The sequence below is a fragment of the Klebsiella sp. PCX genome (genome assembly GCF_021869705.1).
Lineage (GTDB): Bacteria > Pseudomonadota > Gammaproteobacteria > Enterobacterales > Enterobacteriaceae > Klebsiella > Klebsiella quasipneumoniae.
This window is the reverse complement of sequence record NZ_CP091527.1, coordinates 2911921-3025707: the sequence shown is the minus strand read 5'-3', so window position 1 is coordinate 3025707 and position 113787 is coordinate 2911921. Positions and strand designations below refer to the sequence as shown.

104 protein-coding genes, 1 other RNA gene and 2 pseudogenes (2 of these 107 cut by a window edge) are annotated in these 113787 nt (G+C 60.3%); 69 read left to right on the top strand and 38 right to left on the bottom strand.

The window, feature by feature from the left end; translation table 11 throughout:
* From aroH to GQR96_RS14400, 3 genes are all read right to left on the bottom strand, one after another.
* Nucleotides 1-623 carry the 5' portion of a 3-deoxy-7-phosphoheptulonate synthase AroH gene (aroH, locus tag GQR96_RS14410; RefSeq protein ID WP_069135816.1) on the bottom strand. It extends 424 nt beyond the left edge of the window, so only the first 623 of its 1047 coding nucleotides appear in the window; its start codon is at nucleotides 621-623; the stop codon falls past the left edge of the window.
* A 154-nt stretch (nucleotides 624-777) separates the two neighbouring features.
* Nucleotides 778-1611, bottom strand: a complete 834-nt coding sequence (locus GQR96_RS14405; RefSeq protein ID WP_002909061.1) for a posphoenolpyruvate synthetase regulatory kinase/phosphorylase PpsR — start codon at nucleotides 1609-1611, stop codon at nucleotides 778-780.
* Between the two features lie 144 nt (nucleotides 1612-1755).
* Nucleotides 1756-1875, bottom strand: a complete 120-nt coding sequence (locus GQR96_RS14400; protein ID WP_004203117.1) for a hypothetical protein — start codon at nucleotides 1873-1875, stop codon at nucleotides 1756-1758.
* Between the two features lie 75 nt (nucleotides 1876-1950).
* On the opposite strand from GQR96_RS14400, the gene ppsA reads away from it, so the two are divergent.
* Nucleotides 1951-4329, top strand: a complete 2379-nt coding sequence (ppsA, locus tag GQR96_RS14395; RefSeq protein WP_004203115.1) for a phosphoenolpyruvate synthase — start codon at nucleotides 1951-1953, stop codon at nucleotides 4327-4329.
* 85 nt (nucleotides 4330-4414) lie between these two features.
* Here the strand turns inward: ppsA and rprA are convergent.
* Together rprA and ydiK are read right to left on the bottom strand one after the other, a co-directional pair.
* Nucleotides 4415-4522, bottom strand: an RNA gene (rprA, locus tag GQR96_RS14390) — antisense sRNA RprA.
* 190 nt (nucleotides 4523-4712) lie between these two features.
* Nucleotides 4713-5825 carry an AI-2E family transporter YdiK gene (gene ydiK, locus GQR96_RS14385; protein WP_004203114.1) on the bottom strand — a complete coding sequence of 371 codons (1113 nt, stop codon included), beginning with the start codon at nucleotides 5823-5825 and terminating at the stop codon, nucleotides 4713-4715.
* A gap of 218 nt (nucleotides 5826-6043) precedes the next feature.
* Between ydiK and GQR96_RS14380 the strand changes: the two genes are divergently transcribed.
* From GQR96_RS14380 to GQR96_RS14370, 3 genes are all read left to right on the top strand, one after another.
* Nucleotides 6044-9100, top strand: coding sequence for a D-2-hydroxyglutarate dehydrogenase YdiJ (locus GQR96_RS14380; protein WP_065904587.1), 3057 nt, complete (start codon nucleotides 6044-6046; stop codon nucleotides 9098-9100).
* Nucleotides 9097-9507, top strand: coding sequence for a 1,4-dihydroxy-2-naphthoyl-CoA hydrolase (menI, locus tag GQR96_RS14375; protein ID WP_004203111.1), 411 nt, complete (start codon nucleotides 9097-9099; stop codon nucleotides 9505-9507). Before GQR96_RS14380 ends, menI begins: the two co-directional genes overlap by 4 nt.
* Before the next feature lie 202 nt (nucleotides 9508-9709).
* A complete protein-coding gene (locus tag GQR96_RS14370; protein WP_004203110.1) occupies nucleotides 9710-9958 on the top strand; it encodes a GlsB/YeaQ/YmgE family stress response membrane protein in 249 nt (82 codons plus the stop codon).
* 98 nt (nucleotides 9959-10056) lie between these two features.
* On the opposite strand, the gene GQR96_RS14365 is transcribed toward GQR96_RS14370, so the two are convergent.
* A complete protein-coding gene (locus GQR96_RS14365; RefSeq protein ID WP_004203108.1) occupies nucleotides 10057-10377 on the bottom strand; it encodes a hypothetical protein in 321 nt (106 codons plus the stop codon).
* Nucleotides 10378-10974: 597 nt separating this feature from the next.
* On the opposite strand from GQR96_RS14365, the gene GQR96_RS14360 reads away from it, so the two are divergent.
* Nucleotides 10975-11952 carry a DUF1852 domain-containing protein gene (locus GQR96_RS14360; RefSeq protein WP_048295045.1) on the top strand — a complete coding sequence of 326 codons (978 nt, stop codon included), beginning with the start codon at nucleotides 10975-10977 and terminating at the stop codon, nucleotides 11950-11952.
* Between the two features lie 23 nt (nucleotides 11953-11975).
* Complete coding sequence (locus tag GQR96_RS14355) at nucleotides 11976-13007, top strand: methionine synthase (protein WP_004203106.1); 1032 nt, start codon at nucleotides 11976-11978, stop codon at nucleotides 13005-13007.
* 64 nt (nucleotides 13008-13071) lie between these two features.
* Here GQR96_RS14355 and GQR96_RS14350 read toward each other — a convergent pair whose 3' ends face one another.
* The 5 genes from GQR96_RS14350 to GQR96_RS14330 form a co-directional block, all read right to left on the bottom strand.
* Nucleotides 13072-14304: an MFS transporter EitD gene (locus GQR96_RS14350; protein ID WP_069135809.1), complete on the bottom strand. Its 1233-nt coding sequence runs from the start codon at nucleotides 14302-14304 to the stop codon at nucleotides 13072-13074.
* A gap of 11 nt (nucleotides 14305-14315) precedes the next feature.
* Nucleotides 14316-15077 carry a siderophore ABC transporter ATP-binding protein EitC gene (locus GQR96_RS14345; protein ID WP_069135807.1) on the bottom strand — a complete coding sequence of 254 codons (762 nt, stop codon included), beginning with the start codon at nucleotides 15075-15077 and terminating at the stop codon, nucleotides 14316-14318.
* Nucleotides 15077-16114, bottom strand: a complete 1038-nt coding sequence (locus tag GQR96_RS14340) for a FecCD family ABC transporter permease (protein ID WP_004203101.1) — start codon at nucleotides 16112-16114, stop codon at nucleotides 15077-15079. Before GQR96_RS14340 ends, GQR96_RS14345 begins: the two co-directional genes overlap by 1 nt.
* Nucleotides 16114-17112, bottom strand: coding sequence for a siderophore ABC transporter substrate-binding protein EitA (locus tag GQR96_RS14335; protein WP_004203100.1), 999 nt, complete (start codon nucleotides 17110-17112; stop codon nucleotides 16114-16116). The genes GQR96_RS14340 and GQR96_RS14335 overlap by 1 nt, the downstream gene beginning before the upstream one ends.
* Before the next feature lie 157 nt (nucleotides 17113-17269).
* Nucleotides 17270-18181 carry a LysR family transcriptional regulator gene (locus GQR96_RS14330; protein ID WP_069135805.1) on the bottom strand — a complete coding sequence of 304 codons (912 nt, stop codon included), beginning with the start codon at nucleotides 18179-18181 and terminating at the stop codon, nucleotides 17270-17272.
* 96 nt (nucleotides 18182-18277) lie between these two features.
* Here GQR96_RS14330 and GQR96_RS14325 point away from each other — a divergent pair, with 96 nt between their 5' ends.
* The 4 genes from GQR96_RS14325 (at nucleotide 18278) to GQR96_RS14310 (ending at nucleotide 24267) form a co-directional block, all read left to right on the top strand.
* Complete coding sequence (locus tag GQR96_RS14325; protein ID WP_069135803.1) at nucleotides 18278-19273, top strand: NAD-dependent epimerase/dehydratase family protein; 996 nt, start codon at nucleotides 18278-18280, stop codon at nucleotides 19271-19273.
* A gap of 97 nt (nucleotides 19274-19370) precedes the next feature.
* Nucleotides 19371-19985: a TetR/AcrR family transcriptional regulator gene (locus GQR96_RS14320; protein ID WP_023318538.1), complete on the top strand. Its 615-nt coding sequence runs from the start codon at nucleotides 19371-19373 to the stop codon at nucleotides 19983-19985.
* Between the two features lie 74 nt (nucleotides 19986-20059).
* Nucleotides 20060-21169 carry an efflux RND transporter periplasmic adaptor subunit gene (locus GQR96_RS14315; protein ID WP_069135801.1) on the top strand — a complete coding sequence of 370 codons (1110 nt, stop codon included), beginning with the start codon at nucleotides 20060-20062 and terminating at the stop codon, nucleotides 21167-21169.
* A complete protein-coding gene (locus tag GQR96_RS14310) occupies nucleotides 21166-24267 on the top strand; it encodes an efflux RND transporter permease subunit (protein ID WP_069734119.1) in 3102 nt (1033 codons plus the stop codon). Before GQR96_RS14315 ends, GQR96_RS14310 begins: the two co-directional genes overlap by 4 nt.
* Nucleotides 24268-24322: 55 nt before the next feature.
* Here GQR96_RS14310 and lldD read toward each other — a convergent pair whose 3' ends face one another.
* From lldD to GQR96_RS14290, 4 genes are all read right to left on the bottom strand, one after another.
* Nucleotides 24323-25507 (bottom strand): FMN-dependent L-lactate dehydrogenase LldD, encoded by a 1185-nt coding sequence (lldD, locus tag GQR96_RS14305; protein ID WP_069734120.1) that lies wholly within the window; start codon nucleotides 25505-25507, stop codon nucleotides 24323-24325.
* Nucleotides 25508-25779: 272 nt separating this feature from the next.
* Nucleotides 25780-26412 carry a TetR/AcrR family transcriptional regulator gene (locus GQR96_RS14300; RefSeq protein ID WP_032456249.1) on the bottom strand — a complete coding sequence of 211 codons (633 nt, stop codon included), beginning with the start codon at nucleotides 26410-26412 and terminating at the stop codon, nucleotides 25780-25782.
* A complete protein-coding gene (locus GQR96_RS14295) occupies nucleotides 26409-26804 on the bottom strand; it encodes a DoxX family protein (RefSeq protein WP_069734121.1) in 396 nt (131 codons plus the stop codon). Before GQR96_RS14295 ends, GQR96_RS14300 begins: the two co-directional genes overlap by 4 nt.
* Nucleotides 26805-26922: 118 nt before the next feature.
* A complete protein-coding gene (locus tag GQR96_RS14290) occupies nucleotides 26923-27042 on the bottom strand; it encodes a hypothetical protein (RefSeq protein WP_032456247.1) in 120 nt (39 codons plus the stop codon).
* Between GQR96_RS14290 and GQR96_RS14285 the strand changes: the two genes are divergently transcribed.
* The 8 genes from GQR96_RS14285 to GQR96_RS14250 all read left to right on the top strand — a co-directional run bounded on the left by GQR96_RS14285 (nucleotide 27041) and on the right by GQR96_RS14250 (nucleotide 34329).
* Nucleotides 27041-27238, top strand: coding sequence for a hypothetical protein (locus GQR96_RS14285; RefSeq protein ID WP_004203090.1), 198 nt, complete (start codon nucleotides 27041-27043; stop codon nucleotides 27236-27238). The genes GQR96_RS14290 and GQR96_RS14285 overlap by 2 nt on opposite strands.
* A gap of 480 nt (nucleotides 27239-27718) precedes the next feature.
* Nucleotides 27719-28096, top strand: a complete 378-nt coding sequence (sufA, locus tag GQR96_RS14280) for a Fe-S cluster assembly scaffold SufA (RefSeq protein ID WP_004203089.1) — start codon at nucleotides 27719-27721, stop codon at nucleotides 28094-28096.
* Nucleotides 28097-28098: 2 nt separating this feature from the next.
* The gene (sufB, locus tag GQR96_RS14275) at nucleotides 28099-29586 is read left to right on the top strand and encodes a Fe-S cluster assembly protein SufB (protein ID WP_002908877.1); all 1488 of its coding nucleotides are present in this window, start codon (nucleotides 28099-28101) and stop codon (nucleotides 29584-29586) included.
* Nucleotides 29587-29602: 16 nt separating this feature from the next.
* Nucleotides 29603-30349 (top strand): Fe-S cluster assembly ATPase SufC, encoded by a 747-nt coding sequence (sufC, locus tag GQR96_RS14270; RefSeq protein WP_069734122.1) that lies wholly within the window; start codon nucleotides 29603-29605, stop codon nucleotides 30347-30349.
* A complete protein-coding gene (gene sufD / locus GQR96_RS14265; RefSeq protein WP_004203084.1) occupies nucleotides 30324-31598 on the top strand; it encodes a Fe-S cluster assembly protein SufD in 1275 nt (424 codons plus the stop codon). Before sufC ends, sufD begins: the two co-directional genes overlap by 26 nt.
* Nucleotides 31595-32815 carry a cysteine desulfurase SufS gene (gene sufS / locus GQR96_RS14260; RefSeq protein WP_032456245.1) on the top strand — a complete coding sequence of 407 codons (1221 nt, stop codon included), beginning with the start codon at nucleotides 31595-31597 and terminating at the stop codon, nucleotides 32813-32815. Before sufD ends, sufS begins: the two co-directional genes overlap by 4 nt.
* Before the next feature lie 11 nt (nucleotides 32816-32826).
* On the top strand, nucleotides 32827-33243 hold the full coding sequence (gene sufE, locus GQR96_RS14255; RefSeq protein ID WP_004203081.1) for a cysteine desulfuration protein SufE: 417 nt from the start codon (nucleotides 32827-32829) through the stop codon (nucleotides 33241-33243).
* Nucleotides 33244-33342: 99 nt separating this feature from the next.
* A complete protein-coding gene (locus GQR96_RS14250; protein WP_004203079.1) occupies nucleotides 33343-34329 on the top strand; it encodes a L,D-transpeptidase LdtE in 987 nt (328 codons plus the stop codon).
* Nucleotides 34330-34390: 61 nt separating this feature from the next.
* Here the strand turns inward: GQR96_RS14250 and GQR96_RS14245 are convergent, their stop codons facing one another.
* Both GQR96_RS14245 and pykF read right to left on the bottom strand, forming a co-directional pair.
* Nucleotides 34391-34627, bottom strand: coding sequence for a major outer membrane lipoprotein (locus GQR96_RS14245; RefSeq protein WP_002908860.1), 237 nt, complete (start codon nucleotides 34625-34627; stop codon nucleotides 34391-34393).
* A 313-nt stretch (nucleotides 34628-34940) separates the two neighbouring features.
* Nucleotides 34941-36353, bottom strand: a complete 1413-nt coding sequence (gene pykF, locus GQR96_RS14240) for a pyruvate kinase PykF (protein WP_004203076.1) — start codon at nucleotides 36351-36353, stop codon at nucleotides 34941-34943.
* A 137-nt stretch (nucleotides 36354-36490) separates the two neighbouring features.
* Here pykF and GQR96_RS14235 point away from each other — a divergent pair, with 137 nt between their 5' ends.
* Nucleotides 36491-36622 carry a hypothetical protein gene (locus tag GQR96_RS14235; RefSeq protein ID WP_004217210.1) on the top strand — a complete coding sequence of 44 codons (132 nt, stop codon included), beginning with the start codon at nucleotides 36491-36493 and terminating at the stop codon, nucleotides 36620-36622.
* A 236-nt stretch (nucleotides 36623-36858) separates the two neighbouring features.
* Nucleotides 36859-37071, top strand: coding sequence for a fumarate hydratase FumD (fumD, locus tag GQR96_RS14230; RefSeq protein ID WP_004203074.1), 213 nt, complete (start codon nucleotides 36859-36861; stop codon nucleotides 37069-37071).
* Between the two features lie 17 nt (nucleotides 37072-37088).
* On the opposite strand, the gene GQR96_RS14225 is transcribed toward fumD, so the two are convergent.
* The gene (locus GQR96_RS14225; RefSeq protein WP_017900845.1) at nucleotides 37089-37727 is read right to left on the bottom strand and encodes a TetR/AcrR family transcriptional regulator; all 639 of its coding nucleotides are present in this window, start codon (nucleotides 37725-37727) and stop codon (nucleotides 37089-37091) included.
* 126 nt (nucleotides 37728-37853) lie between these two features.
* On the opposite strand from GQR96_RS14225, the gene GQR96_RS14220 reads away from it, so the two are divergent.
* From GQR96_RS14220 to GQR96_RS14205, 4 genes are all read left to right on the top strand, one after another.
* The gene (locus GQR96_RS14220; protein ID WP_069734123.1) at nucleotides 37854-39707 is read left to right on the top strand and encodes a bifunctional sugar phosphate isomerase/epimerase/4-hydroxyphenylpyruvate dioxygenase family protein; all 1854 of its coding nucleotides are present in this window, start codon (nucleotides 37854-37856) and stop codon (nucleotides 39705-39707) included.
* Nucleotides 39708-39778: 71 nt separating this feature from the next.
* A complete protein-coding gene (locus GQR96_RS14215) occupies nucleotides 39779-41101 on the top strand; it encodes an MFS transporter (RefSeq protein ID WP_065904605.1) in 1323 nt (440 codons plus the stop codon).
* A gap of 15 nt (nucleotides 41102-41116) precedes the next feature.
* Nucleotides 41117-41953 (top strand): shikimate dehydrogenase family protein, encoded by an 837-nt coding sequence (locus GQR96_RS14210; protein WP_032456243.1) that lies wholly within the window; start codon nucleotides 41117-41119, stop codon nucleotides 41951-41953.
* A gap of 56 nt (nucleotides 41954-42009) precedes the next feature.
* Entirely contained in the window at nucleotides 42010-42753 is a 744-nt protein-coding gene (locus tag GQR96_RS14205; RefSeq protein WP_053810238.1) for a substrate-binding domain-containing protein, read from the top strand.
* On the opposite strand, the gene GQR96_RS14200 is transcribed toward GQR96_RS14205, so the two are convergent.
* From GQR96_RS14200 to GQR96_RS14185, 4 genes are all read right to left on the bottom strand, one after another.
* Nucleotides 42737-43486 carry an ABC transporter ATP-binding protein gene (locus GQR96_RS14200; RefSeq protein ID WP_004203063.1) on the bottom strand — a complete coding sequence of 250 codons (750 nt, stop codon included), beginning with the start codon at nucleotides 43484-43486 and terminating at the stop codon, nucleotides 42737-42739. The two genes, GQR96_RS14205 and GQR96_RS14200, sit on opposite strands and share 17 nt — an antisense overlap.
* Nucleotides 43483-44490: a FecCD family ABC transporter permease gene (locus GQR96_RS14195; protein ID WP_004203061.1), complete on the bottom strand. Its 1008-nt coding sequence runs from the start codon at nucleotides 44488-44490 to the stop codon at nucleotides 43483-43485. The genes GQR96_RS14200 and GQR96_RS14195 overlap by 4 nt, the downstream gene beginning before the upstream one ends.
* Nucleotides 44480-45538, bottom strand: coding sequence for an ABC transporter substrate-binding protein (locus tag GQR96_RS14190; RefSeq protein WP_049003488.1), 1059 nt, complete (start codon nucleotides 45536-45538; stop codon nucleotides 44480-44482). The genes GQR96_RS14195 and GQR96_RS14190 overlap by 11 nt, the downstream gene beginning before the upstream one ends.
* Nucleotides 45539-45630: 92 nt before the next feature.
* Nucleotides 45631-46443 (bottom strand): DNA-binding transcriptional regulator, encoded by an 813-nt coding sequence (locus GQR96_RS14185; protein WP_004203058.1) that lies wholly within the window; start codon nucleotides 46441-46443, stop codon nucleotides 45631-45633.
* 177 nt (nucleotides 46444-46620) lie between these two features.
* Between GQR96_RS14185 and GQR96_RS14180 the strand changes: the two genes are divergently transcribed.
* From GQR96_RS14180 to GQR96_RS14145, 8 genes are all read left to right on the top strand, one after another.
* The gene (locus GQR96_RS14180; protein WP_032456239.1) at nucleotides 46621-48285 is read left to right on the top strand and encodes a bifunctional 3-(3-hydroxy-phenyl)propionate/3-hydroxycinnamic acid hydroxylase; all 1665 of its coding nucleotides are present in this window, start codon (nucleotides 46621-46623) and stop codon (nucleotides 48283-48285) included.
* 1 nt (nucleotide 48286) lies between these two features.
* On the top strand, nucleotides 48287-49231 hold the full coding sequence (mhpB, locus tag GQR96_RS14175) for a 2,3-dihydroxyphenylpropionate/2,3-dihydroxicinnamic acid 1,2-dioxygenase (protein WP_017901284.1): 945 nt from the start codon (nucleotides 48287-48289) through the stop codon (nucleotides 49229-49231).
* Nucleotides 49232-49248: 17 nt separating this feature from the next.
* On the top strand, nucleotides 49249-50115 hold the full coding sequence (gene mhpC / locus GQR96_RS14170) for a 2-hydroxy-6-oxonona-2,4-dienedioate hydrolase (RefSeq protein WP_032456237.1): 867 nt from the start codon (nucleotides 49249-49251) through the stop codon (nucleotides 50113-50115).
* Nucleotides 50116-50124: 9 nt separating this feature from the next.
* Nucleotides 50125-50931, top strand: a complete 807-nt coding sequence (gene mhpD / locus GQR96_RS14165; RefSeq protein WP_062914322.1) for a 2-keto-4-pentenoate hydratase — start codon at nucleotides 50125-50127, stop codon at nucleotides 50929-50931.
* Nucleotides 50924-51874, top strand: a complete 951-nt coding sequence (gene mhpF / locus GQR96_RS14160; RefSeq protein ID WP_069135791.1) for an acetaldehyde dehydrogenase — start codon at nucleotides 50924-50926, stop codon at nucleotides 51872-51874. Before mhpD ends, mhpF begins: the two co-directional genes overlap by 8 nt.
* Complete coding sequence (mhpE, locus tag GQR96_RS14155; protein ID WP_065904616.1) at nucleotides 51871-52887, top strand: 4-hydroxy-2-oxovalerate aldolase; 1017 nt, start codon at nucleotides 51871-51873, stop codon at nucleotides 52885-52887. Before mhpF ends, mhpE begins: the two co-directional genes overlap by 4 nt.
* A 71-nt stretch (nucleotides 52888-52958) precedes the next feature.
* Entirely contained in the window at nucleotides 52959-54155 is a 1197-nt protein-coding gene (gene mhpT / locus GQR96_RS14150) for a 3-(3-hydroxy-phenyl)propionate transporter MhpT (protein ID WP_074384492.1), read from the top strand.
* A 101-nt stretch (nucleotides 54156-54256) separates the two neighbouring features.
* On the top strand, nucleotides 54257-54982 hold the full coding sequence (locus tag GQR96_RS14145; protein WP_069734235.1) for a purine nucleoside phosphorylase YfiH/LACC1 family protein: 726 nt from the start codon (nucleotides 54257-54259) through the stop codon (nucleotides 54980-54982).
* A 12-nt stretch (nucleotides 54983-54994) separates the two neighbouring features.
* Here the strand turns inward: GQR96_RS14145 and GQR96_RS14140 are convergent, their stop codons facing one another.
* Together GQR96_RS14140 and GQR96_RS14135 are read right to left on the bottom strand one after the other, a co-directional pair.
* Nucleotides 54995-56575 carry a rhodanese homology domain-containing protein gene (locus tag GQR96_RS14140; protein WP_069734125.1) on the bottom strand — a complete coding sequence of 527 codons (1581 nt, stop codon included), beginning with the start codon at nucleotides 56573-56575 and terminating at the stop codon, nucleotides 54995-54997.
* A gap of 5 nt (nucleotides 56576-56580) precedes the next feature.
* Nucleotides 56581-57183, bottom strand: a complete 603-nt coding sequence (locus tag GQR96_RS14135) for a cysteine dioxygenase family protein (protein WP_004203047.1) — start codon at nucleotides 57181-57183, stop codon at nucleotides 56581-56583.
* A gap of 106 nt (nucleotides 57184-57289) precedes the next feature.
* On the opposite strand from GQR96_RS14135, the gene GQR96_RS14130 reads away from it, so the two are divergent.
* The 7 genes and pseudogenes from GQR96_RS14130 to GQR96_RS14100 all read left to right on the top strand — a co-directional run bounded on the left by GQR96_RS14130 (nucleotide 57290) and on the right by GQR96_RS14100 (nucleotide 64333).
* Complete coding sequence (locus GQR96_RS14130; RefSeq protein ID WP_069602919.1) at nucleotides 57290-58183, top strand: LysR family transcriptional regulator; 894 nt, start codon at nucleotides 57290-57292, stop codon at nucleotides 58181-58183.
* A 144-nt stretch (nucleotides 58184-58327) separates the two neighbouring features.
* Nucleotides 58328-59423: pseudogene (locus GQR96_RS14125) on the top strand (LLM class flavin-dependent oxidoreductase).
* Complete coding sequence (locus GQR96_RS14120) at nucleotides 59410-60561, top strand: acyl-CoA dehydrogenase family protein (RefSeq protein WP_004203043.1); 1152 nt, start codon at nucleotides 59410-59412, stop codon at nucleotides 60559-60561. Before GQR96_RS14125 ends, GQR96_RS14120 begins: the two are co-directional and overlap by 14 nt.
* Nucleotides 60562-60566: 5 nt before the next feature.
* Nucleotides 60567-61541 (top strand): ABC transporter substrate-binding protein, encoded by a 975-nt coding sequence (locus tag GQR96_RS14115; RefSeq protein ID WP_032456231.1) that lies wholly within the window; start codon nucleotides 60567-60569, stop codon nucleotides 61539-61541.
* Nucleotides 61538-62575: an ABC transporter substrate-binding protein gene (locus tag GQR96_RS14110; RefSeq protein WP_049003477.1), complete on the top strand. Its 1038-nt coding sequence runs from the start codon at nucleotides 61538-61540 to the stop codon at nucleotides 62573-62575. The genes GQR96_RS14115 and GQR96_RS14110 overlap by 4 nt, the downstream gene beginning before the upstream one ends.
* Nucleotides 62556-63551 (top strand): ABC transporter permease, encoded by a 996-nt coding sequence (locus GQR96_RS14105; protein ID WP_069734127.1) that lies wholly within the window; start codon nucleotides 62556-62558, stop codon nucleotides 63549-63551. The genes GQR96_RS14110 and GQR96_RS14105 overlap by 20 nt, the downstream gene beginning before the upstream one ends.
* Nucleotides 63545-64333, top strand: coding sequence for an ABC transporter ATP-binding protein (locus GQR96_RS14100; RefSeq protein ID WP_048324560.1), 789 nt, complete (start codon nucleotides 63545-63547; stop codon nucleotides 64331-64333). The genes GQR96_RS14105 and GQR96_RS14100 overlap by 7 nt, the downstream gene beginning before the upstream one ends.
* A 255-nt stretch (nucleotides 64334-64588) precedes the next feature.
* Here GQR96_RS14100 and GQR96_RS14095 read toward each other — a convergent pair whose 3' ends face one another.
* Nucleotides 64589-66661, bottom strand: a complete 2073-nt coding sequence (locus tag GQR96_RS14095) for a TonB-dependent siderophore receptor (RefSeq protein ID WP_074384491.1) — start codon at nucleotides 66659-66661, stop codon at nucleotides 64589-64591.
* 505 nt (nucleotides 66662-67166) lie between these two features.
* Here GQR96_RS14095 and GQR96_RS14090 point away from each other — a divergent pair.
* The 9 genes and pseudogenes from GQR96_RS14090 to GQR96_RS14050 all read left to right on the top strand — a co-directional run bounded on the left by GQR96_RS14090 (nucleotide 67167) and on the right by GQR96_RS14050 (nucleotide 75209).
* Nucleotides 67167-67988: an ABC transporter ATP-binding protein gene (locus tag GQR96_RS14090; protein ID WP_004203036.1), complete on the top strand. Its 822-nt coding sequence runs from the start codon at nucleotides 67167-67169 to the stop codon at nucleotides 67986-67988.
* A complete protein-coding gene (locus GQR96_RS14085) occupies nucleotides 67985-69010 on the top strand; it encodes a FecCD family ABC transporter permease (protein ID WP_069734129.1) in 1026 nt (341 codons plus the stop codon). The genes GQR96_RS14090 and GQR96_RS14085 overlap by 4 nt, the downstream gene beginning before the upstream one ends.
* The gene (locus GQR96_RS14080; RefSeq protein WP_048295019.1) at nucleotides 69007-70059 is read left to right on the top strand and encodes a FecCD family ABC transporter permease; all 1053 of its coding nucleotides are present in this window, start codon (nucleotides 69007-69009) and stop codon (nucleotides 70057-70059) included. Before GQR96_RS14085 ends, GQR96_RS14080 begins: the two co-directional genes overlap by 4 nt.
* A complete protein-coding gene (locus tag GQR96_RS14075; protein WP_074384490.1) occupies nucleotides 70049-71026 on the top strand; it encodes an ABC transporter substrate-binding protein in 978 nt (325 codons plus the stop codon). The genes GQR96_RS14080 and GQR96_RS14075 overlap by 11 nt, the downstream gene beginning before the upstream one ends.
* Nucleotides 70992-71925: pseudogene (locus GQR96_RS14070) on the top strand (MurR/RpiR family transcriptional regulator). Before GQR96_RS14075 ends, GQR96_RS14070 begins: the two are co-directional and overlap by 35 nt.
* Before the next feature lie 92 nt (nucleotides 71926-72017).
* Nucleotides 72018-72785 (top strand): basic amino acid ABC transporter substrate-binding protein, encoded by a 768-nt coding sequence (locus GQR96_RS14065; RefSeq protein WP_069734131.1) that lies wholly within the window; start codon nucleotides 72018-72020, stop codon nucleotides 72783-72785.
* A gap of 63 nt (nucleotides 72786-72848) precedes the next feature.
* Nucleotides 72849-73613, top strand: a complete 765-nt coding sequence (locus GQR96_RS14060) for an amino acid ABC transporter permease (protein ID WP_004151161.1) — start codon at nucleotides 72849-72851, stop codon at nucleotides 73611-73613.
* Nucleotides 73600-74322, top strand: coding sequence for an amino acid ABC transporter ATP-binding protein (locus GQR96_RS14055; RefSeq protein ID WP_002908374.1), 723 nt, complete (start codon nucleotides 73600-73602; stop codon nucleotides 74320-74322). Before GQR96_RS14060 ends, GQR96_RS14055 begins: the two co-directional genes overlap by 14 nt.
* Nucleotides 74323-74621: 299 nt before the next feature.
* Nucleotides 74622-75209, top strand: coding sequence for a DUF1062 domain-containing protein (locus GQR96_RS14050; RefSeq protein ID WP_074384561.1), 588 nt, complete (start codon nucleotides 74622-74624; stop codon nucleotides 75207-75209).
* Nucleotides 75210-75338: 129 nt separating this feature from the next.
* Here the strand turns inward: GQR96_RS14050 and GQR96_RS14045 are convergent, their stop codons facing one another.
* From GQR96_RS14045 to GQR96_RS14030, 4 genes are all read right to left on the bottom strand, one after another.
* Nucleotides 75339-75731, bottom strand: a complete 393-nt coding sequence (locus tag GQR96_RS14045; RefSeq protein WP_048295016.1) for a VOC family protein — start codon at nucleotides 75729-75731, stop codon at nucleotides 75339-75341.
* 36 nt (nucleotides 75732-75767) lie between these two features.
* Nucleotides 75768-77000, bottom strand: coding sequence for a multidrug efflux MFS transporter MdtM (locus GQR96_RS14040; protein ID WP_065904627.1), 1233 nt, complete (start codon nucleotides 76998-77000; stop codon nucleotides 75768-75770).
* Nucleotides 77001-77562: 562 nt separating this feature from the next.
* Nucleotides 77563-77997, bottom strand: a complete 435-nt coding sequence (locus GQR96_RS14035; protein WP_017899595.1) for a VOC family protein — start codon at nucleotides 77995-77997, stop codon at nucleotides 77563-77565.
* A 115-nt stretch (nucleotides 77998-78112) separates the two neighbouring features.
* Nucleotides 78113-79312, bottom strand: coding sequence for an MFS transporter (locus tag GQR96_RS14030; RefSeq protein WP_004203023.1), 1200 nt, complete (start codon nucleotides 79310-79312; stop codon nucleotides 78113-78115).
* A gap of 296 nt (nucleotides 79313-79608) precedes the next feature.
* Between GQR96_RS14030 and GQR96_RS14025 the strand changes: the two genes are divergently transcribed.
* Nucleotides 79609-80766 (top strand): M20 aminoacylase family protein, encoded by a 1158-nt coding sequence (locus tag GQR96_RS14025; protein ID WP_004203021.1) that lies wholly within the window; start codon nucleotides 79609-79611, stop codon nucleotides 80764-80766.
* Nucleotides 80767-80808: 42 nt separating this feature from the next.
* On the opposite strand, the gene fdhF is transcribed toward GQR96_RS14025, so the two are convergent.
* Together fdhF and GQR96_RS14015 are read right to left on the bottom strand one after the other, a co-directional pair.
* Nucleotides 80809-82959, bottom strand: a complete 2151-nt coding sequence (gene fdhF, locus GQR96_RS14020) for a formate dehydrogenase subunit alpha (RefSeq protein ID WP_065904628.1) — start codon at nucleotides 82957-82959, stop codon at nucleotides 80809-80811.
* A 246-nt stretch (nucleotides 82960-83205) separates the two neighbouring features.
* Nucleotides 83206-84285: a malate/lactate/ureidoglycolate dehydrogenase gene (locus tag GQR96_RS14015; protein ID WP_004203019.1), complete on the bottom strand. Its 1080-nt coding sequence runs from the start codon at nucleotides 84283-84285 to the stop codon at nucleotides 83206-83208.
* A 303-nt stretch (nucleotides 84286-84588) separates the two neighbouring features.
* Between GQR96_RS14015 and GQR96_RS14010 the strand changes: the two genes are divergently transcribed.
* The 3 genes from GQR96_RS14010 (at nucleotide 84589) to GQR96_RS14000 (ending at nucleotide 88584) form a co-directional block, all read left to right on the top strand.
* Nucleotides 84589-85677: an ABC transporter substrate-binding protein gene (locus GQR96_RS14010; protein ID WP_004203017.1), complete on the top strand. Its 1089-nt coding sequence runs from the start codon at nucleotides 84589-84591 to the stop codon at nucleotides 85675-85677.
* 74 nt (nucleotides 85678-85751) lie between these two features.
* Nucleotides 85752-87521 carry an ABC transporter permease gene (locus GQR96_RS14005; protein ID WP_004189548.1) on the top strand — a complete coding sequence of 590 codons (1770 nt, stop codon included), beginning with the start codon at nucleotides 85752-85754 and terminating at the stop codon, nucleotides 87519-87521.
* The gene (locus GQR96_RS14000) at nucleotides 87514-88584 is read left to right on the top strand and encodes an ABC transporter ATP-binding protein (protein WP_049115564.1); all 1071 of its coding nucleotides are present in this window, start codon (nucleotides 87514-87516) and stop codon (nucleotides 88582-88584) included. Before GQR96_RS14005 ends, GQR96_RS14000 begins: the two co-directional genes overlap by 8 nt.
* A 7-nt stretch (nucleotides 88585-88591) precedes the next feature.
* Here the strand turns inward: GQR96_RS14000 and GQR96_RS13995 are convergent, their stop codons facing one another.
* Nucleotides 88592-88963: a VOC family protein gene (locus GQR96_RS13995; protein ID WP_004203014.1), complete on the bottom strand. Its 372-nt coding sequence runs from the start codon at nucleotides 88961-88963 to the stop codon at nucleotides 88592-88594.
* A gap of 501 nt (nucleotides 88964-89464) precedes the next feature.
* Here GQR96_RS13995 and GQR96_RS13990 point away from each other — a divergent pair.
* The 16 genes from GQR96_RS13990 to GQR96_RS13915 all read left to right on the top strand — a co-directional run bounded on the left by GQR96_RS13990 (nucleotide 89465) and on the right by GQR96_RS13915 (nucleotide 105328).
* Entirely contained in the window at nucleotides 89465-90220 is a 756-nt protein-coding gene (locus GQR96_RS13990) for a gluconate 2-dehydrogenase subunit 3 family protein (RefSeq protein ID WP_017899589.1), read from the top strand.
* 2 nt (nucleotides 90221-90222) lie between these two features.
* Entirely contained in the window at nucleotides 90223-92007 is a 1785-nt protein-coding gene (locus GQR96_RS13985; RefSeq protein WP_002908285.1) for a GMC family oxidoreductase, read from the top strand.
* A gap of 10 nt (nucleotides 92008-92017) precedes the next feature.
* On the top strand, nucleotides 92018-93358 hold the full coding sequence (locus GQR96_RS13980) for a c-type cytochrome (protein ID WP_074384489.1): 1341 nt from the start codon (nucleotides 92018-92020) through the stop codon (nucleotides 93356-93358).
* Nucleotides 93359-93441: 83 nt separating this feature from the next.
* Nucleotides 93442-94065, top strand: a complete 624-nt coding sequence (ccmA, locus tag GQR96_RS13975; RefSeq protein ID WP_032456218.1) for a cytochrome c biogenesis heme-transporting ATPase CcmA — start codon at nucleotides 93442-93444, stop codon at nucleotides 94063-94065.
* Entirely contained in the window at nucleotides 94062-94721 is a 660-nt protein-coding gene (gene ccmB, locus GQR96_RS13970) for a heme exporter protein CcmB (RefSeq protein WP_065904629.1), read from the top strand. The genes ccmA and ccmB overlap by 4 nt, the downstream gene beginning before the upstream one ends.
* 49 nt (nucleotides 94722-94770) lie before the next feature.
* A complete protein-coding gene (locus tag GQR96_RS13965) occupies nucleotides 94771-95508 on the top strand; it encodes a heme ABC transporter permease (RefSeq protein WP_065904631.1) in 738 nt (245 codons plus the stop codon).
* Nucleotides 95505-95735: a heme exporter protein CcmD gene (gene ccmD / locus GQR96_RS13960; protein WP_023286548.1), complete on the top strand. Its 231-nt coding sequence runs from the start codon at nucleotides 95505-95507 to the stop codon at nucleotides 95733-95735. The genes GQR96_RS13965 and ccmD overlap by 4 nt, the downstream gene beginning before the upstream one ends.
* Entirely contained in the window at nucleotides 95719-96177 is a 459-nt protein-coding gene (gene ccmE / locus GQR96_RS13955) for a cytochrome c maturation protein CcmE (protein ID WP_004143391.1), read from the top strand. Before ccmD ends, ccmE begins: the two co-directional genes overlap by 17 nt.
* Entirely contained in the window at nucleotides 96174-98126 is a 1953-nt protein-coding gene (locus tag GQR96_RS13950; RefSeq protein WP_065904633.1) for a heme lyase CcmF/NrfE family subunit, read from the top strand. The genes ccmE and GQR96_RS13950 overlap by 4 nt, the downstream gene beginning before the upstream one ends.
* Nucleotides 98123-98677: a DsbE family thiol:disulfide interchange protein gene (locus GQR96_RS13945; RefSeq protein ID WP_004202997.1), complete on the top strand. Its 555-nt coding sequence runs from the start codon at nucleotides 98123-98125 to the stop codon at nucleotides 98675-98677. The genes GQR96_RS13950 and GQR96_RS13945 overlap by 4 nt, the downstream gene beginning before the upstream one ends.
* An 11-nt stretch (nucleotides 98678-98688) precedes the next feature.
* Complete coding sequence (locus tag GQR96_RS13940; RefSeq protein WP_074377610.1) at nucleotides 98689-99135, top strand: cytochrome c-type biogenesis protein; 447 nt, start codon at nucleotides 98689-98691, stop codon at nucleotides 99133-99135.
* Nucleotides 99132-99974, top strand: a complete 843-nt coding sequence (gene ccmI, locus GQR96_RS13935) for a c-type cytochrome biogenesis protein CcmI (protein WP_065904635.1) — start codon at nucleotides 99132-99134, stop codon at nucleotides 99972-99974. Before GQR96_RS13940 ends, ccmI begins: the two co-directional genes overlap by 4 nt.
* Before the next feature lie 1229 nt (nucleotides 99975-101203).
* A complete protein-coding gene (locus GQR96_RS13930) occupies nucleotides 101204-101677 on the top strand; it encodes a GNAT family N-acetyltransferase (RefSeq protein ID WP_069734132.1) in 474 nt (157 codons plus the stop codon).
* A gap of 339 nt (nucleotides 101678-102016) precedes the next feature.
* Entirely contained in the window at nucleotides 102017-102406 is a 390-nt protein-coding gene (locus GQR96_RS13925) for a hypothetical protein (RefSeq protein ID WP_065904457.1), read from the top strand.
* A 909-nt stretch (nucleotides 102407-103315) separates the two neighbouring features.
* Nucleotides 103316-104428 (top strand): ParA family protein, encoded by a 1113-nt coding sequence (locus GQR96_RS13920; RefSeq protein WP_069734133.1) that lies wholly within the window; start codon nucleotides 103316-103318, stop codon nucleotides 104426-104428.
* A gap of 3 nt (nucleotides 104429-104431) precedes the next feature.
* Entirely contained in the window at nucleotides 104432-105328 is an 897-nt protein-coding gene (locus GQR96_RS13915) for an SIR2 family protein (protein ID WP_074384486.1), read from the top strand.
* Between the two features lie 946 nt (nucleotides 105329-106274).
* Here the strand turns inward: GQR96_RS13915 and GQR96_RS13910 are convergent.
* The 4 genes from GQR96_RS13910 to budA form a co-directional block, all read right to left on the bottom strand.
* Complete coding sequence (locus tag GQR96_RS13910) at nucleotides 106275-107324, bottom strand: DUF6516 family protein (RefSeq protein ID WP_065904453.1); 1050 nt, start codon at nucleotides 107322-107324, stop codon at nucleotides 106275-106277.
* A 281-nt stretch (nucleotides 107325-107605) separates the two neighbouring features.
* Nucleotides 107606-108376: a (S)-acetoin forming diacetyl reductase gene (locus tag GQR96_RS13905; RefSeq protein WP_004151179.1), complete on the bottom strand. Its 771-nt coding sequence runs from the start codon at nucleotides 108374-108376 to the stop codon at nucleotides 107606-107608.
* Nucleotides 108377-108399: 23 nt separating this feature from the next.
* A complete protein-coding gene (alsS, locus tag GQR96_RS13900; protein WP_065904451.1) occupies nucleotides 108400-110079 on the bottom strand; it encodes an acetolactate synthase AlsS in 1680 nt (559 codons plus the stop codon).
* A gap of 9 nt (nucleotides 110080-110088) precedes the next feature.
* Complete coding sequence (gene budA, locus GQR96_RS13895; protein WP_002908205.1) at nucleotides 110089-110868, bottom strand: acetolactate decarboxylase; 780 nt, start codon at nucleotides 110866-110868, stop codon at nucleotides 110089-110091.
* Between the two features lie 106 nt (nucleotides 110869-110974).
* On the opposite strand from budA, the gene GQR96_RS13890 reads away from it, so the two are divergent.
* A complete protein-coding gene (locus GQR96_RS13890) occupies nucleotides 110975-111847 on the top strand; it encodes a LysR family transcriptional regulator (RefSeq protein WP_004145376.1) in 873 nt (290 codons plus the stop codon).
* A 19-nt stretch (nucleotides 111848-111866) separates the two neighbouring features.
* On the opposite strand, the gene GQR96_RS13885 is transcribed toward GQR96_RS13890, so the two are convergent.
* Together GQR96_RS13885 and GQR96_RS13880 are read right to left on the bottom strand one after the other, a co-directional pair.
* A complete protein-coding gene (locus GQR96_RS13885) occupies nucleotides 111867-112637 on the bottom strand; it encodes a 3-hydroxybutyrate dehydrogenase (RefSeq protein WP_004202988.1) in 771 nt (256 codons plus the stop codon).
* Nucleotides 112638-112660: 23 nt separating this feature from the next.
* Nucleotides 112661-113787, bottom strand: the 3' portion of a protein-coding gene (locus tag GQR96_RS13880) for a GntP family permease (RefSeq protein ID WP_196531944.1). 268 nt of this gene lie beyond the right edge of the window; only the last 1127 of its 1395 coding nucleotides appear in the window; its start codon lies off the right edge, out of view — the gene reads right to left on this strand; the stop codon is at nucleotides 112661-112663.

The following is a 113787-nucleotide window of genomic DNA, read 5'->3' as shown; positions in this document are numbered from 1 at the left end:
AACATATGGCTGGCGCGGGAGGCGCGGATGGCGTCCACGGCGATGCGCGTATTGCCGTCGGTGCCGTTTTTAAACCCGACCGGGCAGGAGAGCGCCGAAGCCATTTCACGGTGGATCTGACTTTCAGTGGTGCGCGCCCCGATGGCTCCCCAGCTGATGAGATCGGCGATAAACTGACCGGTCACCATATCGAGAAACTCGGTGGCCGTCGGCACCCCCAGCTCATTGACCTGCAGCAGCAGGCGCCGTGCCAGCTCAATCCCGTGGTTGACCCGGTAGCTGCCGTTGAGATCCGGATCGGAGATTAAGCCTTTCCAGCCCACCACAGTACGGGGTTTTTCAAAGTAGGTGCGCATCACGATCTCCAGCTGCGGCTGGTAGCGCTCGCGCATGGTCTGCAGGCGGCGGGCATACTCCATCGCCGCGTCGGTGTCGTGAATGGAGCAGGGGCCGATAATCACCAGCAGGCGGCGGTCTTCGCCGTTGAGGATTTTTTCAATTCGGCGACGGGAGGCCGAGACGTGGGCGGCCACGTCGGCCGTAACGGGATGGCGCTGGGCCAGCTCCGCGGGCGTTACCAGGCTTTCAATGCGCGCGGTACGCAATTCGTCTGTTTTATTCATTGGGGTCTCAAAAATCTGTTTCTTCGCCAGCGAAAATGCCGGGAAGTGATGCGCATCACGATAAACCAATCCCTGCTTATTGCAAGAGCAGGGCATGATCCTGTATAGGCCACGGGTGATAGCATAAACAAATTTTTAATAACGTACTAGTGTATTAGTACATCCTGCGATTCAGCCCCATGATGTCCATGATTTTTGTCGCTATTTCCTCGACGGAATAGTTGGTGCTGTTCAGGCAGGGGATTTTATTCTTGCGATACAGCGCCTCCACTTCGGTCACTTCCATCCGACACTGGCGCAGCGAGGCGTAGCGGCTGTTCTCCCGGCGCTCCTCGCGGATCGCCGCCAGACGTTCCGGATTGATGGTCAGGCCGAACATCTTATGCTGCAGGGGTTTCAGCGAGGCCGGCAGAACCAGATTGTCCATATCGTCGGCGATAAACGGATAGTTGGCGGCGCGAATGCCGTACTGCATGGCGAGGTACAGACTGGTGGGCGTCTTGCCGCAGCGCGACACGCCGAGGAGGATCACCTGCGCCTGGTCAAGGTTGCGCAGCGAGATGCCATCGTCATGGGCGAGGGTGTAATCGATGGCGGCGATACGCGCATCGTATTTGATCAGGTTCCCGGGGTTCAGGCCGTGGGTGCGGTGCGCCACCGGGGTCGGGTCGAGGTTGAGCTCCTGCTGCAGCGGGGCCACCAGCGCCTGAACGATATCCTGACAAAAGCCCTCGCTTTGCAGAATGATATCGCGGATCTCCGGAATGACGATGGAATAGAACACCAGCGGGCGGATGCCCGTTTGCTGATAAATCGCGTCAATCTGCTCTTTCACCGCCCGCGCACGGCTGATATTTTCCACAAACGGCAGGGTCACGCTGCTGATGGCGACCGGGAATTGCGACATGACGGCATGTCCCAGCACCTCCGCCGTAATGGCGGTACCGTCAGAAATATAAAATACGTGGCGATCTACAGCACTTTCCATTTTGACCATCCGGTATAATGAGTTTAATTGCCTGAAAGCGGATATTAAATTTAAGCATATCCCTGTTTGATTTGTCTCTTGTTAAAATTGAAACACTATTTTTGTTTTTTATGAAAAGGGTGGTTCATTTTCTTTTTTTTGCCGTTATTTCCAGCGTTTCTCGTCATAATTCCTAAAAATCATCAAGTTATCTATATCAGAGGAACAGTCCGAAAAAAGAAAAAATAATTTGCTTGAACGATTCACCGTTTTTTTCAGCACCATAAATATGTCAGGATAATCTTGCAGTCGATCGTGAAATTTTTTTCACTGGTATTAAATCACAAAAGGATTGTCTCGATGTCCAACAATGGCTCGTCACCGCTGGTGCTTTGGTATAACCAACTCGGCATGAATGATGTAGACAGAGTTGGGGGCAAAAATGCCTCCCTTGGTGAAATGATTACGAATCTGTCCGGTATGGGTGTTTCCGTACCTAACGGGTTTGCCACCACCGCTGATGCTTTCAACCAGTTCCTGGACCAAAGCGGTGTTAACCAGCGCATCTATGCGCTGCTGGATGAAACCGACATTGACGACGTTTCCGCATTAGCGAAAGCGGGCGCGCAGATCCGACAGTGGATCATCGATACCCCCTTCCAGAGCGAACTGGAAAACGCGATTCGCGATGCTTATGACCTGCTGTCCGCCGATGACGCCGAGGCCTCATTCGCCGTGCGCTCTTCCGCCACCGCGGAAGATATGCCGGATGCCTCCTTCGCCGGGCAGCAAGAGACATTCCTCAACGTGCAGGGCTTTGACGCCGTGCTCGTTGCCGTGAAGCACGTATTTGCTTCACTGTTTAACGATCGCGCGATCTCCTATCGCGTGCATCAGGGTTACGATCATCGCGGCGTGGCGCTCTCCGCCGGGGTGCAGAGGATGGTCCGCTCCGATCTGGCCTCCTCCGGCGTCATGTTCTCCATCGATACCGAATCCGGCTTTGACCAGGTGGTGTTTATCACCTCGGCGTGGGGTCTGGGCGAGATGGTGGTGCAGGGCGCGGTGAACCCGGACGAATTCTACGTCCACAAACCGACGCTGGCCGCTGGCCGCCCGGCGATCGTGCGCCGCACTATGGGCTCGAAAAAGATCCGCATGGTTTACGCGCCGACCCAGGAGCACGGCAAGCAGGTGCGTATCGAAGATGTGCCGCAGGCGCAGCGCGATATCTTCTCGTTAACCAACGAGGAGGTGCAGGAGCTGGCGAAGCAGGCGGTGCAGATCGAGAAGCACTACGGCCGTCCGATGGATATCGAGTGGGCGAAAGATGGCCACACCGGTAAGCTGTTTATCGTCCAGGCGCGTCCGGAAACCGTGCGTTCCCGCGGCCAGGTGATGGAGCGTTATACCCTCCACGCTCAGGGGCAGATCATCGCCGAAGGGCGCGCCATCGGCCATCGCATTGGCGCCGGTCCGGTGAAGGTGATCCACGATATCAGCGAGATGAACCGCATTGAGCCGGGCGACGTGCTGGTTACCGATATGACCGACCCGGACTGGGAACCGATCATGAAGAAAGCCTCGGCGATCGTCACCAACCGCGGCGGCCGTACCTGCCACGCGGCGATCATCGCCCGTGAGCTGGGTATTCCGGCGGTGGTCGGCTGCGGCGATGCCACCGATCGCATTCAGGAAAACCAGAACGTGACCGTCTCCTGCGCCGAAGGCGATACCGGCTATGTCTACGCCGAGCTGCTCGACTTCAGCGTCAAGAGTTCCAGCGTCGGCGACATGCCGGATCTGCCGCTGAAGGTGATGATGAACGTCGGCAACCCGGATCGCGCCTTCGACTTCGCCTGCCTGCCGAACGAAGGCGTGGGTCTGGCGCGGCTGGAGTTTATCATCAACCGCATGATTGGCGTGCACCCGCGCGCGCTGCTGGAGTTTGACGACCAGGAGCCGGGCCTGCAGAACGAAATCCGCGAGCTGATGAAAGGCTACGATTCGCCGAGAGAGTTCTACGTTGGCCGCCTGACCGAAGGGATCGCCACCCTTGGTGCCGCTTTCTATCCGAAACGGGTGATCGTGCGTCTGTCGGACTTCAAGTCGAACGAATACGCCAACCTGGTAGGCGGCGAGCGCTATGAGCCGGAAGAAGAGAACCCGATGCTCGGCTTCCGCGGTGCCGGACGCTACGTTTCCGAAAGCTTCCGCGACTGCTTCGCGCTGGAATGTGAAGCCATGAAGCGCGTGCGTAACGACATGGGGCTGACCAACGTTGAAGTGATGGTGCCGTTCGTCCGTACCGTTGCCCAGGCGAAAGCGGTGGTCGAAGAGCTGGAGCGTCAGGGGCTGAAGCGCGGCGAGAACGGGCTGAAGATCATTATGATGTGCGAGATCCCGTCGAACGCATTGCTGGCGGAGCAGTTCCTCGAATACTTCGACGGCTTCTCCATCGGTTCGAACGACATGACCCAGCTGGCGCTCGGTCTGGACCGCGACTCCGGCGTGGTCTCTGAGCTGTTTGATGAACGCAACGACGCGGTGAAAGCCCTGCTGTCGATGGCGATCCGCGCCGCGAAGCAGCAGGGTAAATACGTCGGCATCTGCGGCCAGGGGCCGTCTGACCATGAAGATTTTGCCGCCTGGCTGATGGAGGAGGGGATCGATAGCCTGTCCCTCAACCCGGACACCGTGGTGCAAACCTGGTTAGGTCTGGCGGAACTGAATAAATAAGTTCGCCCTGACAACACCGATCCCCGGCAGCGATGCCGGGGATTTTTTTTGCCTGTGTCAGAGCGCCAGGCAACGTGAGCGCAGGACAAAAAAAAGCCCATCGTGGGAGATGGGCAAAGACTACACACAGCAATTCGTTGTTTCACTCAGGGGATTTCCATGCTTATAAATCAAGGTGTTGATTTATAACCGTGAGCTAATAGTAGGCAGCGGGGCCTTTGCCGTCGATCAGATTCCTCTCAATAGTTAAATTGTTGTGAAGGTCCGGAAGGTGAAACGCGGGTGAGGGGCCTACAAGTCTGGCGTTGAGCCGGCGATCAATAAATTTTGCTTAACAATTGTGCTGGCGGGGAAACAGGCGGGTCTCCCCGCCTGACAATGCATTACTTGCGCCCGGCCTCCAGCTCGCTGAGCTCTTCGAGCACGACGTCGGGATCTTTCGGCGGCGGCGGCACTTCGTGCACCCAGGCGTCATACAGGCGCCAGGAGACGGCCAGCAGCACCGGACCGATAAACAGACCGATCATGCCGAAGGCGATCAGGCCGCCAATGACGCCGGTAAGAATGAGGATCATCGGCAGGTCGGCGCCCATGCGGATAAGCACCGGGCGTATAACGTTGTCCATGGTGCCGACCACGCAGCTCCACACCAGCAGCACGGTGCCCCAGGTGGTGTCCCCGCTCCAGTAAAGCCAGATAATCGACGGCACCAGAACCAGCAAAGGCCCGAGCTGGACCAGACAGGTAAAGATCATCACCACGGTCAGCAGAGCGGCGTAAGGCACGCCGGAGATGGCAAGGCCGATACCGCCCAGCACCGCCTGGGTGAGGGCTGTCACCACCACGCCCAGCGCCACGGCGCGCACGGCCTGGCCGGCCAGCAGCACGGCGGCGTCACCGCGTTTAGCCGCCAGGCGCGTGGCGAAATAGCGGAAACCGTAGGCCACCTGCTCACCGCGCCAGTAGAGCAACGCGCTGAACAGCAGCATCAAACCGCAGTAGACCAGAAGCTTGCCGATGTGCGCCGCCTGACCGACAAACCAGCTGGTAGTGGTGCCAATATAGGGGCGAACCTTGGCCATAATCGCCGAGCCGCCCATATCCAGCAGGCCATGCCAGGCGGAGTAGAGCTTATCGCCCACCAGCGGCACGCTGTTGAGCCAGGCGAAATCCGGCAGCGTCACATTTCCGCTGCTGATGAGTTTGATCAGCGGAACGCTGTTATCCACCAGGCTGTTGACCAGCAGAGCGATAGGAATAACGAATAGCAAAAACAGCAGCAGGGTCATCGCCAGCACCGCCAGCATCCGTTTGCCGAACAGCACACGCTGCAGACGCAGCAGCACCGGCCAGGTGGCGATCACCACGGTGCCGGCCCAGGCGAAGGACAGAATAAACGGCTGCACAACCCACAGGCAGGATATGATAATCAGGGCCAGGAACAGCACCGACAGCAGTATTTGCGGTATGTCCCGAGGCTGATGGGGGTTAATCATAGATAAATTTTACCTTTCCAGTCGCGCCAAAAAGCTGGCGCCGCGTAAATCCATGTACTGATAATAATATCAATAATTTTGCCGGGCTGATTTTGCACAGAAAACACGTGGGCGCATATGAAAAAAATGTGATAAAAAGTTGAATGCGCTACGCAAACGTTTAGTTAGCACCAACACAATATTTTCAAACACAACATAGTCAGGCAGGGTCAAGTGTGATGATCCCACAAATTTCTCAGGCGCCAGGGGTAGTTCAGCTGGTGCTGAATTTTTTGCAGGTACTGGAGCAACAGGGTTTTACCGGCGATACCGCCACCAGCTATGCCGACAGGCTGACGATGGCCACCGACAACAGCGTCTATCAGCTGCTGCCGGATGCGGTCCTTTTTCCACGTTCCACGGCAGACGTCGCGCTACTGGCGCGCGTCGCTGCCGAACCACGCTTTAAATCGCTGATCTTCACCCCGCGCGGCGGCGGCACCGGCACTAACGGCCAGGCGCTGAACGGCGGAATTATCGTCGATATGTCCCGCTATATGAACCGCATTATCGAAATCAACCCCGAAGAGGGTTGGGTGCGCGTTGAAGCCGGAGTCATCAAAGATCAGCTGAATCAGTTTCTCAAGCCCTATGGCTATTTCTTTTCCCCGGAGCTCTCCACCAGCAACCGCGCTACCCTGGGCGGGATGATTAACACCGACGCGTCCGGACAGGGATCGCTGGTGTACGGTAAGACGTCGGATCACGTGCTTGGCCTGCGGGCGGTGCTGATGGGCGGTGATATCCTCGATACCCAGGCGGTGCCGGTGGCGCTGGCGGAGACGCTGGGCAATACGCCCTCGACGATCGGCCGGATCTACAACACGGTCTACCAGCGCTGCAAGGCGCAGCGCGAGCTGATCATGGATAAGTTTCCCAAACTCAACCGCTTCCTCACCGGATACGATCTGCGCCACGTCTTTAACGATGAGATGAGCGAGTTCGACCTGACCCGAATTTTAACCGGTTCGGAAGGGACGCTGGCGTTTATTACCGAAGCGCGGCTGGATATTACCCGCCTGCCGAAGGTGCGCCGGCTGGTCAACGTCAAATATGACTCCTTTGACTCTGCGCTGCGTAATGCACCCTTTATGGTGGAAGCCAAGGCCCTGTCGGTGGAGACCGTCGACTCTAAGGTCCTCAATCTGGCGCGCGAGGATATCGTCTGGCACTCGGTGAACGAACTGATCACCGACGTACCGGATAAAGAGATGCTCGGGCTGAATATCGTCGAATTCGCCGGGGATGACGCGGCGCTGATTGACCAGCAGGTCACCACCCTGTGCCAGCGGCTGGACGAGCTGATGGCCCGCAGCGAGGCGGGAGTCATCGGCTGGCAGGTTTGTCACGATCTTGATGGCGTGGAGCGCATCTATGCCATGCGCAAGAAGGCGGTAGGCCTGTTGGGTAATGCCAAAGGTGCCGCCAAGCCGATCCCCTTTGCCGAGGATACCTGCGTCCCGCCCGAACACCTGGCGGATTATATCGTCGAGTTCCGCGCGCTGCTCGACAGCCACGGCCTGAGCTACGGCATGTTTGGCCACGTCGACGCCGGGGTGCTGCATGTGCGCCCGGCGCTGGACATGTGCGATCCGCAGCAGGAGGTGCTGATGAAGCAGATCTCCGACGATGTGGTGGCGCTGACGGCGAAGTATGGCGGCCTGCTGTGGGGGGAACATGGCAAAGGCTTTCGCGCGGAGTACAGCCCGGCCTTCTTTGGCGAGGCGCTGTACGGCGAACTTAGGAAGATCAAAGCGGTCTTCGATCCCTATAACCGCCTGAACCCAGGGAAAATCTGTCCTCCGGAAGGGGTCGACGCGCCGATGATGAAAGTCGACGCGGTGAAGCGTGGCACCTGGGATCGGCAGATCCCCATCGCGGTGCGCAGCAGCTGGCGCGGGGCGATGGAGTGTAATGGCAACGGGTTGTGCTTCAACTTTGACGTAAAAAGTCCGATGTGTCCGTCGATGAAAGTCAGCAACCAGCGCATCCACTCGCCGAAAGGGCGGGCGACGCTGGTCCGCGAATGGCTGCGTCTGCTGGCGGATCGCGGCGTCGATCCCAATCAGCTGGAGAAGGCGCTGCCGGAGCAGGGCGTTAGCCTGCGCTCGCTGGTGGCGCGCACCCGTAACAGTTGGCATGCGCGCAAAGGGGAATATGACTTCTCGCACGAGGTCAAAGAGGCGATGTCCGGCTGTCTGGCCTGCAAAGCCTGTTCGACCCAGTGCCCGATCAAAATCGATGTCCCGGAGTTCCGCTCGCGCTTCCTGCAGCTGTATCACAGCCGCTATCTGCGTCCGGTGCGGGATCATCTGGTGGCGTCGGTGGAGTCCTATGCGCCGCTGATGGCCCAGGCGCCGAAGACCTTTAACTTCTTCATTAACCAGCCGTGGCTGAAAAAGCTGTCGGAGAAGCATATCGGGATGGTCGATCTGCCGCTGCTCTCGGCGCCGTCGCTGAAGCAGCAGATGGCCGGCCACCGCTCCGCCAATATGACCCTTGAGCAGCTCGAAGCGCTGAGCGACGAGCAGAAGGCGAAGATGGTGCTGGTGGTGCAGGATCCCTTCACCAGCTATTACGACGCTCAGGTGGTGGCTGACTTTATCCGTCTGGTCGAGGCCTTAGGCTATCAGCCGGTGCTCCTGCCGTTCTCGCCGAACGGCAAGGCGCAGCATATTAAAGGATTCCTGACCCGCTTCGCGCGCACCGCGCAGAAAACGGCAGACTTCCTTAACCGCGTGGCGCAGCTGGGTATGCCGCTGGTCGGCGTCGATCCGGCGCTGGTGCTTTGCTACCGCGATGAATATAAGCAAACGCTCGGCGACAAGCGCGGCGATTTCCAGGTCATGCTGGTGCATGAGTGGTTGCCGAAGGCCCTGCCGACCAACGCCCGTCCCGATCTCGGCGGCGAGCCCTGGTACCTGTTCGGTCATTGTACGGAAGTGACCGCGCTGCCGGCGGCGACAAAGCAGTGGGCAGAGATTTTTGCCCACTTCGGCGCGAAGCTGGAAAACGTCAGCGTTGGGTGCTGCGGGATGGCAGGCACCTATGGTCATGAAGTGAAAAACCATGCCAACTCGCTGGCCATTTACGCGCTCTCCTGGCAGCAGGCGATGCAGCGGCTGCCGCGTAACCGCTGTCTGGTGACGGGCTACTCCTGCCGCAGCCAGGTGAAGCGCATTGAAGGCAGCGGCGTTCGCCACCCGCTGCAGGCGTTACTGGAGATAATCGGATGATTTGGAAACGTCAGACCACGCTGGAGCAGCTCAACCGGCTCGGTGAGGGAAACATGGTAGGGCTGTTGGATATTCGCTTTGAGACGTTTACCGACGATACGCTGGAGGCCACCATGCCGGTGGATGGCCGCACCCAGCAGCCGTTTGGTCTGCTGCACGGCGGGGCGTCGGTGGTGCTGGCGGAGACGCTGGGGTCGGTAGCGGGTTATCTGTGCAGCGAAGGCGAACAGAAGGTGGTGGGGCTGGAGGTTAACGCCAACCACATCCGTTCAGCGCGTGGGGGCCGGGTGCGGGGCGTGTGCAAAGCGCTGCACGTCGGGACTCGCCATCAGGTCTGGCAAATTGAAATCTTCGACGAACAGTCGCGATTGTGCTGTTCATCGCGGCTAACCACCGCGGTAATATAAACCGTAAGGGGGAGGCGAATAGCCTCCCTTTTTTCAAGGTAATAAGCGGCAAAGGGCCTGGCAGCGCGAGAGATGGCGTGAGAACACTACCGCGCAGCGGCAAGAAATTATCTAATAAATAGATTATTACCGATCCAATCTCGTTATATATGCTACTCTTTTCAATACGAAATGCATAAAGGTAACAAGAGGACGGTTAACCATGGGTATTCTTTCCTGGATCATTTTTGGACTTATTGCCGGTATTTTAGCCAAGTGGATTATGCCGGGGAAAGACGGCGGCGGGTTTATTGTAACCATTATTCTGGGGATCATCGGCGCCGTGGTCGGCGGCTGGATCAGTACCTTCTTTGGTTTTGGCAAAGTCGACGGGTTTAATTTCGGCAGCTTCGTGGTGGCGGTAATCGGTGCGCTGGTTGTGCTGTTTATCTACCGTAAAGTGCGCAGCTAATTCTCTGCATTCTGTTTTATTCAAGTTAACAAAAGCTGCCGCGATAAGCGGCAGCTTTTTTATTATCGCAGGACTCAGGCAGCGTACCCACGCCAGGGCTATTGCCCGTCGGCATCCTCCGCAACCGGCACCACCTCCACGTGAACTTCGTAGTGCTTCGCCTGACCGGTCGGGATCAGGGCGGTTAGTTTGTTAATGGTTTCCGCCGGCGTATCGGTCGCGACCGTTGCTGAAAACAGCACCGGCTTGCGCGGCGGAAACGGTGGCGGGAACGGCGGCAGGGGACCATGACCCATCTCCAGCGGAGGACGGCCGCCGTTGTCGACAGCGGGCGTCGGAGCGTCGGTTTTATCAGCCGCAAAAGCGCTGGCGGCGGCCACGGCAGCAATAGCGAACAGCGCAAAGAGAGCTTTTTTCATCTGGTTATCCTCGATAAGCAAGTGCATAAAGAGTAGAGGGCGGCGGCAGGCGGGACAATGCCGTGCGGCGCGAATCCTCTGAATCTCCTTTATTCCTCGCGAATGTGAAGGTCAGATGAGAGCGGGTGTCATTGTGTTCGGGAGCCTCTTAATTCAGCAGCACGCTCATAATCAGCAGCACGGCCATGCACATCGACATAATACTGATATCAACAATCATTCTTTACGACAAAAGCTCCAGCAAACGGGTACGGCGGCCAGGTCACAGCACGTATTATAGTGGTTAAAGATTGTACCCTGCATGCATTCCCTGGACAAACGATTATTAGCCTGGCGTTGCCTGAACTGCCGCGCCTGACCATGGCTTCATGATGATACCGCGAACCGCACCTTGCCCTTAGCGGAGCAACATGAGGATAGCTCATGTTGCAATGAATTTAAGTCGCTTTCCCTCCATCACCGACTCTGGCAAAAATAGACCCATTAACGAATCAACAACATTTACCGGTTGAAGCGCGCCAGGTCTGACTCTGCGTCGCTAGTGGAGAGTACTCCGCTTATTCCGCTTTATGCCCGACACCAGGATGGACAATCGCCATGAATAACGAATTTACCTATACGATTAAGCGCAGCCGGTTTGATGAAAATTATAACCCTGCGGAAAATACGCGTATTACCACCAATTTTGCCAATTTGGCGAGAGGGGAGAGCCGTCAGGACAATCTGCGCAATACGTTAATCATGATGAATAACCGGTTTAATACCCTGGCGCACTGGGATAATCCCTACAACGATCGCTATGCGGTGGAACTGGATATTATTTCTGTCGAGATGAATATTGCTGATGCCGCCAGTTTTCCGGTGATAGAGATCCTGCAAACGCATATTGTCGATAAAAAAACCGGTGAGCGCCATGCCGGTATCGTCGGCAATAACTTCTCTTCCTGGGTACGGGATTATGATTTTAGCGTGCTGCTGCTGGAGCATAATAAAGACCAGAGCCGCTTCAGCGTGCCCGAAAACTTTGGCGAGCTGCACGGCAATATCTTTAAGGATTTCGTGCAATCCAGCGCCTATAAGACCAGTTTCAGCAAGGCGCCGGTGATTTGTCTGAGCGTATCCAGCAAAGATGTTTATCGTCGCACCGGTAACGAACATCCGGTTCTCGGCATTGAATATGCCCAGGAAGGCGTCTCGCTGACCGAGCGCTATTTCAGCAAAATGGGGCTGCAGGTGCGCTATTTTATGCCGAAACACAGCGTCGCGCCGTTGGCCTTCTATTTTTCCGGCGATCTGCTCAGCGATTACACCAGCCTGGAGCTGATCGCGACCATCAGCACGATGGAGACGTTTCAAAAAATATATCGTCCGGAGATTTACAACGCGAATTCCGCGGCGGGGCAATACTATCAGCCCAATCTCAATCACCAGGATCATTCCGTCACCAAAATTGTGTATGACCGGGAAGAGCGCAGCCTGTTGGCGATAGAGCAGGGTAAATTTACACAACAACATTTTATCGACCCGCACAAGACGTTGCTTGAGCAATGGTCTGCTAACTTCGCGCGTTGCTAAACCAATATAAAAGGCTACTTATTATGAAAACATGGCTTCCGACCTCCACCGCTGGCAGTTTACCGAAACCTTCTTGGCTGGCGCAGCCAGAGACCCTGTGGTCGCCCTGGAAACTGTCCAGCGAAGAATTACTGGCCGGCAAGCGCGACGCCCTGCGTTTGTCCCTCGACGACCAGCTGCGGGCCGGGATCGATATTGTCAGCGACGGCGAGCAAACGCGGCAGCACTTTGTCACCACCTTTATTGAACACCTCAGCGGCGTTGATTTTGCCAAACGCGAGATCGTGAAAATTCGTAACCGCTATGAGGCCAGTGTTCCAACCGTGGTGGGCGCCGTAGAGCGCCAGAAACCGGTCTTCGTTGAGGACGCGCGCTATCTGCGTCAGCTCACCAGTCAGCCGATAAAATGGGCGCTGCCGGGCCCCATGACCATGATCGATACGCTGTATGACAATCACTATAAAAGTCGGGAAAAGCTGGCCTGGGAGTTCGCCAAAATCCTCAATCAGGAAGCGAAAGAGTTAGAGGCCGCCGGGGTCGATATTATTCAGTTCGATGAGCCGGCCTTCAACGTCTTCTTCGATGAGGTGAACGACTGGGGGATCGCCGCGCTGGAACGAGCCACCGAAGGGCTGAAGTGCGAGACGGCGGTGCATATCTGCTACGGCTACGGCATCAAGGCCAATACCGACTGGAAAAAAACGCTGGGCTCAGAGTGGCGTCAGTATGAGGAGGCGTTCCCGCAGCTGCAGAAATCGTCCCTCGATATTATCTCTCTCGAGTGCCACAACTCGCGGGTACCGATGGATCTGCTGGAGTTGATCCGCGGTAAAAAGGTGATGGTCGGGGCGATCGATGTCGCCAGCCATGCGATTGAAACTCCGGAAGAGGTGGCTGCTACCCTGCGCAAGGCGCTGGCGTTCGTCGATGCCGACAAGCTCTACCCCTCCACCAACTGCGGTATGGCGCCGCTGCCGCGCCAGGTCGCGACCGGCAAACTGCACGCCTTAAGCGCCGGTGCCGAGATCGTTCGCCGCGAGCTGGCGGTAAAATAAGGCGGACTGGCTTTCGTGCGCTTCTCCCGGTTAACCTCCTGAGCGGGCCGTTACCCGCTCAGCGTCAGGTTGCCGCCAGCGGGCGGCAGATCGCCCGCAGGGCCACGGCACTGCACAACGGAAACAGCGCCAGCAGAAGCCAGGGATAGACCGCCTGCGGCGAGGGGGTGAGCGCCTGGTCAAGCAAATGGCCGAGCAGCAAATTCCCGGCTAACACCGCGCACCCACCCGCAGTGGCGAGCGCCCCGTAGTGGGCGCCCAGCGTCGACTCCTCGGCGAACAGCGGGATCAGATCCTTAGCTGAGGGCACCAGCAGCATCTGGCCGAGGGTGAGCAGCGTGACAAAGCAGGCCGACGGCAAAAATCGCAGCCAGCCTTCGGCGGGCGGGGTGGCGGCGAATAACGCCACGCTGGCAAAAGATGCAGACAGCAGCAGAAAGCCCACCGGCAGGATGCGCACGGCGCCAATTCGTCGGGCGAAGCGGGCGAGAGGGAGCTGCAGGGTGATAATCAACAGCGAGGCCAGCATAAAAAGCGGCGCCAGATCCTGCTCACGGCCGCCGGCGCGTTGGATCTCCACCGGCAGGGCGAGGTACAGCTGGTTGTAACTCAACAGCCATGAACTGTAGGCGAGAATAAACGCGACAAAGCGCGGCTGGCGCAAAGGGGTCCACCACGGAACCCGGCTGCGCGTTTGTGTCCGCTGCCCGTCGGCGGGCAGACAGAAAAAGAGCACCAGCAGCGCCAGAAGAAATAGCCCCGCACCGGCGAGGGCGATATGCCGAAAGCCGATCCCGCTCAGCAGCCCCCCGGCCACCGGGCCGATAACCGCCCCCAGCTCACCGCACACCGCAAACAGCGCAAACCACTCGGCGCGGCTGCGTTTTCCGTTGGCCTGGCTGTGGGTACCGGTCCGCGCCAGCAGGGCCTCGATCGACGGGGAGAACAGCGCCCCGCCGACGCCCGTCAGGCAGGCACCGAGGATAATCGGCTCCAGCGTTGTGCCGCACGCCAGCAGCAGATAGCCGGCAACGCGGACCACGCAGCCGGCGAGGATGATCGCCTTAGCGCCATAGCGGTCGGCCAGCGTCCCGCCGATGATAAACATGCCCTGCTGAGAGAAGGTGCGCAGCCCGAGGATCAGGCCGATAAGCCCGCCGGAAAGCAGCATCTCGTCGCGCAGGAAGAGGGCAAGGAAAGGGACGACCGCATAAAAGCCAATATTAAAAACGAACTGGCTTCCCAGTAAAACGGGAGGCCAGAGGGTCGCCGCAGGGCGCAGGGGGAAGAGAGGCATACTCGCCCAACCTAAACGATGAAATGAATGTGCTTTTTACCGTGGTACGGGGAGATCTCGATTTTGGTTTTCACCCGGAAAACGTCCCACAGCAGCGCTTCGGACAAAATCTCCTCCGGCGTCCCGTTGGCGAGGATCTGCCCCTGCTGCATCACGATCAGCGAATCGCAGAATATCGCGGCATGGTTAAGATCGTGAATGGCCACAATGCTGGTCACCGGCAGCTCGCTGATTAACTGCATCAGCTGCATCTGATGGTGAATATCCAGATGGTTGGTAGGTTCATCCAGCAGGATCTCACTCGGGTTCTGCGCCAGCGCGCGGGCGATATGCACCCGCTGCCGCTCGCCGCCGGAGAGGCTCAGCCACCCCTGGTCGCTTTTCTCCAGCATCGCCACCCGCTGCAGCGCGGCGGTGACCGCCTCGTCATCCTGAACGCTCCAGTTGGAGAACGGCGAGTGGTGCGGAATACGTCCCAGCCGCACGACGTCGCGCACCCGCATATTGGCCTCGGTCATGCCGTGTTGCTCGACGAACGCCACCCGGCGGGCGAGCTGCTTTTTCGCGATCCGGGCGATGTCGTGGCCGTCGAGGGTGACGCGACCCGCATCCGGGCGGCGCAGGCCCGCCAGAACCCGCAGTAGCGAGGATTTGCCGCAGCCGTTGGGGCCCAGCAGACCCACCGTTTCGCCGCGCGACACCCGCAGCGAGACATTATTGACGATGACCTTTTTGCCTGCCTTCCAGGTGATATTTTCAGCGCAAATACTCATCACTTATTCCTTGAGCGGTAGATAATCACGGCAAAGAAAGGCACCCCAACCAGGGCGGTCACCACTCCGACCGGCAGACTCTGCGGGGCAATCAGCAGGCGCGAGGCAATGTCCGCCAGCACCATCAGGATCGCCCCCGCCAGCGCGCTGGCGATCAGCAACGTCCGGTGCAGCGGGCCAAAGAAGAAGCGCATCACGTGCGGCACCACCAGGCCGACAAAGCCGATCGAGCCGGCCATGCTGACGATGGTGGCAGTGATCACCGCCGCGGTGGTGAAGAGGATCAGGCGCACGCGCGGCACGGCAATGCCCAGCGAAGCGGCGGCATCGTCGCCGAAGGTGAACGCGTCCAGCGCCCGGGCATACCACAGGCAGACCGCCAGGCCCGCGAGGACCACCACCAGAACCAGCTGGAATTCGGGCCAGCGGACGCCGCTGAAGCTGCCCAGCAGCCAGAACATCACATCGCGCGCCTGCTGCGCGCTGGCGGAGGTGCTGATGGTGTAGGCCGTGAGGGCGTTAAATAACTGCGAGGCGGCGACGCCCGCCAGGATGGTGCGCTCATTGCCGCCGCGCGCGCCGTTGGTCAGAAAGGCAACAAAGGCGAAGGCGGCGAAGGCTCCGGCAAACGCCCCGGCGGAGAGGGAGATCGCCCCGGCGCCAAGGCCCAGCACCACAATCGATACCGCGCCGGTGGAGGCCCCGGCGGAGACGCCGAGGACGTAGGGCTCCGCGAGGGCGTTCTTCAGCAGGCTTTGCAGCACGGCGCCGCAGATAGCGAGGCCGGCGCCGCAGCAGGCGGCGACCAGTGCCCGGCTGAGGCGGAAATCCCAGATAACGCTCTCGGAGATACGATTGAGAGGCACCGCGGTTAAGCCGGTTTTATTGCTGATAGCGTAAAAGACGTTCTGCAGCGGGATGGGCAGTTCGCCGACGCTGACGCCCACCGCAATCACCAGCGCCAGCACGCACACGGCGACGACACACCAGCCGGTGAGCAGCATGCTGCGGCGCGTCTGCAATACGGCGGCGCTCATCAGTTAAGCCCCATTTTTCTCAGCTGTTCGCCCACCTGCTCCGCGCCGTAAAGGGTGCGGATGGTCGGATTCATCGCCTGGCCGTCCATCACCACGATATGGCCTTTTTTCACCGCCTCCAGCTGGCTGACGGCGGGATCGCTTTTGAGGAATTTAATCTTCTCCTCGGCCTTATCCAGCGCCCAGCGGTTACGATCCAGGCTCGAGACCACGATCACATCCGGGTTGGCGGCAATGATGCTCTCCCAGCTCACCGTGGGCCACTCGGTCTCGGAGGTTATCGCATTATGACCGCCCAGCACGTTGGCGATAAAGCCGGAGGCGCTGTTTTTACCGCCGACATAGGCATCGGCCGATGGCGAGGCGCTGGAGAACCAGAAGACGAAGGAGAGATCTTTTTTGCTTTTACCGAACTCCTGACGCAGGTCGGCTTCACGTTTTTTGAAATCGGCGATCAGCGCCTGGCCACGATCTTCGACGTTGAAAATGCGGGCGAAATCGCTAATTTCCTGATACAGCCAGGTCATGTCCCACAGCTTCTGCCGGCTGCCGTACATATCGCCGGTAGCCTTTTTGGTGGCGCACATCCCCGGCGACACGTAGCTGTTCACGCCAACGGTGGCAAGATCTTCACGCCTGGCGACTTTGCTTTCCGGCCCCAGCAGCAGCGGCAACTGGGCGGGAACGAAATCGGGATTTTGCGCCAGCACGGATTCCAGGCTCGGGATTTCCACCGTCAGGGTTTTAATCTTCGCGTTTTGCTCAGCCAGCTGCGGTAATACCGTAGTCGGCCAGAAGGCGCTGGCCACCACCTGCTTTTGCAGCCCAAGCAGCAGCAGGATTTCGACCGTATTTTGCCCCAGCGCGACCACGCGCTCCGGCGGCCGGGTAAAGGTCTCCTGATAGCCACAGTTTTCAATCGTCAGGGGGTAGGTTGTTGCCAGCCCGGAACTGACGGCGGTGAACATCAAGCCTAACGCGCAGAGGACCTTCTTCATTAAACGCTATCCTTGTAAACAGGCGAGTAAATGACCAGCAAATGGGAGTAATGCAAATGAAACTCATTATTGGGGCGGGGTTTTATACAATGCCGTATTTACAGTGTCAATGAGTGACTATTTCAGCAGGGAAGGGATTACCCGCGAGGCGGGTGGGTCAGCGCGCCAGAGGGCCGCGAATATACGTCTGCAACCCCTCGGCGAGGAAATTAAATACCCGCTTACAGGCGGGGCTATGGCGCAGGTCCTCATGCATCACCAGCCAGGTATCGAGATACAGAGAAAAGTCTGCCGCCAGCACTCGCTGCAGGGGAATAATGCCGTCGGCGAGGGGCGCCTGGCAGATGCCGATCCCTGCCCCGGCGCGGATCAGGCTCAGCTGGGCGAGGTCGCTATCGGTGCGCATCGCGAAGACCTCGCGCTGAAAACGGGGATAGCGCGCAAGAGCCCGGCGAACGAGGGGCGTGGCGCTGTCGAAACCAATCAGCGCGTGGCCGTCAAGCTCCTCGAGCGTAGCGGGCCGACCCTGGCGGGTCAGATAGGCATCGGTAGCATGCAGCCCAAGCTCGATCCTGCCGAGACGCCGCGCGATAAGCTGCTCCTGCTGCGGAGCGACCATCCGCACCGCGATATCCGCCTCCCGGTGAAGCAGATCCTGAAACCGATTGGAGAGCATCAGTTCGATGACGATACTCGGGCACGCTTGCCTGAGCCGGGCAATCAGCGGCGGCAGCACCTCAGCGCCGACCACCTCGCTGGCGGCCACCCGCACCACGCCACGCAGATCGGTGCTGTCGCGACTAAAGTTAGCCGCCGTGCGTTCCAGCGCCCGGGCGGTGTTGGCCATTGTCTCAGCGTGCGCCTGCAGCGCCAGCGCCGCGTCGGTCGCCAGCAGGCCGGTTTGCGAGCGGGTAAATAAGGCCTGGCCGAGGGCGGCCTCCAGGCCGGCGATATGGCGACCCGCCGTCGGCTGAGTGATGTTCAGGGTGCGCGATGCGCCCGATAAAGAGCCTTCCTGCAGGACGGCGAGAAAGGTTCGGTACCACTCCCAGGGAATAGAGGTATTCATACAAAAATGTATAGCCGCTCGATGATGGTATGCAATTTCATTTGATATGAGCCGCAGGTAGGCTGTCAAGCATCCATTAGCGAACGGGGAAAGACGATGAACAGCAGCGGCAAAGTCCTGATTTTGGGAGCAAGCGGGGGCATAGGCGGGGAAGTGGCGCGTCGGCTGGCGGCGGACAACTGGCAGGTTCGGGCGCTGAAGCGCGGCGCCCAGCTTCATGGGCCCCAAGAGGGCATGCAGTGGATTGCCGGCGACGCGCTGGATGCCGGGCAGGTGGCGGCGGCGGCTGCCGGTTGCGACGTGATCGTCCATGCGGTCAATCCGCCGGGCTACCGGCACTGGCGGCAGCAGGTACTACCTATGCTGCGCAACACCCTGCAGGCCGCCGCCCAGCAGCGGGCGTTAGTTGTCCTGCCCGGCACGGTCTACAACTATGGACCGGATGCCTTTCCGCTGATTGCTGAAGCTGCCGCGCAACGGCCGGTGACCCGCAAAGGCGCCATCCGGGTGGAAATGGAGCAGGCGCTGGAGGATTACGTACAGCGCGGCGGCAGGGCGTTGATTGTCCGGGCGGGCGATTATTTTGGTCCGCGCGCCGGAAATAACTGGTTTTCCCAGGGGCTGGTCAAGCCAGGTCAGCTTCCCCGGACTCTCAGCCTACCAGGGGCGATCGGCGTGGGGCATCAGTGGGCCTGGCTGCCCGACGTTGCCGCCACCATCGCCGCGCTGCTGGCCCGCAGGCATGAGCTTGAGCCGTTTGCCCGCTTTCATATGCAGGGCCACTGGGACCCGGACGGCAGCGAAATGAGCCAGGCGATCCAGCGGGTGATCGCCCGCTATGGCGGCAGGGCGGTAGTGAAGTCCTTTCCCTGGTGGCTGGTGAAGCTGGCGGCACCCTTCAACGCCACCCTGCGCGAAATGGTCGAGATGCACTATCTCTGGCGTCTACCGGTACGCCTGCGCAACGATAAGCTGGTGGCTTTTTTAGGCGCGGAGCCGCATACCCCGCTCGATCGTGCCGTGCATCTGACGCTGCAAGGCCTGGGCTGTCTGCCCGCCGGCGCGATTAACCATGAGGCGCGTGAGGCATAACGCGGCGAGAGAGGTGAGGAGGGTGGGGCGTTATTGTGACCAAATCATAATAACGTCACTCGTTGTCAAACGATAGCGATCGCATTAAGCTAAACGGATGACGAAAAATACCCCCACCCCAGCAAGCCGTGGCCCCGTTGACCACAGCGTTCGGGACCAGATTCTTGACGCGGCCATGGCGCACTTCAGTCGCTATGGCTATGAAAAGACCACGGTCACCGATCTCGCCAAAGCAATAGGCTTTTCCAAAGCCTATATCTACAAGTTTTTTGACTCCAAGCAGGCGATTGGCGAGGCAATCTGCGCCAGCCGGCTGGAGAAGATCATGGTGGCCGTCAGCGAGGCCATCGCCGATGCACCCTCCGCCAGCGAGAAGCTACGCCGCCTGTTCCGGGCGCTGACCGAGGCCGGCAGTGAACTGTTTTTCGAGGATCGCAAACTGTACGACATCGCCGCCGTCGCGGCGCGCGATAAATGGCCCTCAACGGAGCAGTATGCCGGTCATCTGCAGCAGCTGATTGGTCAAATTCTGGTCGAAGGCCGCCAGAGGGGTGAGTTCGAGCGCAAAACCCCGCTGGATGAGGCGACCCTGGCGGTCTATATGGTGATGTGTCCTTTCATCAACCCGGTGCAGCTGCAATACAATCTCGACACCGCGCCCACCGCGGCGGTGCTGCTTGCCTCCCTGATCCTGAGAAGTCTCTCCCCCTGATTTGTGACCATTGACTTTATTGGTCACTCGTCTGAGAATGCAGTCACCAACCGGTCTTTTCATTAAGGTGACCCATGCTCAGGCCCAACGCCGTCCATCTTGCCGTCTGCCTCCTGCCGCTGGCCCTCGCGGGCTGCGGCGAACCTGCCGATCATGACGATCCCCGCACCCGACCGCCGCTGGTGCGGGTGGCGACCGTCGAGCGCGCGGAGGCCAGCTCGCGGGCCTTTACCGGCGTGGTGGTCGCTCGTACCCAAAGCGATCTCGGCTTCCGGGTATCGGGAAAAATCCTTGCCCGGCTGGTGGAGACCGGGCAGAGCGTCCGGCGCGGTCAACTGCTGCTGCGCCTGGATCCGGCTGATCTAACCTTGCAGGCGCACTCCCAACAGCGGGCGGTCGACGCCGCGCGGGCGCGAGCCAAAAAGGCGGCCAACGATCTGGCCCGCTATCGCGGCCTGGTGGCCAGCGGCGCCGTCTCGGCGGCGGAGTTCGACCAGATCAACGCGACGGCAGAGGCGGCGAGAGCCGACCTCAGCGCGGCCCAGGCGCAGGCAAACGTGGCGCAAAACGCCACCGACTATGCCGGACTGCTGGCGGATGCCGACGGCGTGGTGGTGGAAACGCTCGCCGAGCCGGGACAGGTGGTCAGCGCCGGGCAGGTGGTGATCCGCCTGGCGCGGGCAGGGCAGCGCGAAGCGCGGGTGCAGCTTCCGGAGACGCTGCGCCCGGCGGTCGGCAGCGAGGCGCTGGCGACACGCTATGGCAGCGAATCTCAGCCGGTCACCGCGACCCTGCGGCTGCTTTCGGACGCGGCTGACGCCGCCACCCGCACCTTTGAAGCGCGCTATGTGCTGAACGGCGCGCTGGCGAATGCGCCGCTGGGGTCTACCGTGACCCTGCGTATCAGCAGCGACCAGGGGCCAGGCGAGGTGCTGGAGGTGCCCCTGGCGTCGGTCTACGATCCGGGCAACGGCCCTGGCGTCTGGCGCATTGCGTCGCGCCCGGCCACCGTCTCCTGGCAACCGGTGACGGTGATCGGCCTGAATGATGAAACGGCGCGGGTGACCGGCCCGCTGAAGCCCGGGGAGCCCATCGTCGCCCTGGGCGCCCATCTTCTGCACCAGGGTGAGACGGTGCGTCTGGCGGACCGACGCGAGCATGATGCCGACGGGAGTCAGCCATGAGCGGCGGGCGTTTTAATCTCTCCGCGCTGGCCGTCCGCGAGCGGTCGGTAACCCTGTTTTTGATTATCCTTATCTCGGTCGCCGGGCTGGTGGCCTTTTTCGGGCTCGGTCGGGCGGAAGATCCGCCCTTTACGGTCAAGCAAATGACGGTCATCACCGTCTGGCCGGGTGCCACCGCGCAGGAGATGCAGGATCAGGTCGCCGAGCCGCTGGAAAAACGGCTCCAGGAGCTGAAGTGGTACGATCGCACCGAGACCTATACCCGTCCCGGGATGGCGTTAATCACCTTATCGTTGCAGGATCAGACGCCGCCTTCCGAGGTGCCGGAGCAGTTTTATCAGGCGCGCAAAAAGCTCGGGGATGAGGCGAATAACCTGCCTGCCGGCGTCTCCGGCCCGATGATGAATGACGAATTCGCCGATGTCACCTTTGCCCTCTTTGCCCTGAAAGCGCGGGGAGAGCCGCCGCGGCAGCTGGTGCGTGACGCTGAAGCCCTGCGCCAGCAGCTGCTGCATGTACCTGGGGTGAAAAAAGTGAATATTCTCGGCGAACAGGCGGAGCGCATTTATCTCTCCTTTTCTCATGACCGTCTCGCCACCCTGGGGCTCTCGCCGGAGGCGATTTTTGCCGCGCTGAACAATCAGAATGTGCTGACCGCCGCCGGGGCCATTGAGACCCGTGGCGGGCAGATCTTTATCCGCCTCGACGGGGCGTTCGACCGCCTGCAGCAGATCCGCGACACGCCGATTATTGCCGGGGGCAGAACGCTGAAACTCGCCGATGTCGCCACGGTTGAGCGGGGGTATGAAGATCCTGCTACCTTCCTGATCCGCAATCAGGGCGAACCGGCGCTGCTGCTGGGGGTGGTGATGCGCGAGGGCTGGAATGGTCTGGCGCTGGGGAAAGCGCTGGACGCCGAAACGGACAGCATCAATCAGAGCCTGCCGCTCGGCATGTCGTTGGCCAAAGTGACCGATCAGTCGGTGAATATCAGCGCGGCGGTCGATGAGTTCATGATCAAATTTTTTGTCGCTCTGTTGGTGGTGATGGCGGTGTGCTTTGTCAGCATGGGCTGGCGCGTGGGGGTGGTGGTCGCGGCGGCGGTGCCGCTCACCCTGGCCGTGGTGTTTGTGGTGATGGCCGCCACCGGCAAAAACTTCGACCGCATCACCCTCGGCTCGCTGATCCTCGCCCTGGGGCTGCTGGTGGATGATGCCATTATCGCCATCGAAATGATGGTGGTCAAAATGGAGGAGGGGTATGACCGCCTCAAAGCCTCCGCCTATGCCTGGAGCCACACCGCGGCGCCCATGCTGGCCGGTACCCTGGTGACGGCCGTGGGCTTTATGCCTAACGGGTTTGCGCAATCCACCGCCGGGGAGTATGCCAGCAACGTGTTCTGGATCGTCGGTATCGCGCTGATTGCCTCCTGGATCGTGGCGGTGATTTTTACCCCCTGGCTGGGCGTACACCTGTTACCGGAGAGGAAGTCCGCGGCGGCAGGCCACGCCGCGCTGTATGACACCCCGCGCTATCAGCGCTTCCGCCGGCTGCTGACCCGGGTTATCGCCGGCAAATGGCGCGTGACCGCCGGGGTGGTGGTGCTGTTTATGGTGGCGTTACTGGGAATGAGCGTGGTGAAAAAGCAGTTTTTCCCCACCTCCGACCGCCCGGAAGTGCTGGTTGAGGTGCAGATGCCTTACGGGTCGTCGATTATCCAGACCAGCGCCGCGACGGCGAAAATTGAGCGCTGGCTGCAGCAGCAGCCGGAGGCGAAGATTGTCACCAGCTATATCGGCCAGGGCGCGCCGCGCTTTTACCTGGCGATGGCTCCGGAATTGCCCGATCCCTCATTTGCCAAGCTGGTGGTATTGACCGACGGTCCGGCCTCGCGCGAGGCGCTTAAGCTGCGGCTGCGGGAGGCGGTGGCCAATGGCCTTGCGCCACAGGCGCGGGTGCGCGTCACGCAGCTGGTCTTTGGCCCTTATTCGCCTTATCCGGTCGCCTGGCGGGTGATGGGGCCCGATCCGCACACCCTGCGCGATATCGCCGATCGGGTGAAAGCGGTGCTGCAGGCCAGTCCGCTGATGCGCACCGTCAATAGCGACTGGGGGTCGCGGGTACCGGTGATGCATTTCAGCCTCAATCAGGACCGGCTGCAGGCGAGTGGGCTCAGCTCCCAGGCCGTCGCCCAGCAGCTGCAGTTCCTGCTGTCAGGGATCCCCATCACCACCGTCCGGGAGGATATTCGCGCGGTGCAGGCCATCGGCCGCGCGGCGGGCGATATCCGTCTGGACCCGGCGAAAATCGCCGACTTCACTCTCGTAGGCAGCGGCGGGCAGCGGGTTCCTTTGTCGCAGATCGGTGAAGTCGACGTCAGGATGGAAGAACCCCTGCTCCGTCGTCGCGACCGCACGCCGACCATTACCGTCCGGGGAGATGTCGCGGATAACCTGCAGCCGCCGGATGTCTCCAGCGCGCTGATGAAGCCGCTGCAGCCCATTATCGACTCCCTGCCGCCTGGGTATCGCATCGAGACGGCGGGCTCGATCGAGGAGTCAGGCAAAGCCACCCGGGCAATGGTACCGTTATTTCCGATCATGATCGCCCTCACGCTGCTGATCATTATCCTGCAGGTACGTTCCCTGTCGGCGATGGTCATGGTTTTCCTGACCGCGCCGCTGGGGCTGATTGGCGTGGTGCCGACGCTGCTGTTGTTCAATCAGCCGTTTGGCATCAATGCCCTTGTGGGCCTGATCGCCCTGTCAGGGATCCTGATGCGAAATACGCTGATCCTGATTGGTCAAATCCACCATAACCAGCAGGCGGGGCTCGATCCGTTCCACGCGGTGGTGGAGGCGACGGTGCAGCGAGCCCGTCCGGTTCTGCTGACCGCGCTGGCGGCGATCCTGGCGTTCATTCCGCTGACGCATTCGGTTTTCTGGGGGACGCTCGCCTATACGCTGATTGGCGGGACGCTGGGGGGAACCATCATGACCCTTATCTTCCTGCCGGCCATGTATGCGATCTGGTTCCGCATCCGCCCCGAGCGACCGGCTGACGCAGCGCAACGTCCGGCGCTGGACCCTCAGGGGTAATTCCCCCTTGCCGGACCGGGCCAGGGCACGCGGTCAGGCCCGGCCCCGGGCTGCGTCAGGCAGATAAGGATACCGGGACCGCACGGCTGCGCTGTTGATCTTTTTCCAGCCGGTCGAGGCAATCGAGGCTGATGGCGGAGGCCGAGGTGGCGCCGGTGAGGGTCATGGTGACCTTCATATCCTCGGCAAATAAGCGCAGCAGGTGTGCCACCCCCGCTTCGCCTGCGGCGGCGAGGGCATAAATATAGGCCCGACCAAGCAGGACTCCCTTCGCGCCGAGGGCCAGCAGGCGAATAACGTCCACGCCGGAGCGCACTCCGGAGTCGGCAAGGACCGTCAGATCGTCGCCGACCGCATCCGCCACCCGCGGCAGCGCCCGGGCGGTGGGGATGGCGCCATCGAGCTGTCTGCCGCCGTGATTGGAGACCACAATGCCATCGGCGCCCAGCCGCACGGCATTGCGCGCATCGTCGGCATCGAGGATCCCTTTAATGATCAGCTTTCCTGGCCAGCTGTCGCGGATCCACTCCAGATCGTGCCAGGCGATGGACGGGTCGAAGTTGTTGCTGATGAACCCCATATAGTCATCCATGGTCATTTTGTGGCCGGTATAGGCTTCGATGTTACCGAACGACAGGGGTCTGCCCGCCAGGCCTACGTTCATTGCCCAGCGCGGGTGGGTGCAGGCCTGAAGATACTGTCGCAAGGTGGCGTGCGGCCCGGACATCCCTGAACGGTTATCGCGATACCGTGAGCCGGGGATCGGCATATCGACAGTGAATACCAGGGTTTTCATGCCGGCAGCCCAGGCGCGTTCCAGGGCATTACGCATATAGCCGCGATCTTTCAGTACGTACAGCTGGGACCAGAGCGCGCCGCTGGCGTGGCTCGCCACCTCCTCAATGGAGCAGACCGACACGGTGGACAGAGTGTAAGGGATCCCGGCGCGGGAGGCGGCGCGGGCCGCCTGGACTTCGCCGCGGCGGGCGTACATTCCGGTGGCCCCGACCGGCCCCAGCGCCACGGGCATCGCCCATGGGGCATCAAGGATGGTGGTGGCCAGCGTCGGCTCACCCGCTCCGCACAGCACGCGCTGGCGAAGGGCTACCGAGGCGAGCTCGGCGGCATTAGCGTTCATGGTATTTTCCGCCACCGCGCCACCGTCAATATAGTCAAAAAGGAAACGTGGCAGACGGCGACGAGCGGCTTCGCGATAATCGCTGGGGGCTGAAACAATCATGATTATATCCTTATGTCTTTTAACCTAAGTGGATGTTCTGCAGGCAAAAAAACTATAGGCTTCTAAAAGGCGGTGAGGAAATGAAATATTAGCATCCAAGCCATTCCCTAACGGAATAAACTGGATTTGTCGCTTAAATGGTTATTTCTTTTTTTTGCCTTGGGCACGCGCGTTATTTTTATTTATTTCCGCGAAGCGTGAATTCGGGCCAAATAAAAGACCCGATGTGGTGCGACAGCGTTTTGCGCTATCGCCATAGCAAGGAAGCGTGGTCAGCTCGGCGCCTGCGAATAGGCGCGTAGAAAAACCTCCAGCGCGCGCTCAACCCGCAGTTTGATTTCGTCGTCGGATAAAGGCCGTCTTGCGCCAAGCTTTATTGCCAGGCTGGTCATCCCCAACCATAAACCGGCCAGATCGTCGGCAGCCTCCTGCGGATCGCATGCCCGCAGAGCACCGGCTTCGATTGCCTCGGCGATAATCACCTCCAGCATCTGCTGTGCCCGCCCCGGCCCGGCGGCGTAAAAGCGGCCGGGCAGTTCAGGATGACGCAGGGCGGCGGAGGCAATCAGCCGGTCCCAGCCGGTCAGTTCCCGCTGATTGATAAAGCGGACAAAGCGATTGCCAAATGCGGTCAGCACCTCGACCAGCGGCAGGTGATGGCGCTGGGCGAAATCGTGGTCGCTGATGGTGAGATCTGATTCCCGGCGCAATACCGCCTCTATCAATTGTTCTTTATCGCTGAAATTGGCATACAAGGTGGCTTTCGCCACCCCTGCCACCCGGGCGATTTCAGCCGTCGTGACCTCCAGGCCTTGTTCAAGGAACAATTTACGGGCGGCCTGAAGGATGGCCTGCATTTTCAGCGGATCTTTTGGCCGTCCTTTCTGACGAGGGGTATCGCTCATCGCCGATAACCTGCAAACAACGCGCTCATGATTAATCCTCCCACCACGGTAATGTGTTCAAGCGCAACGTGGAATTCCTCTGTGCGCCGGGGCTCGCTAAAGGCCCAGAAAGCGTGTCCCAGCGGAATGGTGAGTAATGTAAACACAATCAGCATCAGCGATCCAATCCAGCCGTAGCCGGCAGGATTAAAAACGAGCAGCGCGGAGCCCGCCAGCTGGCAACCAATCGTACCAACCGCGAACAATATTGGCCATGGCAGGCCAACGGCCAACATCTCCCGAACGATCTCCGTGAAATGAAAGACGCCGTAGACGCCAGCCATCCAGAAGAAAAAAGTCACCAGGACGCGGGAGAGACAGAGAGTAATGAAAAATGAGGTTGAATTAGTCATGAGATTTTACGCAAATGTGAATTAACAGACCGCGGAGTCTAAGAAATAATTATAAGACTAACAAGTCTGTTAATTGTCCGTGAGTGTTATTTTATTTAAATCAACAAATTAGTTTGAATTATCCAGGCCGTGATGCCTTTCGCGCACTTTTCTCATGGCGTAAAGAAGGTGATTTTGAAATTGAGCAGATGCTATCTTTTGCTAGCCTTTCTGAGGAGGACAGACGGAGCGACACCATGAAAGATAAAGATGAACAAACGGCATTGATTGGCATGGCTATCGGCGCGGCGGTCATTAGCTTAGTGGCGACCCAAAAGCAGATTAATCAGGGGAGTATCGTGGATGAGCTGGTGCGGCTGGGCAGACAGAAGGGGGATGGGGTGGAGGATGAAGTTTTTGTCCAGGCCGCCCGCCTGGTGAGAAAAGGAACTTAGCCAACCGATAGCCTTCCTGGCTACCCGTTTTATCGCGGTTTATCTCCCCCCGATCGCGGCCACGTCCCCCGCCAGGCCGCGAACGCCCCTGCCGAAAGCGTTGCGCCTCGACGCTTTCTGTTTACGCTTTCTCATTCCGCAGGCCAGCGCCTGTTCAGCGCGCATGGCTGCTTAGTGACGCCGTCACTTTTTTGGTTTCTACGACAAGGTTAATCAGGAAGGTGGTCTGCTGCTATCGCATAAATCGGTATTTTCGATACATCTTTGCCATTGCGTGCGGTGATAGAACGATATCAGAATTAAATATTATAAATCATATGATTAGGTTCAACTTGCGCACCCTGATAATCCCCGGTCAAGGGTCTATGCTTATAAAAAGCGCTAATTGGGGCAATACCCCTGCTGGAGAAGGGTTGAAGTGATAATCATTATCACTAACATGGCGGTATGCCTTGATGGCGCCAACCTGGAGGTCTATCGATGGAAGTACAAGCAGGAACCTTTAATCCCGCCGATTTCAGCTGGCAGGGACTGACCATGACGCCGGCGGCTGCCGCGCATATTCGCGATCTGATGCGCAAGCAACCGGATAAAAAGGGGCTACGGCTGGGTATTAAAACCAGCGGCTGCGCCGGTTTTGGCTATGTGCTCGAAATGATTGCCGAGCCGGCGCCCGACGATCTGCTCTTTGAATCTGAAGGGGCGAAGCTGTACGCGCCGCTGCAGGCGATGCCGTTCATTGACGGTACGGAGCTGGATTACGTCCGGGAAGGATTAAATGAAATCTTTAAATTTCATAACCCGAAAGCGCAGCACGAATGCGGCTGCGGCGAAAGTTTTGGGGTGCAGGCGGAGTAACTATGTCGCGTAATACTGAAGCAACAGACGATGTCAAAACCTGGACCGGCGGCCCGCTCAATTATAAAGAGGGCTTTTTCACTCGCCTGCAGACCGATGAGCTGGCCAAAGGCATTAATGAAGAAGTGGTTCGCGCCATCTCCGCCCGCCGCAATGAGCCGCAGTGGATGCTGGAGTTCCGGCTCAATGCCTACCGGGCGTGGCTGGAGATGGAAGAGCCGCACTGGCTGAAGGCGCATTACGATAAGCTGAATTATCAGGATTACAGCTACTATTCCGCCCCCTCCTGCGGCAACTGCGATGAGACCTGCGCCTCCGAGCCCGGCGCGGTGCAGCAGACCGGGGCCAACACCTTTCTGACCAGCGAGGTGGAAGAAGCCTTTAACCAGCTGGGCGTACCGGTGCGCGAAGGGCGCGAGGTGGCGGTGGACGCGATATTCGACTCGGTGTCGGTGGCGACCACCTACCGTGAAAAGCTGGCGGAGCAGGGGATCATCTTCTGCTCTTTCGGCGAGGCGATCCACGACCATCCGGAACTGGTGAAAAAGTATCTGGGGACCGTGGTGCCGGGCAATGACAACTTCTTTGCCGCGCTGAACGCCGCGGTGGCTTCGGATGGCACCTTTATCTATGTGCCGAAGGGCGTCCGCTGTCCGATGGAGCTATCGACCTATTTCCGCATCAACGCCGAAAAGACCGGCCAGTTTGAACGCACCATTCTGGTGGCCGATGAAGGCAGCTACGTCAGCTACATCGAGGGCTGCTCGGCGCCAGTGCGCGACAGCTATCAACTGCACGCCGCGGTGGTGGAGGTCATCATCCATAAAGACGCGGAAGTGAAATACTCCACGGTGCAGAACTGGTTCCCGGGGGACAACAACACCGGAGGGATCCTCAACTTTGTCACCAAGCGCGCCCTGTGCGAAGGGGAGAACAGCAAAATGTCATGGACTCAGTCGGAAACCGGCTCGGCCATCACCTGGAAATACCCCAGCTGCATCCTGCGCGGCGATAACTCGATCGGCGAATTCTTTTCGGTGGCGCTGACCAGCGGCCATCAGCAGGCGGACACCGGCACGAAAATGATCCATATCGGCAAGAACACCCGCTCGACCATCATCTCGAAAGGGATCTCCGCCGGACACAGCCAGAATAGCTATCGCGGGCTGGTCAAAATCATGCCGACCGCCACCAATGCCCGCAACTATACCCAGTGCGATTCAATGCTGATCGGCCCGGACTGTGGGGCGCATACCTTCCCCTATGTCGAATGTCGCAACAACAGCGCTCAGCTGGAACACGAAGCGACCACCTCACGGATCGGTGAGGACCAGCTGTTCTACTGCCTGCAGCGCGGGATCAGCGAAGACGATGCCATCTCGATGATCGTCAACGGCTTCTGTAAAGACGTCTTCTCCGAACTGCCGCTGGAGTTCGCCGTAGAGGCGCAAAAATTGCTGGCCATTAGCCTTGAGCATAGCGTCGGCTGATAATTAAGGAAAAAAGATGTTAAGTATTCAAGATTTACATGTCGCCGCCGAAGATAAAGCGATCCTGCGCGGGCTGAACCTTGAGGTGCATCCGGGGGAGGTCCACGCCATTATGGGGCCAAACGGCTCGGGGAAAAGTACGCTTTCGGCCACTCTGGCCGGGCGCGAAGATTACGAGGTCACCGGCGGCAGCGTCGAATTTAAGGGCAAAAACCTGCTGGAGCTCGCCCCGGAAGATCGCGCCGGGGAAGGCATCTTTATGGCCTTCCAGTATCCGGTGGAGATCCCCGGCGTCAGCAACCAGTTCTTCCTGCAGACTGCGCTGAATGCCGTACGCAGCTATCGCGGCCAGGAGCCGCTGGATCGCTTCGATTTCCAGGACCTGATGGAAGAGAAAATTAAGCTGCTGCAGATGCCGGAAGATCTGCTGACCCGTTCGGTGAACGTGGGTTTCTCCGGCGGCGAGAAAAAGCGCAACGACATTCTGCAGATGGCGGTGCTTGAGCCGGAGCTGTGCATTCTCGATGAATCGGATTCCGGGCTGGACATCGATGCTCTGAAAATCGTCTCCCAGGGCGTGAACGCGCTGCGCGACGGCAAACGCGCCTTCATCATCGTCACCCACTATCAGCGCATCCTTGACTATATCAAGCCGGACTATGTCCATGTGCTCTATCAGGGGCGGATTGTGAAGTCGGGGGATTTCACCCTCGTCAAACAGCTGGAGGAGCAGGGCTATGGCTGGCTTACCGAACAGCAGTAACGCGCTGCAGCAGTGGCACCATCTGTTTGAAGCGCAGGCCGACCAGCGTACGCCGGAGGCCAGCCAGCATCTGCAGCAGCTGTTGCGCCTGGGGCTGCCGACGCGCAAGCAGGAGGACTGGAAATACACCCCGCTGGACGCGCTACTTAACGGCCGCTTCGTCGCCGATGAGGGGGCGTCGCTCAGCGCTGAACAGCGTGACGCGCTGGCGCTGCCGCTGGACGCCTGGCGTCTGGTGTTTATCGACGGCCGCTATCATCCTGAGCTGAGCGACGATCTCGCCGCCAGCGGCGTGGAGGTTAGCGTTGATAACCAGCGCCAGCATCTGCCGGATGCCCTGCAGCCGGAAGTGTTTCTCCATCTGACCGAAAGCCTGGCGCAGTCGGTGACCCGCCTTCGCGTGCCGCGCAACCGTCGCCTGGATAAGCCGCTGCTGCTGATGCATATCACCCGCGGCCTGGCCGGCGATGCGCTGAATACCGCCCACTATCGTCACCATCTGACGCTGGAGAGCGGGGCGGAGGCGACGATTGTCGAGCATTACCTCAGTTTCGATGAACAACCGCACTTCACCGGCGGGCGGCTGACCATGACGGTGGCGGACAACGCACGCCTGCAGCACATCAAGCTGGCGTTCGAGAACGCGCATAGCTACCACTTCGCCCATAACGACCTGCAGCTGGGCCGCGACGCCTCGGCCTTCAGCAGCAGTTTCCTGCTCGGCGGCCAGGTGCTGCGTCACCACACCAGCACGCGTCTGGGCGGCGAAAATAGCGACCTGCGCCTTAATTCGCTGGCGATGCCGGTAAAAAATGAGGTCTGCGACAGCCGCACCTGGCTGGATCACCAGGTGGGGTACTGCACCAGCCGCCAGCTGCACAAAACCATCGTCAGCGATAAGGGCCGGGCGGTGTTTAACGGGCTGATCAACGTCGCGCCGCACGCGCTGAAAACCGACGGGCAGATGACCAACAACAATCTGCTGCTCGGGCGGCTGGCGGAAGTCGACACCAAACCGCAGCTGGAGATTTACGCCGATGACGTGAAATGCAGCCACGGGGCGACGGTCGGGCGCATAGACGAAGAACAGCTGTTCTATCTGCGCTCGCGCGGGATTGAACAGCAGGCGGCGCAGCAGATGATCCTCTACGCCTTCGCCGCCGAGCTTACCGAAGCTATCCGCAGCGACGCGCTCAGAGAGCAGGTGCTGGCGCGAATTGGAGAGCGTTTGCCGGGAGGCACAGCATGACATTTTCAGTAGAACGGGTTCGCGCCGATTTTCCGGTACTGAGCCGGGAGGTCAACGGCCAGCCGCTGGTCTATCTTGACAGCGCCGCCAGCGCCCAGAAACCGGAGGCGGTGATCGGCGCCGAAGCGGAATTCTATCGTCACGGCTACGCGGCGGTGCATCGTGGGATCCATACCCTCAGCGCGGAAGCCACCGCGCGGATGGAAGCGGTGCGCCAGCAGGCGGCCACTTTCCTTAACGCCGGATCGGCGGAGGAGCTGGTATTCGTGCGCGGCACCACCGAGGGCATCAACCTGGTGGCCAACAGCTGGGGAAATGCCAACGTCGGCGCCGGGGATAACATCATCATCAGCGAGATGGAGCACCACGCCAACATCGTACCGTGGCAGATGCTCTGCGCCAGGGTGGGGGCAGAGCTGCGGGTGATTCCCCTCAACCCGGACGGCACCCTGCAGCTGGACGTGGTTCCCGGGCTGTTTGACCAGCGTACCCGCCTGCTGGCGATCACCGAAGTCTCCAACGTGCTGGGCACCGAAAACCCGCTGTCGGCGCTGATTGCCCTTGCGCATCAGCATGGCGCGAAAGTACTGGTGGACGGTGCTCAGGCGGTGATGCACCACCCGGTGGACGTTCAGGCGCTGGGTTGTGATTTTTATGTCTTCTCCGCCCACAAATTGTATGGTCCGACCGGGATCGGCGTGCTCTACGCCCGGGCCGAGCTGCTGCAGACCATGGCGCCTTGGGAAGGGGGCGGGTCGATGATCGCCACCGTCAGCCTGACGGAGGGCACCACCTGGAACCAGGCGCCGTGGCGCTTTGAGGCCGGCACGCCGAATACCGGCGGGATCATTGGCCTCGGCGCGGCGCTGAGCTACGTCAGCCAACTGGGACTGACGCAGATCGCCGAATACGAGCAGACGCTCATGCGCTACGCGCTGGAGGCCCTGCGCGCGGTGCCGGACCTGATCCTCTACGGTCCGGCGCAGCGCAAAGGGGTGATTGCCTTTAACCTCGGCCAGCATCACGCCTATGACGTCGGCAGCTTCCTCGATAACTACGGGATCGCCGTGCGGACCGGGCACCACTGCGCCATGCCGTTGATGGCCCGCTATCAGGTACCGGCCATGTGTCGGGCGTCGCTGGCCATGTACAATACCACGGAAGAGGTGGACCGCCTGGTGGCCGGCCTCCAGCGGATCCACAAACTATTAGGGTAAAGGACGTGACGATGACGGCATTACCGGACAAAGATAAACTGTTGCGCAATTTTAGCCGTTGCGCCAACTGGGAAGAGAAGTATCTCTATATCATTGAGCTGGGCCAGCGGCTGGCGCCGCTGAGCGACGCGGAGCACAGCCCGCAGAATATTATTCAGGGCTGTCAAAGCCAGGTATGGATCGTGATGGCGCAGGATCCTTCCGGCGTTGTCACCCTGCGCGGCGACAGCGATGCGGCGATTGTCAAAGGGCTGATTGCGGTGGTGTTTATTCTTTATGACCGGATGACCGCCCAGGACATCGTCGAGTTCGACGTCCGCCCGTGGTTTGAAAAAATGGCTCTCACCCAGCATCTTACCCCCTCCCGCTCGCAGGGCCTCGAAGCCATGATCCGCGCGATACGCGCGAAAGCCGCAAATATTAGCTAGAATAAACAGGTAGATTTCATTCTGTTACGTCCGGCAGGGCGCTGACCCTGCCGCCGTTCAGTCTCCTGGCGTTTTATCAGCGAAAGAAGGAATCTCAGTATGAAACGCAAAACGATGATCACCTTAGCCCTTCTCAGCGCCCTTGGCGCCTCCCCGGCCGCCTGGGCCGTCGACTACCCGCTGCCTCCGGCTAACAGCCGGCTGATTGGCCAGAACCAGTACTGGACGGTTCAGGAGAGCGATCGCAACCTGCAGGCGATTGCCCGCCATTTCGATACCGCGGCGATGCTGATCCTCGAAGCCAATGATACCATTGCGCCGGTGCAGCCGAAGCCCGGGACCCAGGTGCTGATCCCTTCGCAGATGCTGCTGCCTGACGCGCCGCGGGAGGGGATTGTCGTCAACCTCGCGGAGCTGCGGCTGTACTACTTCCCGCCGGGAGAGAATCAGGTCCAGGTTTATCCCCTGGGCATCGGCCAGTTAGGACTGGAAACCCCGGAGATGACCACCCGCGTCGGGCAGAAGATCCCTAACCCGACCTGGACACCCACCGCCGGCATCCGTGCGCGCTCGCTGGAGAAAGGGGTGACGCTGCCGGCGGTGGTGCCGGCCGGGCCGAATAACCCGCTGGGTCGCTATGCGCTGCGTCTGGCCTACGGTAACGGCGAATATCTCATCCACGGGACTAACGCCCCGGACAGCGTTGGGCTGCGCGTCAGCTCGGGCTGTATGCGGATGAACGCTGATGACATCAAGGCGCTGTTCAGTCAGGTGAAAACCGGGACGCCAGTGCGGATCATCAATCAGCCGGTGAAGTTTGCCGTCGAACCGGATGGTAAACGCTACGTAGAGGTCCACAGGCCGCTGTCGCAGACGGAAGGGGAAAACACCCGGACCATCGCTTACACGCTGCCAGCGGCGTTTCACGCCTTCGCAGAGGATAAAGCGGTGGATGACCAGCAGTTGAAAAAAGCGATGTCGAGAAGGGCGGGCTATCCGGTGGTGGTATCGACGGGGGCGGGGAGCGCGGCGACGTCGCTGTCGGCGCAGAACAGTTCGTCTGATAACGGCCTGCTCACCCAGTAGCCGTCAGCGCGAGGGCAAAAAAAATGGCGCACTGAGTGCGCCATTTTTATTACCAGAACTCTTACTTACGGTAAGAGTGAGCCTGGTTGTCCAGACGCTGGTTAGCGCGAGCTGCGTCGTCTTTAGCAGCCTGAACGTCGGAACGCATTGCGTTCACGTCGTTGCTCAGCTGGTCAACTTTAGCGTTCAGAGTCTGAACGTCAGAAGACAGCTGATCGATTTTAGCATTGCTGGAGCAACCAGCCAGCAGAGTAGAACCCAGGATTACCGCGCCCAGTACCAGTTTAGTACGATTCATTATTAATACCCTCTAGATTGAGTTAATCTCCATGTAGCGTTACAAGTATTACACAAACTTTTTTGGGATGAGAATATTTTTTTTACCTGAACGCACTTATTTTTGATCGTTCGCTCAAAGAAGCATCGAATTGGTCAAAATCGCTGAAAAAGGCGAGTGAAAACAGCGCGCTTCCATCGGATTCATCTTAGATAATCTCTTATTAAATAGTAAATTCCGATTTGCATTTTTAATAGGAAGAGCTAGCCGGTGAATAAAAAAAAAGCGCCCCGAGAGGCGCTTTATTAAAAAAAACCAATTAACCTGTAAATTATTACAGCACGTGCACGGAAGCGGTATTAGTGGTGCCGCTCGGGACTAATGCGCCAGAGACCATCACCACCACGTCGCCTTTGCGCGCGAGGCCGCTCTTCAGCGCCAGATCTTTGCCCAGGTGATAGAAGTCATCAGTAGAGGCAATCTCTGTCACCAGCTGCGGCACAACGCCTTTGCTCAGCACCAGCTGGCGAGCGGTGGTTTCGTTGGTGGTCAGCGCCAGGATGGTGGCATCCGGGAAATATTTGCGCACAGCGCGTGCGGATTTACCGCCCTGGGTGGCGACGACGATCAGCGGCGCTTCCAGTTTCTCAGCGGTTTCTACCGCGCCGCGGCACACCGCTTCGGTGATGCGCAGTTTACGGTTGTCGTTGTTGAAATCCAGACGGCTGGTCATGACGCGGTCGGTACGTTCGCAGATAGTCGCCATGATGGTGACCGCTTCCAGCGGGTATTTACCTTTCGCGGATTCGCCGGACAGCATCACCGCATCGGTGCCGTCGAGGATGGCGTTGGCCACGTCGCCGGCTTCAGCGCGGGTCGGACGCGGGTTCTTGATCATGGAGTCAAGCATCTGGGTGGCGGTGATAACCACTTTGCGCGCGCGGATACATTTTTCGATGATCATTTTCTGCGCGAAGATAACTTCTTCAACCGGGATCTCAACGCCCATGTCGCCACGAGCAACCATGATGCCGTCAGAGGCTTCGAGGATTTCGTCGAAGTTGTTCAGGCCTTCCTGGTTTTCGATTTTGGAGATGATCTGGATATTTTCGCCACCGTGGGCTTTCAGGTGCTCACGGATCTCGACGACGTCGGAACGCTTACGGATGAAGGAGGCCGCGACGAAGTCCACGCCCTGTTCGCAACCGAAGATCAGATCCTGTTTGTCTTTTTCCGCCAGCGCCGGCAGGGCGATGGAGACGCCCGGCAGGTTCACGCCTTTGTTCTCGCCAAGGTCGCCGTTGTTCAGCACTTTACAGATAACTTTGTTGCCTTCGATCGCGGTCACTTCCATGCCGATCAGGCCATCGTCCACCAGAACGGTGTTGCCGACGCTCAGGTCAGAGGTGAAGCCTTCATAGGTTACCGCTACGATTTCGCTGTTGCCGATAACGGATTTATCGGTGGTGAAGGTGAAAGTCTGGCCCGCTTTCAGGGAGACGTCGTTGCCGCCTTCCAGCTTGATGGTACGAATTTCCGGTCCTTTGGTGTCCAGCAGAATAGCGGCTTTCTTACCGGTTTTGCTCATCACATTGCGCAGGTTCTGGATGCGCTGACCGTGTTCCGCATAGTCACCGTGAGAGAAGTTCAGACGCATCACGTTCATGCCGGCTTCCAGCATTTTGGTCAGCATCTCTTCAGATTCGGTTTTCGGACCGATGGTGCAAACAATTTTGGTCTTTTTCATGACAGTTTTAGTCTTTAAGTTGTGAAGGATATGGAATTCTCGCTCCGCGGGCGCACTGCCGGGGAGCCAAACCTGTATTACGAAAGTTGCTAAGCCACGCCCTAAGGATAGGTGACAACCCTGAAGCGTGCAGAAGAATGTGTGCTGGCGGTTCAGCCCATGAAATGTGGCAAGGTGTTATGCGTTTTATCATGCAGTCCAATGCGCTGAAACCATTCAAGAAAGAATCGAAGCGCATTATACGCTGCCGAAATCAAAAAGGAAAATAAAAACCTCGTTTCAAATTATGGACAAAACGCGTAACAAAACCGGCACGTTATGCATAAAACTACGCAACACAATATTTCATCAGGCGGCATGAAAAGGGGCGTAAGAAAGGGATTTTACTGACATCATGAGGCGCTAAAATACCCCATTGAGCCGTTAACGGTGGGATGATTTGCGTTGTCGGAAAAATCTATCAATAATGATTTGATTGATAATGAGAAAATGCGAGCCAGACTCAATGGGAAATAAAGCGAAAGACGACGAGCTGTACCAGGAAATGTGCCGCGTGGTGGGCAAAGTGGTGCTGGAGATGCGTGACCTTGGTCAGGAGCCGAAACACATTGTCATCGCCGGCGTGTTGCGCACCTCGCTGGCGAACAGCAAAATCCAGCGTTCACCGCTCACCGAGGAGGCGATGGCGAAGGTCATTCACGCCCTCTCCGGACACTGACGCCTTTCGCCGGCGGGTCAGGAAATCACAAAGCGGACCACCGCCCGGACGGCAATGTCGCAGTGGTGGGCCACCATCGCTTCATCGTCAATGGCGGGCAGCGGATCGTCAAGGTACAGACTGCTGAAGGTGTAGAAATTCGACACCTGATAAAAGCTGAAGCTGCTGATCAACCGGTGGACATCGCGCGCTTCCAGCCCCGCCTGAAAGACGCCCTGCTGTTGGCCGCGTTGCAAAATGTCTTCCAGAATCGACAGGGCGGTTCGATTCAGCGGCTTCAGATCCCCTGAGGTCTTCAGCCACTTGCCGCGCTGCATGTTCTCCATGCAAATCACCCGCATATAGTCCGCATGGGTGGCGTGATAGCGCACGCTCCAGCGCACCAGCCGCACCAGCGCCTCTACCGGCGGCACATTCTCCAGCCCCAACTGCTGCTCGGTTTCGCGGATCCGCGCATACACATGCTGCAGCACCTCCTGATAGAGCTGCTCTTTGCTTTTGAAGTAGTAGACCACCATGCGCTTGGTGGTCTGCGCCTCGGTGGCGATCTGCTCCATGCGGGCGCCTGATAGCCCGTGTTCGGCAAAGACGGCGATAGCGGCGCTGAAGATCCGCTCCTTCAGAGATTGTGCTTCATCATGAGCAACGACGGTCATGGCAACTCCTTTTTCTTGGGTGACAAAAAATACACATAATGATCACAATTTAGCAACCTGGTATGGCGCAAATGAACCAAATGATACATATTCAAGACTCACGTCAGCTATTGACCCGAGGACCTTATGCTGCGCTCTATCGCCACCGTTTCGATTTCCGGCACCCTGCCAGAGAAGCTGCACGCTATTGCGGCGGCGGGCTATCAGGGTGTGGAAATTTTCGAGAACGATCTGCTCTATTATACGGGGACGCCGGCGGAAATCCGCCAGCTGGCCGCCGATTTAGGATTAAAAATCACGCTTTTTCAACCCTTTCGCGATTTTGAAGGCGCCAGCCGGGCGCAGTTTTCGGCCAATATGACCCGTGCCAGACGCAAATTTGCGCTGATGCGCGAGCTGGGCTGCGACACGCTGCTGTTGTGCAGCAATGTGCAGCCGGACTGCTCGGCGGATAGCGAACTGCAGGTGGCGGACCTGCGGGCGCTAGCCACGCTGGCGGAAGAGGAGGGGATCGTAATCGGCTATGAGGCGCTGGCCTGGGGAACCCATGTGAACCGCTGGCAGCAGGCCTGGGAGCGGGTGCAGCAGGTGGACAGCCCGGCGCTGGGCCTGGTGCTCGACAGCTTCCATATCCTGGCCCGGGGCGACACCCTCGACGCACTGCCATCGGTGCCGGTGGAGAAAATCACCTTCGTACAGCTCGCCGATGCGCCGTATATGAAAATGGATCTCCTGGAGTGGAGTCGCCATTTTCGCTGCTTCCCCGGGCAGGGGGAGCTGCCGCTGGAGGCGTTTGCCGAGCAGATCACCCGCTGCGGCTATCGCGGCCCCTGGTCGCTGGAGATCTTTAATGACGGTTTTCGCGCCTCGCCAAACGGCGCGACGGCCAAAGATGGTTATCGTTCGCTGCTGTGGCTGGAGGAGCAGACTCGTCGCCGGCTCCCGGCGTGCGATGCCGATCTGTTTTCACCGCCGCCGTTACCGAACTATCACGGGCTGGAGTTTATTGAATTCGCCGCCAGCGTCGCCGAGGCGCAGCGCCTGGGGCAGCATCTGCAGGCTTTGGGTTTTCAGCACGAGGGAAGCCACCGCTCCAAACAGGTCACGCTGTGGCGCAACGGCGGGGCGCGGATCGTGATTAACCATCAGCCCCATAGCTGGGCCGATCACTTTTATCAACGCCATGGGGTATCGCTCTGTGCGATGGCGCTGCGGGTCGACAGCAGTGCGCCGATTGTCGCTCGCGCCCGCGCGCTGGGGTATGCCACCTGGCAGGGCGACGCCGGGCCGAACGAGACGCCGATCCCGGCGATCTGCGCCCCTGACGGCAGCCTGGTCTATCTGATCGACGCCGGAGAGGCGATCTACGAGCGCGATTTTCTCCTGCGCGACGGTTTGACGGTGCGCGAAGATTACCTCGGTATCGACCATCTGGCGCTGGGCATGGAGGCAGACAGCCGCGACAACTGGGTGATGTTCTTCCGCACGGTGTTTGGCTTTACCCTTGAACATGAGCAGACGCTGCCGGACCCCTATGGACTGGTGCGCAGTCTGGCGGTGCGCAGCCCGCAGGGCGATATCCGCCTGGCGCTGAATATCTCCCAGAGCCGGGCGACGCAGATCGCCCGATCGGTCGCCTGCTACCAGGGGGCGGGGCTGCAGCATGCCGCCTTTGCCTGCCGCGATCTGCCGGCCACCTGCGACCAGCTCGCCGCGGTTGCCGGCCATGCGCTGCCGATCCCGGCCAATTACTATGACGACCTGCTGGCGCGTTTTGGCGGCGAGTTGGACGTCGGGCAGCTCCAGCGGCGGCAGCTTCTCTACGACCGCGATCCGCAGGGCGGGGCGTTCCTGCACCTGTATACCCGGCCCTTCACCGCCGGGCGCTTCTTCTTTGAATTAACCGAACGACGGGCAGGCTACGCGCTCTATGGCGCGGCGAATGCGGCCGTCCGCCTGGCGGCGATGCAGTATTGTTAGCCTGAATCAAATGGTTCATTATGCCTGAAACACAATAACAACACCCTCTGTACCCGAGACAGGAACTGACTATGAGCTCATATAGCCCTAACCCGACGGCTGCCGCCCAGCCGGCCGTCACCGTGCGCCGCTCCCGGCGGCGCATCGGCATTCTTGCGCTGCTGGCCATCGGCACCATGATCAACTACCTCGACCGCACCGTGCTGGGGATCGCCGCCCCAAAGCTCACCGCTGAGCTGGGGATCGATCCAGCGATCATGGGGATACTTTTCTCCGCTTTCGCCTGGACCTACGCCCTGGCGCAAATCCCCGGCGGGCTGTTTCTTGACCGCTTTGGCAACAAAGTCACCTATTTTCTGTCGCTGACCCTGTGGTCGCTCTTTACCCTGTTCCACGGCATGGCGGTGGGGCTGAAAACGCTGCTGCTGTGCCGTTTCGGGCTTGGCGTCAGCGAAGCGCCGTGCTTTCCGGTCAATAGCCGGGTGGTCAGCGCCTGGTTCCCGCAGCAGGAGCGCGCGAAGGCCACGGCGGTGTACACCGTGGGGGAGTATCTTGGGCTGGCCTGCTTTGCCCCGCTGCTGTTCTGGATCATGGATGGCTTCGGCTGGCGGGTGCTGTTCGTCAGCGTCGGCGCGGTTGGCATTCTGTTTGCCCTGGTGTGGTGGCACTGCTACCGCGAACCGCATGAAGATCCTCGTCTCAGCCAGCAGGAGCGTGAGCATATCGAAAACGGCGGCGGCCTGAGCGCCCCGACGGACCAGCAGGTGGCGTTCAGCTGGCCGCTGGTCCGCCAGCTGCTGAGCAAACGCCAGATCATCGGCGCCAGCATCGGTCAGTTTGCCGGCAATACCGTGCTGGTGTTCTTTCTCACCTGGTTCCCGACCTGGCTGGCCACCGAACGCCATATGCCGTGGCTGAAGGTTGGTTTCTTTTCCATCCTGCCGTTTGTCGCCGCCGCCGGTGGGGTGATGTTTGGCGGCTGGATCTCCGACAAGCTGCTCAAAGCCACCGGGTCGGCCAACCTGGGGCGTAAGCTGCCGATCGTCGCTGGCCTGCTGATGGCCAGCTGTATCATCTCCGCCAACTGGCTGCAGAGTGACCTGGCGGTGATCCTGGTGATGTCGTTTGCCTTTTTTGGCCAGGGGATGGTGGGCCTCGGCTGGACGCTGATCTCCGACATCGCCCCGAAGGGGCTGGGCGGACTTACCGGTGGCCTGTTCAACTTTTGCGCCAACCTCGCGGGGATCCTCACCCCGCTGGTGATCGGCTTTATCGTCGCCGGGTTCGGCAATTTCTTCTACGCGTTGATCTACATCGGCGGCGCCGCGCTGCTGGGTGTGGTGGCCTATCTGTTTATCCTCGGCGACGTCAAACGTATCGAGTTATCGCAGTAAACAAAGGAGCAAGGCATGGTGATTAGTGGGAATACGCGGCTGATAGCGCATCTTGGCTATCCGACCGCCAGTTTTAAGGCGCCGATGATCTACAACCCGTGGTTTGTCGACCAGCAGGTGGACGTGAAGGTGGTGCCGATGGGGGTCAAACCGGAGGACTATGCCGCGTTTATTCCGCCGCTGTTTACGATGACCAATATCATCGGCGCGCTGGTGACGATGCCACATAAAATCGCCACCTGCGAGCTGGTGCAGCGCCTGAGCCCGACGGCGGCTATCGCCGGCGCCTGTAACGCCATCCGTCGCGAGGCGGACGGCAGCCTCTCCGGGGACATGTTCGATGGTGACGGCTTTGTGCTGGGCCTGCGCCGCAAAGGATTTCATCCTGAGGGGACGCGGGCGCTGGTGGTCGGCAACGGCGGAGTGGGGTCGGCTATCGCCGCCTCTCTCGCGGCGGCAGGGGTTAGCGCTCTGACCCTGTACGATACCCGACCGGAGGTGGCGCACGCTCTCGCCGGACGGCTGCATCAGCACTATCCGCAGCTCGATATCACCCTGATGCAGCGCGATCCGGCCGGACACGAGCTGGTGGTTAACGCCACGCCGCTGGGGATGAAGGTCAGCGATCCGCTGCCGCTGGACGTGGACCGTCTGGCGCCTGGCACCTGGGTGGGGGAGGTGGTGATGACCCAGGAGTATACCCCGCTGCTGAGGGCCGCCCAGGCGCGACAGTGCCCCATCCAGCGCGGGACCGACATGCTGTTTGAAATGATCCCCGCCTATCTGCGCTTTTTCGACCTGCCGGTAGCCACCCCTGAACAGCTCCGGGCGCTGGCGGAAATTCGCTACTGACGTGGCGGCAAACCGGGTAATATAGCGCTATATTATCCGGTTTATAGCGACGATCTATAATGTCCACTCCTCTCACGCTGCTGGCGGCGGGAAGCCTGAAAAGCGCTTTTCTGCCGCTGGTGGCGTACTTTCAGCAGCAGACTGGCCTGGCGGTCGATGCGCAGTTTGGCCCTGCCGGCCTGCTGCGCGAGCGGATCGAGGCCGGGACCCCGTGCGCGGTTTTTGCTTCCGCCAACGCGGCGCACCCGCAGGCGCTGCTCCAGGCGGGTCTGGCGCAGGAATGCCAGGGATTTGCCGGCAACCAGTTGATGCTGACCGCCAGGCGGTCGCCGGACAACGATGGCCTGGACTGGCTGGCGCTGCTCAGCACGCCCCGCCTGCGGCTGGCAACCTCCACGCCGGGCTGCGATCCGTCAGGAGATTATACCTGGCAGCTGTTCGCCCGAATTGAGGCGCGCTATCCAGGGTTGGGCAACGCGATGGCCGGGCGGGCGCAGCCGCTGGTCGGCGGCAGAGACTCACTGAGCGTGCCGCCGGGAGAGATAGCCGGCGCGTGGCTCATTCGCCAGAATCTGGCGGATCTGTTTATCGGCTACGCGCACTATGCCCCCGCGCTGGCCGCCTGCGACGATCTGCGTACCCTGACCATCCCGGCAGCGTGGAATATTCGCTGCGATTACCAGTTGGCGCGCCTCAGTGCCGATCCCGCCGCGCTGGCCCTATATCGCTTTATCCTCGGCGACGTTGGCCAGGGGTATCTCCGGCAGGCGGGTTTTATGCCGTTCAGCGACGCAGAGTAAACCCCGGCGCCAGCAGAGGGGACGCGGACGCGGGATGGTAGATCAGACGTACTGGCAGGCCGTATGCTTGCCGGAGGTGCGTTTCGCTGAGCACTTCGGCAGTCTCGCCCGCCAGCCACTGGCCCTCCGGCAGAAGCAGCAGCGTATGGCTGGCCACCTGTAGCGCATGATTCGGATCATGGGTGGTGAACAGGACGGTGCGCGCCTGGCGGTGAGCGAGGTCGTCGATCAGCTGGAGCACCACCTGCTGGTTACCGAGATCCAACGCCGAGCAGGGCTCATCCAGCAGGATATTCTGACTGGCGCTGACCAGCGCGCGGGCAATCAGCACCAGCTGCTGCTGGCCGCCGGAGAGCGCGTCGAAGTCATCCCCGGCCAGGGCGGCAATCCCCAGCTGCGCCAGCGCCTGCTCAACCCGCCGGGCATCCTCCTCGTCCGGCTGGGCAAAGAGATCCACGTGCCGGGCGCGGCCCATCAGCACCACATCGCTCACTCGCCAGCGGAAAGCGGGACGAAACGACTGCGGAACCAGGGCGACGCCGCCCTCGCACTGCGCCCGGCCGCTCAGCGGTGGCAGCACGCCGGTCAGGGTATCCAGCAGAGTACTTTTTCCCCGGCCATTGGCGCCCAGCACCGCCCAGATCTCGCCGGGACGGCAGGCCAGCGTGAGCGGGGCGAAGAGCGGCTGACGGTGGCCGTAACGTAGCGCTTCCAGCGACAATGAGCGGTTCATTGGAGCGTATTCCGGCGTCGGGATTGCACCAGCAACAAGGTAAACAGCGGCGCGCCGAGCAGGGCTGTGATGATCCCGATCGGGATCTCCGCCTGCGTCAGCGTGCGCGCCATATCGTCCACCACCAGCATCAGGGCGGCGCCGAGCCAGAAGGCGGCGGGCAGCAGGCGACGATGGTCGGCGCCCACCAGCAGACGGGCGAGGTGCGGGACCACCAGTCCCATCCAGGCGATGCTGCCGCTGACCGCCACTTGCGCTGCCACCAGCACCGCGCAGCAGACCAGCACGGCGCGACGCAGCGCGGCCACCGGAACGCCAAGACTGCGGGCATCGCGCTCCTCCAGCGCCAACAGATTGATTCGCCAGCGCAGCTTCCACAACACCCCGGCGGCCACCGCCATGGGCAGGATCATGAGCAGTACCTTATGCCAGCTGGCGGTTGCGAAGCTGCCGAGCAGCCAGAAGACAATGTTCGGTAACGTCTCTTCGCTGTCGGCGAGGTACTGCATCAGGCTGACCAGCGCGGCGAAGAAGCCGCTGAGGATGATCCCGGACAGAATCAGCCCCAGCGTGCTGTCCCGCCCCTGCAGGGCGGCGAGGGCGTAAATCAGCCCCAGCGCGACGAGGCCAAAGAAAAAGGTCGAGGCCATCATCAGCAGGCCGCCGACGCCCAACAGGATCGCCAGCGTGCCGCCGAAGGCGGAGCCAGAGGTCACTCCGATGATGTGCGGGTCGACCAGCGGGTTCTGGAACACGCCCTGTAAGGTAGCGCCGCACAGCCCCAGCGCGCCCCCGGCCAGCAAAGCTATGACCACGCGCGGCAGGCGAACCGACCAGACGATCTGTCCGATCACCCCTTCGCCTGGTGGGAGATGGATCAGGGTGTGGCCAACGGCGCTCAGGCTTAACGGGAACTGGCCGAAACAGAGAGAGGCGACTGCGATCGCCAGCGTCGCCAGCGCCAGGCTGCCCTGCAACAGCCAGGGACGGTGGTTAGCGGGCATCTGGCGTCCACGCTACGCGGTAAAAGCGTTGATAGTAATCCCTGGCTTTACTGTCCACATCGATGTTCTGGTAACGCGAAGGGTAGAGTTTTTTCGCCATCCACAGCTCGCCCAGCGCCAGGGCCTCCGGCATCGGGTAACCCCAGGCTTTGGCGTACTCCGGCATCAGCCACACGCGGTGATGTTTCACCGCATCGATCGCCTGCCACTGCGGGTCGTTCTCTATCTGTTTGACCACCTGCGGATAACGGTCCTGGACGAAGATCACCTGCGGGTTCCACGCCAGCACCTGCTCCAGCGACACCTGACGGGCGCCTGTTACGCTGGCGGCCGCCACGTTCAGCGCCCCGGCGTGCGCCATCATCAGACCGGTGTATTTGCCGGCGCCGTAGGTATTCAGATCGGGGTTGGCCATATACACCCGCACCCGCTGGTTCTGGGGAATATCGGCCACCGGCGCATTGGCTTGCTTACGCGCCTCAAAGGTGTAGTGAATCAGCGCCTCGGCCTCGGGCTGGCGTTCGACGACCTCGCCGATAAGGCGGATCCCCTCTACCAGTCCGGCGTTATAGGCCTGCTCCTCGTCAGCCATGGTGGGGTTCATTTTACTTTTTTCCCCAGCGGCATCCTGGCGCAGCGAAATGGCCACCACCGGGATCCCGGCCTGTTGGATCTGCGCGATCATCGCCGGCGGCGCATAGTTGGCGACGAAAACCACCTGCGGACGCAGCGCCAGCAGGCTTTCAATATTGACCTGAGTGAGATCGCCCGGGGTCGCCAGTTGCCCGATCTCGGGCATAAAGCGGGCGAACTGCGGCCCGAGCTGTTTCTTCCAGCTGCTTAAGACGCCGACGATATCCTCAGCGGCATGCAGTTGCACCAGCAGGTTGAGCGTCTGATGCTGCAGAACCACGACGCGGGTGACGTGGTTGGGGAGGGTGACCTGGCGACCCAGCTGGTCGGTGACAGTGCGGTCGGCGAAGGCCTGACCGGTGAACAGGCTGGCGCTGAGCAGCGTCAGGCCCAGCAGTAAGGGGTGTTTTGGCATGATTTGGCCCGAATGGCGTGAAAAATTCGTTGTGTATTAAATTATATAACGACGCCGGGCGCAATGGTTGATCGCGTTTACCCTCACTACGATCAAGGCATTTCGTACCACACTTCTTGATCCTCCATGCGCGCCTCTATCTGGCCCGCCACCCTCTGCAGCGTAGAGAGATGCTTTTGCGCCGCCTGCTCAATGGTCATGGCGCTGGCGATATAGACCAGGTTGAGGCAGCCGATGACCCGCTGCTGGCTGCAGACCGGCACGGCGATAGAGGCGATTTTCTCCTCCTGCCGCCAGCCGCGGTAGTTTTCTCCATAGCCGTTCTGGCGGGTGCGGGCGAGGATTGCCGCCAGCCGTTCCGGTTCGCGGGCCAGCTGATACTCCGCCTCCGGACGGGCGGCCAGCATGCTGAGAATGGCGTCGCGCTCCGCGTCGGGAGCAAAGGCCAGCCACGTCAGACCGGAGGCGGTGAGCAGCAGCGGCAGTCGCCGTCCGACCATCGCCCGGTGAAACGACAGCCGACTGAAACGGTGGGTGGTTTCGCGCACCACCATGGCGTCGACGTCGAGGGTGGTGATGTCCGTCGGCCACTGTACTTCGCGCAGCAGCTCGCCGAGCAGCGGCGTGGCGAGGGCAGAAATCCAATGTTCGTCACGAAATCCGTCGCTCAGCTGGCGGACGTTAATGGTCAGACGAAAGCTGTCATCGGAGCGGCTGCGGCGGACAAAACCCTCCTCCTGTAGCGTCTCCAGCAGCCGGCGCACGGTGGTGCGATGCAGGCCGCTAAACTCCGCCAGCAGGCCCGGCGTCGCGCCGCCGTCGAATTTATTTAACAATTTTAATAACAATAAACCCCGGCTTAATCCGCGCACCGTTTTGTACGCTGTGGACCCATCGTCATGCATCAAACCCTCCTGAAAACGCTTTATAAACAGCGCTGTGCACCTGGTGCACATTCGATAATGTTTTGATTGTAGCCGAAAACCCCCGCCCTATACTCAGCCCATTATAAAAATACGTTTACACATGATTAACAAATGGCCTGCCGGTCTGGCCGTTTCCGAGTCGTGAGGTCGCTGAGAATGACAACATCTACACCCGATATTCAACCCGCCGTGCAGCATACCGCCCAGGTCGCCATCGCCGGCGCCGGTCCGGTAGGCCTGATGATGGCCAACTACCTTGGCCAGATGGGCATCAGCGTGCTGCTGGTGGAAAAGCTCGACAAACTGATCGATTACCCGCGGGCCATCGGTATTGACGATGAATCGCTGCGGGCGATGCAGGCGGTGGGGCTGGTGGATGACGTGCTGCCGCACACCACGCCGTGGCACGCCATGCGCTTTCTGACCCCGAAGGGCCGCTGCTTTGCCGACATCCAGCCGATGACCGATGAGTTTGGCTGGTCGCGGCGCAACGCCTTTATCCAGCCGCAGGTGGATGCGGTGATGTATCACGGCCTGCAGCGTTTCCCACAGGTCCGTTGCCTCTTCTCCCGCGAGGTGGAAGCCTTTAGTCAGAACAGTGACAGTGTCACGTTAAATATCAAAGGGCCGGACGGCGAGCGGGAGACGGTGCGCGCGGACTGGCTGGTGGCCTGCGACGGCGGCGCCAGCTTTATTCGCCGTACGCTGAACGTCCCCTTTGAAGGCAAGACCGCGCCGAATCAGTGGATCGTCATCGATATTGCCAACGACCCGCTGGCCACCCCGCACGTCTATCTGTGCTGCGACCCGGTGCGGCCCTATGTTTCCGCTGCGCTGCCACACGGCGTGCGCCGCTTTGAATTTATGGTGATGCCCGGGGAAACCGAAGCCCAGCTCAGCGAGCCGCACAATATGCGCCGCCTGCTGAGCAAAGTGCTACCGGACCCGGATCGCGTCGAACTGATCCGCCAGCGGGTCTACACCCATAACGCGCGCCTTGCCGAGCGCTTTCGCATTGACCGGGTGCTGCTGGCCGGCGACGCCGCGCACATCATGCCGGTCTGGCAGGGCCAGGGATACAACAGTGGCATGCGCGACGCCTTCAACCTGGCGTGGAAGCTGGCGCTGGTGGTCAACGGCAAAGCGGGAGAGGCGCTGCTTGACAGCTACCAGCAGGAGCGTCGCGACCACGCGAAGGCGATGATTGACCTGTCGGTGACCGCCGGCCACGTGCTGGCGCCGCCGAAGCGCTGGCAGGGGGCCGTGCGCGATGGCCTCTCGTGGCTGCTGAACTACCTGCCGCCGGTGAAACGTTACTTCCTCGAAATGCGCTTTAAGCCGATGCCGCAGTATCGCGAGGGGGCGCTGCTGACCGATGGCGCAGATAAATCCTCGCCGGTGGGCAAAATGTTTATTCAACCGCAGGTGACGCTGGAGAATGGCGAGAGCCTCCTGCTCGACGAGGTTATCGGGGCGAATTTCGCCATTATCGGCTGGGGCTGCAACCCGCAGTGGGGGCTCGACGCCGGGCAGATCGCCCGCTGGCGCGCGATAGGGGTGCGCTTTATTCAGGTGGTGCCGGAGGTGCAGATCCACCGCGAGCAGGATAACGCTCCGGGCACGCTGCGGGTAGGGGATAAACAAAACCGACTGAAGAGCTGGTTTGCGCACCATCACACCGCCATCGCCGTGGTCAGGCCGGACCGCTTTGTCGCCGCCCTCGCTATCCCGCAAACCCTCGGCGCGCAGCTGACCGCCCTGGCGGAAAAAATGACCCTCGCAGCCGGGGATACCGCCCACGCTGAAGAGAAGGTGGCCTGATATGCATGCCTATCTGCACTGTCTGTCGCACACCCCGCTGGTGGGATTCGTTGACCCGGAGCAGGCGGTCCTTGATGAGGTCAACGGGGTGATTGCCGACGCCCGGCGGCGGATCGCTGAATTCGATCCCGAACTGGTGGTGCTCTTCGCCCCCGATCACTACAACGGTTTTTTCTATGACGTGATGCCGCCGTTCTGCCTCGGCGTCGGCGCCACCGCCATCGGCGACTTCGCCAGCGCCGCCGGCGACCTGCCGGTGCCCACCGAGCTGGCAGAAGCCTGCGCTCACGCCGTGCTCAACAGCGGTATCGACCTGGCGGTGTCGTACAACATGCAGGTGGACCATGGCTTCGCCCAGCCGCTGGAGTTTTTGCTGGGTGGGCTGGATCGCCTGCCGGTGCTGCCGGTGTTTATTAACGGCGTCGCCGCGCCGCTACCGGGTTTTCAACGCACCCGGCAGCTTGGCGAGGCGATGGGCCGCTTCCTCAACACCCTCAATAAGCGGGTGCTGATCCTCGGCTCTGGCGGGCTGTCGCACCAGCCGCCTGTGCCGGAGCTGGCGAAGGCCGACGCCCATCTGCGCCACCGCCTGCTCGGCAGCGGCAAACAGCTGCCGCCGGACGAACGCGAGCTGCGCCAGCAGCGGGTGATCAGCGCCGCCCGCCGGTTTACCGAGGACCCGCGCTCGCTCCATCCCCTTAATCCGGTGTGGGACAACCGCTTTATGAGCCTGCTGGAGCAGGGGCGGCTGAGCGAACTGGACGCGATCGGCAACGACGAGCTGTCGGCGATGGCCGGCAAATCGACGCACGAAATTAAGACCTGGGTGGCCGCTTTTGCCGCGCTATCCGCTTTTGGCCGCTGGCGTAGCGAAGGCCGCTATTACCGGCCGATCCCCGAGTGGATCGCCGGATTCGGCTCGCTGAGCGCCACCACCGAGATTTGATTAACCGGGAGACTAACATGAGCTATCAACCGCAAACCGAAGCCGCCACCAGCCGATTCCTCAACGTCGACGAAGGGGGCCGCACGCTGCGTATCCATATCAATGACTGCGGCGACGGGAAAGAGACCGTGGTGATGCTCCACGGCTCCGGGCCGGGGGCTACCGGCTGGGCCAACTTCAGCCGCAATATTGACCCGCTGGTCGAGGCGGGCTATCGCGTGCTGCTCCTCGACTGTCCGGGGTGGGGGAAGAGCGATTCGATCATCAACAGCGGCTCGCGTTCGGATCTCAACGCCCGCATTTTGAAAAGCGTGGTCGATCAGCTGGGGATCGATAAAGTCCATCTGCTGGGCAACTCGATGGGCGGCCACAGCGCAGTGGCCTTCACCCTGAGCTGGCCGGAGCGGGTGGCTAAGCTGGTGCTGATGGGCGGGGGGACCGGCGGCATGAGCCTGTTCACGCCGATGCCGACGGAGGGCATCAAGCTGCTGAACGCCCTGTACCGCGAGCCGACCATTGAAAACCTGAAGAAGATGATGAGCATTTTCGTCTTTGACACCCGCGACCTCACTGACGCGCTGTTCGAGGCGCGGCTGAACAATATGCTGTCGCGCCGCGACCATCTGGACAACTTCGTCAAGAGCCTCGAAGCCAACCCGAAGCAGTTCCCTGACTTTGGCCCGCGGCTCGGCGAGATCGCTGCGCCAACTCTGATCGTCTGGGGACGCAACGACCGCTTCGTGCCGATGGACGCCGGGCTGCGCCTGCTCGCCGGGATCGCCGGCTCTGAGCTGCATATTTACCGCGACTGCGGCCACTGGGCGCAGTGGGAACATGCCGACAGTTTTAATCAGCTGGTGCTCAATTTCCTCGCACGGGCCTAAGGAGTGATGATGACTTTTTCTCTTGACGCGCTGGCGCAGCAGCTGCGCGACGCCGAACGGACCGGCCAGGCGATCGCCCCGCTGCGCGATATCCTCGGCGTCGACAACGCCGACGCCGCCTACGCCATCCAGCGCCTGAACGTTCAGCACCACGTGGCCCATGGCCGGCGGGTAGTGGGCCGCAAGGTGGGCCTGACCCATCCCAAAGTGCAGCAGCAGCTGGGGGTCAACCAGCCGGATTTCGGCACCCTGTTTGCCGACATGTGCTACGGCGACAACGCCGACGTGCCGTTTGGCCGCGTGCTGCAGCCGAAGGTGGAGGCCGAGATCGCCCTGGTGCTGAAACATGATTTGCCCCATGCCGATACCACTTTTGATGAACTGTATCACGCCATCGAATGGGTGCTGCCGGCGCTGGAGGTGGTGGGCAGCCGCATTCGCGACTGGTCAATCGGCTTTGTCGACACTGTCGCCGATAACGCCTCCTGCGGCCTGTACGTCATCGGCGGCCCGGCGCAGCGCCCGGCGGGGCTGGATCTGAAGCAGTGCGCCATGCGGATGACCCGCAACCAGGAGCTGGTCTCCAGCGGCCGGGGCAGCGAGTGCCTGGGGCATCCGCTGAACGCCGCGGTCTGGCTGGCGCGCAAGATGGCCAGCCTCGGCGAACCGTTGCGGGCGGGGGATATCGTGCTCACCGGGGCGCTAGGCCCAATGGTGGCGATTAACGAGGGGGACAGCTTTGTCGCCCATATTGAAGGTATTGGCTCAGTCGCGGCACGCTTCGTCGCCGCCGGAGAAGGACATCGTGATGCGTAAACGTAAAGTCGCCATTATCGGCTCCGGAAATATCGGCACCGATTTAATGATTAAAATTCTGCGCCACGGCCAGCATCTTGAAATGGCGGTGATGGTCGGCATCGACCCGCAGTCGGATGGTCTGGCCCGCGCCCGGCGCATGGGGGTAGCGACCACCCACGAAGGGGTGGGCGGCCTGATGCAGATGGCGGAGTTTGCCGATATCGACTTCGTCTTCGACGCCACCAGCGCCGGGGAGCACGTCAAAAACGATGCCGCGCTGCGCGAAGCGAAGCCGGGGATCCGCGTCATCGACCTGACGCCGGCGGCGATTGGCCCATACTGCGTGCCGGTCGTCAACCTCGCGGCCAACCTCCACCAGGGCAACGTCAATATGGTGACCTGCGGCGGCCAGGCGACCATCCCGATGGTCGCCGCGGTTTCGCGGGTGGCGAAAGTGCATTATGCAGAGATCGTGGCCTCCATCGCCAGTCAATCCGCCGGGCCGGGCACGCGGGCCAATATTGACGAATTCACCGAAACCACCTCGCAGGCGATTGAAAAAGTCGGCGGCGCGGGCAAGGGCAAGGCGATTATCGTGCTGAACCCGGCGGAGCCGCCGCTGATGATGCGCGATACCGTGTATGTGCTGAGCGAGATGGCGTCCCAGGAGGCGATTGCCGCCTCGATCGCCGAGATGGCGGCGGCGGTGCAGGCTTACGTGCCTGGCTACCGGCTGAAGCAGCAGGTGCAGTTTGAGGTTATCCCCGAGGATAATCCGGTCAACCTGCCCGGCGTGGGCCGTTTTTCCGGCCTGAAAACCGCGGTTTACCTCGAAGTGGAAGGGGCGGCGCACTATCTGCCGGCGTACGCCGGCAACCTCGATATTATGACCTCGGCGGCGCTGGCGACGGCGGAGCAAATGGCCGTGGCAATGAACAGCGCGGCGGGAGCGACAGCATGAACGGTAAAAAACTCTACATTTCGGATGTGACGCTGCGCGATGGTATGCACGCTATTCGTCACCAGTATTCCCTGGCGCAGGTGCAGCAGATTGCCGGCGCGCTGGATAAGGCGGGGGTGGACTCCATCGAAGTGGCCCACGGCGATGGGCTGCAGGGATCCAGCTTCAACTACGGCTTTGGCGCCCACAGTGATATCGCCTGGATTGAAGCGGCGGCGGCGGTGGTCAGCAAGGCGAAAATCGCCACCTTGCTGCTGCCGGGCATCGGCACGCTGCACGACCTGAAAGCCGCGTATCAGGCCGGGGCGCGGGTGGTGCGGGTCGCCACCCACTGCAGCGAAGCGGACGTCGCGGCGCAGCATATTGCCTTTGCCCGCGAGCTGGGGATGGACACCGTCGGTTTTCTGATGATGAGCCATATGATCTCCCCGCAGGCGCTGGCGCAGCAGGCGCTGAAGATGGAATCCTATGGGGCGACCTGCATCTACGTGGTGGATTCCGGCGGGGCGATGAACATGAACGACATTCGCGACCGCTTCCGCGCGCTGAAGGCGGTGCTGAAGCCGGAGACCGCCACCGGGATGCATGCCCACCATAACCTGAGCCTCGGGGTGGCCAACTCTATCGTCGCGGTGGAAGAGGGCTGCGATCGCATAGACGCTAGCCTGGCCGGGATGGGGGCGGGGGCGGGCAATGCGCCGCTGGAGGTGTTTATTGCCGCCGCCGACAAGCTCGGCTGGCAACATGGCACCGATCTCTATGCGCTGATGAACGCCGCCGACGAGCTGGTGCGGCCGCTGCAGGACCGCCCGGTGCGCGTCGACCGCGAAACGCTGGCGCTGGGCTACGCCGGGGTCTACTCCAGCTTCCTGCGCCACAGCGAAGCGGCGGCGGCGCGCTATGGCCTCAGCGCGGTGGATATTCTCGTCGAGCTGGGCAAACGGCGGATGGTCGGCGGCCAGGAGGATATGATCGTCGACGTCGCGCTGGATCTGCTTAACCGCCAAAAATAACAACGCGCGGCTGACCACGCATCAGCCGCCCATCACCTGATCCGCTTGTCCGGCTATCGCCAAGGTACCCTATGACCAAGATAACGACCGCAAACTCCTCGCGCCTGATGGTCACCATCGGGCTCTGTTTTATGGTGGCCCTGATGGAGGGGCTGGATCTGCAGGCGGCGGGGATCGCCGCCGTCGGCATGGCGCAGGCCTTTGCGCTGGATAAAATGCAGATGGGCTGGATCTTCAGCGCCGGGATCCTCGGCTTGCTGCCCGGCGCGCTGGTGGGCGGCATGCTGGCGGACCGCCACGGGCGCAAACGCATCCTGCTGAGCTCGGTGCTGTTGTTTGGCCTGTTCTCGCTGGCCACCGCGGTGGCCTGGAGCTTCCCGACGCTGCTGCTGGCGCGCCTGCTCACCGGCGTCGGGCTGGGGGCGGCATTGCCGAACCTGATTGCCTTAACCTCGGAAGCCGCTGGCCCACGCTTTCGCGGCCGGGCGGTGAGCCTGATGTACTGCGGCGTGCCCATTGGCGCCGCGCTGGCGGCGGCGCTGGGGTTCTCTGGCCTCGCCGCGGCCTGGCAGACCATCTTCTGGATTGGCGGCGTGGTCCCGCTGCTGCTGATCCCGCTGTTGATGCGCTGGCTGCCGGAGTCGCAGGCGTTTCAGCGCGTGGAGACCAGCGTACCGCTGCGCACCCTGTTTGCCCCGGGACATGCTGCCGCCACGCTGCTGCTGTGGCTGGGCTATTTCTTCACCCTGCTGGTGGTCTATATGCTCATCAACTGGCTGCCGATGCTGCTGGTGGGCCAGGGGTTCAGCGCCAGCCAGGCAGCGGGGGTGATGTTCTCTCTGCAGATCGGCGCCGCCTGCGGTACTTTGCTGCTGGGCGCGCTGATGGATAAGCTTACTCCGCTGCGCATGTCGCTTCTGATATACAGCGGCATTCTGACATCGCTGCTGGCGCTGGGCAGTGCGTCGACGCTGAGCGGGATGCTGCTGGCGGGGTTTGTCGCCGGGCTGTTCGCCACCGGCGGCCAGAGCGTGCTCTACGCGCTGGCGCCGCTCTTCTATCCCGCGGCGATCCGCGCCACCGGGGTCGGCACCGCCGTGGCGGTGGGCCGCCTCGGGGCGATGAGCGGCCCTTTGCTGGCCGGCAAGATGCTGGCCCTCGGCACCGGCACCGTCGGGGTGATGGCAGCCTCAGCGCCGGGCATCGTGCTGGCCGGCGTGGCGGTGTTCTGGCTGATGCATCGCCAGCAGCGCGCGGCCATGGTCTGATGCTGTCCGGCGGTCTGGCGGAAAAATGCCGGGCCGCCGCCTTGCCTCTCCGCGTGTCCTGGCCTAAGGTAAGACATCATTCCCTGTCGTTTATCGTCTCTATGGCTTACCGCTCCCGCTTGCTCGACGCTATCCCTGGCATCCGCCACGCGTTTCTCGATGTCCACGAAACCGCCGCTTTTCCCTATGCCGAATTGGCCCCGGTGAAGCTGGTCCATGGCAATGAGGTGCATCACTATCAGCAGCCGCTGCCGACGCGGCCGCACGCCGACGCGGTGTTTACCGCCGTGGCCGGGCAAAAGGTGGGGGTGGTGACCGCCGACTGCCTGCCGATACTGATCGCCTCGCGCGACGGTCGCTTCGTCTGCAGCGTCCATGCCGGCTGGCAGGGGCTGGCCAGCGGCATTGTCGACAACAGTCTGGCGACTTTTCGCCAGCAGGGGGTGGCGCTGACCGATCTGGTCATCGCCGTGGGGCCGCATATTCACCCTTGCTGTTACGAAGTCTCCGCCGGATTTTATCAGCAACTGCTGGACCAGCCCGGCGGTGACCGGGTGGCCCGCCACCGCCAGCGGCTGTTCCATTCCCGTTCGGCCCCGGTCAGCGATCCGCTTAAAGCCGCAGCGCGCGGCAGCGATAATCTGTGGTTTGATCTGCGCGCTTTCGCTGAAGCGATCTTCGCAGAGGCGGGGGTGGCGCCGGCGAGCGTTGAATGGCTGGGGAGCTGCACCTATTGCACGCCGCAGTTGCTGGGCTCCTACCGGCGCCGGACCCATTTTCCGGCGCCGAAGAGCTTTCAGTACTCGTGGATCATGCGTCAGGCCTGAGGCGCGCTGGCGTTAGATCACCCGAAAACCGTGGGTGCCGTCGCGGGCCAGCTGATCCACCAGGCCGTACTCCCACTCCAGATAGGCCTGCATGGCCTCTGCGGAATTATCGGTCCCTTCATAGGGACGGCGATAGCGGTCCCGGCGCTCGACGGCGAGGCCGTCGTCGCCATGGGCCAGCGGCAGACCGGCGGCGATCCACGCCAGCGTCCCGCCGCGCAATACCTGTACCGGCTTACCGGTTAAGGCCGCCACCTCGGGCACCGCGTAGCGGGCCAGCAGGCTGCTGCCGCAGGTCACCACGTAACGTTGCGCGGGAGGAAGCGCTTCCAGGGCCTGGCGCAGCTGCGAGCGCGTCAGCCACCACGCGCCGGGGATATGGCGGGCGACAAAGTTGGCGCTGGTAGTGAAATCGAGCACCACCGTCCCGGGCTCCTCCAGCTGTTGCGCCAGCTGCGCCGGGCTTATCTCCTCCGCCGGCGGGGTGGGGGGCACTTCGGCGGCCGGCACCCCGCGCTCGCTCAGCTGGCTGGCCGACAGCGCGCTCAGCCGCGCCGTCTCCCAGCCCATCTGCGCCAGCCACGAGCCGGTCATCGCCGCCCGGACGCCATCGTCATCCAGTAACACTATCCGCGCTCCCCGCACGCTGGCGAAGTGATCGGTCTCCTGCACCAGCTGGCCGCCTGGCGCGCTCAGGCTGCCAGGATAGTGGCCCGCCGCGTACTCCTCGGGGCTGCGGACATCAAACAGGAAGGTGGTGCGGTCGCTCTGCTGCCGCCAGCGTTGTAGCGTCGCTTCATCGATGACTGCCACCCCGGCCCGTTCGGCGAGATGCGCCGCCTCGGCGGCCCGGACGCCAGAGGCGCGGGCGGAGGGGTCGTATTGCCGCTGCTGCTGGTGCGCCAGCGTCTGGCCAGCCAACGTCCAGCCGATAGTGCCATTGCGCAGGGCATGGACCGGGTTCGGCACTCCGGCGTTGATCAGCGACTGGGTGCCGATGATGCTGCGGGTGCGTCCGGCGCAGTTGACGATGATCGGCGTCTGCGGGGAGGGCGTCAGGCTCTCCACCCGCAGGACCAGCTCGCCGCCGGGCACGCTGATGCTGCCGGGGATGCTCATGGTCTGGTACTCATCGAAGCGCCGGGCGTCGACGATCACCACCTCCTGTCGTCTGTCGATGAGCGCCTGAACCTCCTGGGCGCTGAGCGACGGCGTGTGACGCACGCTTTCCACCAGCTCGCCAAAAGCTTTACTGGCAGAGTTGACGTCCTGAAACAGCTCGCCGCCGCTGCGGCGCCAGCCGGCGAGACCCTCGGCCAGCAGGGCCACATCCTGATAGCCCCAGGTCCGCAGCCGTTCGACGGCGATCTCCGCCAGCCCTTCGCCGTTGTCGTAGACGGTGATCGGGGTGGTGAAGCGCGGTATCCGACGGCGGACCTCCAGCTCCAGTTTGCTGAGCGGCAGATTGACGGCAAACAGTGGATGAGCGGTGGCGAAATCGGCCTCTTCACGGACGTCGATCAGCGCCAGTTCACGACGGTCGAGCAGCGCCTGACGGATCCCGGCGGCCTGGCGATAAGCGTAAGTGGACATAATGGTTATCCTTGGTGTTCGCGGGAGGAATCCCAGATATTGGGTAAATGGCGGTTGGAGTAGCCGGATATAAACGGTTTTTGCTGGCCTTCCGGGGTATACACTGCGCGCTTCACCGCGCCGATGTTGCCGCCGTAAACATGTATGCTGATGGAGACGCGATCCGCCAGCGCATTGCTGACGCGATGAATGTCGCCATCGTCAGCGGAGACTTTCTCCACCTGACCTGCCTGCAGAAGCGTGGCGGCGCCCAGCGCGCGCGGTATGCCATCGGCATCCAGCTGGTAGCGTTGATTTTCCTCCGCGCCGCGCAGCATCCCAATGGCGCCCCACACCCGGTGGTCATGGATCGGCGTCGCCTGTCCCGGCCCCCAGACGAAGCTGACGATCGAGAAGCGCTCGCCGGAGTCGGCATGCAGCAGATACTGCTGGTAATGGTGTGGGTGCGGCAGGGTGTACTCTTCCGGCAGCCAGTCGTCGTGACGCACCAGCGCCGCCAGCCGCTGCGCCACGGCGTCAAGCAGCGGCGCGGTCGAGTGGTGTTCACGGTGCAGACGGTCAACCTCATGAATAAAATGGCGTAATTTTTCCAGTCGTGGTGCAGTCATGTGCGCTTCCTGTCAGAGGGACTGGTCAAAACGCTAACAGAGGCGTTAATATTATTTAAATGCAATTTACGCATATATTAATATGCAAATTTCACATAAGGATCCTATGCGCATCGACGATATTGACGCTCTGCTGGCCACAGTGCAGTTTTCTTCCCTCAATCAGGCGGCGGACTATCTGGGGATCACCCAGTCGGCGATCACCCGGCGCCTGCAGCGTCTGGAGCAGGAGCTGAACGTCACGCTGTTAGCGCGTCAGACCCGCCCGCTGACCCTGACCGCCGCCGGTCAGCGGGTGTACGAGCAGTGCCTGAGCATTAAGCGCGAGACGAAAAAGCTCTACAGCCTGTTGGATCCGCAAGGCGAGCCGCGCGGCGCGCTGCGTCTCGGCGTACCGCAGAGTATCGGCGAGATCGCGCTACCGACGGCGCTGGCGGCGCTGAGCCAGCAGTTTCCCGCACTGTCCCCGCAGGTCACCTGCGGCTGGAGCGGAGAGCTGCAGCGCCGGCTGGAAAACGGCGAACTGGACGGGATGCTGGCGATGGGCCCCGCCCAGCAGACCCTCGCCGAGGGCTACAGCGGGCGTCTGCTGTGCCCCCTGGAGGTGGTGCCGATTGCCGCCAGGCGGCTGAATCTGCGGGCGTCGTCGCTGCGGGAGTGCGTCGAACAGGGCTGGATCCTTAACCCCGATGGCTGTGGCCTGCGCGCCGGGCTCATCCGCGAGCTGCAAAGCCAGGGCCTGCGCCTGAAGCTTAACATCGAGAGCGCGGGCGCCCAGCTGCAGATGGCGCTGGTGGCGCAGGGACTGGGGCTGGGTCTGGTGCCGAGGGCGGCGCTGGCGGCCAGCCCGTGGCGGGACGAGCTCGAGGTCGTCAACCTCAGCGATTTTCAGCCTGCGGTGTCGCTGTGGCTGATCCACGCTCAGTATCTGGCCAACCTGCAGTCGCCGCTGATCTTTTTCGCCAGCAAAGTGGTGCAGCAGCTGACAGTATCCGACTGAAAACACTACTCATTTTCTATTAATGCAAGCCTTGCATATTAAGATATGATAAAAATGCATTTTGTTCATTAACACACTCTGTATAGGGTAATGACCAGCGCCGCCGTCGCGGCCACTCCATTACCCTGACGCAAGGAGTTGTTCATGAGCATTCAGTTTCTTGGCATGATTGGCCACCGCCTCTCTTCCGAAACGATTGCCCCGGTGGGGCCGATCTTTGACCGCGACTATATTGTTCGCTTCGCGCAAACCCATGAAGCCGCCGGGTTCGATCGCCTGCTGGTGGGTCACTGGTCCGATCAACCCGACGGCTTTCTGGTAACCGCCCTGGCCGGACTGTCGACGCAGAAAATTCAGTACCTGCTGGCCCATCGGCCCGGTTTTGTATCGCCGACCCTCGCCGCGCGCAAATTCGCCACCCTTGAGCATCTGCTGGGGGGCCGGCTGGCGGTGCATATCATCAGCGGCGGCAATGACGCCGAGCAGCGCCGGGACGGCGATTACCTCGACCACGACCAGCGCTATGCCCGCACCGACGCCTTCCTCGACGTGGTGCGCCAGGTGTGGACCAGCGAGCAGCCTGTCGATATTCACAACGAGTTTTATCAGGCCGAACAGGCCTGGTCAGCTATTCGTCCGCTGCAAAAGCCGCATCTTCCCATCTACTTTGGCGGCTCGTCGGCAGCGGCCATCGCCGTCGCCGGCAAACACGCCGACGTCTTCGCCCTGTGGGGCGAGTCGCTGGCGCAAACCGGCGAGACCATCCAGCGCGTGCGCGCCGAAGCGGCGAAACACCAGCGTGACATCGGTTTCAGCGTCTCGTTCCGGCCGATTATCGCCGACAGCGAAGTCGAGGCCTGGGAGAAAGCCGAGCATATCCTGCATGTCGCCACCGAGCAGGCGGCGCAGCGCGGGGGCGGTTTCAAGGCCAAACCGGACAGCATCGGCGCCCAGCGGCTGCGGGCCACCGCCGCGCAGGGCAGAGTGGTGGACAAACGCCTGTGGACCGGCATCGCCCAGCTGGTGGGCGGCGGGCATAACTCTACCGCCCTGGTGGGCACCCCGGAGCAGGTGGCCGATGCGCTGCTCGATTACTACGACCTCGGGGTGCGCAACTTCCTGATCCGCGGATTCGACCCGCTGAACGATGCGGCAGACTACGGCCGGGCGCTGTTGCCGATCGCTCGGGAAAAAGCCGCGCGGCGTGCGGTGGCGGAGCGCGCATCGTGATCCATCCTGAGCGCGACGACTGGGCGCAGCAGCTGACGGCGGTACGCCAACAGATGGCGGAGCAGGCGGCCAGCCTCGACGCCAGCGGCGACTTTCCCTGGCGCAATATCGACCACCTGCGCGCGGGGGGCTGGTTAAGCCTCGCCGTGCCGCGTGCTTACGGCGGCGCGGGCGCCAGCCTGGCCCAGCTGCAGCAGGCCATCGCCGCCATCGCCTGGGGTGAGCCGGCGACGGCGCTGATCGTCTGCATGCAGTATCTGCACCATTTGCGGCTGGCGGAAAACGACGCCTGGCACGCGCCGCTGCGCCAGCAGGTTTTTCACGACGCCGTCGAACGCGGTGGCCTGATCAACAGCCTGCGCGTTGAGCCGGAGCTGGGTTCCCCGGCGCGCGGCGGCCTGCCGGACACCGTGGCGAGCCGCTGCGCGGACGGCTGGGACATCAACGGTCATAAAATCTATACCACCGGCATTGAAGGGCTACGCTGGCTGGCGGTATGGGCGAGAAGCGATGATAACCCGCCGCGGGTGGGCACCTGGCTGGTGCCTGGCGACAGCGCCGGGATTAGCGTGGTGAAAAGCTGGGATCACGCCGGGATGCGGGCCACCGGCAGCCATGAGGTGATTTTTCGCCACGTGCGGGTGGCGGCAGAGAACGCGGTGGATGTCTGGCCGGTCGATGCGCCACCCGCTGCCCAGGCGGAACCGTTGCGCCTGTTCGCCAACCGGCAGACGGCGCTGCTGGCGGCGATCTATGACGGCATCGCCCGCGCCGCTCACCACTGGCTGGTGAGGTGGCTGACGGGGCGGGTGCCCGCGGGCCTCGGCCATCCGCTTTCCCGCCTGCCGCGGGTGCAGGAGAAGGTCGGGCAGATCGCCGGGCTGCTGCTGGTGAACCGCAGCCTGCTGGAGCAGGCCGCCGCACTGCGCTTTTCCGCCATCGAGGCCAATCTGGCGAAAGTCACTATTACCGACAACGCCATTCAGGCGGTGAATATCGCGCTCGAGCTGACCGGCAATCATGGCCTCAGCCGACAGAACCCGCTGGAACGCCACTACCGCAATGTGCTCTGCGGCCGGGTGCATACCCCGCAGAGCGACAGCGCCTGGCTGGCAGCCGGCCACTTCGTCTTTCAATCACAAGGATAATCACGATGCGTCTATCATTCTCAGGCCGGGTGGCGGCAGCGCTGATGCTGCTGGCGCTGGGCGGTTACGCGACGGCGCAGGAGCGGCTTACCCTGCGCATCGCCGATCAAAAAGGCGGCATGCGTTCGCAGCTGGAGGCGGCCAACGCCCTGCAAAATCTCCCTTACGACATTAAGTGGGCCGAGTTCCCGGCCGCCGCACCGCTGGCGGAAGCCCTTAACGCGGGCGCCGTGGACGCGGGGATCATCGGCGATGCGCCGCTGCTCTTCGCCCTGGCTAACGGCGCGCCGGTGAAAGCGATTGCCGTGGACAAAAGCAACCCGGCGGGGACCGCAGTGCTGGTTTCCCCCGGCAGCGCGATAAAAACCGCCGCCGGGTTAAAAGGCAAGCGCATTGCCACCGGCAAAGGGTCGATTGGTCATTTCGTGGCGCTGAAAGCGCTCGAGCAGGCGGGCATCTCGCCGAAGGAGGTGCAGTGGGTGTTCCTCGGCCCGGTGGACGCCAAAGTGGCGCTGCTTAACGGTTCGGTGGACGCCTGGGCGACCTGGGAACCCTACACCACCCAGATGGTGAAGACCAACGAGGGGCAGATCCTGGTGAGCGGCAAAGGGCTGCTGCCGGGGAATACCTTCCTTGCGGCAACGGATTCCGCGCTTAACGATCCGCAAAAGCGCGCCGCGCTGCAGGATTATCTCCAGCGCCTGGCCGGCGCCGAGCGCTGGGCCTACGCCAATCTCGACAGCTACGGCAAAACGCTGGGGGAGATCATCCGCTTCCCGGCGGAGATCGCCCGCGCGCAGTTTGCCAACCGCCAGTCGCAGTGGCAACCGCTGGCAGAGGAAACCGTGACCCAACAGCAGGCGACGGCGGACTTTTATCTCGCCAACGGCCTGATCCGCACCCGGCTGGACGTGAAGCCGACCTTTGACCCCAGCTTTAGCGTGCCCGCCGCGGCGGCCCACGCGGAGGTGACGCCATGACCCGATCCGCTTTTTCCCGCCGCCGTTTTTTACAGCTCAGCGGCGGCCTGGCGCTGGCAGGGGTCTCTCTGCCGCTGTGGGCTCACGATATGGCGGAGATGGCCAGCGGCGATGCCCATCCGGCGCTGCGCCTGCCAGAGCCCTACAAGATCAAGCTGGCGATCAATAAAAGTGCGGTATGCCTCGCGCCGGTCGCCGTCGCCGAGCAGCAGAAGATTTTCAGTAAATATAACCTCGACGTTGAGTTTGTTAACTTCGGCAACTCCACCGATGTGCTGCTGGAGGCGATCGCCACCGGCAAGGCCGACGCCGGGGTGGGGATGGCGCTGCGCTGGCTGAAGGCGCTGGAGCAGGGTTTTGACGTCAAGCTCACCGCCGGGACCCACGGCGGCTGTCTGAACCTGCTGACGGCCAAAGACTCGCCGTTCGGCGGCCTCGAGAGCCTGAAGGGACAAACCATCGGCGTCACCGACATGGCCGGGCCGGATAAAAATTTCTTCGCCATTCTGCTTAAGCGCCACGGTATCGACCCGATCAGCGACGTGCAGTGGAAAGTCTACCCGGCGGATCTGCTCAGCGTGGCGCTGGACAAACGCGAAATCGCCGCCATCAGCGGCAGCGAGCCATTCAGCTATCGGCTGCTGGAGACCGGCAAGTATCAGCTTGTCGCCAGCAATATGACCGGAGATTATGCCAACCTCAGCTGCTGCGTGCTGGGGGTGAGCGGGAGCCTGGCGCGGGACCATAAACCGGCCGCCGCGGCGCTCACTCAGGCGATCCTTGAAGCGCACAGCTATGCCGCAGAACACCCGGAAAGCGTGGCGCAATCCTTCCTTGCCCATGCGCTCAATACCAATGAAGCGGAGGTGAGCGGTATTCTGCACGGGCAGGGGCACGGCCACCACGCGGTGGGTGAGGCGTTCGTGAAAGAGCTGACGCAGTACGCGGTCGACCTGCAGCGGGTGCAGGTGATCAAACCGGGCACCGATCCCCATCAGTTTGCGGAGAGTATCTATGCCAACGTCTTCGCTTGAGCAGGCTCTGTCGCGCCCCACCGGCCGCGCGCCGCTGTGGGGAGAAGGGCTGCTGGCCGCCGCGCTGTGGCTGCTGGGCGGTCTGTTTACTCTGACCTGGCCCGATGCCGGGCGGCGCTGGCCGTTTAGCGAGGGCTGGGCGCTGGCGCAGTTCACCTTCGGCGGCGGCTTGCTGCTGCTGGCGCTGAGCTATCGCTACTGGCGAGCGCGCGGCGCGCGCGTGCGGCATGCCGGCAAGTGGCTGGCGCTGCTGCCAGTGCTGTTCGCTGCCTGGGAAGGGCTGACCGCCAAGAGCGGCGTGCTGCCGGTGCCGTTTTTCGCGCCGCCGCAGGCGCTGATCGAGGTGCTGCATGATGACTGGCCGCGTCTGCTCGACAGCCTGTTGCACTCCCTGGGGCTGCTGGGGCTCGGCGTGCTGCTCGGCACCAGCAGCGGGTTCATCACCGGTATGGCCATTGGCTGGTCGCAACGGATTGGCTACTGGGTTCATCCGGTGTTACGCCTGCTGGGGCCGGTGCCGTCTACCGCGCTGCTGCCGCTGTGCCTGTTTATTTTTCCGTCAAGCTTCGGCGCCAGCGTGTTTTTGATTGCGCTGAGCACCTGGTTCCCGGTCACGGTGCTGACCTGGTCCGGGGTCATTGGCATTGACAAGGCATGGTACGACGTGGCGCGTACCCTCGGCGCCAGCCAGCGTTTCCTGATCCTGCGGGTGGCGATCCCCGCCGCGCTGCCGAACGTCTTTGTCGGCCTGTTTATGGGGCTTGGCGCGTCGTTTTCGGTGCTGATTGTGGCTGAAATGGTCGGGGTGAAGTCGGGGATCGGCTTTTACCTCCAGTGGGCCCAGGGCTGGGCGGCCTATCCCAATATGTACGCCGCGCTGCTGGTGATGGCCTTGCTGTGCTCCGGCCTGATTAGCGGATTATTTATGCTGCGAGATAAGCTGCTGAGCTGGCAGCGGGGAGGGATGCAATGGTAACCGCGACATCAGGTTCGCAGACGATAGCGCGCGGCGCGGCGGTATCGATAAGTCATCTTCATCACGCGTTTACGCTCGGCAAACAGGCGGTGCCGGTGCTGGAGAATATCAGCCTGCAGCTGCGGCCGGGGGAAAGCGTGGCGCTGCTGGGTCCTTCCGGCTGCGGTAAATCCACCCTGCTGCGGCTGCTGGCCGGGCTGGAAGCGCCGCAGAGCGGACAGATGCAGTTCGACGGCGCGCCGCTCGGCGCTCCGGGGCCGGAGCGCATACTGGTGTTTCAGGATCCGACGCTCTATCCGTGGCTGACGGTGCGGCAGAACGTACTGCTGGGCCCGCAGGCGCAGGGCAAAAGGGGGCTGGAAGCAAAGGCCGACGCGCTGATTGACCGCATCGGGCTGCAGGCCTTCAGCGAGGCGTGGCCGCGGCAGCTGTCAGGGGGGATGGCGCAGCGCGCCGCGCTGGCGCGTGCGTTGTTGAACGAGCCGCGCCTGCTGCTGCTCGACGAACCGCTGGGCAAGCTGGACTCGCTGACCCGCATCAGTATGCAGCGGGAGCTGATCGCCCTCTGGCAGCAGCAGGGTTATACCAGCCTGCTGGTGACCCACGATATCGAAGAGGCGCTGCTGCTGTGCGAGCGGGTGCTGGTGATGTCGCCGCGTCCGGGGCGGATTATCGCCGAGTTCGCCTTGCCGCTGGACTTTCCCCGCCATCGCGATAACCCGCAGCTGCTGCAGCATCGTCAGGATATATTGCGCATCCTCGGCCAGGAGGAGGACTGGTAAGGTGAACGCAATGCCCGGTGGCGGCTGCGCCTTACCGGGCCTACGAACTCCACAGGAAGGGGAAGGACCGCAGGCCATGCTGTTGTAGGCTGGTGCAAGCGCAGCGCCGCCCGGCAATGGGCATCCGGCGCCATGCGCCACGTTTTGCCCGGTGGCGGCTGCGCCTTACCGGGCCTACGAACTCGAGGGGAAGGTCCGTAGGCCGGTGCAAGCGCAGCGCCGCCCGGCAATCGACATCAGTTGCCAGGGTAAGGGTTAAAAATCCATCTTCACCGTGAACTGCACCTCACGCGGATCGCCAATCTGGTTACCGAGGTTATTGGTGCCGATGGAAGAGGTGTAATAGGTCTTATCAAACAGGTTCTTCACGTTCACCTGCAGCGTCACCGGATACTGCAGCTTCATCTTATAGGCGGCGAACACGTCTGCCACCGCATAGCCCGGCAGATAATAATCCGCGCCGTTGGTGCCGGAGCGCTTGCTGACCGCATGGCCGCCGCCGCCGATCGTCAGGGTGTTGCTGTTGTAGACGTTATGAATGTCATAGGTCAGGAACAGCGAACCGGTGTGCTTCGGTACGTTCGGCAGCGGTTTCCCCGCGTAATCCGGATCTTCCAGCACTTTGGCGTCGGTATAGCCGTAGCTGGCAATCATGCTGAGGTTATCGGTAATTGACCCGGCCAGATCCACCTCCACCCCCTGGGAACGCACCTTGCCCGCGGTTTTCGCCACCGTCTCATCGCCAATACTCTCGGTGTACAGCACGTTGCGCTTATGGATATCAAACAGCGCGATATTGGCGGTAATGCCCTCCAGCAGGTCGAATTTGGCGCCCACTTCGTAGGCGGTGGACTCTTCCGGCGGCAGCTCGCCGATATAGCTGGCAATCGACGACTGCGGCATAAACGACTGGGCGACGTTGGCGAACAGCGACACGTTCGGCGTCACTTTGTAGACCAGGCCGGCTTTCGGCGTCCATTTCTCATCTCGGCTGTCGGTATTGACGTTAAACGGTCGGCCTTTACCGGCGTACTGGGTGTAATACTGGTAGCGCACGCCGGCGACGGCGATCCAGTTGTCGGTGAGGTACAGCGCGTCCTGCACGTAAGCGGCATAGCTCTCCTGCTGGATCCGCTGATCGCTGTCGGACGCGGAGACGGTATTGCAGGTGTCCAGGGTGCCGTAGACCGGATGATAGATGTTAAAGCCTTTCACGTTCTTGCAGCGCAGCATATCGGTGCGCAGCAGATCGTAATTCTCATAGGCGACGCCGGTCAGCAGTTCGTTATAAAAGCCACCCACCACCACGTTGCCCTGCAGGTCGGCGCGGGTCGAGTGCATCTTCTGCGTGGAGCCATGGGTACCGTCAACCCGGCGGGTGAGGTTGCCGGTCGCCGAATCATAGGCCACCACTCGCGCCTGGTTATCGTTGTAGTGATCCTGGCTGTAGCTGTAATCGAAGCGCGCGGTCCAGGCGTCGTTAAGGCGATACTCGGCGTTCAGCTGGGCGAGGTCGGAATAGCCATCGGTAATATTAAAGGCTTCATCGAAGCGGGTTTTGCGATCGACGTTCACCGCATGCCCGGTATTGAGATCGAAGATAGTGCCGCGGTCGAAGGGGGCGCTGTAGTCGCGGTGCGAATAGGACGCGGTCACCGTCGCCCGGTCGCCAAACCAGGTCAGGGAAGGGGCGATAAAGCGGCTTTTGTTTTTACCAAAGTTGCGCCAGTAATCCTCATTCTGATATTCGCCGATCAGCCGGTACGCCAGATTCGTGCCTTCGATGGGACCGGTGACGTCGACGCTGCCGGTGCCGCCGCCAAAGCTGGTGGAGGTCCCGGAAACCGAACCGGAGAACTGCCGCTCCGGACGTTTGGTGATGACGTTGATCAGCCCGCCGGGATCGAGAATACCGTACAGCGTCGAGGCGGGTCCCTTCAGGACTTCCACCCGTTCGGTAGCGGCGTTAAAGCTGCGCGGCAGCACGGTGCGCAGGCCGTTGGTCATGATCGAGCCGTCGCGGTTAGCGCCGAAGCCGCGGCGGGTAAAAGCGTCCTGGGTGCCGCCAAGGGTGTTGGTCTGCACCACGTTGGCCACGTTATACAGCGCCTCATCGAGCGAGGTGGCGTGCTGATCTTCGAGAACCCGATCGCTGACGGTATTCACCACCTGCGGAATATCCAGCAGCGGCATTGAGGTCAACGTCGCGGTAGAGGAGCTGAGCGGTTGATAGCCGCTGGTGGCGCTCTGCCGGGCGTCGTTGGCCACCACGATGATGGTCTCTTCCGCATCGTTGTTATCTTTCGCCGCGTGATTTTCCGCGGCCATTAATCCCGGTGAGGCTAAAAAAAGAAGCGAAAAAAGCGCCCGCCCTTGCAACGAGGTGAAGGCGACATGGGGTTGAGTCATTATCTTTTTCTCGTGAACGAATCTGCCTTTGCGGTCAGATAAAGCCAATAAAATCATTGCCCTGAATAATAAAAACACGTGGTTTAGCGTCTGAACGCGCCTTTATATGTGTAATTGAGAATCATTCAACCATGAAGGAATGTAGTAGTAAACGTTATGCAAGATAAAATTTCAGCGGCGAGGAACAGGACGTTTTAAACGCCTTCAGTAGGGAGCTTTATGTAGTTATCTCTTTGATATTATTTTATTTAAATTATGTTGCGTTGGCGCAGCCTCGCTGTAGTCAGCGTCCCCGCAGGAAGACGATGGCGACTATTGACTACTACATTCATCCCCGTCATGATCAAAAGAGAATGAGATTTATTTTGATTTGACTGCAGAATGTCCAGCCATCGCCTGGAACGCTGCGGCGCAGGAGCGAGTTATGCCACAGCGGGTGACACCTGCAGAGCAGGGGATCGTACTGGATGCCCTGTCAGCCGGCTACGGCCAGACCCTGATCGTTGACGACATCAACCTGACCATCCCCAGCGGCAAAATGACGGTGCTGGCAGGGGCGAACGGCTCCGGCAAATCAACGCTGTTGTCGACTATCGCCAGGATGCTGAAGCCGCTCGGCGGCTGCGTGCGTCTGGACGGGCAAGCCATTCATCAGATGCCGACGAAGGCCGTCTCGCGCCAGCTCGGGATCCTGCCGCAATCGCCGCTGACCCCGGAAGGGTTAACGGTTTTCGAGCTGGTCTCGCGTGGGCGCTATCCGTGGCAGGGTCTGATGCGCCAGTGGTCAGACGCCGATGAGCTGGCGGTGGAGGAGGCGCTGCGCTTAACGGGCACCCGCGAGTTCGCTCATCTGCCGGTGGACAGCCTCTCCGGCGGCCAGCGTCAGCGCTGCTGGATCGCCATGGCGCTGGCCCAGCAAACGGCCACCATTCTGCTCGATGAGCCGACCACCTGGCTCGATCTGCGCTATCAGGTCGATATCCTCGAGCTGCTCCAGACCCTGACCCGCGAACATGGCCGCACGGTGGTGACGGTGCTCCATGACCTCAACTTTGCCGTGAACTACGCCGATCTGCTGGTGTTTCTCAAACAGGGGCGCATCGCCGGTACGATTAGCGACAACGAAGTCTGTAGCCCTGAGCTGATTAAACGCGTGTTTGACGTTGACGTGCAGATGTCGATTAACCCGCAAACCGGCAAACCCTTCTTTATGCCGTTTCGCGCCCGCCAGGCGGCGGCGCAATGAGCGTGACTATCCAGCATTCCGCGCGGCGGCGCGCCCGTCCCCGGCGGGCGCTGCTCCTGCTTACGCTGCTGCTTATCGCCGGTTCGCTGGTGCATCTTGGCCTGGGCGCCCGCTGGATCGCCCCGCAGACGGTGCTGCAGGCGCTGCTGGAGTACAATCCTCGCAATTTCGAGCAGCGGATTATCGTCGAACTGCGCCTGGTGCGGCTGGCGGCGGCGCTGCTGACCGGCGCGGCGCTCGGCGTCGCCGGGCTGCTGCTGCAGACGGTGATCCGCAACCCGCTGGGCGAGCCGCATATCCTCGGCCTTAACGCCGGCGCGTCACTGGCAGTGGTGGCGACCTCCGCGCTGGGGCTCTCTCTCGGCGCTTTCCCCGCCGCGCGGCCGCTGACCGCCGCCTGCGGCGCGGCGCTGCTGTTCGGCGGGGTGATGGCGCTGGCCTCTGCCGGTCGCGGCGGAGCGACGCCGCTGCGCATCACGCTGTGCGGGGTAGCGCTGTCGGCGTTTGCGTCGGCGGTGACGGCGGCGATATTAATTCTCGATGAACAAACGCTGCTGGCGATGCGCACCTGGCTGGCGGGCGATCTGGCCGGGCTGAACTGGAGCACGCTGCGGACGGCGCTGGTCCCGGCGCTGATCGGCCTTGGCGTCGCGCTGTTCCTTGCCCCGCGCCTCAACGTGCTGGCGCTGGGGGATAAGGTGGCGCTGGGCCTCGGCGTGAACCTCGTCCAGACGCGGCTGCTGGGCCTGCTGGCGATTGCGCTGCTCTGCGGCGCGGCGGTGGCGGTGGCCGGACCGATCGGCTTCGTCGGGCTGGTGGTGCCGCACGTGGTGCGCCGTCTGGTGACGGAAGATATCCGCCTGGCGCTGCCCCTGGCGGCGCCGGTGGGGGCGCTGGTGCTGCTCCTGGCAGATATCGCCGCCCGGACGCTGGTCGCGCCGCAGGAGCTGGCCACCGGGGCGATGACCGCCCTGGTGGGCGCACCGCTGTTTATCTTTATCGCCGCGAGGTTTTTTAAATGACGCGCGCCGTTCACCGGGCCGGTTTTCGGCCGCTGCTTTTCGCTTCCCGCCAGCTGCTGCTGCGCCCGGCGGCGCTGAAAATTGCCGCCTTTATGCTGCTGATGCTGCTGGCGCTCGGGCTGTACAGCCTCAGCCGCGGCAGCTATCCGCTGCCCGCATCGACGCTGGCGCAGGCCCTGCTGGCGCCACAGGAGATGGGCGAGCAGCCGCGCTTTATTCTGTTTGATATCCGCCTGCCGCGGATCCTGATGGCGCTGCTGTGCGGGGCCATGCTGGGGCTGGCCGGCGCGGCGATGCAGAGTATCACCCGCAACGGGCTGGCCGACCCGGGGCTGATCGGCGTTAAAGAGGGGGCCAGCATCGTGGTCCTGGCGCTGGTGCTGTTTTTCCCGGCGGTAGGCCTGGTCTGGCGGCCGCTGGCGGGGATGGTCGGTGGCGTGGCGGTGGCCCTGCTGGTCCTGACGCTGGCCCGCGACTGCTCGCGGCCGCGCTTTATTTTAATTGGCATCGGCGTCTCCTGGACCCTGGCGGCTGCTGTCGGCATCTTTATGACCACCGCCGACGTACGCGACGTACAGACAGCGATGATCTGGCTGGCGGGTAGCCTGCAAGCCGCCTCCTGGCCGCTGCTGGCGGTGGCCTTTTGCTGGGCGCTGCCCGGGGCCATCATCCTGTTCTGTACCGCCCGGGCGGCGGACGCGGCGCTGCTGGGCGACCGAACCGCCATTGGCCTTGGGGTGCGTCTGCAGCAGTTGACTCTGCTGCGCTTTTTCGCCCCGGTGCTGCTGACCTCGGCCAGCGTCTCCTGCGTCGGCAGCCTGGGCTTTGTGGGCCTGATGGCGCCGCATATGGCGCGTTTCGTGCTGCGCGGTGGCCAGGTCTCGCTGCTGAGCGGCAGCGCCCTGATTGGCGCCTTGCTGGTGCTGGCGACCGATACCCTTGGCCGGTTGGCGTTTGCGCCGCTGCAGATCCCGGCGGGGATTGTGATTGCCCTGGTGGGCTGCCCGTTCTTTGTTGTCTTGCTCTGGCGTCGCCGTGATGCCCTTTAATCAGGAAGGTATTATGCGTTGGTTCGTCTCATTGCTGCTGTTGCTGACGGGGGCCGTCAGCGCCGCCGACCCACATACTCAAACTTTTACCGATGATTTAGGCCGCACGGTCGCCGTCCCGCTGCATCCGCAGCGCATTGTTTCGATGCACGATCTCGATATTACTATTCCGCTGATTGAGCTCGGGGTACCACCGATCGCCAGCCACGGCCGCACGCGCCCGGACGGCAGCCACTATCTGCGCTCCAGCGCCCAGCTCACCGGTGTCGATTTCGATAACAGCGATATCCGCTTTATTGGCACCGCCGATATCGATCTGGAAGCGGTGGCTGCCGTCAGGCCGGATCTGATCATCACCGAGCCCAGCCGCCACGTGTCGGTGGAGCAGCTGGAGAAGATTGCCCCGACGGTGAGTATCGACCATCTACAGGGCAGCGCCCCGGAGATTTACCGCAAGCTGGCCCAGCTGACCAGCACCCAGCCGCGGCTGGCGATCCTTGAGCGTCGCTATCAGGAACAAATCAAGCAGCTGAAAGCGATGGTCAACCCTTCTCAGTACACCGTCTCGGTGATCCAGGCGAACAATGGCAAGGTCACGGTGCATCATTCGTATCATGCCCTGGGCCGGGTGCTGCGCGACGCCGGGTTCCGCTTTCCGCCGCTGATTGAGCGGATACCCGACGGCCAGCGTATTGACGTCAGCGCGGAACAGCTGCCGGAGCTGGACGCCGATTTTGTCTTCGCCACCTGGCGGTCGGATACCGGCGGCAAGCCACAGGATGAGCTGCAGGCGATGGAAGCGGTGATGCCCGGCTGGTGCGACTTTATGCGCGCCTGCCGCACCGGGCACTATATTTTACTGCCGCGGGAGGAGGTGATCTCCAACTCCTACGCCGCGCTCTCCCTGATGGTGGCCCAGGTGCAGTCGCATATTGCCGGCAGGCCGCTCCCGGCGGAGGCCAAATGAAAAGCGCGATAAAAAAAGAGAAGGGCAAAGTCGACCTGTTCGGCGAACGCTATCGCGCCCGGGCGCACCAGCTTTCCCCCCGGCTACGGGCCGTGGTCAGCTATATCAACGACAACCGCGAGGTGGTGCTGGAGCAGACGGCGATGGAGATCGCCGCTGCGACCCAGACCTCCGACGCCACGGTGGTCCGCGCCATCCAGGCGCTGGGCTTCGCCGGGCTGCGCGAGCTTAAGCAGACCATGGAGCGCTGGTTCGGCACCTCGGTCACCTCGGCGGAAAAGATGCGCTCCACGGTCACCGCGCTCTCCAGCGACGTCAATTCCAGTATTGATTTTGTGCTGGAAGGCCATCAACGGGTTTGCGAGGTCCTGTCGCGGGCCGACAACCGCGCGGCGGTGGCTCAGGCGGTGGCATTGCTCAGCGACGCACGCCAGGTGGGGATCTTCGGTATCGGCGCCTCGGGGATCCTCGCCGAGTACACCGCCCGGCTGTTCAGCCGCATTGGCCTGCCGGCGTATGTGATGAACCGCACGGGTTTCAGCCTCGCCGAGCAGCTCATCGGCCTGCAGCGCGGCGATGTGCTGATCATGATGGGGCAAAAATCGCCCCATCGTGAGGGGATGACCACCCTGCGCGAGGCGAAGCGCTTGGGTATTCCGACCATCCTGCTGACCCAGGCGGTGGACTCGCGTTTCAGCCAGGAGGCGCAGGTGGTGATTGACGTCCCGCGCGGCGGGGACAGTAGCCGGATGCCGCTGCACGGCACGGTGCTGGTCTGTCTGGAGATGATTGTTCTGTCGGTGGCCTCCACCACGCCACAAAAAACGGTGAAATCCCTGAAGCGAATCAACGACCTGCACCGGGCCATTGGTAAATCCGGGGGTAAACGCGGCAGTTGATAAGATAATTCACCAGCGGGAAGGTTTCCGGTTGCATATAAAAGTCAGTGTGTGTATTTTTATGCAAAATAAATGCATAAAAAGGAAATCTCATGGTCAAGAATTTGCTCAAAGCGTGTTTCATGATGGCCGCGCTGACGGCAGCCGGACAGGCGGCTGCGGAAACCTATACCGTCGGCTCCGGCGGCACCTACCGGCCGTTTGAATTTGAAAACAGCCAGAAACAGCTGGAAGGTTTCGACATCGACATCATTAAAGCCATCGCCAAAGCCGAAGGCTTTGACGTCAAGCTGGTCAATACCCCATGGGAAGGCATCTTCGCCACGCTGAGCACCGGCGACCGCGACATCATCATCTCCGGGATCACCATCACCGATAAACGCAAACAGATGGTCGATTTCTCCGCGCCGTACTTCCCGGCTGAGCAGTCTATCGTCGTCGCCCAGGACTCGAAGGTGGATTCGCTGGCGGCCCTGAAAAACGAGAAGGTCGGGGTGGTGAACTCCAGCACCGGCGATATCGTGGTTTCTGAGGTGCTGGGCAAGAACAGTACGGCGATCAAGCGCTTCGACAATACCCCGCTGATGCTCCAGGAACTGTTCGAGGACGGCGTCAGCGCCGCGGTGGGTGACGTCGGGGTGGTGAAGTACTACATCAAACAGCACCCGGAGAAGCAGTTCAAGCTGGTGCCGGATGCCAAATTCGAACGTCAGTATTTCGGTATCGCGGTAGCGAAAGGCAACAGCGAACTACTGGGCAAAATCAACGCCGGTCTACAGAAGATCGTTGCCGACGGGACTTACGCCAAAATCTATAAAACCTGGTTCGACGACAACGTGCCGACGCTGCCAGCGCAATAAGCCACCTTTTTCAGTGACCACGGCTATCGCCCAGGCGATAGCCGTATTTTTTAGGGAAGGACTATGACGGGATTCCGTTGGGAGATCATCGAGGAGTACGGCCCGCTGTTTGTGGACGGCGCCCTGATGACGATTAAATGTACCATTATCTGCGTGATCCTCGGGACGCTGTGGGGGTTAACCCTCGGTCTCGGACGGATGGCGAAGGCCGAGCACGGGCCGTGGAAATATATTCTCCGCTACCTGGTGCAGTTTCCGGTGCGCTTTTACGTTAGCGCCTTCCGCGGTACGCCGCTGTTCGTGCAGATCATGGTGGTGCACTTTGCGCTGGTGCCGCTATTTATCAACCCGCGCGACGGCCTGCTGGTGACCAGCGGCCTGATGAGCGCCGACTTTGCCCGCGAGCTGCGCGCCAGCTACGGGGCGTTCCTCTCCTGCATCGTGGCGATCACCCTTAACGCCGGGGCCTATGTGTCGGAGATTTTCCGCGCCGGCATCCAGTCGATCGACAAAGGGCAGATGGAGGCCTCCCGCGCGCTGGGCATGCCGTGGTGGAAAACCATGCGCAAGGTGATCCTGCCGCAGGCGTTTCGCCGCATTCTGCCACCGCTGGGCAACAACGCCATCGCCATTGTTAAGGACTCGTCGCTGGCCTCGGCGATTGGCCTGGCCGATCTGGCCTACGCCGCGCGCACCGTCTCCGGCGCCTACGCCACCTACTGGGAACCCTACCTGACCATCTCCCTGGTCTACTGGGTGATCACCTTCCTGCTGGCGCAGCTGGTTAACCGTCTGGAAAAGAGGTTTGGCAAAAGTGATTCACATTAATAACTTACATAAGCGCTTCGGCGACAGCCACGTGCTGCGCGGCATCAGCTGCGATATTAAACCGCAGGAAGTGGTGTGCATCATCGGCCCGTCCGGCTCGGGGAAAAGTACCTTCCTGCGCTGTATGAACGCCCTGGAGACAGTCAGCGAAGGCGAGGTGGTGGTCAACGGCTTTGCCGCTCACGACCGCACTACCGACCTCAACAAGATGCGCGAAAGCGTTGGCATGGTGTTCCAGCGCTTTAACCTGTTCCCGCATATGACGGTGCTGGAAAACCTGATTATGGCGCCGATGAATCTGCGCAATATGCCGCGCCAGCAGGCGGTCGACCTGGCGGAAGCCTTGCTGGCGAAGGTGGGCTTAAGCGATAAGCGCGACGCCTGGCCCTCGAGCCTGTCCGGCGGCCAGCAGCAGCGGGTAGCCATCGCCCGCGCGCTGGCGATGAAGCCGTCGATTATGCTGTTTGATGAGCCCACTTCGGCGCTGGATCCAGAGCTGGTGGGCGACGTGCTGGAGGTAATGAAAAACCTCGCCAGCGAGGGGATGACCATGGTGATCGTGACACACGAAATGGGCTTTGCCCGCGAAGTGGCCGACCGGGTGATCTTCATCGACCAGGGCGTGATTCAGGAAGAGGGCAAGCCGGGGCAGATCTTTAGCGCGCCGAGCAACCCACGCACCGCCGCGTTCCTCAGCAAGGTGCTGTAAACCGAGCGGGCTGGCGCCAGGCCAGCCCGCTGAGTGTTGTCAAATATATTGATGATGTTTTTCATCATCAGTATAAACATTGACTGAACTCATATATCCCGCGATAACCCCTTTGTTAATCTCCGGGTATCGCTTTGGGCTTCTTCAGGAATATAACGTTGGAAATCTTTTTTTAACCCGCTGAAAAATAGCGACTAACTATTTTTCATACGCCAAAAATCATGGTCCGTTAATGACGGACTCGGTTTCGTATGGGTTAAAAAAGGTACGTTATGACAGTTACATGGACGGTCACGCCCGTGGGGTATCAGCACATTGCCAAACGCTGCCCCGCCTGCAATGTAAAACGCGACTTCGCACCTTCCGGCGCCATCCGGGTGAATTCGCAAAAGAAGCTGCTGGATATCTGGAGCATCTATAAATGTACGCACTGCGATTACACGTGGAATATCGCCCTGTTTTCCAGGCTGCATGTCAGCAAGATAAACCGTAAACTGCTTCAGCGCTTGATGCAGAACGATGCAGCTATGGTCCACTATTACGCCGCTGACCTCGCGACCCTGAAGCGCAACGGCGCCGAGCCGTCGGGGCATCGCGATTTTCGTATTCATGAGCAATGGTCGGTGACGCTGATGGCGTGCCCGCGGATAACGGTGCGCGTCAGAGTCAGTCAGCCATTTCGCATCAGCCTGCTATCAATACTGAAAAAACAGCTCAAGCTGAGTACGGCTGAAATCCGGTGGTTGGTCGCGACAGGGCATATCGAGGGTATTCCACTAAAACAGCTCAAGACGAAAAAGCTGAAGGCGATGGAATATCATTTTCAGCTGGCGGCGGAAACGCTGTATGCGCGACGCCGGATTACGTTATCACTTCGCGGTAGATAACTCGTCGGGGAGAGAAGTCGTAGCGCTTTAACCGCGGTTTTTCGTGATTCTCAATGAAATCAGGACGGCGAAGTCGGCCGTCCTGAATGACGCATTACTGCCTGAAAAAGGCACTTCCGCTGCAGCCATTCAAACTGCAGACGCATAATAAACAAACGCCAGTTTATTGCCGTCGGGATCGCGGACGTAGGCGCTGTGAAAGCCGTTGCCATATTGTGGGCGGTGACCGGGAGCGCCTTCGTCACGTCCGCCGAGTTGCAGGGCGAGGGCATGCAGTTCCGCAATATGTTCGACGGAGCGGGCGTTAAGCGCCACCATCGTTCCATTGCCCACCCCGGCAGGCTGCTGGTCAAAAGGAACGCCCACGCACAGCCCACAGGTGTGGTTGCCGTTGAAGGTGCCCCAGGACGCCCCCTGTTCGTTACGACCGGCTTTGACGTGTCCCAGCAGCGCCATTAACGGGTCATAGAACTTGATGGCGCGTGGCAGGTCATTGGTTCCCAACATGATGTATGAAAACATAGTGTCCTCCTGTTGTGGGCAAAAAGGTGTAAACCTTCAGGCTGGCTGAAGGAGATGTTGTTGACGGAGTTTTAACAAGCGCGAGACCAGCATGATGACGACGATTCCCGCTATCAGCGCCAGGCAGTGAAAAGGTATTCTGCCGCCAGCATGGAAGTAAACCCAGCGCGCTACTTCCACCGAGGCTGCCATAAAACTGAGCGCCACAATGTTGATGGTGGCTGAAACCGTCCCTTTCGGCAGGGAGTGGGAAAAAAGCGCAAAACGGAATAATACGGGGAACAACAGGCCTGTTCCGAGGGCATAGAGACTTGTCCCTGAAACGGACCACCACCAGGTATGGGGCCACGCAATATTTCCCACCAGTAATACCAACAACCCGGTCAGCTGTATCGGGATAGTGCGCCAGATAAAGCGGGGAGAAGTCGGATCCTTGATAAAACGGGCCACGATGATACTGGCAATAATAACGCCGCTAAAGACAGGCACCTGGGTCCAGGCATAGGCGCCGCGCGACATCCCGCCGTCATCGATCAGGATCACCGGAGAGAGTGCTACCCAGGTGATTATCGGCAGGTTACTGAATGACAACGCCAGCGCGCCAATCAGCACTACCGGCTGTTTAAAGGCGCGGACAAAATCGGAAAATACCTCTTCCGGACGAAACCCCCGGCCCTGAGGGGTGACCGTCTCTGGCATGTTAAAAATCAGTAACGCCCAGGCCAGTAAGCTCATTGCGCCGATGATCGCAAACAATAACTTCCAGTGCAGGAAATTCATCAGGCCAGCGCCCGCCAGGGGCCCGATTACCGGCGCCAGCAAAACGATGGATGTCAGCGCCGCCATAATGCGGATAGACTCTTTTTCATCAAAAGCCTCCTGGATGGAGACATAGCCGACTGTCGAAATGAAGCAGATACTGGTTCCCTGGATAAAGCGGGCGATAAGATATTGATCAATCGAAGTGACAAAGATCATGCTGAAGCAGGCCAAAGCAAAGATGATGGCTCCGGTCAGTAGTACGGGGCGGCGACCGATGCGGTCGGAGAGCGGCCCCAGCAGCCACTGTAATGCCAGCCCCCCGGCTAAATAGAGACTGACAGAAGCCGGGGCTAACGCAACATCAGCCTCAAATTCCCGGATGATGTGGATAATACCAGGTTGAATGAGATCGGTAGTCAGATAAGCAGAAAAATCATAGATAACCATCGCCAGCGGAAACAACAAGATTCTGCTAAAACGGATATGCGGTTCCAACGCTAATTTCATACGCGAAGACTCCCTGGTCGGTGACGGTTTCCCTGGTATCGGGGCCTGGTTGATGTGGATCCCTTGCGGCTGTCGTCACAGGCTGGCCGGGGAATGACAAACCGAAAGATAAAATTCGCCTGGCGACGGTCATTGGGTACGGCAACGCAACGGCATGCAGAGGGAGTGATCGAGCATGGCAGAGGGATAACGCACCGGGTGAACTGGCTGGGGGTGACGTTTCTTATGCGAGGGAGGGGGCTCGCTGCCATCGCGTGGATGTGGAGCGTTTGTCCGCAGGGGACGAGAATGAATAAAGTCGCTTGCTCCTGAGGGAAAACATTCATACCGGGAAACCTGTATCATCATGGGCAAAATAGGCGAACATTCGCCAGTGTCCGCATTCGATTTCAGCGCAGTGATAATCAGTCCGGCCAGTCATGGTCGGAAGTCTGATTATCAGATGATTAGGTTTTCCAGCATCGACGCCTCAGCTATGGGTATGAATTATTCATTAAGGAAATGATAACACCCACATTTATTATGGGAATCGCGTAGGTAAGAAAATGTGACTTTCGCCCGCTTACTGCGTGAAGCTGATCGCAACAGACCCGGCGCTGCGCTCAGCCTCGCCATGGTAGACCGCCTCAATATTATTCCCCTGCGGATCCAGCACAAAAGCGGCATAGTAACCAGGATGATAGTGTCGTTCGCCAGGCGCGCCGTTATCGCGGCCGCCATGGGTCAGCGCCGCATGGTAAAAAGCGTCCACCCTGTCACGATCTCTGGCCTGGAACGCCAGGTGGTGGCGTCCTGTCAGTTTCCCGGCAGCCTCCGGGCTGTGGCGTGAGGCCACCACCAGTTCGTCGGCCAGCAAGTAGTCATTAGCGGTGGTAATAACCGGGATCTCCAGCGCCGACAGTACGGCAGTATAGAAGTCTTTGCTTGCCTCAAAGTCTTCGACAACCAGCAGGATATGATCGATCAATCTGCCACGATGTAACGTCATGCTTTCCATGGAATTTCCTCTCGGCAGGGGGCCGGCAATGGTTATAGCAGTGAGCCAGCAAGAACAGGATTCCCTCAGGTAAGGGCCATAAAAAAAGGGCTGGCGCCAGGCCAGCCCGTCAGGACTACTGCGCGGACTCCGTCGCTTCGTCCATGTCGTCTTCCTGCTCGCTGGCGAGCAGGGTTTTCTCGTTTTTGCACAGACACTGGATCAGCAGGAACAGCACGCCGCTGGCCACCAGGGTGGCGATCAGGCCATCGTAGCCGGTGATGCCGATCAGCATGCCGCTGACTACCGGCCCGGCGACGCTGCCGGCGGACCAGAAAAAGCCGAACAGGGCGTTAATCATAATCAGCTTCTGTCCGCTGAAGGTTTTCCCCGCCCGTACCAGCGACAGGGTATAAAGCGCCCCCGCCGCGGCGCCCAGCAGCAGGCAAATGGCCATCAGCTGAATGCGCGAACCGAGCATCAGCGGCAGGGCCAGCAGCGACAGGCTGAAGACCACCGCGCAGGCCAGATGCACGCGGCGAATGCCGACCCGGTCGGCCAGCCAGCCGAGCGGGGTCTGGAACATCGCATCCCCGGTAAGCACCACGGTCACCAGCAGCACCGCCATTCCTTCATTAAGCCCTTTATCCATACCGTACAGTGGCAGCAGGGCGAGGATGCTGGCGTCGAAGAAGGCGAAGCAGAAGACCCCGGAGGCCAGTACCGGCAGGAAGGCGCCGAGGCTGCGCCAGCTGGCGCGCTCCCCAAGGCTTTCGCGGGTGCCGGTGGGCAGATGGCGCAGCATCAGCAGGCAGACGGCGGTGACCGCGACGATCGCCATCAGCGCCGAGGCCTGCCAGGCAGGGCCGACGGAGATCAGCAGCGGCCCGGCCAGCTGGCAGCCGGTAAAGGCCGAGGCGTAGATACCGGTGAGGGTGGCGCGCTGGTTGCCTGCCGCGCCGCCGGTGATCCAGCTTTCACCGAGGACGATAATGACCCCGGAGGCCAGGCCGGTCAGCAGGCGCGGCAGCAGAAGCAGCGTCATATCGGTGGTCATGCATGAGGCGATGGTCGCCAGCGCCAGCAGGATCAAACTGCCGCTCAGCAGCACGCCCATCTCAACGCGCCGGCACAGCGCAGGAGAGAGGAAAGAGGAGATCATCATGCCGGCGGGCGGCAGGGCGGCCAGCAGGCCGACATACAGCGGCGCGATCTGCTGCTGCGCCAGCTCAAGACTGATTAACGGCACCGTATAGCCGGTGATAAATCCCACGAGCGACGCGGCCATGATCATCGCCAGCGTGGGAGCAAGACGATTCTGGTCTGGGTTAAACATTTTATTTCCGATGACGGAGATGTCAGTAGTGGATCCTTCGGCAAATTGCCGTCCTGAGCTGCATAATAATTAATCGCCTGGCCGTTGTCACCGTTGAAATCACTACCAAAAAAGGACCGCCGGGCGACGGCAGGCCTGTACGCCGCGCCGCCGCCGCATTTCGTGACGTTGTCAGCGTGTTAACGACAGGATATAACGGAGGGAGCGGCAGCGACCCGACGCCGGTGAGCGACGGGTAAAAACGCAACGCATGACCAAATTATTCAGCATTACGCTATGCAGGAAAGGAGTAATACATGGCCGTATCGCCGTCACTGATCGCCGAAGCCACAGGCTGGCGACGTGAGTTTCACGCCGCGCCTGAGCTCGGATATCAGGAGCAGGAGACCTCGCGCCGCGTCGCCGAGCTGCTGGCCTCGTTTGGCCTGCAGGTTCATCGCGGGCTGGCCGGCACCGGCGTCGTGGCGACGCTGGAAAACGGCCCCGGGCCGGTCATCGGCCTGCGCGCCGATATGGACGCCCTGCCGATCACCGAGCTGGGGAGCGTCAGCTACCGTTCGCGCCGCGCCGGGGTCATGCACGCCTGCGGCCACGATGGCCACACCGCGATGCTGCTGGCGGCCGCCGCCCATCTGGCGCAGACCCGTCAGTTCAGCGGCACCGTCCACTTTGTTTTCCAGCCAGCGGAAGAGAACCTCGGCGGCGCGCGCAAAATGGTGGAGGAGGGATTATTCGAACGCTTCCCGATGGATGCGATTTACGCGCTACATAACTGGCCGGGGATCCCGCTTGGCGAAGTGGCGCTCAGCGATGGCGCGATGATGGCCTCCCTCGACGCCTTCGAGATCACCCTGCGCGGCAAAAGCTGCCATGCGGCGATGCCGGAGAGCGGGGCCGATCCCATCGTCGCCGCGGCGCAGCTGATTATGGCGCTGCAGACCATTCCTTCCCGCCGCCTGTCGCCACAGGATTCGGCGGTGGTCAGCATCACCCAGATAAACGGCGGCGAGGCGATCAACGTCCTGCCGGACACCGTGGTGCTGCGCGGCACCTTCCGCTGCCTGAGCAATCGCGTTCGCGCCCGCGTGCGGGAGCTTATCGAAAGCTATGTGGCGACCCAGCCGCAGGTGTCCGATGTGCAGGGCGAGATTAGCTGGTTTCCGGGGTATCCGGTGACCAAAAACCATGCGCCGCAGGCGCAGCTGCTGCGCGAGGTGGCGGTCGCCACCCTTGGCGCGGAGGCGGTGCGCTGGAACCAGGCGCCGTCGATGGCCTCTGAGGATTTTGCCTGCATGCTGGAGGCCTGTCCGGGGGCCTATTTCTGGATCGGCACCGATGGCGAAACGCCGTCGAAGCCGCTGCATAACGCCAGCTATGACTTTAACGATGCGCTGATTAGCCACGGGGTGGCGATGTGGGTGGCGCTGGTGGAGAAACAGCTGCCGGCGGCGTAACCCACCGGCAGCGGCAGCAGGGAGCGCGCGCGCTCCCTGAGGTCAGACGTCGGCGGCGGCTTTCAGTCGCGCCTTCATGTCGCTGTAGGCCGTCCAGGCATAGCGCTCCGCCCACTGCTGGTCGGCTATCGCTTCCACTTTCACCGCACAGTATTTGGTTTCCGGCGTTTTGGAGATCGGATCGAGGTTATCCTGGGTCAGCTCATTGCAGGCGCCCACCCACCACTGATAGGTCATATAGACCGCGCCCGGGTTGATGCGATCGCTGAGGTCGGCGCGGGTGATGACTTTCCCGCGTCGGGAGCTAACCCACACCAGCTGTTTGTCAGCGATCCCCAGCCGTTGCGCATCCACCGGATTCATCTGCACCCGTCCCGGCTCGTCGGCCAGCGACTGCAGCGCGGCGCAGTTGCCGGTCATCGAGCGGCAGGAGTAGTGCCCCACCTCCCGCACCGTGCAGAGCACCAGCGGCCATTCATCATCCGGACGCTCCGCCGGAGCGCGCCAGGCGGTGGCGAACAGCTGCCCTTTACCCGATGGGGTGTCGAAGCGGTTGTCTTTATACAGCCACGGCGTGCCGGGGTGGTCGAGGGTCGGGCACGGCCACTGAACATGGCCCATATCGCCCATTTTCTGCCAGGTCACGCCGTAGAAAAGCGGGCAGAGCTCGCGCATCTCGTCCCAGATCTGCTGGTTGTTCTCATAGTGCATCGGATAGCCCATTTCGCTGGCCAGCAGACTGATGATCTCCCAGTCGCGCTTCACATTCCCCGCCGGAGGGATTGCCTGTTCAAACCGCTGAAACCCGCGGTCGGCGCAGGTGAAGACGCCACCGTGCTCGCCCCAGGAGGTGGCCGGCAGCAGGACATCGGCAATCTCCGCCGTTTTGGTCATGAAGATATCCTGCACCACCACGAAGTCCAGCGCCTCGATGCCTTTGCGCACCAGGCCGAGGTCGGCTTCGGTCTGCAGCGGATCTTCGCCCATGATGTAGTAGGCTTTGATCTCGCCGGTCAGCGCTTTATGCGGCACTTCGGTGATGCGGGTGCCGACCTGGTCATCCATTTGCGCCGGGTCGATCCCCCAGGCGGCGGCGAATTTGGCCCGCACGGCGGGGTCGGTGACCTCCTGATAGCCGGGGAACAGGTTCGGCAGCACGCCCATATCGCAGGCGCCCTGCACATTGTTTTGTCCACGAACCGGCCCCACGCCGACGTTCGCCCGCCCCAGGTTGCCGGTGAGCAGCGCCAGGCTTGCCAGACCGCGCACCACGTCCACCGCCTGGCCAAACTGGGTGACGCCCATGCCCCACATAATAGTGGCGGAAGGGGCGGCGGCGAAGATGCGCATCGCCTCACGGATCGCCTGCGCGCTGACCCCGACAATCGCTTCCACCGCTTCCGGGGCGTAATCCTTCACCGCCTCGCGGTAGGCGTCCAGCCCTTCGGTGTAGCGTTCGACATAGGCTTTGTTGTACAGCTCCTCCTCCAGCAGGACATAGCCGAAGGCGTTCACCAGCGCCATATTGCTGCCGTTGTTGAGCTGCAGATGACGGTCGGCTATGCGTGCGGTTTCAATGCGTCGCGGATCGCAGACGATGATCTTGGCACCGTTTTCCCGGGCTTTGATCACCCGGCGGGCGACGATGGGATGGGAGTCGGCGCAGTTGTAGCCAAAGACCAGCAGGCACTTCGAGTTTTCGATGTCGCTTATCGAGTTGCTCATCGCCCCGTTGCCCAGCGCCTGCTGTAGCCCGGCGACGGAAGGGCCGTGGCAGACGCGGGCGCAGCAGTCGACGTTATTGGTGTTCAGCACCGCGCGAGCGAACTTTTGCATCACATAGTTGGTTTCGTTGCCGGTGCCGCGCGAGGAGCCGGTGGTCATGATGGCGCGCGGGCCATGCTTCTCTTTGATCTCCCTGAGCTTGCTGGCGGTATAGCGAATCGCCTCCTGCCAGCTGACCGGCGTAAAGGCGCCGCCTTTCTGGTAGCGGATCATTGGTTGTTTAAGACGGGGCGTCAGGAGCTGCGTGTCGTTCAGAAAATCCCAGCCGTAATAGCCTTTCAGGCACAGCTGGTTCTGGTTGGTGACGCCGTCGGCGGCTTCCGCGCGAATGATTTTATTGTTGTCGACAACCAGTTTAAGTTTGCAACCCGCCCCGCAGTAGGGGCACACGCTCGTGATTTTTTTCATCAGTAACAGACCTGTTAACAGTGAACAGAGGATCGCTGTCGCGCCGGGCCCGACGGGCAACGATCGCGGTATCGCCTGGTGGTGATGCGGACGCAGGCCCGCTGCGCTATGCAGGTCTCGTGCCAGATTTTAATGTGTTTATTTATAATGAAAAACTTCAGATGGATGATGACGGGAGCGTGACCTCGTCACTAATGACGATGACGCAGAGCGCCGACGTCAGACGCTCTGCGGGGGAAAACGCCGCTACGCGAGAGGGCGGCAGCGGGTGATATGCGACTCGCTCAGGCCGACGTCGCGTGCGGCGGCGCAGATTGCCTGCCAGCTGCCCGCATCCAGCGGGATCCCCTCGGCCAGGCGCGCTTCGCGGTTGGCGGCTTCCCATTCGCCGGGGGCCAGCACCGGGGCATCGGGATCGTGCGGCGACTGTTTACACCATGCGATAAAGGCCTCCGTCTGCGCCTGGCTGTCCGGGGCATCGAACGCGTCCGGGCGCAGGATCACGGTGGTCATGCAGTTAAAGATGGCGTCGACGCTGGTCTGCAGGCTTTCCTGATGGGTGGTTTGCCCCCCGGAGAGCGCGCCGCCGAGCACTTCACACAGCGTCGCCAGGGCATAGCCTTTGTGCTGGGCGAAGGTGAGCAGGGCGCCCAGCGGCGAGGTTTGCATCACCGCCGGGTCGGTGGTGGGCAACCCCTCGGCGTCGATCAGGCAGCCGGGGGCCACGGCTTCCCCTTTGTGCCAGGCGACGCGGGTTTTTCCAAAGGCGATGGCGCTGGTGGCGTAGTCCAGCAGCAGCGGCGGATGGCCCTCTCGCGGAAACACCACGCACAGGGGGTTGGTGCCGAAGCGACTGTCTTTTCCGCGGAACGGAGCGACCATCGGGTCGCCGATTACGCTGACGAAGTGAATGGAGATCAGTCCGGCGGCGGCGCACTGCTCGGCCCAGTAGCCGATGCGCCCGACGTGATGCGCATTGCGCAGGGCGATAGCCGCCATGCCGTGCTGCTTCGCCTTTTCGATACCTAACTGCATCGCTTCGTGGGCGACTACCTGGCCGAAGCCGGCGTTGCCGTCGAGGGTGACCACGGCGCCGGCATCTTTGGTGACCGTGGCGTGGCGGTTGAGCTGCAGAAAACCGCCGGCATGGGATTTCACATAGCTTGGGATCATCCCGACGCCATGGGAGTCATGCCCGGCCAGGTTGGCGGCGATCAGGTGGTCGGCGACCAGCGTCGCTTCTTCTGAGCGGCTGCCGAGATGGGTAAACAGTGAGACGACAAACTGATGCAGATCCGTCGCCAGAAAGCGGTGTCCTGTTGGCACTGATTCTCTCCTGTAGTCTGTTGTTATTTTGTTATGTTTGCCGTTTTATGCTGCGCCGCCCGGCGCAGAAGGTCAAGGGCGGGGGCTCCGGGCGTCACGCCACTGCGCCAGCGTCTGCGTTATACGCCAGACGATAAAAAACCGGTCCGCGATCGCGTTTTAATTAACGTCATAAACACCACATTTTTAAATTCTGCCACTGTCACAAAAGCCAGAAAAAAGCCAGCCCCGGCGTTGCAAGGGCAGCTGATACCACTATATGTTAAATTTGTGTTTATTAATTGATGATTAAAGGTTGGTATCATGTATAAGAAAATAAGTGGTTTAGTGGTTTCACTGACGGCCGTTTTCGCCTGTGCCGCCTGGGCGGAGGTGCCTGCGGGCTATCCGGCGGATTATCAAAAAACGGTTGATGCCGCCGTCAAAGAGGGCAAGGTGGTGATCTATTCCACCACCGATACCAAAGCCGCCGGGCCGTTAATTAAAGGATTCGAAGCGCAATATCCGGGCGTCAAAGTCGAATATAACGACATGAATAGCACCGAGCTGTATAACCGCTATATCAGCGAGCAGGCCGCCGGGGGCGGCAGCGGGGACGTGGTGTGGAGCTCATCGATGGATACGGCGCTGAAATTAGCCACCGAATACGCGGAACAATATGCCTCGCCGGAGGTGAAGCAATTGCCCGACTGGGCGGTGTGGCAGCAGAAAGCCTATGGCACCACCTACGAGCCGGTGGTATTTATCTATAACAAACGGCTGATCCCGCAGAATGAGGTTCCGGATTCGCATACCGCGCTGGCAAAATTGATCGCCAGCCAGGCCGATAAATTTAAAGGCAAAGTCACCACCTACGATATCGAAAAATCGGGCCTCGGCTTTATGCTGGCGGTGCAGGACAGCCAGGCCGACGCGAACTATTTTACCGACCTGGCGAATATCGCCAAAGGCGGCCTGACGGTGCAGTCTTCCACCGGCACGATGATGGAGCGCGTCTCCTCTGGCGAAAACCTGATCGGCTATAACATCCTTGGCTCCTATGCGGAAGCGCGGGCGAAAAACGATCCCTCTTTAGGCATTGCCTATCCGAAAGATTACGTGCTGGTGCTCTCCCGCGTCTCGTTTATTAGCCAGGAGAGCGAACATCCCAATGCGGCAAAATTGTGGCTGGACTATGTCCTGTCGGAAAAAGGCCAGCAGATCCTCGCCAGTCAGGCGGATATTCCCTCTATTCGTCGCGATATTGAAGGCAAAAATGATATCGACGGCATGACCGCGCTGCTGGGCAAAGCGTTAAAACCGATCCCGGTCAACGAAACGCTGCTGGATTATTTACAGCCGCAAAAACGTCTGCAGTTTATTAAACAATGGCGCAGCGCCGCCGCGAAATAATCCTCCCCCGGGGCATCGCCGATGCCCCTTATTCACACCCGGCGGGTTTATTCACCTGACCAAAGGGATGAACCATGAATGTATTACGCAGAAAGTGGCAGGGGCTGCCGCGCGGTGTGGTGGTGTGCATCACGGCGCTGGTGATTTATGTCCCGCTGTTATTTATTGTGGTGCAGAGTTTTCTCTCCGCGCCGTTCTTTTCCCGCTCCAAATCCTGGAGCCTGGAAGCCTTCGCCTTTATTTTTACCGACCCGGATTTTTATCTGGCGTTAAGGTCAGGCTTTATTCTGGCCTTTGGTCTGGTGATTATCGCCATTCCACTGGGCGGTATTTTGGCCTTTCTGATGGTACGCACCGATTTACCCGGCCGGCGGTTCATTGAGCCGCTGATCCTGGTGCCGATCTTCGTCTCGCCGATGGTGCTGGGCTTTGGCTACGTGGTGGCCGCCGGGCCGGTAGGCTTCTTTTCCCAGTGGGCGCAGCAGCTGATCGGCTTTGTGCCGTGGAATATCTACTCGATGTTCAGCATTGTGGTCATCGCCGGCTTAACCCACGTGCCGCACGCCTATCTTTATATCTCTTCGGCGCTGCGCAGCGTCGGTTCCGACGTGGAAGAGGCGGCGCGCACCGTCGGCGCCACGCCGCTGCAGGTGATGACCTCGGTGAGTCTGCCGATGGTGCGGCCGTCCATCCTTTACGCCTGCGTGCTGCTCTTCTTCCTCGGTCTGGAGGTTTTCGGTCTGATGCTGGTGCTGGGCGACCCCGAGGGCAACATGGTGCTGGCGACCTATCTCTATAAGCTGACCAACAAGCTCGGCACCCCCTCCTACCATCTGATGGCGGCGGTGGCGGTGGTGCTGATCTGCATCACCATCCCGCTGGTGATGCTCCAGAGGCGGCTGATGCGCACCGCCAACCGCTTTGTCACCATGAAGGGCAAGGCGTCGCAGGCGCGGGCGCTGCCGCTGGGTAAATGGCGCTGGGTGGCCGGGGCGGTGGTGGTGGCCTGGCTGACGGTGACCATCGGCGTGCCGCTGCTCGGCGTGGCGCTGCGGGCCTTTATCTCCAACTGGGGCGTCGGCGTGTCGCTGTGGGATGAGCTGTCGCTGACGACGTTCCACAATATCTGGCAGCAGCCCAACCTGCTGCGGGCGATCGTCAACTCGATGGCTATCGGCATCGTCGGCGGCGCGCTGGCGGTGATCTGCTATCTGTTTGTCGGTATCGCCATGCACCGCAAAGCGGACAACGTCACCCGCTTTCTCGACTACAGCGTGCTGGTCCCGCGCGCGGTGCCGGGGCTGCTGGCCGGTCTGGCCTTCCTGTGGGTGTTCCTGTTTGTGCCGATGTGGCTCGATCAGTCGCTGAAGCACGGCTGGCTCTCGGCGCTGCCGGTGGCCGACTGGCTGCGGGAGCACCTTATCGTGCAGCTGCGCGCGCTGCGCAACACCATCTTCAGCGTCTGGCTGGCCTACACCGTGGTATGGATGGCTTATGGCCTGCGGCTCATCTCCTCGACGCTGCTGCAGGTGGGCCCGGAGCTGGAGGAGGCGGCGCGCAGCACCGGCGCCTCACGGGGGCAGATCACCCGCCACGTCACCGTCCCGCTGTCGCGCTATGGGCTGATTGGCTCCTGGCTGCTGATGTTCCTGATCTTTGAGCGCGAATATTCCACTGGCGTCTATCTGCTGTCGCCGGGTACCGAAACCATCGGCTCGATGCTGGTGTCGCTGTGGGCGGCGGGGGCCATCGATATCGTCGCGGCGCTCTCCTTTATCAATATTCTGCTGGTGGTGATTGGCCTTGGCATCGCCCTGCGCTTTGGAGTGAAATTACATGATTGAGTTATCGGTAGAAAATCTGCATCTCACCTATGGCGACAACCCGGTGCTGAAAGGGGTGTCGATGACGCTCGGCCGGGGAGAGGTGGTGTCGCTGCTGGGGCCGTCGGGAAGCGGCAAAACCACGCTGCTGCGGGCGGTGGCCGGGCTGGAGAAGCCGACGAGCGGACGGATCGCCATCGGCAACCGCACGGTGTACGACGGCACGCCGCGCAGCGAAATCCCGGCCGAAGAGCGTAACCTCGGGCTGGTGTTCCAGTCCTATGCCCTGTGGCCGCACAAAACGGTGTTCGACAACGTGGCCTATCCGCTGAAGCTGCGTAAAGTGGCCGCCGGGGAGATAAAAGAGCGGGTGCAGCGCGTGCTGGATCAGCTGGGGCTCGGGCACCTTGGCAACCGCCATCCGCACCAGCTCTCCGGCGGCCAGCAGCAGCGGGTGGCCATCGGCCGGGCGTTGGTCTACAACCCGCCGGTGATCCTGCTGGATGAGCCGCTCTCCAACCTTGACGCCAAGCTGCGCGAAGAGGCGCGGGTGTTTCTGCGCGAGCTGATCGTCAAGCTGGGCCTGTCGGCGCTGATGGTCACCCACGATCAGAATGAGGCGATGGCCATCTCGGATCGTATTCTGCTGCTGAACAATGGCGTCATCGAGCAGCAGGGGACGCCGCAGGAGATGTACGGCAGCCCGGCGACGCTGTTCGCCGCCGAGTTTATGGGCAGCAATAACCGCCTGCACGGCAAGGTAATGGCGCTGGAGAACGGCAGGGCGCGGATCGAAGGCGCCAGCTGGAGCCTGTGGGGGCGAGCGGGCGAGGGGGTTAGCGTCGGCGAGCCAGCGACGGCGGTGATCCGCGTCGAGCGCCTGCGTCTGGACGGCGCGGCGCAGGATAACAGTCTCCAGCTACCGCTGCTGACCAGCATGTACCTCGGCGACCGCTGGGAGTACCTGTTCCGCACCGAAGGCGACGACTTCCCGCTGCGCGCCTACGGAACGGCGCTGCGCGATGCCGAACACTGTCATCTGACGCTCCCGGCGGAGGATGTGTGGGTTTTTCCGCAGCGGTAACCGCTGGTTAAGACGCCAGATGGCACACGGCTTCAATATTGTGCCCGTCTGGCGCAATCACAAAGGCGGCGTAGTAACTGGCGTGGTAGTTTGGCCGTAACCCCGGCGCGCCGTTGTCCTTTCCTCCGGCGGCCAGCGCCGCCTGCCAGAAGGCGTCGACCTGTTCGCGGCTGTCGGCGCGAAAGGCGATATGCAGCGGCGCCGGTTTGTCCGCACTTTGATAGAGACACAAAGAGACATCGCCGCTGCCGGCCAGCTCTGCGCCGTAGGTCGGCTCGCCTTCGCCGACCAGCGTTACGCCAAGCGGGGCAAGGGCTTGTAAAAAGAACGCTTTGCTCGCGGCATAATCACTGACGCCGAATTTCACATGATCGAACATATCTTCTCTTCTCCTGTGGACGGGATATCGCCAGCCGAACGCGTTAGCCGGGAAATAGATGCAAAATAGTTAACAACGGTTATTAACTTTTTTAACAGCTCAAAATGTTTAATTATTCCTAATACGAGTATTTACAGACGTTTAATCTGCCATGTACCATAAACAAAAAATAACATTTGTGATACAAGTCACTCTTTTTTGGCGCATGGGTAAGCTCAGCGCGGTGTGAACGCCGCCGGTTTACCGCCTCAAGGTTATGGCAGCACCCTTCTCACGATGACATTCCGGTGAATTTCTCTCCGATTTCCCGCGTTTCGTTGAGAATCGTCTACTATCCAAACGATAACCCTATAAATGATATCGCCTCTGGCGATGTTTTATCCGACTTGCCGGGCCGGGCCAGACGCTAAGCGGTTTAAAAGCGCAATGGTATCGGTTCCAGCACGACATTCACTGGTTTTGTCAGCGACAAAAACAGTAATTTTCAATGACAGGAATGTGATGATGTCGAGCGAGAAAACTAACAATTCCAGGCGTGATTTCCTGGTGAAGTCGATGGCGCTGATCCCGACGGTGGTGATCGGCGGCGCGGGAGCAGGGGCCATTGGCGTGGCCACCAGCGCGACCGCGCAGGCGGCCCCCGCTTCAGAGCCAGCCTCCGGGAACACGGCGGCGGCCAGCGACTGGAAGCCGCAGTTCTTCAACGATCGTGAGTGGGCGTTTATCAACGCCGCCGTCGCGCGCCTGATCCCAGCGGATGAACTTGGCCCCGGCGCTAAAGAGGCCGGCGTGCCGGAGTTTATCGACCGCCAGCTTAATACCCCTTACGCCACCGGCTCCATCTGGTATATGCAGGGGCCCTTCAACCCCGACGTGCCGAAAGAGATGGGCTATCAGCTGCCGCTGGTGCCCAAACAGATCTATAACCTCGGGATCGCCGACGCCGAGGCCTGGTGTCAGGACAAGTATCACAAGACCTTCGCTGAACTGAGCAACGAGCAACAGGACGAGGCGCTCGGCCTGTGGGAATCCGGCAAAGCCGAGTTCAAACAGCTTCCGGCCTCGCTGTTCTTCACCTATCTGCTGCAGAACACCCGAGAAGGCTTCTTCAGCGACCCGATCCATGGCGGTAATAAAGGCATGGTCGGCTGGACGCTGATTAATTTTCCCGGCGCGCGCGCCGACTTTATGGACTGGGTTGAACGGGGCGAACGCTACCCCTTCCCGCCGGTATCAATTAATGGGGAGAGGGCGTAATCATGGCCACCGTATTGAAAAAAACCGATGTCGCGATCGTCGGCTTCGGCTGGGTTGGGGCGATCATGGCCAAAGAGCTGACCGAAGCCGGGCTCAACGTCGTGGCGCTGGAGCGCGGTCCGATGCGCGACACCTGGCCGGACGGCGCCTATCCGCAGGTGATTGATGAGCTGACCTACAACATCCGCCGCAAGCTGTTCCAGGATCTGTCGAAAAGCACCGTCACCATCCGCCATAACACCAGCCAGCAGGCGGTGCCGTATCGCCAGCTGGCGGCTTTCCTGCCGGGTACCGGCGTGGGTGGGGCCGGGCTGCACTGGTCCGGCGTCCATTTCCGCGTCGATCCCATCGAACTGCGGATGCGCAGCCACTATGAAGAGCGCTACGGCAAAAACTTCATTCCCCAGGATATGATCATCCAGGATTTCGGCGTCACCTACGACGAGCTGGAACCGTTCTTCGATAAAGCGGAGAAAGTGTTCGGCACCTCCGGGACTGCCTGGTCGATCAAGGGCAAGGTCGTCGGTAAAGGCCGCGGCGGCAACGCTTTCGCCCCGGACCGCTCAGACGACTTCCCGCTGCCGGCGCAGAAAAACACCTGGTCAGCGCAGCTGTTTGAAAAAGCGGCGCTCGAGGTGGGTTACCATCCCTACAACCTGCCGTCGGCCAACACTTCCGACTCCTATACCAACCCCTATGGCGCGCAGATGGGTCCGTGCAACTTCTGCGGTTTCTGCAGCGGCTACGCCTGCTACATGTACTCTAAAGCCTCGCCGAACGTGAACATCCTGCCGGCGCTGCGCCAGGAAAAACGCTTTGAGCTGCGGACCAACGCCAACGTGCTGAAGGTCAACCTGACCGACGACAAATCCCGCGCCACCGGCGTGACCTACGTCGACGGCCAGGGGCGCGAAATGGAGCAGCCGGCGGACCTGGTGATCATCGGCGCCTTCCAGTTCCATAACGTGCACCTGATGCTGCTCTCCGGGATCGGTAAACCGTACAATCCGGAGACCGGCGAAGGGGTGGTGGGGCGTAACTTCGCCTACCAGAACATGACCACCATCAAGGCCATTTTCGACAAAGACACTTATACCAACCCGTTTATCGGCGCGGGCGGCAACGGCGTCGGCGTCGACGACTTCAACGCCGACAACTTCGACCACGGCGCGGCCGGCTTTGTCGGCGGTTCGCCGTTCTGGGTCAACCAGGCCGGGACCAAGCCCATCTCCGGTTTCCCGGTACCGCCGGGCACCCCGGCGTGGGGCAGCAAGTGGAAAGCGGCGGTGGCCGATACCTACACCCATCACCTGTCGATGGATGCCCACGGCGCGCACCAGTCCTATCGGCAGAACTACCTCGATCTTGATCCGAACTACAAAAACGTCTTTGGCCAGCCGCTGCTGCGCATGACCTTCGACTGGCAGGAAAACGACATCAAGATGGCGCAGTTTATGTTCGATAAGATGGCGCCGATCGCCAAAGCGATGAAGCCGAAATATATCCTCGGCAGCCCGAAAAACGCCAACAGCCACTTTGATACCACCACCTACCAGACCACCCATATGAACGGCGGGGCGGTGATGGGGGAGGATCCGAAAACCAGCGCCGTTAACCGTTATCTGCAAAGCTGGGACGTGCATAACGTCTTCGTCATCGGCGCCTCCGCTTTCCCGCAGGGGCTGGGCTATAACCCAACCGGCACGGTGGCCGCGCTGGCCTACTGGTCAGCGAAGGCGATCCGCGAGCAGTATCTGAAAAATCCGGGTCCCCTGGTGCAGGCATAAAGGAAGGCAGATGATGAAAATGCAATGGTTATCGGCCCTGGTGCTTGGGGCATTGAGCTGCGCGGCCTTCGCCGAAGAGGCGCCTGTGGACAGCAATCTGATTAAGCAAGGGGAGTATCTGGCGCGGGCGGGGGACTGTGTCGCCTGCCACACCAACGGCAAAGCGGGCAAACCTTTCGCCGGCGGTCTGCCGATGGAGACGCCGATCGGCACCATCTACTCCACCAATATCACGCCGGATAAAGAACACGGCATTGGCGGGTACACCTTCGAAGAGTTCGACGACGCGGTGCGCAAGGGCGTGCGGAAAGACGGTTCCACGCTCTATCCGGCGATGCCTTATCCCTCGTTCGCACGGATCAGCGAAGCGGACATGCGCGCCATGTACGCCTACTTTATGCACGGCGTGGAGCCGGTGAATGTCGCCAACAAGGACACCGACATCCCGTGGCCGCTGTCGATGCGCTGGCCGCTGGCGTTCTGGCGCGGCATCTTCGCGCCGACGCCGAGCGACTTTGTCGCCAACCCGCAGGTTGACCCGGTGCTGGAGCGCGGCCGCTATCTGGTGGAAGGCCTGGGCCACTGCGGCGCCTGTCATACCCCGCGTAGCCTGACGATGCAGGAAAAAGCGCTCAGCGAAAGCGAAGGCGATGATTACCTGGCGGGCAGCAATGCGCCGATTGACGGCTGGGTTGCCTCCAGCCTGCGCGGCGAAAACCGCGACGGTCTGGGGACCTGGAGCGAAGCCGAGCTGGCCGAGTTCCTGAAAACCGGACGTAACGATAAATCGGTGGTCTTCGGCGGCATGAGCGATGTGGTGGAGCACAGTCTGCAGTATCTCTCTGATGACGACATCACCGCCATCGCCCGCTATCTGAAGTCGCTCCCGCCGCGCGGCGGCAAACAGACCCCAGCCCCGGTGGAAGACAGCGTGGCGAAAGATCTGTGGAAGGGTAACGACAGCAAAATCGGCGCCGCGCTGTACGTCGATAACTGCGCCGCCTGCCACCGCACCGACGGCGCAGGCTATAAACGCGCCTTCCCGTCGCTGAAGGGCAATTCGGTGGTGCAGACCGAAGATGCCACTTCGCTTATCCATATCGTTCTGACCGGGAGCACCACGCCGGCGGTGAAAGACGCGGTCTCCAACCTGACCATGCCATCGTTCGGCTGGCGTCTGGACGACCAGCAGGTGGCGGATGTGGTCAACTTCATCCGCACCAGCTGGGGCAACAACGCGCCGGCGGTCAGCGCCAGCGATGTGGCGAAGGTGCGTAAGGAGACCGCGGCGCACGATGAGAAGGCGTTAGGCAACGCTGATATCTCGAAGCTGCCGGGGGCCGGACAGTAACCGTCAGGGTTGCGTCGCCCGCGCGGCGCAACCCATACTTAGCCAGGACGTAAAATACTGTCTGAATCAAGGAGTTTGCCTTCATGCTGCATGCAGAGCGACTGACCTGCATCGTTGACGATCGACCGCTGTTTGCGGAGCTGACGCTGTCCCTTGCTGCCGGTGAGCTGCTGCAGGTCGCCGGTGATAACGGCGCGGGGAAAACCTCGCTGCTGCGGATCCTCTGCGGCCTGGCGCGCCCGGAAAGCGGCGGGGTGAGCTGGCAGGGCCAGCCGCTGGCGAAGGTCCGGGAGTCATTTCATCGTCAGCTGCTGTGGCTGGGCCATAAGCCCGGCGTCAACGCGGCGCTGACCGCCGATGAAAACCTGCGTTTCTTCTTTCCGGCCAGCCGCCTTCAGCAGCGGGAACGCGCCCTCGCCGCCGTCGGCCTGGCGGGCTATGAAGATCTCCCCTTGAGCCAGCTCTCCGCCGGGCAGCAGCGCCGGGTGGCGCTGACCCGCCTGTGGTTAACCGACGCGCCGCTGTGGATCCTCGATGAGCCGTTCACCGCCCTCGACGCCACGGCGATGGAAACCCTGACCCGACGCCTGGAGCAGCACGCCCGGCAGGGGGGAAGCGCGATCCTCACTACCCACCAGCCGCTGCGGCCGCTGCGCTGCCCGTTGCGCACCCTGCGCCTCGGCGGCGGCGACGGGAGGTGGCAATGATGCGGGCGCTGTTGGCCCGGGAACTGCGCCTGGCGTGGCGCAGCGGGGCGGAGATCCTCAATCCGCTCTGGTTCTTTCTGATCGTCATCACCCTGTTTCCGTTCGGCGTCGGCGCCGCGCCGCAGCTGCTGGCGCAGATTGCGCCGGGCGTGGTATGGGTCGCCGCGCTGCTGGCGGCGCTGCTGGTGATGGATCGGTTGTTTCGTGACGACTGGCAGGACGGCTCCCTGGAGCAGCTGTTGCTTCTGCCGACGCCGCTGGTGGCGGTGGTGCTGGTGAAGGTGGTTGCCCACTGGATGATGAGCGGCCTGCCGCTGCTGATCGTCTCGCCGCTGGCGGCGCTGCTGCTGGGGATGAGTCTGCATGACGCCGGCGTGCTGGCGCTGACCTTGCTGCTCGGCACCCCGACGCTCAGTTTTCTCGGCGCGGTGGGGGTTGGCCTGACGGTCGGCCTGAAGCGCGGCGGCGTCCTGCTGAGCCTGCTGGTGCTGCCGCTGGCGGTGCCGCTGCTGATTTTCGCCACCGCGGCCTGCCAGGCCGCCGCCGCCGGGCTCCCGGTCGGCGGCTATCTGGCGATGCTGGCGGCGTTCTTAACCGCCAGCGCCACCCTGTGTCCGTTCGCCACCGCCGCCGCGCTGCGGCTGACCGTGCAATAATTCGCTGCGCCTGCGGGCGCGGCCATCATAACCGTGTGAGTAAGCGTCTATGTGGAAAGCGTTACATCAACTGGCGATCCCCGAGCGGCTGTACCGCCTGTGCGGATGCTGGATCCCCTGGCTGGCGGCGTTGAGCGCGCTGTTGCTGGTCATCGGTCTGGGGTGGGGCTTTGGCTTCGCCCCGGCGGACTATCAGCAGGGGGAGAGCTACCGGATCATGTATCTTCATGTCCCGGCGGCGATGTGGTCGATGGGGCTGTACCTGGCGATGGCCGTTGCGGCCTTCGTCGGGGTGGTCTGGCAGATCAAAATGGCTGACCTGGCGATCGCCGCCCTGGCACCGGTGGGGGCGATCTGCACCCTGGTGGCGCTGGTCAGCGGCGCGGCGTGGGGCAAGCCAATGTGGGGGACCTGGTGGATCTGGGACGCCCGCCTGACCTCGGAGCTGGTGCTGCTGTTTCTGTATGCCGGGATCATCGCCCTGTGGCACGCCTTTGACGACCGGCGGATGGCCGGGCGCGCGGCGGGGATCCTCGTGCTGGTCGGGGTGGTCAATCTGCCCATCATTCATTACTCGGTCTACTGGTGGAATACCCTGCACCAGGGTTCGACCAACCTGCAGCAAACCATCGACCCGAGCATGCGTCTGCCGCTGCGGATCTGTATCTTTGCTTTCCTCACGCTGTCGGTCACCCTGACCCTGATGCGCCTGCGTAACCTGATACTCCAGCTGGAGCGCCGTCGACCGTGGGTGGTGGCGCTGGCTAACAAAGGAGCCGTCCGATGAGCCCCGCTTTTTCTTCGTTCGCCGCCTTCCTGAATATGGGCGGCTATGCCCAGTACGTCTGGCTGGCGGTGGCGGTGGCCGTCGCCGCCTTTGGCCTGCTGACGGTGCACACCCTGTGGGCGCGGCGGGCGCTATTCCATGAAGTGCGACGCCAGCAGGCGCGCGAGCGGCGGATCGCTGCTGCCCGCGAACATGACAAGGAGGCCGCGGATGCAAGCGCGTCGTAAAACCCGGCTGTATATCGTGCTGGCGGTGCTCGCCGGACTTGGGCTCACCGTCAGCCTGACGCTGTACGCCCTGAGCAGCAATATCGATCTGTTCTACACCCCGGGCGAAATTATCTACGGCAAAACGGAAACCCGGGCGCTACCTCATACCGGGCAGCGTCTTCGGGTGGGAGGCTACGTTCAGCCGGGCTCCCTGCAGCGCGACCCGCAAACTCTCGACGTGCGCTTTAAGCTGTATGACGCCCGCGGGGTGGTGGACGTTAGCTATAAGGGCATTCTGCCGGACCTGTTCCGTGAGGGGCAGGGCGTGGTGGCCCAGGGCGTGCTGGACGGCGAGCGGCATATTACCGCCCAGCAGGTGCTGGCCAAACATGATGAAAATTACACCCCGCCGGAGGTGAAAAACGCCATGACGCCGGAGAAAACGGGGGCGCAGCCATGATGCCGGAGCTGGGCAACTTTTTACTGTGTCTGGCGGCGGGGCTGGCGCTGCTCCTGAGCGTCTATCCCCTGTGGGGCGCGGCGCGGCAGGACCGGCGGCTGATGGCCCTGGCCCGGCCGCTGGCCTGCGGGCTGTTCGCCTGTATCGGCGGCGCCTTCCTGCTGCTGGTGCACGCCTTCGTGGTCAACGACTTTACCGTCCGCTACGTGGCGGAAAACTCCAACAGCGCGCTGCCGGTGTGGTATCGGGTGGCGGCGACCTGGGGGGCGCATGAGGGCTCGCTGCTGCTGTGGGTTCTGCTGCTCAGCGTCTGGACCTTCGCCGTCGCCCTCTTCAGCCGCCGGATGCCGCTCGACGCCGTCGCCCGGGTGCTGGCGGTGATGGGGATGATCGCCTTGGGGTTCCTGCTGTTTATCCTCTTTACCTCCAACCCGTTCAGCCGCGGCCTGCCGCAGTACCCCATTGACGGCCGCGACCTCAATCCGCTGCTACAGGATATCGGCATGATTTTTCATCCGCCGATCCTCTATATGGGTTACGTCGGCTTCTCGGTGGCTTTCGCCTTCGCCATCGCCTCGCTGCTGGCGGGGCGGCTGGATACCGCGTGGGCGCGCTGGTCGCGTCCCTGGACCCAGGCGGCATGGATTTTCCTCACCCTCGGCATCGTGCTGGGCTCGGCGTGGGCCTATTACGAACTGGGCTGGGGCGGCTGGTGGTTCTGGGACCCGGTGGAAAACGCCTCGTTTATGCCGTGGCTGGTGGGAACCGCGCTGCTGCACTCCCTGGCGGTGACCGAGAAGCGCGGCAGCTTCCGCGCCTGGACGGTGCTGCTGGCCATCGCCGCCTTCTCCCTGTGCCTGCTGGGCACCTTCCTGGTGCGCTCCGGGGTGCTGGTCTCGGTGCATGCCTTCGCCTCGGATCCGTCGCGCGGGCTGTTTATTCTGGCGCTGCTGATTGTCGCCATCGGCGGGTCGCTGCTGCTGTACGCCCTGAAGGGCGGCCGGGTGCGGGCGCGGGTGGAACATACGCTGTGGTCGCGCGAGTCGTTCCTGCTTGGCAACAATATTTTGCTGATGGCCGCGATGCTGGTGGTGCTCCTCGGAACGCTGCTGCCGCTGGTGCATAAAGAGCTGGGCCTCGGCAGCATCTCCATCGGCGAGCCGTTCTTTAACACCATGTTCACCGCCCTGATGGCGCCGTTTGCGCTGCTGCTGGGGCTGGGGCCGCTGATCCGCTGGCGGCGCGATGACATCGCCAGGCAGATTAAGCGCCTGATTATCGCTCTGGTGGTGACGTTGTCACTTTCTCTGGCGCTGCCGTGGCTGCTGCAGGATCGTATCACCGCCATGGCGGTCATAGGCCTGATGATGGCCCTGTGGGTGCTGATCTTCGCCCTGCTGGAGGTTCACGAACGGGCTACTCATCGCCACGGCTTCTGGCGCGGCCTGCGGACGCTGACCCGCAGCCAGTGGGGGATGGTGCTCGGTCACGTCGGCGTGGCGGTGACCGTTATCGGCATCACTTTTAGCCAGAACTACAGCGTGGAGCGCGATGTACGGATGCGCCCCGGCGACAGTATCGATATCCATCGCTATCACTTTGTGTTTAACGGCGTGCGCAATATCGTCGGCCCCAACTGGACCGGCGGCGAAGGCATTATCGCCGTGACCCATAGCGGACGCCCGGAAGCGACGCTGTATGCCGAGAAGCGCTTTTACACCGCCAGCCGGATGATGATGACCGAGGCGGCGATCAGCGGCGGGCTGACCCGCGATCTGTACGCCGCGCTGGGGGAAGAGCTGAGCGACGGCAGCTGGGCGGTACGTCTGTACTACAAACCGTTCGTTCGCTGGATCTGGTACGGCGGGGTGCTGATGGCCCTCGGCGGTCTGTGCTGCATGCTCGACCCGCGCTATCGGATGCGTAAGAAGCTGCAGGAGGCCTCATGAACCGGAAGCTGCTGTTTATCCCGCTGGCGCTGTTTCTGGCGCTGGCCGCTGCGCTGTTCTGGCAGCTGATGCGCAACGCCGATGGCGACGACCCGACGACCCTCGAGTCGGCGCTGATTGGCAAACCGCTGCCGGAGTTTCGCCTTGAAGCGCTGAATACCCCCGGTCAGACGCTGGACCGGCGGACGCTGATTGACGGCAAGCCGCTGCTGCTCAACGTCTGGGCCACCTGGTGCCCAACCTGTCGCGCCGAGCATCAGTTTCTCAACGGTCTGGCGCAGCAGGGCGTGCGGGTGGTGGGGATGAACTACAAAGACGATCGGCAGAAGGCGATGAGCTGGCTGCAGCGCCTGGGTAATCCGTACAGGCTGAGCCTGTACGACGGCAACGGCATGCTCGGCCTGGATCTGGGGGTTTATGGCGCGCCGGAGACGTTTCTCATCGACGGTCAGGGCATCATCCGCTGGCGGCACGCCGGCGACCTGAACGAACGGGTGTGGCGCGAGGAGCTCCAGCCGCTGTGGAATCAATACAACCGGGGGGCGGGCTGATGAGAGGGGTAATGGGCATCCTGCTGGCGCTGATGCTGACCGGCCAGGCGTGGGCCGCCATCGATACCTGGCAGTTTAAGGATGAGGCCCAGGAGCAGGCCTTTCGCGAGATCACCTCCCAGCTGCGCTGCCCGAAATGCCAGAACAACAGCATCGCCGACTCGAACGCGATGATTGCCGCCGATATGCGGCAGAAGGTGTACGAGCTGATGCAGCAGGGGAAAACGAAAGGGCAGATTGTTGACTATATGGTGGCCCGCTACGGCAATTTTGTCAGCTACGAGCCGCCCCTGACCGCGGGCACGGTGCTGCTGTGGCTGGGGCCGGGGCTGTTCGTCCTGGCGGGCGCCGGGATGATTATCGCCCGCGCGCGTCGTCGCGACATCCCTGACGCGGCGCTCAGCGCTGAAGAGCGCCAGCGGCTGGCGGAATTATTAAAAGAAGGAAAAGAACGATGAGCCTGTTGGTGGTTATCGCCGGGCTGTTGCTGGCTGGCGCGCTGGGACTGCTTTATTACCCATGGACGGGCAACGGGGCGGTGGACCGCGATACCCTCAACCGCGCCCTGTATCAGTCGCGCCTGCAGGAGCTGACGCAGGAGCGCGGCGAGGACAACCCGGCGCTGGTCGTCGAGCTGCAGCGCACGCTGCTGACCGATATCCCGCCCCAGGCACAGCCTGGCGAACGGCCGCTAAGCCGCTGGGCGCTGCTTCCGGGGGCGCTGCTGCTGGTAGTCCTGAGTCTGGGCCTGTATCTGAAAACCAGCGATATCGGCCAGGTGCTGCTCTGGCAGCAGGCTGAACGGCATTATCCTGCGCTGTTGCAGCAGGTTAAGGACCCGACGGCGGCGCCGCTGCGAATGGATGAGCTGGCGGAGCTGCGGCTTGGCCTGCGCAGCCACCTGCAGGATACCCCGAATGACCTCCCCGGCTGGCAGCTGCTTGGACGGCTGGGCCTGTTGTTAAACGATGGCGAGACGGCGATCGGCGCCTTTGGCCGGGCGCATGCTCTGGCGGCGGATGACCCGGCGGCGGCTTTCGATTACGCCAGCGCGCTGGTGCGGGCGGGAGATAGCGGTCAGGTTCGGATGGGCGAGCTGCTGCTGCGTGACCTGCATCAGCGGCAGCCGAACAGCCTGCCGGTGCTGGAGATGCTGGCCCTGAGCGCGGTGCGTAATGAAGATTACCCCGAAGCCGTGGCCGCCCTGCAGGCGCTGCTGGCCCGGCTGCCGGAAGGGGATGCGCGGCGCGAGGCGATCGTCCGCCAGCTGGCGCAGGCGCAGCAGCAGGCGCAGTAACTGCCCGGCGGCGCTGCGTTAGCGTGGGCCTGGGGATATGAGCTGACGGGAGGCCTTTGTAGGCCGGGTAAGGCGCAGCCGCCACCCGGCAACATGGGGGGCACGGTGCGATATCTTGCCCGGCGGCGGGGGAGACTGTTATCGGTTTTACAGGTTCTCAGCCCGGGGAAAGCGTTTATCACGCGTGACTTCAGCGTAGTTTGCGCTCCCGGTTAGTCTTCTGCGTTATGTCAATCATGGCGCAGGGAGCGCACAGGGGGCGGCCAGTCGCCGCCGCCCGCCCCCTGTACCCCCGGGCTCCGGCCAGCAAAATCGCCGCTGCGCGGTGCCTTCGACTTATCCCTGCAGGCTTCGGGTCGGGCCGAGGCAGCGTCCATGCAAAACACGGCCCTCAGCCCGCATCCATGCGGGCTGCCCCGGCCTTCCGGGAACGTCTCAGCGATTTTGAGGCCGCCAACACCGGCAGTTTCAGCAACCATGGTGAATATATTAACGACAGGTCGCACGAACCCTGTAGGCCGGGTAAGGCGCAGCCGCCACCCGGCACAAAATCGGCTCCGTGCCCGCTGTCCTTGCCCGGCGGCGCTACGCTTGCGCGGGCCTACGAAGGGCGCGAATAGAGCACCAAATCGCGGGCCGGGTAAGGTGTAGCTGTCACCCGGCAAAAATACGGCACAAGAGCGGCACAAATACCGCCTAACAGCGTAGCCGGGATAAGGCGTCACGCATCGCTATCCGGGATTCTCCCTGCTGGCGCTATGATCAGCTGCTTCCGTGTTAAGTTTCAGGTGTCGCAGGAATGACTAAAGAATCTCCCCCTAAGCATCAGCAGCAGGCTGTCGCTTAGGCCCCGGAGATCACTCCCTTAAGGTTGCAAGCGCGGTAGAACTCGATCAACGAGGTTAAAAGGGGCTTCAGCGCGGAACGCGAGTTAAGGCTAATCAGGGCAGGGGAACCGGCAGAATTTATAATCCAACAACCGGCTACACCGGGCCTTCGGCACCATTTGGCTGGAACAGCCACATGGACATCATCTGGCGCTGTCATGCCGCTGACGCGGTATCCAGAAGCTACTTGATATTGTAAGGGTACGAATGCTATTGCAGAATTTCACGTCTGCTGTGTGCCAGGAGCGGACATTGTCGCCTCACTCAAATTTGATGGGGATGCTTTAGAACTTTTATGGTAGATGTAAATAGCTCGCAGAATAAAACGTACAAGGAAAAGCTATGAGGATCAGACTAGCTGTGCCTGTAGAGGCAGAAGAATGCTGGAACATTCGAAATCAGGCTATACGTTACGGATGTAAGAATAGTTATGATGATGCGGTTATTGCAGCCTGGACACCGGAAAAAATGCCTGAAAGCTACAGGAATGTCATTGTAGCGAATCCTTTTTTCGTTGTTGCGGCTGATGGCAGACTATTAGCTACAGGCTATCTTGATCTATCTACAGGAAGTATTGAGGCTGTATTTACGTTACCTCGATATACAGGTAAAGGGTTAGGTAGTCAGATTATTGAAGCCATCAAAAGTGAAGCTCGTGAACGTGGATTTGAGCAATTGACTTTGTCCTCAACACCTAATGCCCAGACTTTTTATGAGAAGCATGGTTTCAAACTTATGCAGGAAAGCATGTATCCCTCTGCCTTGGCGCAGGCTGAACTGCGCTGCATGGAAATGTCTATAAATCTCCTGGGATAGTAGTTCGCTGTCTAATCGCAATGATCACTATACCCAGTAACCACTGCAGATAGATCTTAAAAGCTTCAAAAGTTAACGTCCGCTCTTTGCACCGTCCGGACCTTGCTTAGCATGAATTTCTTCTGTGCCCAAGTGCGGAAGTGGTTACAACATTCTGTGTGGTGCAACGGGGAGCGTGTCAAAGGAGTCAAGCTGGCAATCAGGCAGAGCTTGAGATTTCGCTAGGGACTAAAATCAGTCCTGCCATCGCAACACTAAATTAGCCTCAATAAACGCTTTAGATTGCCGACATATACATTTAACGTAATCCCTGAAAATAAACAAAATGGATTGAGCCGTATGAAAAAACTTTTACTTCTTTTTCCGCTGGTGTTTACTGCGCCGGTACAGGCTTCTGAAGTCACGGTAGGTCAGATTTGTAAGGCTACTTCTGCTGCGATGTTTGGCCGTGACCATAAGATCATGCAACTGGATAAAGTTGAATCAGGTATTGCCTACGTACATTATATCCGACAGAACGATAGCACTCGTTGGGCAATAAAGTGCAAACTTATAGGTGATCAGGTTATGTGGGCATCTGATAACCCTGACAGCACCGGTCGCTGGCGGGATGATCCTGCGGACAGTACAGTCAAATATTCTATTGATGGTAAAAAAATAATTATTACCGAGCTCTATAGTGACGGTTCCAGTACCACGAACTCTTATCCCTTGAAGCAGCTAAAATGACTTTGACCTGCTCTCCGTTGATTACGGCACCTCAATGTTAGTAACGTAGTTGTGGGAGTTGCAAACTTCCGCTCCTCGCTTATGGCGGACCTGGGTTCACCTGGTTTGTCCGCTTGATGCCAGGAGCGGAAAGCGCTGACAACACCAGGTACCACTCAACGCGGTGCAAGCCAGTCAGATAGCTAGCGAGTTTTTGTAGGCCGGGTAAGGCGCAGCCGCCACCCGGCAAAAATACGGCACAAGAGCGGCCCAACAGTGTAGCCGGGATTAGGCGTCACGCATCGCTATCCGGGATTCTCCCTGCTGGCGCTATGATCAGCTGCTTCCGTGTTAAGTTTCAGGTGTCGCAGGAATGACTGAAGAATCTCCCCCTTAGCATCAGCAGCAGGCTGCCGCTTAGGCCCCGGAGATCACTCTTTTAAGGTTGCAAGCGCGGTAGAACTCGATCAACGAGGTTAAAAGGGGCTTCAGCGCGGAACGCGAGTTAAGGCTAATCAGGGCAGGGGGACCGGCAGAATTTATAACCCGATAACCGGCTGCGCCGGGCCTTCGGCGCCATTTGGCTGGACTGCCACATAGAGATCATCTGGCGCTGTCATGCCGCTGACTCGGCATACTGAAGCTAGTCGATGTTGTAAGTGTACGAATGCCATTGAACAATTTCACGTCTAGTTTGTGCCAGGAGAGGACGAACATGCTCGCTATGTGAGGAAAGACAAAGCTACCTATTGGCAGCGCTATCAAAGCGAAGAAAGCCCTCCGGTTTACCAAGACCGGATTAATTGCCAGGGGCTCCTGAACTCTGAACTGATTTTTGGTACTCGCGCATATTTTTGATTGTAACCTCATGGCAGTTATGCAAAAATTGCTGTTTTAAATTTGAATTTATTCAATGTCTGGAGCTAAGTTATGGTTAGGAAAAGTAGAAGTAAAAATACAAATATAGAACTAACTGAACATGACTATTTATTAATAAGTCAAATAAAAAAGCTTAAAACACAAACCACTTGCTTTTTTAATAATAAAGGAGGGGTTGGGAAGACTACATTAGTAGCAAATTTAGGAGCAGAGCTATCAATAAACTTTAGTGCAAAAGTACTTATTGTGGATGCCGACCCTCAATGTAATCTCACGCAGTATGTATTAAGTGATGAAGAAACTCAAGACTTATATGGGCAAGAAAATCCAGATAGTATTTATACAGTAATAAGACCACTATCCTTTGGTAAAGGATATGAAAGTGACCTCCCTATAAGGCATGTAGAGAATTTCGGTTTTGACATAATTGTCGGTGACCCTAGACTTGCTTTACAGGAAGACCTTTTAGCTGGAGACTGGCGAGATGCCAAAGGCGGAGGGATGCGAGGAATTAGGACAACTTTTGTATTTGCAGAGTTAATTAAGAAAGCTCGTGAACTAAATTATGATTTTGTTTTCTTTGACATGGGACCATCATTAGGCGCAATCAACAGGGCAGTATTACTGGCAATGGAATTCTTTGTCGTCCCAATGTCAATCGATGTATTTTCACTATGGGCTATTAAAAATATCGGCTCCACGGTTTCAATATGGAAAAAAGAATTAGACACAGGGATACGTCTCTCAGAGGAACCTAGCGAATTATCACAATTATCACCTCAAGGAAAACTAAAATTTCTCGGTTACGTCACTCAACAACATAAAGAACGCTCTGGATACGATACAATTCAGCTTGAGAATACTGAGGAAGAAATAAAATCGAAGCGTCGGGTAAAGGCGTATGAAGACATTGGAGAGGTGTTTCCTTCTAAAATTACTGAGCATCTTTCTAAACTTTATGCATCAAAAGATATGAACCCGCACCTTGGAGATATACGTCATTTAGGTAGTTTAGCTCCGAAATCACAATCACAACACGTTCCGATGATATCAGTGTCTGGTACAGGAAATTACACCAGACTTAGAAAAAGTGCGCGTGAACTTTATCGAGATATTGCAAGAAGATACTTAGAGAACATTCAGATTGCTAATAGCGAGAAATAGTTTATGGCTATATATAATGAGGATTTAATAAACGATCTTGCACAGCAAAAAGTAGTTTTATTTTTAGGGGCAGGGGTGTCTTCAAGCGTTAACCTTGATGCCGATAATAGATTTAAAGGTTGGCCAACATTTTTAGAAGATGCATCTAAAGATAGAGAGCCATCTTTAAAGAAACAAATCAAAAAATTACTGTCCTCCAAAGATTATCTTCTTGCATGTGAATTATTACAAGCAGATTATGGAGAATCGTGGGAACGTAAAATAACAGAAGAGTATGGTCGCGCAGCTCAACCCTCAAGTCTTCATAGGGCCCTGATATCACTAGGCCAAAGAATAATACTTACAACTAACTTTGATAAGCTAATAGAAAGTGCATGGACTTCTTCATTAGCAGATGGCGATCGCCATTTTAAGGTTATTTCTAAAGTAGACAATGATATTTTTAAAGTTTTAAAAGAGCATGATACTTCTTATATAATAAAAATACACGGTTCAATAGATGATGTAAGCAATATTGTATTCTCTCGTTCACAATACATTAGACTTGCTTTTGGTAACGAGAACTACTCACTATTCCTCGATTCATTATTACTAAACTACACATTCCTTTTTGTAGGTTTTTCAATGGATGATCCTGCAATCACTTCATTAATGGAATTATACGCTTATCGCTATCCTAGATCACGGCCACATTATATTATTACCAGCAGTAACATACCTCAAAACATAAGAGAGATACATAGGAGATTAAGAAAATTAATCGTAATACCTTACAACGCAAGAAATAACCATGCAGAATTGCCAGAATTGATAGAAGAGATGGCGGAAAAAGTAGAGATAAAAATGCGAACTAATATAGCTTCAATGTTGGCAAAAACAGCAGCATCCGAAAACACTTGAATCAAAGCAGTGTTACTTAACCTCAACTCCTGCAGGAAAGCCCTAATTCACGGCGGGTAAGCCTATTAGGAGGAACGGGCCATGCAACTGCGGCAGAGGAGATTAATAACCTGAATATGCTCAATATATATGGCCAATCTGTCGAGCATACTATATGCCAAGGCTAAGTATGGATGTTCGGGATAGAGCAAAGCTCAAATGTCCGCTCTGTGCCAAGAGCGGACGAGCTAACTGAGTTATTGTTCAAAGACACGGTTCTATCGAAAAATATAGACATGCCGATTCAGTATGAGCAGACAATTCTAGCTACAAGAGCTAAGAAAAGTAATGTAGCGACTGCCAAAACCTTAGAATACAATGGATAGATATAAATAATAGTAGCTCTACTTAGTTTAGTAGAAAAGCTTGGAAATTACGTTGGTATTCCTATTCCTTCAGAGAACATTGAAAGTGGCTTATTGCCCATCTATAAAGGACAGGTTCTTTTCATTCTTGGAGTTGATGGTGCTGGCAAGTCACCACTAATATATCACATACTAAAAAAACTAAGAGATTATAATAATATCGTATTGATATCTGCACATAGGCAAATTTGGTAAGATACATCGTTTATTGATATGTTGAGCTCGGAGTTTCCTTGTGCTTTAGAATATTTTCAAAACAGCGTAAGATACTCAAATACTTCTCGTTGGAAAGTCGAGGATGAAAGACAAAGCAAGTTTCCTGTCATTAGATTAAAAAAGGCAATTAATAGAAGGAATAGAGATGTTGCCGATAAAGTATACGCAAGAGATATAGATGGAGCTCTCAAGGTTTGTGTGTCACCTAAAGAAGTAATTAATTTAGCTTTAATATCATCAGGGATGCCTATCACAATAGAGTACGTATTATAGCAGCCCATCGACTGCGGGCCTGGAGCTGCCATTACTAGCATCATTAGAACATCTTATAATTTATCTTCAGCCTCTTGGATCAGCTTTAAAAGTAGTTTCATATCTAGACCAATATGTCCGTATGTAAAGCTTGTCTCGACAACATTTTTTGTATATTTACGCAGATCAGAATGTACATGATCAGGGCCGTAAGGTATTTTGTGATGATCGGCTGAATCGATCCTAGACAACTGTTTTCCTTCAGGGGTCATTATTATATAGGCATAATTCGATGGAGATTGGTGTCTAATCACTACCGTGATCCCTGACTGTCTTCGGGCTGTTACAGTTTCCCCTACAACTTTCATGATAGTGCATTTGAAATTTACTTTAAGTATTTCGCAGGTTTGCTCAAGCATTTCTTCAGTAGTCAGTGGACGCATATTTGAGAACATAACTATTCCACCCAAATGATTCGAGAGGTAGTTGAGAAGAATTGATTGCTTCTGAGATTCCTCTTCATGTGTCAAACACAGATGCATACCAATCATCATCCCTGACTTTCCCCAAACAGTACTGGTCGCCATGCGATTGGCTTTTTCACCGCAAACCAAGCACTTTCCATCGGAGGATAGCCATATAGCTTGATCTACAGCAGTATTCTTAAACCGCCCTCCTAGCAGACCATCGAATAATCTCGAGTCAGCTTTCCTTTTTTCGTACCACGGCTTATAACGTTGTACATACCCCGTATCATCAATGAGCTTTGAGAAGCTGGCATCATCTACTGGAGTAAGTTTGATTCCGTGTTGTTCGAGATAAACACCAATATGGCCAAACCAGAAAAGGTCTTTTGATTTCATAAAATAAATTCTGGCTGCTGGAAAGCGGACAGTTGGTGCATACATTGCATTTACATGAAAAGTACCTGCGCTGATATAAACATGTACATTCGTTGCTCCTTGCATCATCCAAAGCAATATTTCTTTGCTCAAAACTTCAATTGCCAAAACTGGCTTTTCTTTTGTCAGTATATTGCCACCGAAGCATTGAATAACATTATCTGTTGCAGCTCCACTTAATTTAAGCTGGATGCAGTCAGTAATTACGTCATAAAGTCTCAAAGTGTCATCCTTTATTATTCAAAATGATACCGCGCAGGGGCTGCGCCTAAGTTTACCGGCCATTGATACATCAATACCACCTTGCTACCAGAAAGTTTTTTACACCGCAAGTGAGGCATGTCCGCTCCTCGCTCAAAGCAGGCCTTCATCCCAGTCAGATTGCCCACGTCGTGCCAGAGACCTTCAAATATCGTTGCTGCGTTTTGCACGATGCTCACACCCAAACCAAAAAAAGCCCCTGCATATCAGCAGGGGCAAGCCATGTCAGAGCTTATTATTTATTAGTTAAACACCATCCCGCCGTCGATCAGCAATGACTGACCGGTCATGTAATCAGAATCCGGGCTGGCAAGATAGGAGACGCAGGCGGCGACATCTTCCGGCTCGGATAGCCGACCGAGGGTGATGCGTTTGGCGAACTCGGCGGTACCGTAGCCCAGCGGTTTACCGGCGGCTTCTGACACCTGGCGGTCAATTTCGGCCCACATCGGCGTTTTGACAATCCCCGGGCAGTAGCCGTTGACCGTGATGCCCAGCGGCGCGAGGTCGCGAGCGGCGGTCTGGGTTAAGCCGCGCACCGCGAATTTACTGGAGCTATACACCGCCAGCTCCGGGTTGCCGACGTGGCCGGCCTGGGAGCAGGCGTTGATGATTTTCCCGCCGTGACCCTCTTTCTTAAAGGCTTCGACCGCCGCCTGAATGCCCCAGATCACCCCTTTGACGTTGATGTTGTAGACTTTATCGACAATTTCCGGGGTAATGGACTCGATCGGCGTGGACGGCGCTACGCCGGCGTTGTTGACGATGACGTCGAAGCCGCCCAGCGTTTTGCGCGCCTGTTCGACGGCGGCGAACACCTGATCGCGGTCGGAGACATCCACTTTCACCGCCATGGCGCGGCCGCCGGCCTGGTTGATTTCCGAGGCGACCGCTTTGGCGGTGGCGTCGTTATAATCGGCAATGGCCACGGCAAATCCATCCTTCACCAGACGAAGGGCGATAGCTTTACCAATCCCCTGGCCGGCGCCGGTAACAAGTGCGACTTTTTTCATTTTCCTTTCCTTATTGTGATGACTTACAGAATCTGACTCAGATGCAGCTGGCCCATCAGCAGCGGGTTATCGCTATAATCCACCGGAATGGCCACCACCGCCGGGCCGTCGACGTCCATCGCCGCGCGCAGGGTCGGCTCCAGCGCCTCGGCGCTTTCCACGGCAAACCCTTTGGCGCCGAAGGACTCGGCATAGGCTTTAAAATCCATCGGCCCGAACTCGACGCCGGACAGGCGCTGATATTTTTTCTCTTCCTGGATGGCCACCATGTTGTAGCCGTTATCGACCCAGATCAGGTGCAGCACGTTGGCTTTCAGGCGGACGGCGGTCTCCAGCTCCATGCTCGACTGCAGGAAGCCGCCGTCGCCGGAGACGGAGACCACTTTGCGCTCAGGATTGACCAGCCAGGCGCCAATGGCCCAGGGCAGGGCGACGCCCATGGTCTGCTGGCCGTTGGAGATCATCACCTGACGGGCGCGGAAGCTGTACAGGTAGCGGGCAATCCAGATATGGAAGCTGCCCATGTCCACGGTCAGCGTGACGTCGCTGTTGACGATATCCTGCATGGCGCGAACGATGCGCAGCGGATGCAGGGCAAACTGATTCAGCTGCGCGCCGCGGCGGTCCAGCAGTTCGCGCTGGTGCTGGCGGTCGCGGAGGATCTCCGCCGCCTGCGGGGAGAGTACCAGCCGGCGATCGATATTTTGCGCCAGCTTGTTGAGGGTGCCGGCGATATCGCCCACCAGCTCGACGTCCGGGGTGTAGTTGCGCTCTTCATAGGCGGGCAGGACGTCGATATGCACCAGCGTCGCGTTGCCGCTGTTCCACATCGCCGGTTCATATTCCACCGGGCTGTAGCCGATGCAGATCACCAGGTCGGCGAGCTGCAGCAGACGGTCCCCGGCCTGGTTGTTAAACAGCCCGACCCGGCCGGCGAAGCGAGAGAAGTTATCCTGATTCACCGCCCCGGCGGCCTGATAGGTGCTGGTGACCGGAATATGGCTGGCCTCCAGCAAACGGCGCAGCGCCGCGCTGTTTTCCGGCTGACTGGCCATCAGGCCGAGCAGGAAGATCGGGTTCTTCGCCTGAGCGATAAGCTTCGCCACCCGATCGATGGCGGCATCCGGCGCGGCGCCCATCTGCGGGGCCCCGCTGGCCGGCAGCACTTTGCCGCTGACCGGGCCATCGACCACATCCTGCGGCAGGCTGACGAAAGCGCTGCCCGGGCGGCCCTGCTCGGCGGCGCGGAAGGCGTTGGAGACCACTTCCGCAAGCGCGTCCGGCGCGGTCACCTCGACGGCGTATTTCGTCACCGGGCTGAACATCGCCACCGTATCCATACTCTGGTGGACCTGTTTGGCTTTATCGGCGCGTTTCACCGCGCCGCCCAGGGCCACCACCGGGTCGCCTTCGCTGTTGGCGGTGGCCATACCGGTGATCAGGTTGGAGCAGCCCGGGCCGGAGGTGACCAGCGCCACGCCGGCTTTACCGGTAATGCGCCCGACGGCGGCGGCCATGAACGCGGCGTTGGCTTCGTGGCGTACCGGAATAATGCGAATGGAGGAATCCAGCAGTGAGTCGAATACCTTGTCGATTTTGGCGCCAGGGATGCCGAACACCTGACGTACCCCCTGGGCTTCCAGCTGGCTGACGACGAGATCGGCGCCGTGCGCCCACTGGCGTACCGGATACTGTTTGTCCATGTGACCCCCTTAACTTTCTACGGAACGGATGGCGGCATCGAGATTATCGGGATGCAGATTGGCCTGCAGGAACGCGCTGTCGGCGGGCAGGTCGATCATCAGCTTGTGAATTTCGCCGAAGGTCAACACCCCGTGGTCGAGCTGGTAATCCAGCAGGTGACCGCCGCCTTTGCGGTCATCGGTAATAAAGTGCTCGTGATACCCGGCGACGTTGATCCCCTGCATATGCTGCGGGGTACGGAAGCCGACCAGTACCCCTTCGCGCTGGTTAAAGCGGAACACCGGCTGATCGTCGAGGACGTCGGTCATCGCCCGGTACGGCGGCGTCTGGCGCGGCACGGTGCGGGTATGGGCATGGCGGAAATGGCCATCGATGCGCAGGGCGCAGAACAGGTTGTCAGAGGGAATTTGCTGGTCGATCACCTCGTGCAGCTGCTGGCGGCTCACCGGGTGGTCGAAGGTTTTCCGGTACTGCGGCTGGAACCAGGTCATCACCGCGAACGGCGTTTTCTGCTCCGGCTGCGCTTTGCGCGCGCTGCCGTCGGCCCGCAGCTGATAGACCTGACTGCTAAAGGCGATCAGCTCCCCGTCCAGCTCATTAAAGGTGCCGAGACCGAAATCGCCGTGCTTCAGCAGGTCGGCGATGGTGGTGCTCCCTTCGTAAACCCCGCTTAGCAGGGCGCTCATGAGCGATGTCTGATAGAGCACGCTCTCGGGATGCTGCGCGGAAAACGCCCGCAAGGTTTCGCATAGACTCTCTTCGCAGGTGCATTCAGCAGAATGATTCATATACCACTTCCTCGTTCAACAAATATAAGAAAGGTTAAATAAATGTTGACCCGATTCAGCTCACAGTTCCAATATAGAAACCATGCTGGTTTGAGACGTTTTCGATATGGAACTTCGTTATCTTCGCTATTTTGTCGCCGTCGCCAGGACGCGGCACTTCACCCAGGCTGCCAAGGAGCTGGGTATTTCACAGCCTCCGTTAAGTCAGCAAATTCAGCGGCTTGAGCGCGAGGTGGGGACTCCGCTATTTCGGCGTTTGACCCGCGGGGTGGAGCTCACCGAGGCCGGTGAGTCGTTCTATGAGGATGCCCGTCAGATCCTCGCCATGAGCGATGCGGCGCTGGAGAAGGCCAAGGGCATTGCCCGCGGGATGAACGGCAGCCTGTCGCTAGGCATTACCAGTTCTGATGCTTTCCACCCGCAAATCTTCACGCTGCTGCACCGCTTTCAGCTCGACCACCCCGGGGTGACCCTGCACCAGATGGAAGACAACATGGCCAATCTGATGACCGCCCTGAGCGAGGCCGAGCTGGATATTGCCTTCGTCCGTCTGCCGTGCGAGAGCAGTAAGGCCTTTAATCTGCGGATTATCGATGAGGAGCCGATGGTTATCGCGCTGCCGCGCGATAACCCGCTGGCGACGCAGCCGACCCTGGCCCTGGAGCAGCTGCGCGACGTGGCGCCGATCCTCTTCCCGCGGGAAGTGGCTCCGGGGCTGTATGAGCTGGTGTACAACAGCTGCCTGCGCGCCGGCATCGATATGGAGCGCGCCTGGCAGTCGTCGCAGATTTCGTCGTCGCTGAGCATGGTCAATGCCGGGTTCGGCTTCGCGCTGGTCCCGCAGTCAATGACCTGCATCCAGCAGCCGAACGTCAGCTATCACCCGCTCAGCGGGGCGCCGCTGAAGACCGATATCGCCATCGCCTGGCGGCGCTTCGAGCGCTCGCGCACGGTGAAACGCTTTCTGGCGATGTTCTGATCTTCGCGACGCCTGCGGCTTACTGCGCCACCCAGCCGCCGTCCATGTTCCACGCCGCGCCGCGCACCTGGGCGGCGGCGTCGCTGCACAGAAACAGCGCCATTTCGCCCAGTTGCTGCGGGGTGACAAACTCCCCGGAGGGCTGCTTTTCCGCCAGCAGCTGGGCGCTGGCCTGCTCCGGGTCGACCCCCTCGGCGATGCGCTTATCGATCTGCTGCTGCACCAGCGGAGTCAGCACCCAGCCGGGGCAGATGGCGTTGCAGGTGATGCCGCTGCGCGCGGTTTCCAGGGCCACGGTTTTGGTCAGGCCGACCACCGCGTGCTTGGCGGCGACATAGGCCGATTTCTCTTTCGACGCCACCAGGCCATGCACTGAAGCAATGTTGATGATGCGCCCCCAGTTGCGCTGGCGCATGCCCGGCAGCGCCAGGCGAGTGGTGTGGAAGACGCTGGAGAGATTGATCGCGATGATGTCGTTCCATTTGTCCACCGGGAACTGCTCCACCGGGGCCACGTGCTGGATGCCGGCGTTATTGATCACGATATCGACGCCGCCGAAGGTGCTTTCGGCATAGCGCATCATCGCCTCGATCTGCCCGACGTCGCGCAGGTCGGCGTCGTGATAGCCGGGGATCTTGCCCAGCGCGGCGACTTCAGCCCGGGCGTGGCTGCTGTCGCCGAAGCCATTGAGCACCAGCTGGGCGCCTGCCTGCGCCAGCACTTTGGCGATCCCTAAGCCGATGCCGCTGGTGGAGCCGGTGACCAGCGCTGTTTTACCGTTTAAATTCATCATATTTCTCCTTCAGTCGGGTCTCAGACAATGCCGGTCACATAGAACGTGGCAATGACAAACAGTACCGCGAGGCTTTTGATCACCGTGATGGCGAAAATGCCGCCGTAGGCCTGGCGATGGCTCAGGCCGGTGATCGCCAGCAGGGTGATCACCGCCCCGTTATGCGGCAGGGTATCCATGCCGCCGCTGGCCATGGCGGCGACGCGGTGCAGGACCTCAAGCGGAATATTGGCGGCGTGGGCGGCGGCGACAAAGGTCTCGGACATCGCCGCCAGGGCAATGCTCATTCCCCCGGAGGCCGAGCCAGTGATCCCGGCCAGCACCGTGACGCTGATCGCCTCGTTTAACAGCGGATTGGGAATAGCCGCGAGGGCTTTCGACAGCACCAGGAAACCCGGCAGGGCGGCGATAACCGCGCCGAAGCCATACTCAGAGGCGGTGTTCATCGCCGCGAGAATAGCCCCGCCCACCGCCGTCCGGCTTCCTTCTGCCAGCCGGCCGCGAATATTGCGGTAGCCGCAGACCAGTACCAACACAATGCCGGAGAGCAGCGCCGCCTGTACCGCCCAGATGGCGGTGATTTTCCCCACCTCGGTGACCACAGGCTTCGCCAGACCCGGGAGGGTGAGCTCATGGCTGGCGCCGTACCACTGCGGGATCCAGTGGGTAAACAGCAGATTCAGCACCCCCACCAGCAGCAGCGGGGCGATAGCGATCAGCGGATGCGGCAGGTTGATGTCATCCGGGGTCTCCGGCTCATTTTGCAGGTCGGTCCCATAGCCTTCGCCGCTGGCCTGCGCTTTGCGGCGCTGGCGCTCCAGCCACAGCAAACCGAAGAGGATAATGAACAGCGAGCCGATAAGCCCCAGCCACGGGGCCGCCCAGGCGTTGGTGCCGAAGAAGCTGGTGGGAATAATATTCTGGATCTGCGGCGTGCCGGGCAGGGCGTCCATGGTAAACGAAAAGGCCCCGAGGGCGACGGTGGCTGGGATCAGCCGTTTGGGGATCCCGCTCTGGCGAAACAGCTCGGCGGCGAAAGGGTAGACGGCAAAGGCCACCACAAACAGCGATACCCCGCCGTAGGTCAGCAGGGCGCACACCAGCACGATCACCGGGATCGCATGGCGGCGTCCAAGGATGCGGATGG

Coding starts and splice junctions, on each gene's coding strand:
- GQR96_RS14195 (WP_004203061.1), bottom strand. CDS start 44,490: ATGCCCGCTAACCACCGTCCCTGGCTGTTGCAGGGCAGCCTGGCGCTG.
- ydiK (WP_004203114.1), bottom strand. CDS start 5,825: ATGATTAACCCCCATCAGCCTCGGGACATACCGCAAATACTGCTGTCG.
- GQR96_RS14095 (WP_074384491.1), bottom strand. CDS start 66,661: ATGGCCGCGGAAAATCACGCGGCGAAAGATAACAACGATGCGGAAGAG.
- GQR96_RS14220 (WP_069734123.1), top strand. CDS start 37,854: ATGCTGCGCTCTATCGCCACCGTTTCGATTTCCGGCACCCTGCCAGAG.
- ccmI (WP_065904635.1), top strand. CDS start 99,132: ATGAGCCTGTTGGTGGTTATCGCCGGGCTGTTGCTGGCTGGCGCGCTG.
- GQR96_RS14300 (WP_032456249.1), bottom strand. CDS start 26,412: ATGAGCGATACCCCTCGTCAGAAAGGACGGCCAAAAGATCCGCTGAAA.
- GQR96_RS14190 (WP_049003488.1), bottom strand. CDS start 45,538: ATGCCAAAACACCCCTTACTGCTGGGCCTGACGCTGCTCAGCGCCAGC.
- GQR96_RS14365 (WP_004203108.1), bottom strand. CDS start 10,377: ATGAAAAAAGCTCTCTTTGCGCTGTTCGCTATTGCTGCCGTGGCCGCC.
- GQR96_RS14080 (WP_048295019.1), top strand. CDS start 69,007: ATGACGCGCGCCGTTCACCGGGCCGGTTTTCGGCCGCTGCTTTTCGCT.
- sufB (WP_002908877.1), top strand. CDS start 28,099: ATGTCGCGTAATACTGAAGCAACAGACGATGTCAAAACCTGGACCGGC.
- GQR96_RS13915 (WP_074384486.1), top strand. CDS start 104,432: ATGGCTATATATAATGAGGATTTAATAAACGATCTTGCACAGCAAAAA.
- pykF (WP_004203076.1), bottom strand. CDS start 36,353: ATGAAAAAGACCAAAATTGTTTGCACCATCGGTCCGAAAACCGAATCT.
- GQR96_RS14285 (WP_004203090.1), top strand. CDS start 27,041: ATGAAAGATAAAGATGAACAAACGGCATTGATTGGCATGGCTATCGGC.
- GQR96_RS14330 (WP_069135805.1), bottom strand. CDS start 18,181: ATGAATACCTCTATTCCCTGGGAGTGGTACCGAACCTTTCTCGCCGTC.
- GQR96_RS14370 (WP_004203110.1), top strand. CDS start 9,710: ATGGGTATTCTTTCCTGGATCATTTTTGGACTTATTGCCGGTATTTTA.
- GQR96_RS14045 (WP_048295016.1), bottom strand. CDS start 75,731: ATGTTTTCATACATCATGTTGGGAACCAATGACCTGCCACGCGCCATC.
- GQR96_RS13925 (WP_065904457.1), top strand. CDS start 102,017: ATGAAAAAACTTTTACTTCTTTTTCCGCTGGTGTTTACTGCGCCGGTA.
- GQR96_RS14105 (WP_069734127.1), top strand. CDS start 62,556: ATGCCAACGTCTTCGCTTGAGCAGGCTCTGTCGCGCCCCACCGGCCGC.
- GQR96_RS14100 (WP_048324560.1), top strand. CDS start 63,545: ATGGTAACCGCGACATCAGGTTCGCAGACGATAGCGCGCGGCGCGGCG.
- sufE (WP_004203081.1), top strand. CDS start 32,827: ATGACGGCATTACCGGACAAAGATAAACTGTTGCGCAATTTTAGCCGT.
- GQR96_RS14290 (WP_032456247.1), bottom strand. CDS start 27,042: ATGGTGTCGCTCCGTCTGTCCTCCTCAGAAAGGCTAGCAAAAGATAGC.
- GQR96_RS14085 (WP_069734129.1), top strand. CDS start 67,985: ATGAGCGTGACTATCCAGCATTCCGCGCGGCGGCGCGCCCGTCCCCGG.
- GQR96_RS14060 (WP_004151161.1), top strand. CDS start 72,849: ATGACGGGATTCCGTTGGGAGATCATCGAGGAGTACGGCCCGCTGTTT.
- GQR96_RS14310 (WP_069734119.1), top strand. CDS start 21,166: ATGAGCGGCGGGCGTTTTAATCTCTCCGCGCTGGCCGTCCGCGAGCGG.
- fumD (WP_004203074.1), top strand. CDS start 36,859: ATGGGAAATAAAGCGAAAGACGACGAGCTGTACCAGGAAATGTGCCGC.
- GQR96_RS14200 (WP_004203063.1), bottom strand. CDS start 43,486: ATGAACCGCTCATTGTCGCTGGAAGCGCTACGTTACGGCCACCGTCAG.
- GQR96_RS14215 (WP_065904605.1), top strand. CDS start 39,779: ATGAGCTCATATAGCCCTAACCCGACGGCTGCCGCCCAGCCGGCCGTC.
- mhpB (WP_017901284.1), top strand. CDS start 48,287: ATGCATGCCTATCTGCACTGTCTGTCGCACACCCCGCTGGTGGGATTC.
- mhpT (WP_074384492.1), top strand. CDS start 52,959: ATGACCAAGATAACGACCGCAAACTCCTCGCGCCTGATGGTCACCATC.
- GQR96_RS13905 (WP_004151179.1), bottom strand. CDS start 108,376: ATGAAAAAAGTCGCACTTGTTACCGGCGCCGGCCAGGGGATTGGTAAA.
- ccmA (WP_032456218.1), top strand. CDS start 93,442: ATGCTGCATGCAGAGCGACTGACCTGCATCGTTGACGATCGACCGCTG.
- GQR96_RS14180 (WP_032456239.1), top strand. CDS start 46,621: ATGACAACATCTACACCCGATATTCAACCCGCCGTGCAGCATACCGCC.
- alsS (WP_065904451.1), bottom strand. CDS start 110,079: ATGGACAAACAGTATCCGGTACGCCAGTGGGCGCACGGCGCCGATCTC.
- GQR96_RS14035 (WP_017899595.1), bottom strand. CDS start 77,997: ATGGAAAGCATGACGTTACATCGTGGCAGATTGATCGATCATATCCTG.
- lldD (WP_069734120.1), bottom strand. CDS start 25,507: ATGATTGTTTCAGCCCCCAGCGATTATCGCGAAGCCGCTCGTCGCCGT.
- GQR96_RS14040 (WP_065904627.1), bottom strand. CDS start 77,000: ATGAAATTAGCGTTGGAACCGCATATCCGTTTTAGCAGAATCTTGTTG.
- GQR96_RS14320 (WP_023318538.1), top strand. CDS start 19,371: ATGACGAAAAATACCCCCACCCCAGCAAGCCGTGGCCCCGTTGACCAC.
- GQR96_RS13890 (WP_004145376.1), top strand. CDS start 110,975: ATGGAACTTCGTTATCTTCGCTATTTTGTCGCCGTCGCCAGGACGCGG.
- GQR96_RS13885 (WP_004202988.1), bottom strand. CDS start 112,637: ATGAATTTAAACGGTAAAACAGCGCTGGTCACCGGCTCCACCAGCGGC.
- GQR96_RS14225 (WP_017900845.1), bottom strand. CDS start 37,727: ATGACCGTCGTTGCTCATGATGAAGCACAATCTCTGAAGGAGCGGATC.
- GQR96_RS14380 (WP_065904587.1), top strand. CDS start 6,044: ATGATCCCACAAATTTCTCAGGCGCCAGGGGTAGTTCAGCTGGTGCTG.
- GQR96_RS14075 (WP_074384490.1), top strand. CDS start 70,049: ATGCCCTTTAATCAGGAAGGTATTATGCGTTGGTTCGTCTCATTGCTG.
- GQR96_RS14065 (WP_069734131.1), top strand. CDS start 72,018: ATGGTCAAGAATTTGCTCAAAGCGTGTTTCATGATGGCCGCGCTGACG.
- GQR96_RS13920 (WP_069734133.1), top strand. CDS start 103,316: ATGGTTAGGAAAAGTAGAAGTAAAAATACAAATATAGAACTAACTGAA.
- GQR96_RS14235 (WP_004217210.1), top strand. CDS start 36,491: ATGTGTGCTGGCGGTTCAGCCCATGAAATGTGGCAAGGTGTTATGCGT.
- GQR96_RS14115 (WP_032456231.1), top strand. CDS start 60,567: ATGCGTCTATCATTCTCAGGCCGGGTGGCGGCAGCGCTGATGCTGCTG.
- GQR96_RS14350 (WP_069135809.1), bottom strand. CDS start 14,304: ATGCCTCTCTTCCCCCTGCGCCCTGCGGCGACCCTCTGGCCTCCCGTT.
- GQR96_RS13980 (WP_074384489.1), top strand. CDS start 92,018: ATGATGAAAATGCAATGGTTATCGGCCCTGGTGCTTGGGGCATTGAGC.
- GQR96_RS14090 (WP_004203036.1), top strand. CDS start 67,167: ATGCCACAGCGGGTGACACCTGCAGAGCAGGGGATCGTACTGGATGCC.
- ccmB (WP_065904629.1), top strand. CDS start 94,062: ATGATGCGGGCGCTGTTGGCCCGGGAACTGCGCCTGGCGTGGCGCAGC.
- GQR96_RS14245 (WP_002908860.1), bottom strand. CDS start 34,627: ATGAATCGTACTAAACTGGTACTGGGCGCGGTAATCCTGGGTTCTACT.
- GQR96_RS14185 (WP_004203058.1), bottom strand. CDS start 46,443: ATGCATGACGATGGGTCCACAGCGTACAAAACGGTGCGCGGATTAAGC.
- GQR96_RS14140 (WP_069734125.1), bottom strand. CDS start 56,575: ATGTCCACTTACGCTTATCGCCAGGCCGCCGGGATCCGTCAGGCGCTG.
- sufS (WP_032456245.1), top strand. CDS start 31,595: ATGACATTTTCAGTAGAACGGGTTCGCGCCGATTTTCCGGTACTGAGC.
- mhpF (WP_069135791.1), top strand. CDS start 50,924: ATGCGTAAACGTAAAGTCGCCATTATCGGCTCCGGAAATATCGGCACC.
- ccmD (WP_023286548.1), top strand. CDS start 95,505: ATGAGCCCCGCTTTTTCTTCGTTCGCCGCCTTCCTGAATATGGGCGGC.
- GQR96_RS14130 (WP_069602919.1), top strand. CDS start 57,290: ATGCGCATCGACGATATTGACGCTCTGCTGGCCACAGTGCAGTTTTCT.
- GQR96_RS13950 (WP_065904633.1), top strand. CDS start 96,174: ATGATGCCGGAGCTGGGCAACTTTTTACTGTGTCTGGCGGCGGGGCTG.
- GQR96_RS14010 (WP_004203017.1), top strand. CDS start 84,589: ATGTATAAGAAAATAAGTGGTTTAGTGGTTTCACTGACGGCCGTTTTC.
- GQR96_RS13990 (WP_017899589.1), top strand. CDS start 89,465: ATGATGTCGAGCGAGAAAACTAACAATTCCAGGCGTGATTTCCTGGTG.
- GQR96_RS14030 (WP_004203023.1), bottom strand. CDS start 79,312: ATGTTTAACCCAGACCAGAATCGTCTTGCTCCCACGCTGGCGATGATC.
- GQR96_RS14405 (WP_002909061.1), bottom strand. CDS start 1,611: ATGGAAAGTGCTGTAGATCGCCACGTATTTTATATTTCTGACGGTACC.
- ppsA (WP_004203115.1), top strand. CDS start 1,951: ATGTCCAACAATGGCTCGTCACCGCTGGTGCTTTGGTATAACCAACTC.
- GQR96_RS14135 (WP_004203047.1), bottom strand. CDS start 57,183: ATGACTGCACCACGACTGGAAAAATTACGCCATTTTATTCATGAGGTT.
- fdhF (WP_065904628.1), bottom strand. CDS start 82,959: ATGAAAAAAATCACGAGCGTGTGCCCCTACTGCGGGGCGGGTTGCAAA.
- GQR96_RS14335 (WP_004203100.1), bottom strand. CDS start 17,112: ATGAAGAAGGTCCTCTGCGCGTTAGGCTTGATGTTCACCGCCGTCAGT.
- GQR96_RS14325 (WP_069135803.1), top strand. CDS start 18,278: ATGAACAGCAGCGGCAAAGTCCTGATTTTGGGAGCAAGCGGGGGCATA.
- GQR96_RS13940 (WP_074377610.1), top strand. CDS start 98,689: ATGGGCATCCTGCTGGCGCTGATGCTGACCGGCCAGGCGTGGGCCGCC.
- GQR96_RS14145 (WP_069734235.1), top strand. CDS start 54,257: ATGGCTTACCGCTCCCGCTTGCTCGACGCTATCCCTGGCATCCGCCAC.
- GQR96_RS13930 (WP_069734132.1), top strand. CDS start 101,204: ATGAGGATCAGACTAGCTGTGCCTGTAGAGGCAGAAGAATGCTGGAAC.
- GQR96_RS14005 (WP_004189548.1), top strand. CDS start 85,752: ATGAATGTATTACGCAGAAAGTGGCAGGGGCTGCCGCGCGGTGTGGTG.
- GQR96_RS13985 (WP_002908285.1), top strand. CDS start 90,223: ATGGCCACCGTATTGAAAAAAACCGATGTCGCGATCGTCGGCTTCGGC.
- GQR96_RS13945 (WP_004202997.1), top strand. CDS start 98,123: ATGAACCGGAAGCTGCTGTTTATCCCGCTGGCGCTGTTTCTGGCGCTG.
- GQR96_RS14110 (WP_049003477.1), top strand. CDS start 61,538: ATGACCCGATCCGCTTTTTCCCGCCGCCGTTTTTTACAGCTCAGCGGC.
- GQR96_RS14345 (WP_069135807.1), bottom strand. CDS start 15,077: ATGAGTATTTGCGCTGAAAATATCACCTGGAAGGCAGGCAAAAAGGTC.
- sufA (WP_004203089.1), top strand. CDS start 27,719: ATGGAAGTACAAGCAGGAACCTTTAATCCCGCCGATTTCAGCTGGCAG.
- GQR96_RS14295 (WP_069734121.1), bottom strand. CDS start 26,804: ATGACTAATTCAACCTCATTTTTCATTACTCTCTGTCTCTCCCGCGTC.
- menI (WP_004203111.1), top strand. CDS start 9,097: ATGATTTGGAAACGTCAGACCACGCTGGAGCAGCTCAACCGGCTCGGT.
- mhpE (WP_065904616.1), top strand. CDS start 51,871: ATGAACGGTAAAAAACTCTACATTTCGGATGTGACGCTGCGCGATGGT.
- GQR96_RS13965 (WP_065904631.1), top strand. CDS start 94,771: ATGTGGAAAGCGTTACATCAACTGGCGATCCCCGAGCGGCTGTACCGC.
- sufD (WP_004203084.1), top strand. CDS start 30,324: ATGGCTGGCTTACCGAACAGCAGTAACGCGCTGCAGCAGTGGCACCAT.
- sufC (WP_069734122.1), top strand. CDS start 29,603: ATGTTAAGTATTCAAGATTTACATGTCGCCGCCGAAGATAAAGCGATC.
- GQR96_RS14210 (WP_032456243.1), top strand. CDS start 41,117: ATGGTGATTAGTGGGAATACGCGGCTGATAGCGCATCTTGGCTATCCG.
- mhpD (WP_062914322.1), top strand. CDS start 50,125: ATGACTTTTTCTCTTGACGCGCTGGCGCAGCAGCTGCGCGACGCCGAA.
- GQR96_RS14250 (WP_004203079.1), top strand. CDS start 33,343: ATGAAACGCAAAACGATGATCACCTTAGCCCTTCTCAGCGCCCTTGGC.
- budA (WP_002908205.1), bottom strand. CDS start 110,868: ATGAATCATTCTGCTGAATGCACCTGCGAAGAGAGTCTATGCGAAACC.
- GQR96_RS14355 (WP_004203106.1), top strand. CDS start 11,976: ATGAAAACATGGCTTCCGACCTCCACCGCTGGCAGTTTACCGAAACCT.
- mhpC (WP_032456237.1), top strand. CDS start 49,249: ATGAGCTATCAACCGCAAACCGAAGCCGCCACCAGCCGATTCCTCAAC.
- GQR96_RS13995 (WP_004203014.1), bottom strand. CDS start 88,963: ATGTTCGATCATGTGAAATTCGGCGTCAGTGATTATGCCGCGAGCAAA.
- GQR96_RS14315 (WP_069135801.1), top strand. CDS start 20,060: ATGCTCAGGCCCAACGCCGTCCATCTTGCCGTCTGCCTCCTGCCGCTG.
- GQR96_RS14360 (WP_048295045.1), top strand. CDS start 10,975: ATGAATAACGAATTTACCTATACGATTAAGCGCAGCCGGTTTGATGAA.
- GQR96_RS14025 (WP_004203021.1), top strand. CDS start 79,609: ATGGCCGTATCGCCGTCACTGATCGCCGAAGCCACAGGCTGGCGACGT.
- GQR96_RS14400 (WP_004203117.1), bottom strand. CDS start 1,875: ATGGTGCTGAAAAAAACGGTGAATCGTTCAAGCAAATTATTTTTTCTT.
- GQR96_RS14340 (WP_004203101.1), bottom strand. CDS start 16,114: ATGAGCGCCGCCGTATTGCAGACGCGCCGCAGCATGCTGCTCACCGGC.
- ccmE (WP_004143391.1), top strand. CDS start 95,719: ATGCAAGCGCGTCGTAAAACCCGGCTGTATATCGTGCTGGCGGTGCTC.
- GQR96_RS14000 (WP_049115564.1), top strand. CDS start 87,514: ATGATTGAGTTATCGGTAGAAAATCTGCATCTCACCTATGGCGACAAC.